The 111135-nt window shown below is 66.7% G+C and carries 110 protein-coding genes and 4 tRNA genes (2 of these 114 cut by a window edge); 61 read left to right on the forward strand and 53 right to left on the reverse strand.

Annotation, left to right across the window (positions count from 1 at the left end; genetic code table 11):
• The 6 genes in view from D8S75_RS06950 to D8S75_RS06975 are tightly spaced (at most 55 nt apart) and all read left to right on the forward strand, a layout consistent with a single transcriptional unit that may run on beyond the window.
• Nucleotides 1–99: the 3' end of a response regulator gene (locus D8S75_RS06950; protein ID WP_119965367.1), read on the forward strand. It extends 300 nt beyond the left edge of the window; 99 of the gene's 399 nt are visible here — the last part of the coding sequence; its start codon lies off the left edge, out of view; its stop codon occupies nt 97–99.
• Entirely contained in the window at nt 99–464 is a 366-nt protein-coding gene (locus tag D8S75_RS06955) for a response regulator (protein WP_119965369.1), read from the forward strand. Before D8S75_RS06950 ends, D8S75_RS06955 begins: the two co-directional genes overlap by 1 nt.
• Before the next feature lie 16 nt (nt 465–480).
• Nucleotides 481–1008: a chemotaxis protein CheW gene (locus D8S75_RS06960; RefSeq protein ID WP_119965371.1), complete on the forward strand. Its 528-nt coding sequence runs from the start codon at nt 481–483 to the stop codon at nt 1006–1008.
• Between the two features lie 21 nt (nt 1009–1029).
• On the forward strand, nt 1030–3294 hold the full coding sequence (locus D8S75_RS06965) for a methyl-accepting chemotaxis protein (protein WP_119965372.1): 2265 nt from the start codon (nt 1030–1032) through the stop codon (nt 3292–3294).
• Between the two features lie 44 nt (nt 3295–3338).
• Nucleotides 3339–9446 (forward strand): hybrid sensor histidine kinase/response regulator, encoded by a 6108-nt coding sequence (locus D8S75_RS06970; RefSeq protein ID WP_119965374.1) that lies wholly within the window; start codon nt 3339–3341, stop codon nt 9444–9446.
• 55 nt (nt 9447–9501) lie between these two features.
• Complete coding sequence (locus D8S75_RS06975) at nt 9502–10662, forward strand: PilT/PilU family type 4a pilus ATPase (protein ID WP_119965375.1); 1161 nt, start codon at nt 9502–9504, stop codon at nt 10660–10662.
• Here D8S75_RS06975 and D8S75_RS06980 read toward each other — a convergent pair.
• Nucleotides 10654–12138 (reverse strand): cryptochrome/photolyase family protein, encoded by a 1485-nt coding sequence (locus D8S75_RS06980; protein ID WP_119965377.1) that lies wholly within the window; start codon nt 12136–12138, stop codon nt 10654–10656. The two genes, D8S75_RS06975 and D8S75_RS06980, sit on opposite strands and share 9 nt — an antisense overlap.
• A 20-nt stretch (nt 12139–12158) precedes the next feature.
• On the opposite strand from D8S75_RS06980, the gene D8S75_RS06985 reads away from it, so the two are divergent.
• From D8S75_RS06985 to D8S75_RS07015, 7 genes are all read left to right on the forward strand, one after another.
• On the forward strand, nt 12159–12758 hold the full coding sequence (locus D8S75_RS06985) for a YqgE/AlgH family protein (protein ID WP_119965379.1): 600 nt from the start codon (nt 12159–12161) through the stop codon (nt 12756–12758).
• The gene (gene ruvX, locus D8S75_RS06990; RefSeq protein ID WP_119965381.1) at nt 12755–13183 is read left to right on the forward strand and encodes a Holliday junction resolvase RuvX; all 429 of its coding nucleotides are present in this window, start codon (nt 12755–12757) and stop codon (nt 13181–13183) included. The genes D8S75_RS06985 and ruvX overlap by 4 nt, the downstream gene beginning before the upstream one ends.
• Nucleotides 13180–13701 (forward strand): bifunctional pyr operon transcriptional regulator/uracil phosphoribosyltransferase PyrR, encoded by a 522-nt coding sequence (gene pyrR, locus D8S75_RS06995; RefSeq protein WP_119965383.1) that lies wholly within the window; start codon nt 13180–13182, stop codon nt 13699–13701. Before ruvX ends, pyrR begins: the two co-directional genes overlap by 4 nt.
• Nucleotides 13702–13704: 3 nt before the next feature.
• Complete coding sequence (locus tag D8S75_RS07000) at nt 13705–14667, forward strand: aspartate carbamoyltransferase catalytic subunit (protein ID WP_119965385.1); 963 nt, start codon at nt 13705–13707, stop codon at nt 14665–14667.
• Between the two features lie 79 nt (nt 14668–14746).
• Nucleotides 14747–16042, forward strand: a complete 1296-nt coding sequence (locus tag D8S75_RS07005; protein ID WP_119965387.1) for a dihydroorotase — start codon at nt 14747–14749, stop codon at nt 16040–16042.
• A gap of 22 nt (nt 16043–16064) precedes the next feature.
• Nucleotides 16065–16802 (forward strand): lysophospholipid acyltransferase family protein, encoded by a 738-nt coding sequence (locus D8S75_RS07010; protein WP_119965388.1) that lies wholly within the window; start codon nt 16065–16067, stop codon nt 16800–16802.
• Between the two features lie 171 nt (nt 16803–16973).
• The gene (locus D8S75_RS07015; RefSeq protein WP_119965390.1) at nt 16974–18194 is read left to right on the forward strand and encodes a Yip1 family protein; all 1221 of its coding nucleotides are present in this window, start codon (nt 16974–16976) and stop codon (nt 18192–18194) included.
• A gap of 171 nt (nt 18195–18365) precedes the next feature.
• Here D8S75_RS07015 and D8S75_RS07020 read toward each other — a convergent pair whose 3' ends face one another.
• The 4 genes from D8S75_RS07020 to D8S75_RS07035 all read right to left on the reverse strand — a co-directional run bounded on the left by D8S75_RS07020 (nt 18366) and on the right by D8S75_RS07035 (nt 21894).
• Nucleotides 18366–18752 (reverse strand): DUF1987 domain-containing protein, encoded by a 387-nt coding sequence (locus D8S75_RS07020; protein ID WP_119965392.1) that lies wholly within the window; start codon nt 18750–18752, stop codon nt 18366–18368.
• Between the two features lie 38 nt (nt 18753–18790).
• Nucleotides 18791–19366 (reverse strand): SiaB family protein kinase, encoded by a 576-nt coding sequence (locus D8S75_RS07025; RefSeq protein WP_119965393.1) that lies wholly within the window; start codon nt 19364–19366, stop codon nt 18791–18793.
• Entirely contained in the window at nt 19363–20652 is a 1290-nt protein-coding gene (locus D8S75_RS07030) for a SpoIIE family protein phosphatase (protein ID WP_119965395.1), read from the reverse strand. Before D8S75_RS07030 ends, D8S75_RS07025 begins: the two co-directional genes overlap by 4 nt.
• Nucleotides 20653–20826: 174 nt before the next feature.
• Nucleotides 20827–21894 (reverse strand): ABC transporter ATP-binding protein, encoded by a 1068-nt coding sequence (locus D8S75_RS07035; protein WP_119965397.1) that lies wholly within the window; start codon nt 21892–21894, stop codon nt 20827–20829.
• Nucleotides 21895–22016: 122 nt separating this feature from the next.
• Between D8S75_RS07035 and D8S75_RS07040 the strand changes: the two genes are divergently transcribed.
• Nucleotides 22017–23642, forward strand: coding sequence for an ABC transporter permease (locus D8S75_RS07040; RefSeq protein ID WP_232828952.1), 1626 nt, complete (start codon nt 22017–22019; stop codon nt 23640–23642).
• Nucleotides 23643–23696: 54 nt separating this feature from the next.
• Here D8S75_RS07040 and D8S75_RS07045 read toward each other — a convergent pair whose 3' ends face one another.
• A complete protein-coding gene (locus tag D8S75_RS07045; RefSeq protein ID WP_119965399.1) occupies nt 23697–23996 on the reverse strand; it encodes a DciA family protein in 300 nt (99 codons plus the stop codon).
• A 28-nt stretch (nt 23997–24024) separates the two neighbouring features.
• Between D8S75_RS07045 and D8S75_RS07050 the strand changes: the two genes are divergently transcribed.
• From D8S75_RS07050 to D8S75_RS07075, 5 genes are all read left to right on the forward strand, one after another.
• On the forward strand, nt 24025–24993 hold the full coding sequence (locus tag D8S75_RS07050; protein WP_119965401.1) for a M23 family metallopeptidase: 969 nt from the start codon (nt 24025–24027) through the stop codon (nt 24991–24993).
• A gap of 137 nt (nt 24994–25130) precedes the next feature.
• A complete protein-coding gene (secA, locus tag D8S75_RS07055; RefSeq protein WP_119965402.1) occupies nt 25131–27890 on the forward strand; it encodes a preprotein translocase subunit SecA in 2760 nt (919 codons plus the stop codon).
• A 96-nt stretch (nt 27891–27986) separates the two neighbouring features.
• Entirely contained in the window at nt 27987–29216 is a 1230-nt protein-coding gene (argJ, locus tag D8S75_RS07060) for a bifunctional glutamate N-acetyltransferase/amino-acid acetyltransferase ArgJ (protein ID WP_119965404.1), read from the forward strand.
• A gap of 222 nt (nt 29217–29438) precedes the next feature.
• Entirely contained in the window at nt 29439–30311 is an 873-nt protein-coding gene (locus D8S75_RS07070) for an ATP-binding protein (RefSeq protein WP_119965405.1), read from the forward strand.
• A gap of 10 nt (nt 30312–30321) precedes the next feature.
• The gene (locus tag D8S75_RS07075; RefSeq protein ID WP_370807442.1) at nt 30322–30750 is read left to right on the forward strand and encodes an NUDIX domain-containing protein; all 429 of its coding nucleotides are present in this window, start codon (nt 30322–30324) and stop codon (nt 30748–30750) included.
• Nucleotides 30751–30790: 40 nt separating this feature from the next.
• Here the strand turns inward: D8S75_RS07075 and D8S75_RS07080 are convergent, their stop codons facing one another.
• The 8 genes from D8S75_RS07080 to D8S75_RS07115 form a co-directional block, all read right to left on the reverse strand.
• Complete coding sequence (locus tag D8S75_RS07080) at nt 30791–31012, reverse strand: DNA gyrase inhibitor YacG (protein ID WP_119965409.1); 222 nt, start codon at nt 31010–31012, stop codon at nt 30791–30793.
• A 14-nt stretch (nt 31013–31026) separates the two neighbouring features.
• Entirely contained in the window at nt 31027–31782 is a 756-nt protein-coding gene (gene zapD / locus D8S75_RS07085; RefSeq protein ID WP_119965410.1) for a cell division protein ZapD, read from the reverse strand.
• Nucleotides 31783–31902: 120 nt separating this feature from the next.
• Nucleotides 31903–32523, reverse strand: coding sequence for a dephospho-CoA kinase (coaE, locus tag D8S75_RS07090; RefSeq protein WP_119965412.1), 621 nt, complete (start codon nt 32521–32523; stop codon nt 31903–31905).
• The gene (locus tag D8S75_RS07095; protein ID WP_119965414.1) at nt 32520–33392 is read right to left on the reverse strand and encodes a prepilin peptidase; all 873 of its coding nucleotides are present in this window, start codon (nt 33390–33392) and stop codon (nt 32520–32522) included. Before D8S75_RS07095 ends, coaE begins: the two co-directional genes overlap by 4 nt.
• Nucleotides 33392–34609 (reverse strand): type II secretion system F family protein, encoded by a 1218-nt coding sequence (locus D8S75_RS07100; protein WP_119965415.1) that lies wholly within the window; start codon nt 34607–34609, stop codon nt 33392–33394. Before D8S75_RS07100 ends, D8S75_RS07095 begins: the two co-directional genes overlap by 1 nt.
• Nucleotides 34610–34631: 22 nt before the next feature.
• On the reverse strand, nt 34632–36368 hold the full coding sequence (gene pilB / locus D8S75_RS07105) for a type IV-A pilus assembly ATPase PilB (RefSeq protein ID WP_119965417.1): 1737 nt from the start codon (nt 36366–36368) through the stop codon (nt 34632–34634).
• Between the two features lie 107 nt (nt 36369–36475).
• Nucleotides 36476–36552 (reverse strand) — tRNA-Pro (locus tag D8S75_RS07110).
• Nucleotides 36553–36579: 27 nt separating this feature from the next.
• Nucleotides 36580–37509: a polyprenyl synthetase family protein gene (locus tag D8S75_RS07115; protein WP_119965419.1), complete on the reverse strand. Its 930-nt coding sequence runs from the start codon at nt 37507–37509 to the stop codon at nt 36580–36582.
• Nucleotides 37510–37749: 240 nt separating this feature from the next.
• On the opposite strand from D8S75_RS07115, the gene rplU reads away from it, so the two are divergent.
• From rplU to proB, 4 genes are all read left to right on the forward strand, one after another.
• On the forward strand, nt 37750–38061 hold the full coding sequence (rplU, locus tag D8S75_RS07120) for a 50S ribosomal protein L21 (protein ID WP_119965421.1): 312 nt from the start codon (nt 37750–37752) through the stop codon (nt 38059–38061).
• Between the two features lie 15 nt (nt 38062–38076).
• Nucleotides 38077–38337, forward strand: coding sequence for a 50S ribosomal protein L27 (rpmA, locus tag D8S75_RS07125; protein WP_119965422.1), 261 nt, complete (start codon nt 38077–38079; stop codon nt 38335–38337).
• A gap of 193 nt (nt 38338–38530) precedes the next feature.
• Nucleotides 38531–39604, forward strand: a complete 1074-nt coding sequence (cgtA, locus tag D8S75_RS07130; RefSeq protein WP_119965424.1) for an Obg family GTPase CgtA — start codon at nt 38531–38533, stop codon at nt 39602–39604.
• A gap of 66 nt (nt 39605–39670) precedes the next feature.
• Complete coding sequence (gene proB / locus D8S75_RS07135; RefSeq protein ID WP_119965426.1) at nt 39671–40828, forward strand: glutamate 5-kinase; 1158 nt, start codon at nt 39671–39673, stop codon at nt 40826–40828.
• Nucleotides 40829–40898: 70 nt separating this feature from the next.
• Here proB and D8S75_RS07140 read toward each other — a convergent pair whose 3' ends face one another.
• Nucleotides 40899–41597 carry an RNA pyrophosphohydrolase gene (locus tag D8S75_RS07140; RefSeq protein WP_119965428.1) on the reverse strand — a complete coding sequence of 233 codons (699 nt, stop codon included), beginning with the start codon at nt 41595–41597 and terminating at the stop codon, nt 40899–40901.
• 89 nt (nt 41598–41686) lie between these two features.
• Between D8S75_RS07140 and D8S75_RS07145 the strand changes: the two genes are divergently transcribed.
• Together D8S75_RS07145 and D8S75_RS07150 are read left to right on the forward strand one after the other, a co-directional pair.
• Nucleotides 41687–43432, forward strand: coding sequence for a proline--tRNA ligase (locus D8S75_RS07145; protein WP_119965429.1), 1746 nt, complete (start codon nt 41687–41689; stop codon nt 43430–43432).
• Nucleotides 43429–44070, forward strand: a complete 642-nt coding sequence (locus D8S75_RS07150; RefSeq protein WP_119965431.1) for a lytic transglycosylase domain-containing protein — start codon at nt 43429–43431, stop codon at nt 44068–44070. The genes D8S75_RS07145 and D8S75_RS07150 overlap by 4 nt, the downstream gene beginning before the upstream one ends.
• A gap of 26 nt (nt 44071–44096) precedes the next feature.
• Here D8S75_RS07150 and paeA read toward each other — a convergent pair whose 3' ends face one another.
• The 6 genes from paeA to hemA all read right to left on the reverse strand — a co-directional run bounded on the left by paeA (nt 44097) and on the right by hemA (nt 50419).
• Nucleotides 44097–45410: a polyamine export protein PaeA gene (gene paeA, locus D8S75_RS07155; RefSeq protein ID WP_119965432.1), complete on the reverse strand. Its 1314-nt coding sequence runs from the start codon at nt 45408–45410 to the stop codon at nt 44097–44099.
• Nucleotides 45411–45508: 98 nt separating this feature from the next.
• Entirely contained in the window at nt 45509–46516 is a 1008-nt protein-coding gene (locus D8S75_RS07160) for an AAA family ATPase (protein ID WP_119965641.1), read from the reverse strand.
• A gap of 145 nt (nt 46517–46661) precedes the next feature.
• Nucleotides 46662–46985 (reverse strand): Grx4 family monothiol glutaredoxin, encoded by a 324-nt coding sequence (grxD, locus tag D8S75_RS07165; protein WP_119965433.1) that lies wholly within the window; start codon nt 46983–46985, stop codon nt 46662–46664.
• A 52-nt stretch (nt 46986–47037) separates the two neighbouring features.
• Nucleotides 47038–47865 carry a peptide chain release factor N(5)-glutamine methyltransferase gene (prmC, locus tag D8S75_RS07170; RefSeq protein ID WP_119965434.1) on the reverse strand — a complete coding sequence of 276 codons (828 nt, stop codon included), beginning with the start codon at nt 47863–47865 and terminating at the stop codon, nt 47038–47040.
• Between the two features lie 63 nt (nt 47866–47928).
• Complete coding sequence (prfA, locus tag D8S75_RS07175) at nt 47929–49017, reverse strand: peptide chain release factor 1 (RefSeq protein WP_119965435.1); 1089 nt, start codon at nt 49015–49017, stop codon at nt 47929–47931.
• A gap of 103 nt (nt 49018–49120) precedes the next feature.
• Nucleotides 49121–50419, reverse strand: coding sequence for a glutamyl-tRNA reductase (gene hemA / locus D8S75_RS07180; protein ID WP_119965436.1), 1299 nt, complete (start codon nt 50417–50419; stop codon nt 49121–49123).
• Between the two features lie 71 nt (nt 50420–50490).
• Between hemA and D8S75_RS07185 the strand changes: the two genes are divergently transcribed.
• On the forward strand, nt 50491–50769 hold the full coding sequence (locus D8S75_RS07185; RefSeq protein WP_119965438.1) for a hypothetical protein: 279 nt from the start codon (nt 50491–50493) through the stop codon (nt 50767–50769).
• Between the two features lie 161 nt (nt 50770–50930).
• Here the strand turns inward: D8S75_RS07185 and D8S75_RS07190 are convergent, their stop codons facing one another.
• The 6 genes from D8S75_RS07190 to ugpB form a co-directional block, all read right to left on the reverse strand.
• Nucleotides 50931–52052: a DUF1513 domain-containing protein gene (locus tag D8S75_RS07190; RefSeq protein ID WP_157982600.1), complete on the reverse strand. Its 1122-nt coding sequence runs from the start codon at nt 52050–52052 to the stop codon at nt 50931–50933.
• A 97-nt stretch (nt 52053–52149) separates the two neighbouring features.
• Nucleotides 52150–52911: a glycerophosphodiester phosphodiesterase gene (gene ugpQ, locus D8S75_RS07195; RefSeq protein ID WP_119965441.1), complete on the reverse strand. Its 762-nt coding sequence runs from the start codon at nt 52909–52911 to the stop codon at nt 52150–52152.
• On the reverse strand, nt 52908–53915 hold the full coding sequence (locus D8S75_RS07200) for a sn-glycerol-3-phosphate import ATP-binding protein UgpC (protein WP_119965443.1): 1008 nt from the start codon (nt 53913–53915) through the stop codon (nt 52908–52910). Before D8S75_RS07200 ends, ugpQ begins: the two co-directional genes overlap by 4 nt.
• 63 nt (nt 53916–53978) lie before the next feature.
• Entirely contained in the window at nt 53979–54830 is an 852-nt protein-coding gene (ugpE, locus tag D8S75_RS07205; protein ID WP_119965445.1) for a sn-glycerol-3-phosphate ABC transporter permease UgpE, read from the reverse strand.
• Between the two features lie 2 nt (nt 54831–54832).
• Nucleotides 54833–55720 (reverse strand): sn-glycerol-3-phosphate ABC transporter permease UgpA, encoded by an 888-nt coding sequence (ugpA, locus tag D8S75_RS07210; protein WP_119965446.1) that lies wholly within the window; start codon nt 55718–55720, stop codon nt 54833–54835.
• Nucleotides 55721–55784: 64 nt separating this feature from the next.
• Nucleotides 55785–57092 carry a sn-glycerol-3-phosphate ABC transporter substrate-binding protein UgpB gene (gene ugpB, locus D8S75_RS07215; protein ID WP_119965448.1) on the reverse strand — a complete coding sequence of 436 codons (1308 nt, stop codon included), beginning with the start codon at nt 57090–57092 and terminating at the stop codon, nt 55785–55787.
• Nucleotides 57093–57371: 279 nt separating this feature from the next.
• Between ugpB and serA the strand changes: the two genes are divergently transcribed.
• The 3 genes from serA to D8S75_RS07230 all read left to right on the forward strand — a co-directional run bounded on the left by serA (nt 57372) and on the right by D8S75_RS07230 (nt 63074).
• On the forward strand, nt 57372–58601 hold the full coding sequence (gene serA / locus D8S75_RS07220; protein ID WP_119965450.1) for a phosphoglycerate dehydrogenase: 1230 nt from the start codon (nt 57372–57374) through the stop codon (nt 58599–58601).
• 127 nt (nt 58602–58728) lie between these two features.
• Entirely contained in the window at nt 58729–62646 is a 3918-nt protein-coding gene (locus tag D8S75_RS07225) for a DUF3683 domain-containing protein (RefSeq protein WP_119965451.1), read from the forward strand.
• The gene (locus D8S75_RS07230; protein ID WP_119965452.1) at nt 62646–63074 is read left to right on the forward strand and encodes an HIT family protein; all 429 of its coding nucleotides are present in this window, start codon (nt 62646–62648) and stop codon (nt 63072–63074) included. Before D8S75_RS07225 ends, D8S75_RS07230 begins: the two co-directional genes overlap by 1 nt.
• 6 nt (nt 63075–63080) lie before the next feature.
• On the opposite strand, the gene D8S75_RS07235 is transcribed toward D8S75_RS07230, so the two are convergent.
• Nucleotides 63081–63497, reverse strand: a complete 417-nt coding sequence (locus D8S75_RS07235; RefSeq protein WP_232828954.1) for a hypothetical protein — start codon at nt 63495–63497, stop codon at nt 63081–63083.
• 127 nt (nt 63498–63624) lie between these two features.
• Between D8S75_RS07235 and D8S75_RS07240 the strand changes: the two genes are divergently transcribed.
• From D8S75_RS07240 to D8S75_RS07340, 21 genes are all read left to right on the forward strand, one after another.
• Nucleotides 63625–64050: a gamma-butyrobetaine hydroxylase family protein gene (locus D8S75_RS07240; RefSeq protein WP_119965453.1), complete on the forward strand. Its 426-nt coding sequence runs from the start codon at nt 63625–63627 to the stop codon at nt 64048–64050.
• A gap of 144 nt (nt 64051–64194) precedes the next feature.
• Nucleotides 64195–64926 carry a bifunctional demethylmenaquinone methyltransferase/2-methoxy-6-polyprenyl-1,4-benzoquinol methylase UbiE gene (gene ubiE / locus D8S75_RS07245; protein WP_119965454.1) on the forward strand — a complete coding sequence of 244 codons (732 nt, stop codon included), beginning with the start codon at nt 64195–64197 and terminating at the stop codon, nt 64924–64926.
• Nucleotides 64927–64945: 19 nt separating this feature from the next.
• Nucleotides 64946–65950: a Tim44 domain-containing protein gene (locus D8S75_RS07250; protein WP_119965456.1), complete on the forward strand. Its 1005-nt coding sequence runs from the start codon at nt 64946–64948 to the stop codon at nt 65948–65950.
• A 47-nt stretch (nt 65951–65997) separates the two neighbouring features.
• The gene (locus tag D8S75_RS07255; protein ID WP_119965458.1) at nt 65998–66561 is read left to right on the forward strand and encodes a ubiquinone biosynthesis accessory factor UbiJ; all 564 of its coding nucleotides are present in this window, start codon (nt 65998–66000) and stop codon (nt 66559–66561) included.
• Nucleotides 66558–68126: a ubiquinone biosynthesis regulatory protein kinase UbiB gene (gene ubiB, locus D8S75_RS07260; RefSeq protein ID WP_119965459.1), complete on the forward strand. Its 1569-nt coding sequence runs from the start codon at nt 66558–66560 to the stop codon at nt 68124–68126. The genes D8S75_RS07255 and ubiB overlap by 4 nt, the downstream gene beginning before the upstream one ends.
• Before the next feature lie 92 nt (nt 68127–68218).
• A complete protein-coding gene (locus D8S75_RS07265) occupies nt 68219–69676 on the forward strand; it encodes a high affinity choline transporter 1 (RefSeq protein ID WP_119965643.1) in 1458 nt (485 codons plus the stop codon).
• A gap of 96 nt (nt 69677–69772) precedes the next feature.
• Entirely contained in the window at nt 69773–70057 is a 285-nt protein-coding gene (locus D8S75_RS07270; RefSeq protein ID WP_119965461.1) for an FmdB family zinc ribbon protein, read from the forward strand.
• A 6-nt stretch (nt 70058–70063) separates the two neighbouring features.
• Entirely contained in the window at nt 70064–70684 is a 621-nt protein-coding gene (locus D8S75_RS07275; protein WP_119965463.1) for a DUF502 domain-containing protein, read from the forward strand.
• A gap of 39 nt (nt 70685–70723) precedes the next feature.
• Nucleotides 70724–72535 (forward strand): aspartate--tRNA ligase, encoded by a 1812-nt coding sequence (gene aspS / locus D8S75_RS07280; RefSeq protein ID WP_119965464.1) that lies wholly within the window; start codon nt 70724–70726, stop codon nt 72533–72535.
• 79 nt (nt 72536–72614) lie between these two features.
• A complete protein-coding gene (locus D8S75_RS07285; RefSeq protein WP_119965466.1) occupies nt 72615–73448 on the forward strand; it encodes a CsgG/HfaB family protein in 834 nt (277 codons plus the stop codon).
• Nucleotides 73438–73929, forward strand: a complete 492-nt coding sequence (gene nudB / locus D8S75_RS07290) for a dihydroneopterin triphosphate diphosphatase (RefSeq protein ID WP_119965467.1) — start codon at nt 73438–73440, stop codon at nt 73927–73929. Before D8S75_RS07285 ends, nudB begins: the two co-directional genes overlap by 11 nt.
• A 50-nt stretch (nt 73930–73979) precedes the next feature.
• The gene (locus tag D8S75_RS07295) at nt 73980–74717 is read left to right on the forward strand and encodes an endonuclease/exonuclease/phosphatase family protein (RefSeq protein ID WP_119965469.1); all 738 of its coding nucleotides are present in this window, start codon (nt 73980–73982) and stop codon (nt 74715–74717) included.
• Between the two features lies 1 nt (nt 74718).
• The gene (gene clsB / locus D8S75_RS07300; protein WP_119965471.1) at nt 74719–75936 is read left to right on the forward strand and encodes a cardiolipin synthase ClsB; all 1218 of its coding nucleotides are present in this window, start codon (nt 74719–74721) and stop codon (nt 75934–75936) included.
• A gap of 108 nt (nt 75937–76044) precedes the next feature.
• The gene (gene folE, locus D8S75_RS07305) at nt 76045–76770 is read left to right on the forward strand and encodes a GTP cyclohydrolase I (protein WP_119965472.1); all 726 of its coding nucleotides are present in this window, start codon (nt 76045–76047) and stop codon (nt 76768–76770) included.
• Between the two features lie 2 nt (nt 76771–76772).
• Nucleotides 76773–77195 carry a BLUF domain-containing protein gene (locus D8S75_RS07310; protein ID WP_119965474.1) on the forward strand — a complete coding sequence of 141 codons (423 nt, stop codon included), beginning with the start codon at nt 76773–76775 and terminating at the stop codon, nt 77193–77195.
• A gap of 54 nt (nt 77196–77249) precedes the next feature.
• A complete protein-coding gene (locus D8S75_RS07315; RefSeq protein WP_119965475.1) occupies nt 77250–78131 on the forward strand; it encodes a DMT family transporter in 882 nt (293 codons plus the stop codon).
• Nucleotides 78132–78135: 4 nt separating this feature from the next.
• Complete coding sequence (locus D8S75_RS07320) at nt 78136–78972, forward strand: DUF429 domain-containing protein (protein WP_119965478.1); 837 nt, start codon at nt 78136–78138, stop codon at nt 78970–78972.
• An 82-nt stretch (nt 78973–79054) separates the two neighbouring features.
• The gene (locus D8S75_RS07325) at nt 79055–80044 is read left to right on the forward strand and encodes an alpha/beta hydrolase (RefSeq protein ID WP_232828956.1); all 990 of its coding nucleotides are present in this window, start codon (nt 79055–79057) and stop codon (nt 80042–80044) included.
• Nucleotides 80041–80256 carry a hypothetical protein gene (locus tag D8S75_RS07330; RefSeq protein ID WP_232828958.1) on the forward strand — a complete coding sequence of 72 codons (216 nt, stop codon included), beginning with the start codon at nt 80041–80043 and terminating at the stop codon, nt 80254–80256. Before D8S75_RS07325 ends, D8S75_RS07330 begins: the two co-directional genes overlap by 4 nt.
• A gap of 58 nt (nt 80257–80314) precedes the next feature.
• Nucleotides 80315–80956 carry a LysE family translocator gene (locus D8S75_RS07335; RefSeq protein ID WP_119965482.1) on the forward strand — a complete coding sequence of 214 codons (642 nt, stop codon included), beginning with the start codon at nt 80315–80317 and terminating at the stop codon, nt 80954–80956.
• Between the two features lie 95 nt (nt 80957–81051).
• Nucleotides 81052–81732 carry a histidine phosphatase family protein gene (locus D8S75_RS07340; protein ID WP_119965484.1) on the forward strand — a complete coding sequence of 227 codons (681 nt, stop codon included), beginning with the start codon at nt 81052–81054 and terminating at the stop codon, nt 81730–81732.
• Here D8S75_RS07340 and D8S75_RS07345 read toward each other — a convergent pair whose 3' ends face one another.
• Nucleotides 81733–83145: an amidase gene (locus tag D8S75_RS07345; RefSeq protein ID WP_119965486.1), complete on the reverse strand. Its 1413-nt coding sequence runs from the start codon at nt 83143–83145 to the stop codon at nt 81733–81735.
• Between the two features lie 141 nt (nt 83146–83286).
• Between D8S75_RS07345 and D8S75_RS07350 the strand changes: the two genes are divergently transcribed.
• On the forward strand, nt 83287–83544 hold the full coding sequence (locus D8S75_RS07350; RefSeq protein WP_119965488.1) for a YfhL family 4Fe-4S dicluster ferredoxin: 258 nt from the start codon (nt 83287–83289) through the stop codon (nt 83542–83544).
• Between the two features lie 65 nt (nt 83545–83609).
• Here the strand turns inward: D8S75_RS07350 and pth are convergent, their stop codons facing one another.
• The 7 genes from pth to D8S75_RS07385 all read right to left on the reverse strand — a co-directional run bounded on the left by pth (nt 83610) and on the right by D8S75_RS07385 (nt 89362).
• A complete protein-coding gene (gene pth / locus D8S75_RS07355; RefSeq protein ID WP_119965490.1) occupies nt 83610–84221 on the reverse strand; it encodes an aminoacyl-tRNA hydrolase in 612 nt (203 codons plus the stop codon).
• 96 nt (nt 84222–84317) lie between these two features.
• Nucleotides 84318–84944 (reverse strand): 50S ribosomal protein L25/general stress protein Ctc, encoded by a 627-nt coding sequence (locus tag D8S75_RS07360; RefSeq protein WP_119965492.1) that lies wholly within the window; start codon nt 84942–84944, stop codon nt 84318–84320.
• 91 nt (nt 84945–85035) lie between these two features.
• On the reverse strand, nt 85036–86010 hold the full coding sequence (locus D8S75_RS07365) for a ribose-phosphate pyrophosphokinase (RefSeq protein WP_119965493.1): 975 nt from the start codon (nt 86008–86010) through the stop codon (nt 85036–85038).
• 45 nt (nt 86011–86055) lie between these two features.
• Nucleotides 86056–86132 (reverse strand) — tRNA-Gln (locus tag D8S75_RS07370).
• 16 nt (nt 86133–86148) lie between these two features.
• On the reverse strand, nt 86149–87021 hold the full coding sequence (ispE, locus tag D8S75_RS07375) for a 4-(cytidine 5'-diphospho)-2-C-methyl-D-erythritol kinase (RefSeq protein WP_119965494.1): 873 nt from the start codon (nt 87019–87021) through the stop codon (nt 86149–86151).
• 11 nt (nt 87022–87032) lie between these two features.
• Complete coding sequence (locus D8S75_RS07380) at nt 87033–87557, reverse strand: lipoprotein insertase outer membrane protein LolB (protein ID WP_232828960.1); 525 nt, start codon at nt 87555–87557, stop codon at nt 87033–87035.
• Between the two features lie 14 nt (nt 87558–87571).
• Complete coding sequence (locus tag D8S75_RS07385; RefSeq protein WP_119965497.1) at nt 87572–89362, reverse strand: tetratricopeptide repeat protein; 1791 nt, start codon at nt 89360–89362, stop codon at nt 87572–87574.
• Nucleotides 89363–89391: 29 nt separating this feature from the next.
• Here D8S75_RS07385 and mutM point away from each other — a divergent pair, with 29 nt between their 5' ends.
• The 3 genes from mutM (at nt 89392) to mutY (ending at nt 93327) form a co-directional block, all read left to right on the forward strand.
• Complete coding sequence (gene mutM / locus D8S75_RS07390; RefSeq protein WP_119965499.1) at nt 89392–90207, forward strand: bifunctional DNA-formamidopyrimidine glycosylase/DNA-(apurinic or apyrimidinic site) lyase; 816 nt, start codon at nt 89392–89394, stop codon at nt 90205–90207.
• 106 nt (nt 90208–90313) lie between these two features.
• Nucleotides 90314–92278, forward strand: a complete 1965-nt coding sequence (locus D8S75_RS07395) for a dynamin family protein (protein ID WP_119965501.1) — start codon at nt 90314–90316, stop codon at nt 92276–92278.
• The gene (mutY, locus tag D8S75_RS07400; RefSeq protein WP_119965502.1) at nt 92275–93327 is read left to right on the forward strand and encodes an A/G-specific adenine glycosylase; all 1053 of its coding nucleotides are present in this window, start codon (nt 92275–92277) and stop codon (nt 93325–93327) included. The genes D8S75_RS07395 and mutY overlap by 4 nt, the downstream gene beginning before the upstream one ends.
• A gap of 115 nt (nt 93328–93442) precedes the next feature.
• Here mutY and rapZ read toward each other — a convergent pair whose 3' ends face one another.
• The 3 genes from rapZ to D8S75_RS07415 are packed head-to-tail and all read right to left on the reverse strand — an operon-like array spanning nt 93443 to nt 96876.
• Entirely contained in the window at nt 93443–94306 is an 864-nt protein-coding gene (rapZ, locus tag D8S75_RS07405) for an RNase adapter RapZ (RefSeq protein ID WP_119965504.1), read from the reverse strand.
• 3 nt (nt 94307–94309) lie between these two features.
• On the reverse strand, nt 94310–95977 hold the full coding sequence (gene recN, locus D8S75_RS07410) for a DNA repair protein RecN (RefSeq protein ID WP_119965506.1): 1668 nt from the start codon (nt 95975–95977) through the stop codon (nt 94310–94312).
• A gap of 2 nt (nt 95978–95979) precedes the next feature.
• Nucleotides 95980–96876, reverse strand: coding sequence for an NAD kinase (locus D8S75_RS07415; RefSeq protein WP_119965507.1), 897 nt, complete (start codon nt 96874–96876; stop codon nt 95980–95982).
• Between the two features lie 211 nt (nt 96877–97087).
• Between D8S75_RS07415 and D8S75_RS17925 the strand changes: the two genes are divergently transcribed.
• The 4 genes from D8S75_RS17925 (at nt 97088) to D8S75_RS07435 (ending at nt 99544) form a co-directional block, all read left to right on the forward strand.
• On the forward strand, nt 97088–97432 hold the full coding sequence (locus tag D8S75_RS17925; RefSeq protein WP_119965509.1) for an HNH endonuclease: 345 nt from the start codon (nt 97088–97090) through the stop codon (nt 97430–97432).
• 45 nt (nt 97433–97477) lie between these two features.
• Nucleotides 97478–98482, forward strand: a complete 1005-nt coding sequence (gene hrcA / locus D8S75_RS07425) for a heat-inducible transcriptional repressor HrcA (RefSeq protein WP_119965511.1) — start codon at nt 97478–97480, stop codon at nt 98480–98482.
• 46 nt (nt 98483–98528) lie between these two features.
• A tRNA-Ile gene (locus tag D8S75_RS07430) sits at nt 98529–98605 on the forward strand.
• 198 nt (nt 98606–98803) lie between these two features.
• Complete coding sequence (locus tag D8S75_RS07435; RefSeq protein WP_119965512.1) at nt 98804–99544, forward strand: NYN domain-containing protein; 741 nt, start codon at nt 98804–98806, stop codon at nt 99542–99544.
• On the opposite strand, the gene D8S75_RS07440 is transcribed toward D8S75_RS07435, so the two are convergent.
• From D8S75_RS07440 to D8S75_RS07470, 10 genes are all read right to left on the reverse strand, one after another.
• Complete coding sequence (locus D8S75_RS07440) at nt 99504–100481, reverse strand: tyrosine-type recombinase/integrase (RefSeq protein WP_119965514.1); 978 nt, start codon at nt 100479–100481, stop codon at nt 99504–99506. The two genes, D8S75_RS07435 and D8S75_RS07440, sit on opposite strands and share 41 nt — an antisense overlap.
• A complete protein-coding gene (locus tag D8S75_RS17395) occupies nt 100481–100705 on the reverse strand; it encodes a DUF4224 domain-containing protein (RefSeq protein WP_157982601.1) in 225 nt (74 codons plus the stop codon). Before D8S75_RS17395 ends, D8S75_RS07440 begins: the two co-directional genes overlap by 1 nt.
• 10 nt (nt 100706–100715) lie before the next feature.
• Nucleotides 100716–101228 (reverse strand): hypothetical protein, encoded by a 513-nt coding sequence (locus tag D8S75_RS17400; protein WP_157982602.1) that lies wholly within the window; start codon nt 101226–101228, stop codon nt 100716–100718.
• Between the two features lie 120 nt (nt 101229–101348).
• Nucleotides 101349–101657, reverse strand: a complete 309-nt coding sequence (locus D8S75_RS07450) for a hypothetical protein (protein WP_119965518.1) — start codon at nt 101655–101657, stop codon at nt 101349–101351.
• Between the two features lie 22 nt (nt 101658–101679).
• Nucleotides 101680–102840, reverse strand: coding sequence for a phage/plasmid replication protein, II/X family (locus D8S75_RS07455; protein ID WP_157982603.1), 1161 nt, complete (start codon nt 102838–102840; stop codon nt 101680–101682).
• A 276-nt stretch (nt 102841–103116) separates the two neighbouring features.
• Complete coding sequence (locus D8S75_RS17405) at nt 103117–103278, reverse strand: hypothetical protein (RefSeq protein WP_157982604.1); 162 nt, start codon at nt 103276–103278, stop codon at nt 103117–103119.
• 259 nt (nt 103279–103537) lie between these two features.
• On the reverse strand, nt 103538–103729 hold the full coding sequence (locus tag D8S75_RS07460) for a hypothetical protein (RefSeq protein ID WP_119965522.1): 192 nt from the start codon (nt 103727–103729) through the stop codon (nt 103538–103540).
• A 350-nt stretch (nt 103730–104079) separates the two neighbouring features.
• Complete coding sequence (locus D8S75_RS17410; RefSeq protein WP_157982605.1) at nt 104080–104226, reverse strand: hypothetical protein; 147 nt, start codon at nt 104224–104226, stop codon at nt 104080–104082.
• Nucleotides 104223–104867 (reverse strand): helix-turn-helix domain-containing protein, encoded by a 645-nt coding sequence (locus D8S75_RS07465; protein WP_119965523.1) that lies wholly within the window; start codon nt 104865–104867, stop codon nt 104223–104225. Before D8S75_RS07465 ends, D8S75_RS17410 begins: the two co-directional genes overlap by 4 nt.
• Nucleotides 104868–104948: 81 nt before the next feature.
• Nucleotides 104949–105500 (reverse strand): helix-turn-helix domain-containing protein, encoded by a 552-nt coding sequence (locus D8S75_RS07470; RefSeq protein ID WP_157982606.1) that lies wholly within the window; start codon nt 105498–105500, stop codon nt 104949–104951.
• A 419-nt stretch (nt 105501–105919) separates the two neighbouring features.
• Here D8S75_RS07470 and D8S75_RS07475 point away from each other — a divergent pair.
• Together D8S75_RS07475 and greB are read left to right on the forward strand one after the other, a co-directional pair.
• A tRNA-Arg gene (locus tag D8S75_RS07475) sits at nt 105920–105996 on the forward strand.
• Between the two features lie 78 nt (nt 105997–106074).
• Complete coding sequence (gene greB, locus D8S75_RS07480) at nt 106075–106635, forward strand: transcription elongation factor GreB (RefSeq protein ID WP_119965527.1); 561 nt, start codon at nt 106075–106077, stop codon at nt 106633–106635.
• A gap of 15 nt (nt 106636–106650) precedes the next feature.
• Here greB and D8S75_RS07485 read toward each other — a convergent pair whose 3' ends face one another.
• From D8S75_RS07485 to D8S75_RS07500, 4 genes are all read right to left on the reverse strand, one after another.
• Nucleotides 106651–108924, reverse strand: coding sequence for a RelA/SpoT family protein (locus D8S75_RS07485; RefSeq protein WP_119965644.1), 2274 nt, complete (start codon nt 108922–108924; stop codon nt 106651–106653).
• A gap of 94 nt (nt 108925–109018) precedes the next feature.
• Nucleotides 109019–109222: a DNA-directed RNA polymerase subunit omega gene (rpoZ, locus tag D8S75_RS07490; RefSeq protein ID WP_042429485.1), complete on the reverse strand. Its 204-nt coding sequence runs from the start codon at nt 109220–109222 to the stop codon at nt 109019–109021.
• Between the two features lie 15 nt (nt 109223–109237).
• On the reverse strand, nt 109238–109858 hold the full coding sequence (gene gmk, locus D8S75_RS07495) for a guanylate kinase (RefSeq protein WP_119965528.1): 621 nt from the start codon (nt 109856–109858) through the stop codon (nt 109238–109240).
• A 36-nt stretch (nt 109859–109894) separates the two neighbouring features.
• The gene (locus D8S75_RS07500) at nt 109895–110812 is read right to left on the reverse strand and encodes a YicC/YloC family endoribonuclease (RefSeq protein ID WP_232828962.1); all 918 of its coding nucleotides are present in this window, start codon (nt 110810–110812) and stop codon (nt 109895–109897) included.
• Nucleotides 110813–110887: 75 nt separating this feature from the next.
• Here D8S75_RS07500 and D8S75_RS07505 point away from each other — a divergent pair, with 75 nt between their 5' ends.
• A protein-coding gene (locus D8S75_RS07505; protein ID WP_119965532.1) for a serine/threonine protein kinase crosses the window boundary here: on the forward strand, nt 110888–111135 show its 5' end (the start). The gene runs 769 nt beyond the window's last position; 248 of the gene's 1017 nt are visible here — the first part of the coding sequence; its start codon is at nt 110888–110890; the stop codon falls past the right edge of the window.

The following is a 111135-nucleotide window of genomic DNA, read 5'->3' on the forward strand; positions in this document are numbered from 1 at the left end:
ATGGTGGGCTGCCAGGAATATCTCACCAAACCATTTACCAAAGACCAGCTGCTGCAAGCGGTGCAGCAGTTTGGCAATCCCGATCAAGGAGCGATGTGATGCCGATTCAGAAAGTACTGGTCGTCGATGATTCGAAGACAGAGTTGATGTTCCTGACCGATCTGCTGCAGAAGAAGGGCATGCAGGTGCGCACGGCGGAAAATGCCGACGAGGCATTCCGCCGGCTGGCCGAGGAAAAGCCCGACCTGATTCTCATGGACGTCGTCATGCCCGGCCAGAACGGTTTCCAGCTTACGCGGGCCATTTCGCGCGATCCGCTCTATGCCGATGTGCCCATCATCATGTGCACCAGCAAGAACCAGGAAACCGATCGCGTGTGGGGCATGCGCCAGGGCGCCCGAGGCTATATCACCAAGCCCGTGGATGCTGCCGAACTGCAGGCCAAGATCGATGCGCTGAACTGAGAGTCCGGCATCTTCTATGGCCAATCGCGAAGCGCTACGAGAGCTCCAGATTCGACTCGCCAGCCGCCTGCAGGCGGCCAGGACCGAGGGCTTGTCCGTTTCCTCCTGGCTGGCTGTCGAGTCCGCCGGGAAATACTACCTGCTGCCGCTGGGCCATGCGGGCGAGATCTTCCCCTGGACGGTGGTGCAGCCCGTGCCCTATACCCAGAAGTGGTTCATGGGCGTGGCCAACCTGCGGGGCGGCTTGACGGGTGTGGTCGATCTGGCGGGTCTGCTCGGAGAGGCTCCGGTGCGCACGGAGCAGGCCCTCGCCGAGTCCAGCCTGCTGGCACTCAATGCCGCGCTGGAAGTCAACGCCGCTTTGCTGGTGGACCATCTTGCGGGCCTGCGTGGCACGGATGCCTTCATTGCGTCCGAGCCTCCCCCCGAGGATGCGCCGGCATTTTTTGGCTCGACCTATATCGATTCCGACGGTAAGCGCTGGCAGGAGCTCAATCTTCAGGCCCTGTCTCAACACACCGCATTCCTGAGCATCAGTGCTTGAGTTCTTCTGTAAGGCTGCCCCATGTCTGTTGTCAACAAAATTGGTAATCTGTTCAACCGCAAGCCCGCGAATCAGCCGGCCGAGGCAAGCCCGGCGCCAGACCAGGAATTTCTGTCCGCCGACATGCTCCAGAGCTACCAGGTCGATGGCCTGAACAGCGTGCAGGGCGAACCCGAGAGCTATGCGGCAAGTGCCGCCGTCGATGCCGATGCCAACCATGAACTCATCTCGCTGCCAGTCCTGGGCACGGGAACGGCAGCAAGCCAGCAGCGCCGGTTGCTGGGTCTGTTGGCCGTGGGCGTGCTGGTGCTGGGTGCCATCGCGTTCTGGGTGCTGCAGCAGGCCGATCGCTCCGCGCAGCAGCTCGCGGCCACTGGCCAATCGCTGATGCAGTCGCAGCGCCTCGCCAAGTCGGTGTCCCAGGCGCTGGTCGGCAGTCCCCAGGCCTTCCCCGACGTGGTGGAGAGCTCGGGTGTGCTGGCGCGCAATGTGCGCGCCCTCAATGGCGGCGACTCCGAGCTGGGCGTGCAGGCCCTGGGTGAGCCGTTCAAGCCCGAACTTGACGCCATCACTCCCTTGATGGAGCGCGCCGAACGCAATGCCGGCGTGGTGATGGGGCAGCAGAAGATCCTGACGCAGGTGGGTGACGCTCTGCGCACCATCAACCGCCAGTCTTCCGATCTGCTGGAAATCGCGGAAACCGTCTCTTCGCTCAAGCTTCAGCAGAACGCTCCTGCGGCCGAAATCTCCGCCGCCGGCCAGCTCGTGATGTTGACGCAGCGCATCGGCAAATCGGCCAACGAATTCCAGACGGCCGAAGGCGTGAGCCCCGAGGCTGTGTTCCTGCTGGGCAAGGACTTGAACTCGTTCAAGGAAATCGCGCAAGGCCTGCTCGACGGCAGCCCCGAATTGCGCCTGGCCGCCACCAAGGACGCGCAGACGCGCGAGCAGCTGTCTGCCCTGATCAAGCTCTACGAAGACACCCGCAACCAGGCCAGCGCCATTCTGGGCAACCTGCAAGGCCTGGTGTCGGCGCGCGAGGCGCAGACCGCCATTTTGGGTGACAGTGAACCGATGCGTCGCCAGCTCGAAGGCCTGCAGGGCAAGCTGTCCGCTCAGACGGGTATCGGGGCCGGCCAGTTGGCCGCGCTGGTGCTCGCGGGCTTCTTCGTGCTGTTGTGCGGCGTGGGCATTTCGCGTGTGCAACTGCTCGACAGCCGCAGCCGCCAGAAGGTGGCCGAGGCCCAGCAGAAGGACGCTCAGCGCCAGGAGCAGGAGGCCAAGCGGGTCAACGACGCCAACCAGGCCGCCATTTTGCGTTTGATGAACGAACTGCAGTCCGTCGCTGAAGGCGATCTGACGCAGGAAGCCACGGTGACCGAGGACATCACGGGCGCCATCGCCGACTCGGTGAACTACACGGTGGAAGAGCTGCGCCAGCTGGTGGGCAGCGTGCAGAACACGGCCACCCGGGTGGCGCAGACCACCGCCATGGTGGACAACACGTCCACCGAACTGCTGGCCGCATCGACCGAGCAGCTGCGCGAAATCCGTGAAACCGGCCGCTCGGTGCTCGACATGGCCACCCGAATCAACGAGGTGTCCACGCAGGCGCAAGAGTCCGCTACCGTGGCCCGCCAATCGCTGCAGGCCGCCGACTCGGGCCTGCAGGCCGTGCAGAACGCCATCGGCGGTATGAACTCGATCCGTGACCAGATCCAGGACACCTCCAAGCGGATCAAGCGCCTGGGCGAATCGTCGCAGGAGATCGGTGAAATCACCGAGCTGATTTCCGACATTACCGAGCAGACGAACGTGCTGGCCCTGAACGCCGCCATCCAGGCCGCGTCCGCCGGCGAAGCCGGCCGCGGCTTCTCGGTGGTGGCGGAAGAAGTGCAGCGCCTTGCTGAACGCTCCGCCGACGCCACGCGCCAGATCTCGGCGCTCGTGAAGGCCATTCAGACCGATACCCAGGACGCCGTGGCCGCCATGGAGCGCTCCACGCAGGGTGTGGTGGAAGGGGCGCGCCTGTCCGACTCCGCCGGTACCGCGCTGACCGAGATCGACCGCGTGTCGCGCCGCCTGGCCGAGCTGATTGAGCAGATCTCCTCTTCCACGTCCCGCGAAGCCACGCTGGCCAACGAAGTGGCCGACAACATCCAGCACATCTTCGCGGTGACGGAACAGACCGGTGAAGGCACGCGCACCACGGCGCAGCAGGTCCGCGAGCTGTCCACCATGGCCGAGGAACTGCGCCAGTCCGTGGCGCGGTTCAAGATCGCCTGACGTACCGAACAACGAACGGGCTCTGTGCAGCCGGGAACGAATTCATGTCATCTACTGATGCCGTAAACGCACCAAACGCAGAAGGGGGCCCGGGCGAGCAGGATCTGGGACCACTGGCGTGGGTGCTGGAGGAACTGCGCAAATCCCTGGACGGTGCCGTCAAGGCCTTGCGCCGCTTCGTGCACGACGCCGATCTGGCGCGTGAATCCGATCTGGCGACGCTGGACGTCGCCACGCTGCGTATCGCCCGCCAGCAGTTGCACCAGGCCAGCGGTGCCCTGGAAATGGTCGGAATGGCCTCTCCGGCGCTGGTGTTGCGCGCCATGGAGACGGCGGTGCAGAAATTCGTGCAGCGGCCCGAACTGTGCACCGACGATGCTGCGGGCGCCCTGGAGCGCGCCAGCTTCGCCATGAGCGAATACCTTGAAAGTGTGTTGGCGGGCAAGGCGGTGTCCCCGGTGGCGCTGTTCCCCCAATACCGTGACGTGCAGGCGCTGACCGGCACCGAGCGGGTGCATCCGGCCGATCTTTGGCCGGTGGAGCGGCGTTTCCGCGAGCCCGAGATCGATGTCTCGGCGGAACCGTTGGCCTATGGGCCTGCAGCGCGCGCGCGGCTTGATCAGGCGGTGCTGCGCATCGTCAAGGATGCCGATTTCGATGCCGCGCGCGAGTTGCGCGACATCTGCGCTGGTTTCGTGGCGGGGCAGACCGACCGGCAGTCGCGGGCCTTCTGGAAGATCTGCGCGGGTTTCTTCGAAGCGTTTGGGCGTGGACTGTTCACCCCGGATGTGTATGCCAAGCGCGTGGCCTCGCGCATCCTCATGCAGTACGCCACGCTGGCGCGGGGTGATGCGGGCATCGCCGACCGGCTGGTGCAGGATCTGTTGTTCTTCTGCTCGCAGGCGCAACCCGCCGAGGGCGAGGAGGTGCCCTACCTGCGTGCCGTGCGCAAGGCGTTCGGGCTTGATCGCGCCAGTCCCGTGGACTACGAGGCGCGGCGCTTTGGCCGTTTCGACCCCGCCGTGCTGGCACAAGCGCGCAAGCGCATCTCCGCCGCGGCGGAAACCTGGTCGGCCCTCGCTGGGGGCGACCGCAACAAACTCAAGCCGGCTGCAGACCAGTTCAGCCTGGTGTGCGACTCCCTGCGCAAGCTCCACCGCAGCAGTGAAAGCTTGGCACAGGCGCTGACCAAGGCGCTGGACACCACGACCCGCTCGGGCGAGCCACCGTCGCCAGCGCTGGCCATGGAAGTGGCGACCTCGGTGCTGTACCTGCAAGCGGCCCTGGAGGAAACGGACACCCCGGAAGAACAGATGGTCGCCCGCGCGAAGCGGCTGGCCGAGCGCCTCGACAGCGTGAGCGCGGGCGGTGAGCCCGATCCGCTGGAACCTTGGATGGAGGATCTGTACCGGCGCGTCAGCGACAACCAGACCATGGGCAGCGTGGTCGACGAACTGCGTGCCACGCTTGGCGAGGCCGAGCGGTCGATGGACCAGTTCTTCCGCAACCCCGCCGATGTGTCGCCGCTGGCCACGGTGCCCGGACGCTTGGCCCAGATGCGTGGCGTTCTGTCGGTGCTGGGCCTGGACCAGGCTTCGCTGGCGGTCTTGCGCATGCGCGACACGGTCGAACGCCTGCTTGTCGATGCCGTGGAGTCGGAGCCAGAACGCAAGCAGATTTTCGAGAAGCTGGGCAACAGTCTGGGGGCCTTGGGCTTCCTGATCGACATGCTCAGCTATCAGCGCGCGATGGCGCGCAAGCTCTTTGTCTACGATGAGGAATTGGGCGAGTTGCGCATCCTGATGGGTCGGACCCGCGCGCGCGCCTCCGACCACTCCGAGGACACGGATGCGCTGGCCTCCAAGATCGACGAACGGGCGCCAATGCCGCTGCCCGATGTCGTGCCGCGTGCCTCGCTGTATGCGCCCGTGGCGCCTGCTGCTCCTGGCGTGGCGCCGGAACCCGCGGTGCCGACGGAAGTGCTACCGGTGCCCGTGCTGCCTGAGACTGCGGACACCTCGGTACCCGAGGCCATGGAGTCCGAGGTTGAACCTGTCGTCGCTGACAGTCCGCCACTTGCGGAGACCGTGCCGGCGGTTCTGGAGGCGTCTCCCGCACCGGTTCCGCTGCCTGTGCCCGCCGTGGTGCACGAGGTGGAAGATGAGCTGTTGGACATCTTCCTGGAGGAAGCGCGCGAGGTGGTGGGCAATGGGCTGGCCGCGATCCAGGCGTTGCATGCGGAACCCGGAGACCTGAGCGAGCAGACCACCCTGCGCAGGGCGTTCCATACGCTCAAAGGCAGCTCGCGCATGGTGGGCCTCAATGATTTTGGCGAGGCAGCATGGTCGATGGAGCAGATGCTCAACGCCTGGCTGGCGGAGCAAAAGCCCATGCAGCCACCGCTGCTGGACCTGTCCGAAACGGCATTGCGTGCCTTTGGCCGCTGGGCCGACGATATCGCCGCAGGGCAGGCGGGCGGTTGGCAGGTGGCGCCGTTCAGCGCTTCTGCCGATGCCATGCGCCTGCAGGGCACCGTGGTTCCCTTGGCCTTGCCGGGCGAGCCCACCGAAGCGCCGATGGTTCAGGTGCAGGAGCCCATGGAGCCTGTGGCAGAACCCGCCGAGGAGTTGCCCGCACGGGCGCAGGACACCGAGTTGCAGGATTTCTCGGACACCCAATCCTTGGGCGTGGAGGCGTTGCCCGCCGCAGGCGAGGCTTCCGAGGTTCCTGTGGCCGAGGACATCGATTTCTCGGAGTTCTCCGCCGCGCTGGAGTCGCCGCAGGAACCGGCGCACGAGGTCGTCTCGCCGGTGGCGGAAGTCGATCTGTTGCTGGACATGGAAGCCGAGCCCCCGGTGCAGATCGAGGCTCCGGTGGACGAACTCCTTGGTTTCCCGGCGCTGGGCGAAATGCCCGTGGAGCCCGAGTCCGAGCCGCCCATGGTGCAGGCGACCGTGTCGGAGATCCCGGCAGAAGAGCCCATGCCGGTACCGGACGTGGCGACAGAAGAGCCTCCGGTGCTGGAGGTGCCCGTGCAGCCCCAGGAAGCCCCTGCCGAGGCGCTTGAAGAGGCGCAGGAGCCCGTGGCATCCCAGGAGCCCATGGTCGACGAAACGACCAAGGTGATTGGCGATTTGCGCATCAGCATTCCGCTCTACAACGTTTACCTGAACGAGGCCGATGAATGGTCGCGCCGCCTGGTGACATCGCTCCAGGAGTGGTCCATGGAGCTGCAGGAGCGTCTGCCGGACACGGCCGTGGCCTTGGCGCATTCCCTGGCGGGCAGCTCGGCCACGGTCGGCTTCGATGCACTGTCGGAAACGGCGCGTCTGTTGGAGCACGCGCTTGAGCATGTGCAACTGCAGTCGCAGGGCTCGTCGGACGATGCACGCGCCTTCCTGGACGCGGCCGAGGACATCCGCCGCCTCTTGCACCAGTTTGCCGCCGGTTTCCTCAAGGAGTCGAACCCGCAGGTGCTGGAGGCGCTGCGCCGGATTCTCGAAACCGAGGTGATCAGCACGCAATCGCCGCCCGCGGAGGATGCGGAGCAGGCGCTGCAGGCGTTGCGCGCCGAAGAGGAGGAAGCCTTCGCCGCACGCCTGGCCGAGCAATCACCGCCTGCGCCCGTCCCCGCACCGGTCGAGGCTGCGGTGGAAATGCCGCTGGTTCCCGAGCGTGGGCATGTGGCTCCGGCCCTGTCGGTTCCCGTGCGCGATCTGGAGCCTGCGGTTGAGGAGCCCGTGAAGGATGTCGTGGTGGATATCGATGACGATATCGACGCCATTGACGTCATCGATCCAGACCTCTTCCCTATCTTCGAGGAAGAGGCCGCCGAACTTCTGCCGCAGCTGGGTGGTTCCCTGCGCCAATGGGCCGCTCGGCCCGACAACCTGTCCGCGCGCACCGAGGTGCTGCGCGCTCTGCACACGCTCAAGGGCAGCGCGCGGCTGGCCGGGGCCATGCGCCTGGGCGAGCTTTCGCACCGCCTTGAATCGGCCATCGAGCAGATCGATGTGGAAACGGTCCAGGCTGGTGATGTAGAGCCCCTGCTCGGCAGCTTCGACGGCTTGCAGGCCAATTTCGCGGCGCTGCGCGCCATCAGTGCGCAGGAGCCGGCGGAACCCGTGGCCGTCACGCCTGCCAAGTCCCAGCCCGAGCCTGCGGCGGCCGATGCGGTTCCGGCAGAGGCGGCCAAGCGCCCGGTACTGGCGCGCCCCCAGGGGCCGCTGGAACTGGCGCCCGTGCGCGCGACGGCAGGCCACTCCGTGCGCGTGCGCGCCCAACTGCTCGACCGCCTGGTCAACCAGGCGGGCGAGGTGATGATCACCCGTTCGCGCATGGAAGCGCGGCTTGGGCAGCTCAAGGGTTCGATGGCCGACCTCACAGGCAACCTGGAGCGCTTGCGCCAGCAACTGCGTGATATCGAAGTCCAGTCGGAATCCCAGATGCAGTCGCGCCTGGCCTTGTCCAAGGACTCGGCGGCGGGCTTCGACCCCCTGGAGTTCGACCGTTTCACGCGCGTGCAGGAGTTGACCCGCATGATGGCCGAGTCGGTCAACGACGTGGCCACCATCCAGCGCAACCTCCAGCGAACCGTCGAAGGGACCGAGGACGATCTCATCGCCCAGGGCCGCCAGGCGCGCGAACTCCAGCGCGACCTGCTGCGCACCCGCATGGTGGAGTTCGAGGGCATCGCCGAGCGGCTCTATGCCGTGGTGCGCCAGTCGTCGAAGGAGACCGGAAAGCAGATCAAGCTGGACATTACCGGCGGCTCGATTGAGATGGACCGCGGCGTGCTGGACCGCATGACGCCCGCGTTCGAGCATTTGCTGCGCAATTGCGTGGCCCATGGCATCGAAACCCCCGAGCAGCGCATGGCGCAGGGCAAGCCCGCTACCGGAACGATCACTGTGAATCTGCGCCATGAAGGCAACGACGTATCGGTGGAGTTCCGTGATGACGGCGCTGGGCTGAACCTGTCCGCCATCCGTGGCAAGGCTGTCTCGCAGGGACTGATTCCCCCTGAAGCCGATCTCAGCGACTCCGAGGCGGCCAATCTGATCTTCATGCCGGGTTTCTCCACGGCCGCCGAGGTCACGGGCCTCGCCGGGCGCGGCATTGGCATGGATGTGGTGCGCTCCGAAGTCAATTCGCTGGGGGGACGCATCGAGACCACCACGGAGACGGGCAAGGGCGCGGCGTTCCGCATGGTGCTGCCGCTGACCACGGCCGTGACGCAAGTTGTGATGTTGCGCGCGGGCGATCTGGCCATCGGCGTACCCGCCAACCTGGTTGAGATCGTGCGCCGCGTGCCCACGGTGGAGCTGGAGGCGGCCTATCGCACGGGCACCTTCGAGGTCGCGGGAGAGAACCTGCCCTTCTTCTGGTCAGGAGCCCTGCTGCAGGCGTCGCAGCGCAGCAGCGAGCCCGCGGCGGGCAAGACCCGGCCCGTGGTGGTGCTGCGCAGCGCGTCCCAGCGCATCGCCATGCATGTGGACGAAGTGCTGGGCAACCGCGAAGTAGTGGTGAAGAACCTTGGACCGCAGCTCTCCCGTCTGCCGGGCTTGGCCGGTATGTCGGTGCTCGCATCCGGTGCCGTGGTGCTCATCTACAACCCGGTGGCCCTGGCCACGGTGTATGGCGAGCAGGTGCGCGCAGCGGGCAACAGCATGCCGGTGGCCCTGGGCACGGTGGCGGTCAACGTGGTGCCCGAGGCGGGCGGCGCGGTGCCGGTGGCGGCTGTGGCTCCGGCCTCCGGACAGGTGCCGCTGGTGCTGGTGGTGGACGATTCCATCACCGTGCGCCGTGTCACGCAGCGCCTGCTGCAGCGCGAAGGCTACCGTGTGGTGCTCGCGGCCGACGGCCTGCAGGCCCTGGAGCGCCTGCAGGAAGAGCGCCCCACCGTGGTGCTGTCCGACATCGAAATGCCACGCATGGATGGCTTCGACCTGGCCCGCAACATCCGCGCGGATGCGGCACTGCGCGATCTGCCGATCATCATGATCACGTCACGCATTGCCCAGAAGCACCGCGAGCACGCGATGGAACTGGGTGTGAACCATTACCTGGGCAAGCCGTACTCGGACGACGAGTTGCTGAGCCTGATCCAGCATTACGCCAAGCTGGCGGCGGGAGGCGAGGTGGCCGCCTGACGCGAAGGGTTGTCCGGGCCTGGGCATTCTGGAGCGCTCTGTTGAATAATGAAGCATGGACCTCCAGACCCCTGCCGGTGACCCCAGGCTGCTTTCCTGCCTCGCGCAGATGGTGCGCGAAGGTGCCTCCGATCTTTTCCTGACGGCGGGGGCACCGCCCACGCTCAAGCGGCAGGGCGCCTTCACGGCCATCGCGGGCGCGGCCCTGAGTGCCGAGGAAGTCCGCACCCTGGCCTACTCCATCATGCGTCCGGCGCAGGTCGAGGAGTTTGAGGCCCGGATGGAGTGCGACCTGGCCTTCCAGACGGGCGCCGTCGACCGATTCCGCGTGAACATCCACCTGCAACGCGGCCAGGTAGGCATGGTGGTGCGCTATGTCTCGCCCAGGATACCCTCCCTGGAGGAGCTGGGCCTGCCGCCCGTGCTCAGGCAACTGGCCTTTCTCAAGGGGGGGCTGGTGCTGACCGTGGGGGCGGCCGGTTCGGGCAAGACCACGACGCTCGCCGCCCTGCTCAACCACCGCAACGAAAACACCACGGGGCATATCCTGACCGTGGAGGACCCCATCGAGTACCTGCACGCGCACAAGAAGTCGCTGGTCACGCAGCGGGAGGTCGGGCTCGATACCCTGTCATATGACGAAGCCCTCCGCCATGCCATGCGCGAGGCGCCGAACGTGATCATGATCGGCGAGATCCGTGACCGCGTGAGCATGCAGCATGCGCTGCACTACGCGGAGGCGGGCCATCTGTGCGTGTCCACCCTGCATGCCAACAATGCCTACCAGGCGGTGCAGCGCATTCTCAATTTCTTCCCGGAGGATGCGCACCGGCAACTGTTGATGGATTTGTCCCTCAACCTCAAGGCCGTGGTGGCGCAGCGGCTTATCCAGGGCAACCGGGGGCATCTCGTGCCGGCCGTCGAAGTCATGCTGCAGACCGAATATGTGTCTGATCTGATCCAGAAAGGGCAGATTGACGGACTCAAGACGGCGATGGAGCGCAGCGGCGAGGTGGGCATGTGCACCTTCGATCAGGCACTGTTCGCGCTCTACCAGCGGGGCGAGATTTCCAAGGCCGAGACCGTGGCCAACGCCGACAACAAGACCGACATCACCTTGCGCATGCGGCTGGCATCGGGGGCCTCCCTGGGCGCTGAGAACATGCGCATGGCCCCCGACGAGCCGGAGGGGGCGCCGTCGAACGGACTACATTGAAGCCGGAGGCTCGCTCGTCTTGACCACGGCGTAGCGTTCGAGCGTGCGCTGGCGGGCTTGCTCGTGGTCCACGATGGGGAGCGGGTAGTTCTGGCCCAGCACCACGCCCGCCGCCTGCCGTTCCAATGGTGTCGCCAGCCAGGGCGCGTGCAGGGCCATGCCTGAGAGACCGGCCAGCTCCGGCAGGTAGCGCTGGATGAAGCGGCCTTGCGGGTCGAATTTGCGGCTCTGGCTCACGGGGTTGAAGATGCGGAAATACGGTTGCGCATCGCATCCGCTGGAACTGGCCCATTGCCAGCCGCCGTTGTTCGCCGCCAGGTCGTAGTCCAGCAGCTTTTGCGCGAAGTAGCGTTCACCACGGCGCCAATCGATCCCCAGATCCTTGACGAGAAAGCTTGCCACCACCATGCGCAGGCGGTTGTGCATATAGCCGGTCTGGTTGAGCTGCGCCATGGCGGCATCGACCAGCGGGTAGCCGGTGCGGCCAGCGCACCATGCGCCAAACCAGGCGTCGGCCTGCGGGCCGGATGTCCACGCGATGGCGTCATAGGCGCTCTTGAAGCTGTGTTGCACGACCCGTGGGTGGTGGTGGAGGATCTGAAAATAGAAATCGCGCCAGATCAGTTCGCTCAGCCAGGTGGCGGCGCCTGGGCTGCCCTGCGAGACCAGCGCATGGGCGGTGCGGGCGAGCTGGCGCACGGAGATGGTGCCAAAGCGCAGGTGCGGGCTGAGGTAGCTCGGACCCTTCACGGCCGGGAAGTCGCGCGCGCTGTCGTAGCGGTCGATGCGGGAGAGGAAGTCCGCGAGCAACTTCTGCGCGCCGCTGCTGCCGGTGGGCAGGCGCTGCTGCATCGGGGAGGGGCTGGCGAAGCCGATATCCTGCAGCGATAGGACGGGGCGGCGCGCCCAGTCCGGGCGGGGCGCGAGTGCCTGCGCATGGCGCCGCACGGAATAGGCGCCAAGGTAGAAGGCATCGACCTTGCGCAGCCAAGCGTTCTTGTAGGGCGTGAACACGCTGTACGGGGTGCCCGATTGGGTGAGCAGTTCGTCGCGTTCGAAGACCGTATGGTCCTTGTAGGTGTGGAAGGCTCGGCGAGAGACCGCCAGCGCGGTGCGCACGCGGGCATCGCGCTCCAGCGCCTCGGGCTCGTCGTCGTGGTTGGTGAACACGGCGCCCACGTCCAGGCTGTGCGCGAGTGCGGGCAATTCGTCGTGGGCGTGGCCGTGGCGCACGATCAGGCCGGCATCCGGGTGTCCCGCCAGGGTGCGCAGCGCGCCGTCGAGTTCGACCAGTGCCGCCTGGATGAACGCCACGCGCGCATCGTCGCGGGGCAGGGGGGCAAGGATGTCCTGGTCGAAAACGAAGGCACAGTGCACCTGCTGGCATTGCCGCAGGGCGTGGTGCAGGGCGGCATGGTCAGTGGCGCGCAGGTCGCGGCGGAACCAGACCAGTCCGGAGCGGTAAGTGGCAGGCATGTTCACCGTAAAATTGGGCTATGTCCGCCGATTTTGCGCCCATGAACCTGACGCACCACTTCCTCATCGCCATGCCCGGGATGGAGGATGCGTCTTTTGCGCGCAGCGTGGTCTACCTGTGCGAGCACAGCGCGCGCGGGGCGCTTGGCCTCATCATCAACAAGCCCACCGACATCAGCCTCAAGGGCCTGTTCGACAAGGTCGATCTGTCGCTGGGGCGCGCCGATCTCACCGATGCCCCTGTGTTCCTGGGGGGGCCGGTGCAGACCGAGCGGGGCTTCGTGTTGCACGAGGCACTGCACGCCCGCGAGACCGATGACGAAGAGACCGCCTACGCCTCCACCATGGTCATCCCCGGCGGGCTGGAGATGACCACCTCCAAGGACGTGCTCGAAGCCCTGGCCACGGGTGCCGGGCCGCGCCGGGTGCTGGTCACCCTGGGTTATTCCGCCTGGGGTGAGGGGCAGCTCGAATCCGAATTGGCCGAGAACAGCTGGCTCACCGTGGGCGCCGATCTGGCCGTGATCTTCGACACGCCCGTCGAGCAGCGCTACGACACGGCGCTGGGCCTGCTGGGCCTGGAGGCCTGGCGCCTGTCGCCGGGTGCGGGCCGCGCATGAGCGCCTCGGCACTGCCCCCGATGGCCCCGGCGGTCCCCGCGCATTTCCAGACCTTTCTTGCCTTCGACTTCGGCCTCAAGCGCACAGGCGTGGCCGTGGGCAACCGCATGCTGCGCAGTGCCACGCCGCAGGCCACCATCAAGGCCGAGGGCGACGCCCGCTTCGCCCAGGTGGCCGAGCGCATCAAGGAATGGCAGCCTGACGCGCTGGTGGTGGGCATCCCCTACCATCCGGACGGCGCCAGCCACGACAACACGCGCCGTGCCCAGCGCTTCGCGCGCCAGCTGCACGGCCGCCATGGGCTTCCGGTCTACGAGGTGGACGAACGCTACAGCACCACCGAGGCCCTGGCGGGCGGCGCGCGCGATGCTGACGCGGCCTCGGCCTGCATCATCCTGGAACAGTTTTTGAGGAATCTTCCATGAGTACCCCCCCTCCCAATGCCCCGGGCAGCCTCGTGCTCGATGCCGAAGCCCTGTATGCCGAGCTGCTGCGCGGCGTGCGCTCCCTGCGCGGCGCCGACACGCGCCTGGCCGGCATCGCCTCGGGCGGCGCCTGGCTTGCCGAGCGGCTGCAGAAAGACCTGCAGTTGGACGGCGCCCCCGGCGTGCTGTCGTCGGCCATGCACCGCGACGATTTCGCGCAGCGCGGCCTGGCCGCCAGCGCCCAGACATCGCTGCCGTTCGACGTGAACGGCGCCGACATCCTGGTGCTCGACGACGTGCTCTACACCGGCCGCACGCTGCGCGCCGTGCTCAACGAGCTGTACGACTACGGCCGCCCGGCGCGCGTGCGCCTGGCCGTGCTGGTCGACCGGGGCGGGCGCGAGCTGCCGGTGCAGGCCGACTACGCCGCGGCCCGCGTGGCGCTGCCCGCCAGCCAGTCGCTCGCGCTGGCGCGCACCGAGGGCGGCCATTTCCATTTCCAAGTCCAAGAGGCCTGAGCCGTGCTGCACCAGCGCAACCCCCAACTCAATCGCAACGGCGAACTGATCCACCTGTTGTCCGTCGAGGGCCTGCCGCGCGACATCGTCACGCACATCCTCGACACCGCCGCCAACTTCGTCTCGGTGAACGACCGCGAGGTCAAGAAGGTGCCGCTGCTGCGCGGCAAGAGCGTGTTCAACCTGTTCTTCGAGAACAGCACGCGCACGCGCACCACCTTCGAGATCGCGGCCAAGCGCCTGTCGGCCGACGTGTTCAACCTCGACATCGCGCGCAGCTCGGCCAGCAAGGGCGAGTCGCTGCTCGATACCATCGCCAACCTCAGCGCCATGGCGGCCGACCTGTTCGTGGTGCGGCACAGCGAGTCGGGCGCGCCCTACCTGATCGCCCAGCACGTGGCGCCCCATGTGCACGTGATCAATGCCGGCGACGGGCGCCACGCCCACCCCACGCAGGGGCTGCTGGACATGTACACCATCCGGCACTACAAGAAAGACTTTGCCAACCTCACCGTGGCCATCGTCGGCGACGTGCTGCACTCGCGCGTGGCACGCTCGGACATCCACGCGCTGACGACGCTGGGCTGCGCCGAGGTGCGGGTGGTGGGTCCGCGCACGCTGGTGCCGTCGGACATGGCGCAGATGGGCGTGCGCGTGTGCCACACGCTCGAAGAGGGCATCAAGGGCGCTGACGTCGTCATCACCCTGCGCCTGCAGAACGAGCGCATGAGCGGCGCGCTGCTGCCGTCGAGCCAGGAATACTTCAAGAGCTTCGGCCTCACGCCCGAGAAGCTGCAACTGGCCAAGCCCGACGCCATCGTCATGCACCCCGGCCCCATCAACCGTGGCGTGGAGATCGACTCCGCCGTGGTCGACGGCCCGCAGGCCGTGATCCTGCCGCAGGTCACCTTCGGCATCGCGGTGCGCATGGCGGTGATGTCCATCGTCGCCGGGAATGAAGCGTGACGCAGGCGGAATTCACTATTAATTTTGTAGCTACTGGCGCTTTTTCTGTAGGCGCTTGCGGCCCATTTGGCTTGAAATCATGAAGATACTGATCCAGAACGGCCGGGTGATCGATCCCGCCAGCGGGCTCGACAAGGTGTGCGACGTGGCCCTGGCGGCGGGCCGCATCGTGGGCGTTGGCCGCGTGCCGCCCGACTTCGCGCCCAATCGCCGCATCGACGCAGTGGGCTGCCTGGTCCTGCCCGGCCTGGTGGACCTGGCGGCGCGCCTGCGCGAGCCCGGCCATGAGCACGAAGGCATGCTCGAATCCGAGATGGCCGCCGCCATGGCCGGCGGCGTGACCAGCCTGGTCTGCCCGCCCGACACCGACCCGGTGCTCGACGAGCCCGGCCTGGTGGGCATGCTCAAGTTCCGCGCCGAGAAGCTGCACCAGGCGCGGCTGTTCCCGCTGGGCGCGCTCACGCGCGGCCTGGCCGGCGAGGTGCTGACCGAGATGGCCGAGCTCACCGAATCGGGCTGCGTGGGCTTCGGCCAGGCCGAGGTGGCGCTGGCCAGCACCCAGGTGCTGCAGCGCGCGCTGCAGTACGCGGCCACCTACGGCTACACCGTCTGGCTGCGCCCGCAAGACCTGCACCTCGGCAAGGGCGTGGCGGCCAGCGGGCCGCTGGCCACGCGCCTGGGCCTGTCGGGTATTCCGGTGGCGGCCGAAACCATCGCGCTGCACACCATCTTCGAGTTGCTCAAGAGCACCGGCGCGCGCGTGCACCTGTGCCGCCTCTCCAGCGCCGCCGGCGTGGAACTGGTGCGCCAGGCGCGCGCCCAGGGCCTGAAGGTGAGCTGCGACGTGAGCATCAACTCGCTGCACCTCACCGACACCGACATCGGCTTCTTCGACAGCCGCGCGCGTCTCTCGCCGCCGCTGCGCCAGCAGCGGGACCGCGAGGCGCTGCAGGCCGCGCTGCTGGACGGCACCATCGACGCGCTGGTATCCGACCACAACCCGGTGGATGAGGACGCCAAGACCCTGCCCTTCGCCGAGGCCGAATCCGGCGCCACCGGGCTGGAGCTGCTGCTGAGCCTGGCGCTCAAGTGGTCGCGGGATGGCGGCGTGCCGCTGGCGCGCGCCCTGGCCGTGGTCACGAGCGAGCCCGCGCGCGTGCTCGGCAATGCCCTGGGCACGCTGCAGGCCAGCGTGGGCCAGTTGGTGGAGGGCGGCGTGGGCGATGTCTGCATCGTCGATCCGCAGGCCGCCTGGACCGTGCGCGCCGATGCGCTGCGCAGCCAGGGCAAGCACACGCCGTTCGGAGGCTACGAACTGCCCGGGCGCGTGCGCTGCACCGTGGTGGGCGGCCACGTGGCTTTCGAGCAAGGCTGACCGGCCTGCCGCGTTTTCCCGCGTGAAGCACCTCAAGGCTTGCTGGCGCCTGCTGCGCCTGGCGCTCCACATGCTCAAGGGCCTGTGGATCGTGGCGCTGCGCTTCCCGACGCTGCCACCCGACCGGCAGCAGGCGCTGGTGCAGGTCTGGTCGCGCGAGCTGCTGGCCCATGCCGGCATTGGCCTGGCCATCCGGGGGCAGGAGCCCGTCGGTGGTCCGGTGATGCTGGTGTCCAACCATCTCTCGTGGCTCGACATTCCGGTGTTGCACGCGGCGCGCTACTGCCGTTTCGTCTCCAAATCCGATGTGCAGGGCTGGCCCCTGATCGGCGCGCTGGCCACGGCGGCGGGCACGCTGTACATCGAGCGCAGCTCGCGCCGCGACGCCATGCGCATGGTGCACGCCATGCGCGAGGCGCTGGACCAGGGCGAGGTGCTGGCAGTGTTCCCCGAGGGCACCACGGGCAATGGCCGCGAACTGCAGCCTTTCCACGCCAACCTGCTGCAGGCCGCCGTGGCGGCCGACGCGCCGGTGCAGCCCGTGGGCCTGCGTTTCGTCGACCAGGCCACGGGCGCCACCAGCCATGTGGCCAGCTACATCGGCGATGAAACCCTGGTGGGTTCGATCTGGCGCACGCTCTGCGCGCCGCCCATCGAGGCCATCGTGCATTTCGGCATGCCCGAGCAGGCGCAGGGGCGTGACCGCCGCGTCTGGGCACAGCATCTGCACCGCACCGTGGACACACTGCGCCGAGGCTGAGAACGTAAATACGTTCTGAAGCCCCGCATCTGGGTGCAAAAGCGTGCATATTGCACGAACCGCAGGCCATTGCGGCGTGCGGCATGCTCCATCCCGGATTTCCTCCCGTATCGTGCGCAGCTTTCCGGCCCGTGCCTTCGCGCGGGCCGTCCACATTGCCGGGAGGGCACCATGAACCTGATCGATCGCGCCAAGCGCATTCTTCTGCAACCCAGGGAGACCTGGCACACCATCGAGGCCGAGGCGGCCGACGTGGCGGGCCTGTACACCCGTTATCTGATGGTGCTGGCGGCCATTCCCGCCGTGTGCGGCTTCATCGGCATGTCGCTGGTGGGCACGGGGGCTTTCGGCATCTCGGTGCGCGTGCCCTTGGTCGCGGGCCTGGTGAACATGGTGGTGTCGTATGTGCTGAGCCTGGTGGGGGTGTTCGTGCTGGCGCTCATCGTCGATGCGCTGGCGCCCACATTTGGTGGCCAGAAGAATTCCATCCAGGCGCTCAAGCTCGCGGTGTACGCCAGCACGGCCGCCCTGCTGGGGGGCGTGTTCACCCTGCTTCCGGCGCTGGCCGTGCTGGGGCTGCTGGCCGCGCTGTACTCGGTGTACCTGCTCTACACCGGCCTGCCGGTGCTGATGCGCAACGCGCCGGAGAAAACACTGGCCTACACCGCCGTGGTGCTGGTGGCGGCCATCGTGATGGGCGTGGTCATCGGGGCGGTGGCCAGCCTGGTCCTACCGGGCAGCGCGCTGCTGGGCGGCGCGCCAGCGGTTTCGATCAGCACGCCCGGCGGCAAGCTGGCGATCGACACGGCCGGCCTGGAAGCAGCTGGCCAAAAGATGGAGGAGGCCGCGCGCCAGATGGAGCAGGCGCAGAAGAACCAGGACCCGGCCGCCCTGGCCGCAGCCACCGGCAACGCAGCCGCGGCGGCGGCTGGCATGCTGGGCGGCGGCCAGGCCATCGCCGCGCAGTCCCTCAAGGCGGCGCTGCCCGAGCAACTGGCCGACATGGCGCGCATGGGTTTCGACGTGCAGGACGGCGCGGCCCTGGGCCTGCCCACCAGCCAGGCGAGCGCTCACTACAGCAATGGCCAGCGGGAGGCGCGCCTGGAGATCACCGACATGGGCGGCTTGGGCCAAGTGGCCATGCTGGCCATGGGGGTGCAAGGGGAGCGGGAAGACCAGGACAGTGCCGAGAAGACCTGGCAGGAGGGCGGCCGGACCCTGCACCAGAGCTACCAGAAGGATGGCAGCCGTGCCGAGTTCAAGGCCGTGCTGAAGAACGGCATCCTGGTCAGCATCGACGCGGACCAGATGGACATCCGCGCGGTGCGCGGCCTGATGTCGCAGGTCAACCTCTCGGCCCTGGAAGGATTGCAGCGCAAAGGCAAATCCTGAGAAGCCGTGGGCCGGTTGCGAACGGTGCAATCTGGGCCATGGGCATGATCTAGGCCAGCGGCCACCGCGCAAGGGCCACCCCGCCGCACTGGTGGCACCCCCCTTCCCGCACCGCGCAGCGAGGCGAGAGGCGGGGGAAGGCGCGTAGCGCCACAGGGGTTGTCACTGATCTCAGGCGTTGAAGGGCTGGCGTTCGAGCAGCACGTTGTGGAAGTCTTCCACGAGGTCGGCGCCGAGTTCCTCGATGGCGTCGTCCTCGGCGTCGTAGGCCCACAGCACGCGGATGTCGGTGCCGCGCTCGCCCGCCTCGTTGAACAGCGAGAACAGGGAGCGCAGGCCCATGGTGGATGCGCTGTTGATGTACTGCAGCTGCATCTGGGCCTCGAAGCGGGGCGGTTTGTGGTGTTCGAAGTAGCTGCGCAGCGTCGCCAGGATGGGGCTGAAGAAGGGCAGGGGATTCTCGGGGTAGCACTCGCCCGCCACGACGAGGCGGTGCTCGGCGGGCAGGAAGCGGATTTCGGGAGTGACGGTGGTGCGTTCCGCGTGGATGGCTTGCATGGAAAAGTCTCCGGGTTTCGGGGGAGTCGGGAAAAGGGTCAGACGCGCGCCTTGACGTGGAATAGCGTGGTGCGGCCCGAAGGATCGGTGGCCGGCGAGAAGCTGTATTCGAGCGGTGCGCTTGCGTCGCGGGCGATGGTCAGCAGGCCCAGGCCGGCGCCCTTGCTGACGGCGTCGGTGCTGCGGTGCTCGCTGTTGCGCAGCTGTTCGCGGTAGCTCTGCTTGATCTGCTCCAGGCTCATGGCGCGCACGGCGTCGAGCTTGCTGCTCAGGCGCTCCACGTAGACCAGGTCCACGGGGTTGCTGCAGACGATCCAGTAGTGGCCTGCGCTGTCCTGGCCGTCTTCGCGGCCGATGGCGATCGTGCCGTGCGGGGTCGCGGCGCTGCCATCGTCCGCGGGGGCGGCGTAGTGCAGGATGTTGTGCGCCATCTCCACGAAGGTGGAGAACAGCTTGCGCGTGGCTGGCCCCGAGGCGCCTTCGGCGGCCAGGCGGGTCTTGAGCGAGTCGGCCGCCGCGGCGATCACCGGCGGGCTGAATTCGCCCGTGTAGTAGAACAGCACGCCGCAGTCCTGGGCGTTCTCCTGGAAGCGCGCGAATTCGGGCGGGGTCATGCCAGAACCTCGTTGTTGGCGCGGAAGGCCAGCAGCGAGACATCGTCCCGCCGGCGCTGACCGTGCTCCCATTGGGCGAAGTGCTCGGCGAAGTCGGAGCACAGCGCGCGGGCGCTGGCGCCGCGCCGCTCGGTCAGGAATTGCGCGAGGCGGCGCTTGCCGTGGGCGATCTGCCTGGGCCCGCCGATCTGGTCGATCACGCCGTCGGTGGGTATCAGCAGCAGGCTGTCGCGTGCCAGGGGCACTTCCTGGGTGCTCCAAGCCTGGTCGTCGGGCGTGTCGGCATAGCCGATGCCGGCCTTGTCTCCCTCCACCAGCAGCGCCTCGTCCTGCGCCAGGCCCGCGACCAGCAGGGAGAGCCGCGCCGAGGCGAATTTCAGGCTGCGGCCGCCAGGCGCGAGCAGGAACAGCGCGGCGTCCAGGCCGTCGCTCGATGCCTTCTCGGCCGGCGCGTCGTCCGCGCTGGCGCGCTGCTGCAGCACGCGCTTGATGTAGCGGTTCATCGCCGAGAGCGTGGCGCCGGGGTCCACGGCCGGGTCGGCAGGGTCGATGGCCTGCTCCAGGAACGACAGGGCGATCAGCGTCATGAAGGCGCCCGGCACGCCGTGGCCGGTGCAGTCGAACACGCAGCCGAGCAGGCCGCCCGGGGTGTGGCGGAAGAAGTAGGCGTCGCCGCCCACCACGTCGCGCGGCTGCCACAGCAGGCCGTGGTCGGGCAGGTGGGTGCGCAGCACGCGGTCGGACTCGGCCAGGTGCGAGCGCTGGATCAGGCTGGCGTAGCTGATGCTCGACAGCAGCTGGCGTGTCTTCTCGGCCTCGATGTCGGACATGGCCTTCATCAGCCCGTAGCCCGTGCCCAGGCCCAGGTAGCGGCCCTCGGCCGTGGTGATGAAGCCGTCCTGCAGCACGCGCGTGCCCGCTTCGACGGCGGTCTTGACCAGGCTTTCGATGGGAGTGTCGCGGTCCACCACCACCGGGGTCTTGTCCATGAAGGCGATGCAGCTCTTGCGTCCGAACACGTCACGGGCGAAGGGCCGGGCGTAGTGCTCCATGAAGGTGTTGCGGTTGATCAGGCCGATGGGCCGGCCGTTCTCGACCACGGCCACGGTTTCCAGGGTTTCGCTGCGCGCGAACAGGGCGCGCACGTCCTCGTTGGTGTGCTCGGGGGAGACGGGGTCGGTGGGCGTGCCGAGCTGTTCGGCGCGGGTGGCCAGCAGGGGCTGCTGGGCGTGCAGGTCGGCTGCGCCTGCGGCCAGGGTGTCGTAGAGCCGATCGAGATGGGTCATGCGGGTGCGTCGGAAGTAACCAGGTGCAACCGATTCTTGCGGCCGCCCGTGACGGTTCCATGACGCGTGGCCCTGCCAGCGGAAGGGATTCCGCGCGTGGGTTGCTTCAGATGTGTGCTATTGAAAAAATAGCTGTCAGCGCTTGCGGTACGGGCGCTGGAGTGCCTATTGGCTTCAGGCTTCGCGCTCGAAGGTCACCACATGGTCCACCTGGGCGCGGATGCCGATCCATTCGCCAATGGCGTGGTCGTGGTGGCTGGGCACATGGGCCAGCAGGGACTGTCCGTTGTCCAGGCGCAGGGTGTAGAGGAATTCCGAGCCGCGAAATGCCTTGCGCACGATCTGCGCCTGCACGGGCGCGGCATCGTCGTGCACGATGTCGTCGGCGCGCAGCAGCACATCGCATGCACCCGCAGGGTAGCTCGACGGCAGCGGGCATTCGGTCAGGTTGGCCAGGTCGCCCAGCGGCGTGCGCACCACCACGGCGCTGCCCTGCTGCACCAGCGTGGCCGGCGCGAACACGCCGTGCCCGATGAAGTCGGCCACGAAGCGCGTGGCTGGGCGGTGGTAGAGGGAATAGGCATCGTCCCACTGGTGCAGCCGGCCTTGGTCCATCACACCGATCACGTCGCCAATGGCGAAGGCTTCAAGCTGGTCGTGCGTGACGAACAGCGCCGTGGCACCGGCGGCCTTGAGGATGCCGCGCACCTCGTGCGCCAGACGCTCGCGCAGGTCGACGTCGAGGTTGGAGAAGGGTTCGTCGAGCAGCATCAGCTGGGGGCGCGGCGCCAGGGCGCGCGCCAGCGCCACGCGCTGCTGCTGGCCGCCCGAGAGTTCGTGCGGGTAGCGCTGCTCGCTGCCCTCCAGGCCCACCAGGCGCAGCACCTCGGCCACGCGCGCGGCCTGTTCGGCGCGAGGCAGGTCGTGGATGCCGAAGGCCACGTTGCGCCCCACGCTCAGGTGCGGAAACAGCGCGTAGTCCTGGAACACCATGCCGATGCGCCGTTCTTCGGGCGGCACGCTGTGCTGCGGGCTGCCCACGGTCTCCTTGCTCAGCCGGATGGCGCCAGCGGCCACGGGTTCCAGCCCCGCCACGGTGCGCAGCAGCGTGGTCTTGCCGCAGCCCGAGGGGCCGATCAGCACGCCGATCTGGCCTGCGCTCAGGCCCAGCGAAACGCCTTGCACGGCCGGCTGCGTCTGGCCGGCGTAGCGCACTTCAAGTTGGGAGACCTCTAGGAACATCGGCCGATTGTAGGTCTGTGGCCTCGAATGCTTAAAATTCGTATTTGTATTTGTGGGTACCCCTCGCGGGGGCCGGCGGCAAGACCTGCTGCATTCCTTTCTTGCCGACCGAACCGTTCACCGTGCCACGCCCCTTTGCCGCCCTGCGCACCGTTCCCTTGCTGCTGCTTGCCGGCCTGCTGTCGCTCCCCGTGCTGGCGCTCGTGGGCGCCTGGCTGCCCTGGGGCGCGGCCGAGACCTCTGCCGGCGCCATCCTGCGCGAAATGGCGGCCACCGTGCTGCCGGGCTATGTCTGGACCACGCTCTGGCTGGCGCTCTGGGTGGGCGTGGGCGCGGCCGTGGTGGGCACGGCCTGCGCCGCCGCCGTGACGCTGTTTGAGTTCCCGGGCCGGCGCGTGTTCGAGTGGCTGCTGCTGTTGCCACTGGCCATGCCGGCCTATGTCACGGCCTATGCCTATACCGATTTCCTGCAGTTCAGCGGGCCGCTGCAGGTGGGGCTGCGCGAGACCTTCGGCCTCGAAGGCCGCCTGCTGCCCGAGGTGCGCAGTCTCTGGGGGGCCATCTGGGTCTTCCTGTTCTCGCTCTACCCCTACGTCTACCTGTTGGCGCGCACGGCGCTGGGCGAGCGCGCGGCACACCTCATGGAGGCCGCGCGCCTGCTCGGTGCGCCGCTGCACCGGCGCATCGCCGCCATCGCACTGCCGTTGGCCCGCCCGGCCGTGGCCGCCGGGGTGGCGTTGGTGCTCATGGAAACACTGGCCGATTTCGGCGTGACCAGCTACTTCGGCATCCAGACCTTCACCACCGGCATCCTCAAGGCCTGGCTGTCCATGGACAACCGCACGGCGGCGGCTCAGCTCTCGACCATGCTGCTGGCGCTGGTGCTGCTGCTGCTCTGGCTGGAACACCGCGCGCAGCAGCGCATGCGTTTTGCCGCGCCACGCGGCCATGCGGGCGGCGCCGAAGCACAGCCCGTGCGGTTGCGCGGCGCGCGCTGCCTGCTGGCCTGGGCGGTGTGCGCCGTGCCGGTGTTCATGGGTTTCGTGGCGCCCGTGGTCTTCATGCTGCGCCCGCTGGCGTCCGACTGGTCGGTGCTGCCTTGGGAGCGTTTCCTGGAGTGGGCCTGGAACAGCGTGCGCCTGGGGGGGATCACGGCCGGGCTGGCCGTGGCCGTGGCGTTGGCGCTGGCCTTCGCCGTGCGCCGGCGCCCCGACCTGCTCACGCGCGGCGTGGTGCGTCTGGCGGGCGTGGGCTATGCCGTGCCGGGCGCGGTGATCGTGGTCGGCCTGTTGCTGCCCGTCGGCTGGCTGCAGGGCCTGGTGCCGCACTGGGGCGTGGGTGCGCTGGTCACCACCACGGCGGTGGGCATCGTCTGGGCCTATCTCGTGCGGTTCTGCGCCGTGGCGCTGCAGTCGGTGCAGAGCGGCTATGCGCGCATTCCGGGCAGCCTGGACGATTCGGCGCGCATGCTGGGCGCCGGGAACAGCCGGCTGCTGGCGCAGGTGCACTGGCCGCTGCTGCGCCGCTCCACGGCCGCAGCGGCGCTGCTGGTGTTCGTCGACGTGATGAAGGAGCTGCCGGCCACCATGGTGCTGCGCCCGTTCAACAGCGACACCCTGGCCGTGGTGGCCTACCAACTGGCGCGCGATGAGCGCCTGGGCGAAGCCGCGCTGCCGTCGCTGGCGCTGGTGCTGGTGGGGCTGGTGCCCGTGGTGCTGCTCAGTCGCACCTTGCGCGGCCGCTCTTGAACCGGGGCGGCCCAGGCATGCTCTGGGGACGAGTGGTTGAGCGTGTTGGCCGGTTCAGGTTTGAATTTTCAGGCGAATCACGTTAACCTCCCAGCCTTTGCTGCGCAGATGGGCCTGCATGGCGGGCAGCAGCTGCCGCAGCTTGGCCGCCGCCGCATTGCTTTTCACCATCAGGCACCAGGTCTGCCCCTCGATCGGGCCGGCCTGCAGTGCCGGGCGCAATGCGGGTGGAATCAAGGGTTCCACAGCCTTGAGCCGTTCGCTGGATTCACGTGTCAGCGCCACCAGCTTCGCCAGCATGGGCGATTCGTCGGCGGCCTGCTGCAGTGTGACGGCGTGGTGGCGGCGGTGCATGGGTGTTTGGAGAGACGGGATACCAAGAATGCAGCTGATTATCATGGACTCGCGCCTGGCGCGCAGCAAGGCCATCCACCTGTCGGGGCCGCGTCTTCTGGCCGCCATCATGGCCGCTTCCCTGGTGCTGATGTGCGTGGCCGCCTTGCTCTACCACCTGGTGTTCCTCAAGGGCGCGCGCGAGGGCTGGCCCGTCGTCGGCTCGCTGGTGCGCCTCGTGGTGCAGGATGAATTCGATCAGCGCGACCGATTCGTGCGCCAGAACCTCGATGCCATGGCGCGCAAGGTGGGCGAAATGCAGGCGCGCATGGTGGAACTTGAATCGCTGGGCGAGCGGGTCTCGGGCCTGGCGGGCATGCCGCCGCCGGCCGACAAGGCGCGCACGCCAGGCCTGGGCGGAGCCTTGATCGCCGCGCGCCCGCTGACGATGCAGGAACTCGACGCCACGCTCGATGCGCTCCAGCAGGTGGCGGGGCAGCGCCTGGATCTCATGACGGTGCTCGAATCGCGCCTGTTTGACCAGCACATCCGCAAGCACATGGTGCCGACCGAGACGCCCGTGCCAGGCGGGGTGGCGACTTCGACCTTTGGCTTTCGCATCGATCCGATCACCGGCCGGTCCGCATTGCATGCCGGCCTGGATTTCCCCGCCGACACGGGCGCCGACATCGTCGCGGCCGCGGGCGGCGTGGTGGTCACCCAGGAATACCATCCGGAGTTCGGCAACGTGGTCGAGGTGGACCATGGCAACCAGCTCGTCACGCGGTATGCCCATGCCTCCAAGGTCCTGGTCAAGCAGGGCGATCTGGTGCGCCGGGGGCAGAAGATCGCCAAGGTCGGCTCCACCGGGCGCTCCACCGGGCCGCACCTGCATTTCGAGGTGTTGGTGCAGGGCGTGCCCCAGGATCCGCAGAAATTCCTGGCCGCCGGCAGCCAGTCAGGGCGCCAGGTGGCCCAGCGGCCCGGGGCGCCGTCTAGGCCCTCCGCCGACAGGTAAAATCGCGCGTTTGGGGCTGGGGCCTGCCTTGGGCGGGCCGCTTGCAAAGCCGCGGGGCGGCCCCATCTGAACTCACTACTTCATAGGGATTCTGGACGTTCGGCGTACCCTTCGGCACGCAGGGCGGACCTGTTCGCATGGCCACCAACTTCCTCACCAAACTTTTCGGCAGCCGCAACGACCGGCTTCTCAAGCAATACCGTAAGACGGTGGCGCGCATCAATGCGATGGAGCCCGAATACGAGGCGCTGAGCGACGATGCCCTGCGGGCCAAGACCCAGGAGTTCAAGGAGCGTATCGCCAAGGGCGAAACGCTCGATGCCCTGTTGCCAGAGGCGTTCGCGGTGGTGCGCGAGGGCTCCAAGCGCATCATGAAGATGCGCCATTTCGACGTCCAGCTCATCGGCGGCATGGCGCTGCACTACGGCAAGATCGCCGAAATGCGCACCGGCGAGGGCAAGACGCTGACGGCCACGCTGCCGGTGTACCTGAACGCCTTGTCGGGCGAGGGCGTGCACGTGGTCACGGTGAACGACTACCTGGCCAGCCGCGACGCCAAGTGGATGGGGCGCCTGTACAACTTCCTCGGCCTGACGGTGGGCATCAACCTGCCCAACATGCCGCGCGAGGAGAAGCAGGCCGCCTACAACGCCGACATCACCTACGGCACGAACAACGAATACGGTTTCGACTACCTGCGCGACAACATGGTCTACGAGGCCCATGACCGCGTGCAGCGCCGCCTCAACTACGCCATCGTCGACGAGGTGGACTCCATCCTGATCGACGAGGCGCGCACCCCGCTGATCATCAGCGGCCAGGCCGAGGACCATACCGCCACCTATGTCGCCATGAACAAGGTCGTGCCGCTACTGGTGCGCCAGGAGGGCGAGGCCGACCCGCGCACCGGCGAGGGCGTGACCAAGCCCGGCGACTTCACGATCGACGAGAAGTCGCACCAGGTGTTCCTGACCGAGCAGGGCCATGAAACCGCCGAGCGCGTGCTGGCGGCCCAGGGCCTGATCGCAGAGGGCGCCTCCCTCTACGACCCGGCCAACATCACGCTCATGCACCACCTGTATGCGGCGCTGCGGGCCAACCACATCTACAACCGCGACCAGCACTATGTGGTGCAGAACGGTGAAATTGTCATCGTTGACGAATTCACGGGCCGCCTGATGTCGGGTCGGCGCTGGAGTGAAGGCCTGCACCAGGCTGTGGAAGCCAAGGAAGGCGTGCAGATCCAGGCCGAGAACCAGACGATGGCCTCGATCACCTTCCAGAACTACTTCCGCCTGTACAACAAGCTGTCGGGTATGACCGGCACGGCGGACACCGAGGCCTACGAGTTCCAGGAAATCTACGGCCTGGAAACCGTGGTGATCCCGCCCAACCGCCCGAGCAAGCGCGATGACCAGCTCGACCGCGTGTACAAGACCACGCGCGAGAAGTACGAAGCCGCCATCCAGGACATCCGCGAGTGCCACGAGCGCGGCCAGCCGGTGTTGGTGGGCACGACCTCGATCGAAAACTCCGAGATCATCGACCAGCTGCTGAACAAGGTGGGCCTGCCGCACCAGGTGCTCAACGCCAAGCAGCATGCCCGCGAGGCCGACATCGTGGCCCAGGCCGGCCGCGAGGGCATGATCACCATCGCCACCAACATGGCGGGCCGCGGCACCGACATCGTGCTCGGCGGCAACATCGAGAAGGATGTGGCGGCCATCGAGGCCGATGAGTCCCTGTCCGAATCCGAGCGCGCCGCCAAGGTGGCCGCGCTGCGCGAGCAGTGGAAGGTGGACCACGAGAAGGTCAAGGCGCTGGGCGGCCTGCGCATCATCGCCACCGAGCGCCACGAGTCGCGCCGCATCGACAACCAGCTGCGCGGCCGTTCGGGCCGCCAGGGCGACCCCGGTTCCTCGCGCTTCTACCTGAGCCTAGACGATTCGCTGATGCGCATCTTCGCGGGCGATCGCGTCAAGGCCATCATGGACCGGCTCAAGATGCCCGACGGCGAGGCCATCGAGGCGGGCATCGTCACGCGCAGCATCGAATCGGCGCAGCGCAAGGTCGAGGCGCGCAACTTCGATATCCGCAAGCAGCTGCTCGAATACGACGACGTGGCCAACGACCAGCGCCGCGTGATCTACCAGCAGCGCAACGACATCCTCGACGCTGCCGACCTGTCCGACGTGATCGCCGCCATGCGCGAGGACTGCTTCACCGATATCGTGCGCCAGTACGTGCCGGCCGAGTCGGTCGAGGAACAATGGGACCTGCCCGCGCTGGAGAAGCTGCTGGCCGAGGAATGGCAGATCCAGCTCCCGCTGCAGCAGGTGGTCGAGGGTTCGCAGTCGGTCACCGACGACGAGATCCTGGACAAGGTGGTCCAGGCCGCGCACGACGCCTTCGCCGCCAAGGTCGCGCTGGTGGGCCAGGAGAATTTCACCCAGTTCGAGCGCGTGGTGCTGCTGCAGACCTTCGACTCCAACTGGCGCGACCACCTGAGCGCGCTGGACTACCTGCGCCAGGGTATCCACCTGCGCGGCTATGCGCAGAAGCAGCCCAAGCAGGAGTACAAGCGCGAGGCTTTCGAGCTGTTCCGCCAGTTGCTCGACATCGTGAAGAACGAGGTCACCAAGATCCTGATGACCGTGCAGGTGCAGTCGCCTTCGGAGCTGGACCGCGCTGCCGAGGACATGGAGCAGCGCGCCGAGCACATCGCCAACGTGACCTACACCGCGCCCACCGAAACCGGCGAGGTCGAGACCACGGTGGACGAGCGCACCCTCAGTGTGCAGCAGAAGGTGGCGGCGGGTGGCCGCGTGGGCCGCAACGATCCCTGCCCCTGCGGCAGCGGGAAAAAATACAAGCAGTGCCACGGCAAGCTCGCCTGAACCTGCTTTCGCATCGGACACGGGCTTCGGCCCGTGTTTTCATTTTGGCGGCGCGGTGACTGCGTATCATCGGCCCAGTCTTTGGAAGGAAACACCATGCCCGTTCATCTCTCCGCTCCCAACCCCTCGGATCTGCACCCGGTCGCCGGGCTGCGCATCGGCGTTGCCGAGGCTGGCGTGCGCAAGGCCAACCGCAAGGATCTCACGGTATTCCTGCTGGACGAAGGCAGCGCGGTGGCGGGCGTGTTCACGCAGAACCGCTTTTGCGCCGCTCCGGTACAGGTCTGCCGTGAGCACCTGGCGGGCGGCCAGGCCGTTCGCGCCCTGGTGGTGAACACCGGCAACGCCAACGCCGGCACGGGTGCCGATGGTCTGGCGCGCGCGCGCGCCACCTGCGCGGCGCTGGCGCGCCATCTGCAAGTGGATGCGGCGCAGGTGCTGCCGTTCTCCACTGGCGTCATCATGGAACAGCTGCCCGTGGACCGCATCGAGGCGGGTCTGCCCGCGGCCATCGCCGACGCGCAGCCGGCCCACTGGGCGCGCGCGGCCGAGGGCATCATGACCACCGACACCGTGGCCAAGGCCTTCAGCCGGCAGGTGCAGATCGGCGGTGCCACCGTCACGGTGACCGGCATTGCCAAGGGCGCGGGCATGATCCGCCCGAACATGGCCACCATGCTGGGCTTCGTGGCCACCGACGCGCGCATCGCGCCGGCGCTGCTGCAAGGCCTGGTGCGCGACCTGGCGGACCAGTCGTTCAACCGCATCACCATCGACGGCGACACCTCCACCAACGACTGCTTCATGCTGATCGCCACGCAGAAGGCCGCACATGCCCCCATTGAATCGCTGTCCGGCGCCGAGGGCCAGGCCCTGAAGGCGGCGCTGCTGGAGGTGGCGCAGAAGCTGGCCCAGGCCATCGTGCGCGACGGCGAGGGCGCGACCAAGTTCATCACCGTGCGCGTGGAAGGCGGCAAGACCGGCGAGGAATGCCGCAAGGTGGCCTACGCCATCGCCCATTCGCCCCTGGTCAAGACGGCGTTCTTCGCCAGCGACCCGAACCTGGGCCGCATCCTGGCGGCCGTGGGTTATGCCGGCATCGAGGATCTGGACCAGACCGGCATCGACCTGTACCTCGACGACGTGCACGTGGCCGTGCAGGGCGGCCGCAACCCGCAGTACCGCGAGGAAGACGGCCAGCGCGTGATGAAGCAGAGCGAGATCACCGTGCGCGTGCTGCTGGGCCGCGGTACGGCGCAGGACACGGTGTGGACCTGCGACCTGAGCCACGATTACGTGACCATCAACGCCGATTACCGCTCTTGAGGTGGAACACCCCCCTGAGCCGCTGCGCGGCTTCCCCCCGCTCTCGCAGCGCGGCGCGCTGCGGGCAGGGGGACGCCACCAGTGCGGCGGGGCGGCCCTTGCACGGTGGCTATGGCTTGGGCCGTGCCAGGCTTGTCCATGGTGGGCGTCGTGTGTGTAGGGATTTTGTTGCTACTAAATTAATAGCTTCTGACGCTTTATTGATGAGCGCTGAAGGCCAAAATGAACGAAAAATTTGAACATCTGATCGAACGCGCCGAGCAGCTCATCGCGCGCATCGAATCCGTGCTGCCGCAGCCGCTGGCGGCGCCCGACTGGTCGGCGGCGATTGCCTGGCGCTACCGCAAGCGCAGCAGCGGCCACGGCACGCTCGAACCCGTGCGCCATGTGGCGGCGATGCGCCTGGAAGACCTGAAGGAAATCGACGGCCAAAAGGAAAAGATCCAGCGCAACACCGAGCAGTTCGTGCATGGCCGGCCGGCCAACAACGTGCTGCTCACGGGGGCGCGCGGCACGGGCAAGTCCTCGCTCATCAAGGCCTGCCTGAACGCTTACGCTCCTCAGGGCCTGCGCCTGATCGAGGTGGACAAGGCCGATCTGACCGACCTGCCCGACATCGTCGAGGTGGTGGCCGGCCGGCCGGAATACTTCATCGTGTTCTGCGATGACCTGAGCTTCGAGGACGGCGAGCCGGGCTACAAGGCGCTCAAGTCCATCCTCGACGGCTCGGTGGCCGCCGCCACGCCCAACGTGCTGATCTACGCCACCAGCAACCGGCGTCACCTGCTGCCCGAATACATGCGCGAGAACCTCACCTACACCCACACCGGCGATGGCGAGGTGCACCCGGGCGAGGGCGTGGAGGAAAAGATTTCGCTGTCCGAGCGCTTCGGCCTGTGGGTGAGCTTCTACCCGTTCAGCCAGGATGAGTACCTAGCCATTGCGGGGCAGTGGCTGGCATCTTTCGGGCTCGATAGCGAAGCCATTGCTGGAGCTCGCGCCGAGGCGCTGGTCTGGGCGCTGGAGCGTGGCTCGCGCAGCGGCCGCGTGGCCTACCAGTTCGCGCGCGATTACGCGGGGCGGCGCGGTGGCTGAAGCAGTACCCGTGCAGCGCAAGCACACCGAGGTCGCGGTCGGCATCCTGATCCGCACCGATGGCGCGCTGCTGCTGACCACGCGGCCGCCGGACAAGGTGTATGCGGGCTACTGGGAGTTCCCCGGCGGCAAGATCGAGACGGGCGAGACCGTGGAGCAGGCGCTGCGCCGCGAGCTGCAGGAGGAACTGGGCATCACCATCGGCCCGGCCGCGGTCTGGAAGGTGACCGAGCACGACTATCCGCACGCGCTGGTGCGGCTGCACTGGTGCAAGGTGCACGATTGGACCGGGGACTTCGAGATGCGCGAGGGCCAGTCCATGGCCTGGCAACATTGGCCGCTGGACGTGCGTCCGGTGCTGCCCGGTGCATTGCCCGTGCTGGGTTGGCTTGCCGAGGAGCACGGCGTGCCGTTTGATCCTGAAATACTATCAAACTGATAGCGGTTGGCGCTTTCCCCGAGGGCGTTAGGGCCGAATTTTATTCGGCGCTTGTGCGTGGATCACCAAAGGCGGCGTCCTCGGGTGGCGCGTCGGCTGGGACGCGAAAGTCCTCGCTGGCCCAGGCGCCCAGATCCATCTGCTTGCAGCGCTCGCTGCAAAAAGGCCGCCAGGGGTTCTGCGGGCCGTAAAGGCTGGGGCCGCCACAGGCAGGGCAGGCCACCTTGCGAGGGGTGGCGGGGGATGGGGTCGTGCTGCTCATGCGGGCGGTGCGTGTCAGGCGCAGAGTGTCAGCTCGAACATGGCATCCTCGGCATTGGCTTGCAGAGGCCCGTCGGGTAACTGGCGCATGAGGCGCACAGAGACCATGAGCCGGTTGCCGCTGATTTCAGGTACCAGTCCGAGAGCGGGGTCGATGCGCAGGCGCAGCAATTGGAAGGTGCGGCCTTGTGGCAGGTTTTGCTGTATCTGGCCCCGTTCTGTGGCCACTTTCTGGGGTACGCCGGAGTCCCGCAGCAGCTTGAGCAGCAGGTAGATGGATTCAGCCAGGGGGGCCAGCGTGGAAGCCCAGCCTTCAAGCGCCTGCTGGCGCTCCATGGGGGGGCGGTGTTGCCAGGCGTAATAACTGGGCAGATCGAAACCGCAGGTGCCGCCTGGAATGCCGGCCCGACTGCGGATGCTCATGAGCCAGTCGTTCTCGCTGAGCATCTGGCCGGTCTTGCCGGCCTGGGTGTTGAGGCTGGTGAAGCAGCGGTCGAGCTGGGCCACGATGGCATCGAGGGCCGCTTCGGAGATGGCCGGGTTGCCGCGGTAGCCATCGAGGACATGTTTCTGCTTCTCGATGTCCTTGAGCACGTCGGCCTTGAGGTCGGCGCGTGCGGCCACATCCATGATCTCGAAGATGGTGGTCAGCGCGAAATGGTGGTCCAGTGGATGGCTGCGGGCAATGAGTTCGCCCAGCCGGCGGAACAATTGTTCCAACCGCAGGTAGGTGCGGATACGCTCGTTGAAGGGGTATTCGTAAAGGATCACGCTGCCGGATTCCTGGTGAGGGCGCGAGGGGCTCCGGCCGGCGGTTGGGCACGGCGGAGAGGGCCAGTGTGCAGGTTCATGCGGTCGGGAAAAGGGGCCGGTGAAAGGCGGTTGGGCCGATCATAGCCCGAACCGCGCAGCCAGCGCGCGTACCTGGTTTCGCAAGGATTCAAGGGAAAGGCCATCGTTGTAGAGGATGGCATCGGCGGCCGCGCGGCGTGCCTGCCGACTGGCCTGGGAGGCGATGATGCCCTCGATGGCACCGCGTTCCAGGGCGTTGCGGGCCATGACCCGGACAATCTGGGTTTCCTCGGGGCAATCCACCACCACCACGGCATCAAGCTTGCGGGGCCAGTGGCGCGACTCCACCAGCAGGGGGATGTCGAAAACCAGCAGTGGTTTACCAGCGGCACGTGCCGCCTGGGCCTGCTCTTCGGTCGCCTGGGCCACCAGCGGGTGGATGATGGCTTCGAGCCGCTGGCGTGCCTCGGGCTGGGAAAAGGCCAACTGACGCATGCGCTGGCGGTCCATGGCGCCGCTGGCGTCGATGAATTCCGGGCCAAAGGATTGTGCGATGGCGGGCAAGGCTCGGCCGCCCGGGCTGGTCAGGTCGCGCGCCGCTTGGTCGGCGTCGATGATGGAGGCTCCCAGGTCTGCGAGCATGCGGGCCACGGTGCTCTTGCCGCTACCGATGCCTCCGGTCAGGCCGACACTCCACGGCGCGCCAGGTGGTGCGGTCACAGGCCGAGCGCGCCCAGCAGGGTTTGCAGGATACGCTGCGGGCCGAAGGCCATCGCCAGCAGACCAGCCCCGACCAGGAAGGGGCCGAACGGGACGTAGCCGCCTTCGCGCAGGTTGCTGGAGAACTTCATGGCGATGCCGATGATGGCACCCACCACCGAGGCCATCAGGATCAGCGGCACCAGGGCCTGCCAGCCAAACCAGGCACCCAGGGCAGCGAACAGCTTGAAGTCGCCGTAGCCCATGCCCTCCTTGCCCGTGGCCAGCTTGAATCCCCAGTACACCAGCCATAGCGAAACGTAGCCTGCCGCAGCTCCCACCACGGCGCTGAACAGAGGCACGTCGATCCAGTGCAGCGCGCTCGCCAGCAAGCCGGCCCAGAGCAGGGGCAGGGTCAGGTCGTCGGGGAGCAGGGTGGTGTCCCAGTCGATGAGCGCCAGAACCAGCAGGGTGGCGGAGAACAGGCACCAAGCCAGCCCCGTGGGCGTGGTTCCCCAGCGCTGGACGCAGAAATAGAACAGGGCGGCCGTGGCCAGTTCGACCAGCGGATAGCGCATGCTGATATGGACGCTGCAGGACGAGCAGCGGCCCCGCAGGAACAGGTAGCTCAGCACAGGAATGTTTTCGTACCACCGCAGCTGATGCCCGCAGGCCTGGCAGCGCGACCGGGGCTGTGCCAGGTTGAAGACGCTGGTGTCCGCCGCTTCGGGCACTGGAAGACCCGCTGCCCTGGTGTATTCCATGCATTCGGCGGCCCACTGCCGTTCCATCATTTTGGGCAGGCGGTAGATCACCACATTCAGAAAGCTGCCCACCAGCAAGCCCATGACGCCGGCCAGCGCGGCGTCCCACCACGGTGCGAATTCCATCAGACGACCTGTCCCAGCTTGAAGATCGGCAGGTACATCGAAACCACGATGCCCCCGATCAGGGTGCCCAGGAAAACAATGATGATGGGCTCCATGAGGCTGGAGAGGCCCGCCACCATTTCATCGACCTCTTCCTCGTAGAAATCGGCGGCTTTGCCCAGCATGTGGTCGATCGAGCCGGACTCCTCGCCGATGGCGCACATCTGCAGGACCATGGAGGGGAATACGTTGGCATTGGTCATGGCGGCCGTGAGGCTGGTGCCGGTGGAGACCTCTTGCTGGATCTTATCGGTGGCCATGGCGTAGACGGAGTTGCCTGCAGCTCCGCCGACCGAATCCAGGGCCTCCACCAGCGGCACGCCTGCAGCGAACATGGTGGAGAGCGTGCGTGTCCAGCGCGCCACGGCCGACTTGTTAATCAGGTCGCCAAATACAGGGATGCGCAGCAGCAGCCGGTCCATAAACATCTGCATTTTTTCGTTGCGGCGCCAAGCCTGCATGAAAAAATAGAATCCACCACCAATGATGCCGAAAATCAGCCACCACCATTTGACGAAAATGTCGCTGATTCCCATCACGAACAGCGTGGGAGCGGGCAGGTCGGCCCCGAAGGAGGTGAACACCTCCTTGAAGGCCGGGATCACGAAAAGCATGATCACAGTCACGACGACGAAAGCAACGATAACAACCGCAATTGGATACATGAGCGCGGACTTGATCTTGCCCTTGATGGCCTCGGTCTTCTCCATGTAGGTGGCCAGGCGGTCGAGCAGGGCTTCCAGGATACCGGCGGCTTCGCCAGCCTCGACCAGATTGCAGTACAGACTGTCGAAATACAGCGGGTATTTGCGGAACGCTGCGTTCAGCGAGGTCCCGGTTTCCACGTCGCTGCGGATATCGTTGAGCAGTTTGCCAACGCTCGGGTTGGTATTGCCCCGCCCCACGATGTCGAAGGCCTGCAGCAGCGGCACGCCAGCCTTCATCATGGTGGCCATTTGGCGGGTGAACAGCGCGATGTCCTTGGGTTTGATTTTCTTGCCCGAGCGCATGCGGCGCTTCTTGATCTTGGTCGGGAAGACGCCCTGGCGCCGCAAGGTGGCCTGCACCTGGTTCTCGCCAGAGGCACGAATCTCTCCGCGGACGATCTTGCCGTTGCGGTCCTTGCCTTCCCACTCAAAGACGAAGTCCTTGATATTCCGTGCTGCAGTGGTCGCCATGCTGCTCCCCTTATGGTCTGTCTTATACGTTGGTGACGGCCAGCACTTCTTCGATGGACGTCAGACCCAGCTTGGCCTTGTGCAGTCCTGCTTCGCGCAGTGAGCGAACGCCCTCTCTCCTGGCCTGTTCCGCGATTTCCAGGGCGCTGCCGTCGCGCAGGATGATGCGCTGGAGTTCCTCTGTGATCGGCATGACCTGGTAGATGCCCAGGCGCCCCTTATACCCATTGTTGCAGGCGGAGCACCCCACGGGCTTGTAGGGCACCCAGGAGCCATCGAGCTCTGCGTCCGCGTAGCCTGCATCCACCAGGGCCTCGTGGGGGATGTCGGCGGGGGCCTTGCATTGCGGGCACAGACGCCGGGCCAGGCGCTGCGCGGTGATCAAGATGACGCTTGAAGCGATGTTGAAGGGCGCGATGCCCATGTTGCGCATGCGGGTGAGTGTGGTCGGCGCGTCGTTGGTGTGCAGGGTTGATAGCACCAGGTGACCGGTTTGTGCCGCCTTGATGGAGATATCGGCTGTTTCCAGATCGCGGATTTCCCCCACCATGATGATGTCTGGATCCTGGCGCAGGAATGATTTCAGGGCCACGGCAAAGGTCAGCCCGGCCTTGTCGTTCACATTGACCTGGTTGACGCCGGGGAGGTTGATTTCGGAGGGGTCTTCCGCGGTGGCGATGTTCACTCCGGGTTTGTTCAGGAGGTTCAGGCAGGTGTAGAGGGAAACGGTCTTGCCCGAGCCGGTGGGACCCGTGACAAGAATCATGCCGTAGGGGCGCCCGATGGCGTTGAGCAGCCGCTCTTTCTCCTCGGGCTCGTAGCCGAGGGCATCGATCCCCATTTTGGCACTGCTGGGGTCGAGGATACGGATCACGATCTTCTCGCCGAACAGCGTGGGCAAGGTACTGACACGGAAATCAATGACGCGCTCGGGTCCGACCTTCAGCTTCATCCGTCCGTCCTGTGGTACCCGTTTTTCAGAGATGTCGAGACGCGAGATCACCTTGATGCGTGACGCCAGCTTGTCCTTGATGGCGATGGGAGGGGAGGCGATTTCACGCAGCTCGCCATCGATGCGAAAGCGGACCCGGTAATGGTGTTCGTAGGGCTCGAAATGCAGATCGGAGGCCCGCATGTTGAAGGCATCGAGCAGCATCTTGTGCAGGAATTTGACGATGGGGGCGTCTTCGACTTCGGAGGTGCCTGTGTCGGCAGGCTCGTTTGATTCTTCGATGGCAACGTCGTCAAATTCGAAATCACCACCGCTGGTGTATGAATCCAATGTCTCGCCGGCGGATTTGGAACTGCTCTCGACCAGTTTCGATAGTTTGTCGTACTCGGCGATGATCCAGTCCACCCCCATCTGCGTGGTGAACTTGATTTTTTCGGCGGCTTCCTGGTCGGTAGGGTCTGCCGTTGCCACGATCAGACGGTTATTGCGCTTGCTCAGGACAACGACACGGTAGGCTTGGCAGATCTTGGCATCGAGCAGGTCGCGCGGTAATCGCAGGGGGTCGATGGCATGGAGATCCAGCAAGGGAGCACCGAAGACCGAGGAAACCGTGTGCGCAAGGTCAGCTGCGGAAACCGCGCCCGTGCCGGTCAGTTCCGCGATGAAGCTCGTGCGGCTGATTTGGGACTTGCGGTAGATGTCCTCGGCGGTTTTCTGAGTCAGCTTGCCCGCAGAAATAAGAGCCCTACCCAAGCCAGGGAGGGCGACCGAAGTGGGATCTTTCTGTGTGGAATCGACAGCAGCCATGTAACCGGATTTAGATAAGGAAGCGCAAGGATCATCCTATCATCGCCGATCACTCTGGGGCTGTAAATCACGGCGGTGGCGCCGGGCCCAGGATGGATGCAGGGTTTTGGTCGGGGTGAGAGGATTCGAACCTCCGGCCTCTACGTCCCGAACGTAGCGCTCTACCAGGCTAAGCTACACCCCGATGGCTTGGGCTGCCGGCGGCCTGGTTTCAGGTGCGGCGCTCAAGTAGCTGAGCCGCTAATTGTAGCAAACCTGCACGGTACCCGTTGGCAGGAATTTCTTCCAGTGCGGAAATTGCGCGGCGAGCCTCTGCGGCGGCGGCCTCGCGCGCCACGTTCAGAGCACCGGTGCGACGCACGATGCCCACGATATCCTGGAGTTGTTCCGTGCTGCCGTTCTCGATAGCATGGCGCACCGTGGCCGCTTCCGTGTCTGTGCCGCGCTGCATGGCCGCAATAAGGGGGAGCGTTGCCTTGCCTTCGCGCAGATCATCGCCAAGGTTCTTCCCCATTTCGGCGGCATCGCCGTCGTAGTCGAGCACGTCGTCGATGATCTGGAAGGCTGTGCCGAGTGCCTGGCCGTAGGTGGCGCAGGCCTCTTCCATCGTGGGGCCGCTGCTTGCCAGAATGGCGGCCAGCCGTGCACTGGCCTCGAACAATTTGGCGGTCTTGGAGCGGATCACCCGCAGATAGCCCGCTTCGTCGAGCGATGCGTCGTGCATGTTCATCAGCTGCATCACCTCGCCTTCGGCGATGACATTGGTGGCGTCGGCGAGGATTTGCATGATGCGCATCTGTCCGGCATCCACCATCATCTGGAAGGCGCGTGAGTACAGGAAATCACCGACCAGCACGCTGGCGGGGTTACCAAAAGTTTCATTCGCTGTGGCGCGGCCGCGACGCAGCGTGGAGGCGTCGACCACGTCGTCGTGCAACAGCGTGGCGGTATGAATGAACTCCACCACGGCAGCCAGATTGAAGCGCTGGCTGCCCTGATAGCCGAGTGCGCCGCAGACCATGAGCAGCAGCGCCGGTCTCAAACGCTTGCCGCCAGCGGCAATGATGTATTGGGAGATCTGGCCTACGAGGGGTACGCCAGACGCTAGGCGATGGGCTATGACCAGGTCCACTTCGCGCATGTCATCGGCGATGAGCGAGAGGGGAGATGGGTTTGTTGGGGAGGTGGATGCAGTCAAGGTGGTGGTCGCGAGCAGTGCCGCTGATTATAGAAAACCCGGTGCTTGTGTCCTGCGCGCGGGCACGTCTTGTGGTGTGGTGTACCATGAAGATGCAGAGGTGCTACAATTGCAGGTTCTGTGGAAATCCGTCCACGGAAAACTATTCAAAGTACGAACGGTACTAGAGTAAAAGAGGTCAACATGTACGCGGTCATAAAAACCGGCGGCAAGCAGTATCGCGTTGCTTCCGGCGAAAAAATCAAAGTAGAACAGATTGCTGCGGACGTAGGCCAGGAAATCGTCATCGACCAGGTTCTGGCTGTCGGCAACGGCGCTGAACTGAAGGTGGGTACGCCCCTGGTGTCCGGCGCCACTGTGAAAGCCACCGTCGTGGCCCACGGCAAGCACGACAAAGTGCGCATCTTCAAGCTGCGCCGTCGCAAGCACTATCAGAAGCGCCAAGGCCATCGCCAGCAGTTCACCGAGCTGCAAATCGGCGCGATTGCAGCTTAAGAAGGAGTTGATGTCATGGCACAGAAAAAAGGCGGCGGCTCTACGCGAAACGGGCGCGATTCCAAGCCCAAGATGCTCGGTGTGAAGGCTTTCGGCGGTGAACTGATCAGCGCCGGCTCCATCATCGTGCGCCAGCGCGGTACCCAATTCCACCCCGGCACGAACGTCGGCGTGGGCAAGGACCACACCCTGTACGCACTGGTGGATGGCCATGTGTCGTTCGCCGTGAAGGGCGCACTGTCCAAGCACACGGTCAACGTGACTGCGGCAGCCTGAAGCAAGCCTCCTTGCGTTCGCACCCCTAAGCCCCGCGTCGCCGGGGCTTAGTTTTTTCCGCGTTTCGCGGCATGCTGGCGGTACGGTGCCAGCGAGCCGCCTGCAGGCTGACCGTTGCCCCGTACCATCGGGGCATTGTCCTTTGCGGCCGGTCCATCGTCTGCAGGCCGCTGTTTTGTAAACTGGATACCCCATGAAGTTCGTCGACGAAGCCTACATAGACATTGCAGCCGGTGATGGCGGCAACGGGTGTGTCTCGTTCCGGCATGAAAAATACAAGGAGTTCGGCGGGCCCAATGGCGGTGACGGCGGGCGTGGCGGACATGTGTTCGCTGTGGCCGATCCCAACCTCAATACGCTCGTGGACTTCCGCTATTCGCGTCGCTACGAGGCCAAGCGCGGTGAGCACGGCATGGGGTCGGATATGTTCGGGGCCGCAGGCAGCGACATCACCCTGAAGATGCCGGTGGGCACCATCATCAGCGACGCAGAGACCGGCGAGGTGCTGTACGAGCTGCTCAACCCCGGAGAGGTCCTGACGATCGCCAAGGGCGGCGACGGCGGCTTCGGCAACATGCGCTTCAAGAGCGCCATCAACCGAGCGCCGCGCCAGAAGACGCCTGGCTGGCCCGGCGAGCGTAAAAACCTCAAACTTGAACTCAAGGTGCTGGCCGATGTCGGCTTGCTGGGCATGCCCAATGCGGGCAAATCGACCTTCATCGCCGCGGTGTCCAATGCCCGGCCGAAAATCGCCGACTATCCCTTCACCACGCTGCACCCCAACCTGGGCGTGGTGCGCGTCGGGCCGGAGCAGAGTTTCGTCATCGCTGACATTCCGGGTTTGATCGAGGGTGCTTCCGAGGGGGCTGGCCTGGGTCACCAGTTCTTGCGCCATCTCCAGCGCACGCGCCTGCTGCTGCACATTGTGGACTTGGCGCCCTTTGACGAGGCGGTCGATCCCGTGGCGCAGGCCAAGGCCATTGTTGCCGAGCTCAAGAAGTACGATGCGGCGCTCTATCAGAAACCGCGCTGGCTGGTGCTCAACAAACTGGACATGGTCGCTGCGGATGAGCGTGCTGCGCGCGTGGCGGACTTCGTCAAGCGGTTCAAGTGGAAGGGGCCGGTTTTCGAGATTTCCGCCCTGACCCGCGAAGGCTGCGAGGGCCTGATCCAGGCCATTTACCAGCATGTCCATGCGCAGCAGGTGGCCGAGCAGGCGCCGGTCGCCGAGGTGGATCCGCGTTTCTCGGGGGATGCAGCGGGTTGATCCAGCCTCTGCTGTGCTATCGATAATATAGCTATTCGCGCTTGATTTGCGGGCGCCAAGGCCGAAATGAACGAAAACAAATCCTCCAGCGTGCTGCGCGATGCGCGCCGCATCGTGGTCAAGGTGGGCTCCAGCCTGGTCACCAACGAAGGGCGGGGGCTGGATGAGCAAGCCATCGGCGAATGGAGCCGGCAACTGGCCGCGCTGGTGCGCGGAGACGGCGATGCCCAGGGGCGTCGCGAGGTCATCATGGTCTCCAGCGGTGCCATCGCCGAAGGCATGAAGCGGCTGGGTTGGACCACGCGGCCGCGCGAAGTTCACGAGCTGCAGGCTGCCGCGGCCGTGGGCCAGATGGGCCTGGCGCAGATGTACGAGACCAAGCTGCGCGAGAACGGCATGGGCAGCGCGCAGGTGCTGCTCACCCATGCCGATCTGGCCGATCGCGAGCGCTACCTCAATGCGCGCTCCACTTTGCTGACGCTGCTCGGGCTGGGCGTGGTGCCGGTGATCAACGAAAACGACACCGTGGTCAACGACGAAATCAAGTTCGGCGACAACGACACCTTGGGAGCGCTGGTCGCCAACCTGGTGGATGCCGATGCACTCATCATCCTGACCGACCAGAAAGGCCTGTATACCGCCGACCCTCGCCGCGATCCTGGTGCGCAGTTCGTGCACGAGGCGCGTGCCGGCGATCCCGCCCTGGAAGCCATGGCTGGCGGCGCTGGCTCCAGCATCGGCAGGGGTGGCATGATCACCAAGATCCTTGCCGCCAAGCGTGCCGCGGGTTCGGGGGCCTCCACGGTGATCGCCTGGGGGCGCGAACCCGATGCGCTGCTGCGGCTGGCGCAGGGCGAGGCCATCGGCACGCTGCTGGTGGCCCAGACCGCCAAGACGCAGGCGCGCAAGCAATGGATGGCCGATCATCTGCAGCTGCGGGGCTCCGTCATGGTGGACGAGGGCGCGGCCCTCAAGCTGCGGACCGAGGGCAAGAGCCTGTTGCCCATCGGCATGACGGCCGTGGAGGGGGAGTTCTCGCGCGGTGACGTGATCGCCGTGCGCGATCCGTCGGGCACGGAGATCGCCCGTGGCCTGGCGAACTACGCCAGCGCGGAGGCGCGCCTGCTATGCCGCAAACCATCGTCGGAGTTTGAGCGCCTGCTGGGCTACACCGCCGAGGCGGAAATGGTCCACCGCGACAACCTGGTCCTGAGTGGAAGCTGAGCAGACCCCTGCTTCCGCAGCGTGAGCTGCGGAGGAGGGCTGGGCCTGGGTGTTGCGGCTGGCTCAGGGATCAGCGGGGGGCTGCTGAAAGAGGTTCCGCAGGCGCCCCGGTTGCATCAGGCAGAGGCTGCTGCTGTGCCATGCCCGACTGTGGATCGGGATCGAAGCTGGCACCTGGAGGCAGTTCGACACCGGGGTGGACCAGCAACTGGCCCGTGCGATGCGCTCCACCCGAGGAGAGCTGTTCCGGGTCGCGTCCACGCATGCTGCTGCGCAGGTAGCGGTTGCGTTGTTCGTTGCGCGGCAGAAAACGGGCAAGCTCCGTCAGCGCCATTTCGTAGACGCCGCGCTTGAATTCCACCACCACGTCAAGCGGCACCCAGTAATCGTTCCAACGCCAGGCGTCGAACTCTGGGTGGTTGGTGGCGCGCAGGTTCAAATCCCAGTCGTGCCCCAGCAATTGCAGCAGGTACCAGATCTGTTTCTGGCCCTTGTAGTGTCCGCGCGCATCGCGGCGGATGTACCGGTCAGGCACCTCGTAGCGCAACCAATCCCGGGTGCGGGCCACCACGCGCACATGGTTGGGCAGTAGCCCCACCTCCTCGTGCAGTTCACGGAACATGGCCTGTTCCGGGGACTCGCCCCGGTCAATGCCACCCTGCGGAAACTGCCAGCTGTGGGTGCGGATGCGCTTGCCCCAGAACACCTGGTTTTTCTGGTTGAGCAGGATGATGCCGACGTTCGGCCGAAAGCCGTCCCGGTCAAGCATAATCGAACCCCAAATTTTTAAACTGTGTCCATTATGCACCGCACCCAGCGTGCGGCAAGAGGACCGGCCCCAACTGCCTGAATCGCGCGATGAAAGCCTCCCAGTTCTTTATCTCCACCCTCAAGGAAGCTCCGGCCGACGCCGAAGTGGTCAGCCACCAGCTCATGATGCGCGCGGGGTTCATCAAGAAGCTCGGTGCCGGGGTCTACAGCTACATGCCCATGGGCCTGCGCGTGATCCAGAAGGTGGAAGCCATCGTGCGCGAGGAAATGAACCGCGCCGGTGCCGTGGAAATGACCATGCCCGTGGTGCAGCCGGCCGAGCTGTGGCAGGAGACCCGGCGCTTTGACACCATGGGTCCTGAGCTGCTGCGCATCAAGGACCGCCATGGCCGCGACTACGTCGTGCAGCCCACCAGCGAAGAAGTGGTTACTGACATCGCGCGCCAGGAACTGCGCAGCTACAAGCAGCTGCCGAAGAACTTCTACCAGATCCAGACCAAGTTCCGCGACGAGCGCCGCCCGCGCTTCGGCCTGATGCGCGGGCGCGAGTTCACCATGAAGGACGCCTACAGCTTCGATCGTGACCAGGCGGCGGCCAAGGCCAGCTACCAGGTCATGGCGCAGGCCTACCGGCGCATCTTCGACCGCTTCGGCTTGACCTACCGCGCCGTGGCCGCCGACAGCGGCGCCATTGGCGGTGATCTGAGCGAGGAATTCCAGGTGATCGCCGCCACCGGCGAAGACGCCATCGTCTACTGCCCGGGCAGCGACTACGCCGCCAACATGGAAAAGGCCGAGGCCCTGGCGCCCGCAGGCCCGCGCCCCGCGCCCGCCAAGGCGATGGAAAAGACGCCCACACCGGGCAAGGCCACCTGCGCTGACGTCGCCGAACTGCTGGGCGTTCCGCTCAACACCACGGTGAAGTCGCTGGTGCTGGCCACCGACGAGACCAACGAGGCGGGCGAGATCGTCAAGAGCCAGGTCTGGCTGCTGCTGCTGCGCGGCGACCACGACATGAACGAGATCAAGGTGGCCAAGGTGCCGGGGCTGGACGCGGGCTTCCGTTTTGCCACCGTGGCCGAGATCGAGGCGCACTTCGGCTGCACGCCGGGCTACCTGGGCCCCATCGGCCTGCTCAAGCCCGTGCGCATCGTGGCCGACCGCGAGGTCGCCGTCATGGCCGACTGGATCTGCGGCGCCAACGCGGTGGACTTCCACATGACCGGCGTGAACTGGGGCCGCGACCTGCCTGAGCCCGAGCTGGTGGCCGACCTGCGCAACGTGGTCGCGGGCGACCGCTCGCCCGACGGCCAGGGGGAACTCGCCATCGAGCGCGGCATCGAAGTGGGCCATGTGTTCTACCTCGGCACCAAGTACAGCAAGGCCATGAACGCCACCTTCCTGGGCGAGGACGGCAAGCCCGCCTACTTCGAGATGGGCTGCTACGGCATCGGCATCACGCGCCTGCCGGCGGCCGCCATCGAGCAGAACCATGACGAGCGCGGCATCATTTGGCCCGACGCTATCGCGCCATTCACCGTGGTGCTGTGCCCCATCACGCCCGAGCGCTTCCCCGACGTCAAGGCCCAGGCCGAGCAGCTCTATGCGCAGCTGCAGGCCGCCGGCGTGGACGTGATCCTGGATGACCGGGGCGAGCGCCCCGGTGCCATGTTCGCCGACTGGGAGCTGATCGGCGTGCCGCACCGCGTCACCATTGGCGACCGCGCCCTCAAGGAAGGCCGGGTCGAATACCAGCACCGCCGCGACAGTGCCGCCACCAAGGTGGCCACGGCCGACATCCTGGCCCATGTCCTGGGCCGTTTGGCCCGATGATCCCAGGCATCTCGCGGCGCCGCTGTCTCATCTCGCTGGCCGCCGGGCCCACGGCCTGGCTGGCGATGCCCGAGGCAGCGCATGCGGGGGGACAGATCGAGGAGCCGCTGATGGACTCGGTGCGCACGGCGCTGAGCTCCGCCATCGCCAACCACGCCCCGCCGGAGCCGGATTTCCCGTCCACCGAGGCGCGCCTGCATTACCTGCGCTGGCTCGGCACCATGAGCGACCGGCTGCGTCGCCGCAAGCCCGATTGGGAAGTGCGGCGCGATTTCCTGCAGACCGTCTGGTACGAGAGCAAGCGCGCCGGGCTCGATGTGTCGCTGGTGCTCGGCCTGATCCAGGTGGAGAGCGCCTTCCGCAAGTTCGCCGTCTCCAGCGTGGGCGCGCGCGGCTACATGCAGGTCATGCCGTTCTGGACGCGTCTGATCGGTGACGGTGACCCGGGCAAGCTGTTCCACATGCAGACCAACCTGCGCTTTGGCTGCGTGATCCTGCGCCACTATATGGACCGCGAGCGTGGCGACCTGTACATGGCCCTGGGCCGCTACAACGGCAGCCGGGGCCGGGCCCCGTACCCCAACGCCGTGTTCGCGGCGCAGCGCAACTGGCTGTTCGACGGGCGGCCGGCAGCCTGAGATCGTAAACACGTTCTGAAAGCACGCTACACCGTGTCCGGCGCGGGCGAGCCGGCGGGCAGGCGCGTCACCATGACCTGGTCGATGCGGTAGCTGTCCACGTCCAGCACCTCGAACTTGTAGCCGCCCCAGGCCACGCTGTCGGTGCGCCGGGGCACGCGGCGCAGCATCACCATCAGGAAACCGGCCAGCGTCTCGTATTCCCCGGCGTGTGGCAGTTCGTCGAGCGAGAGTGCGCGCAGCACGTCCTCGATCGGCGTGACACCGTCGATGAGCCAGGAGTCCTGGTCGCGCTGGACGATCTGCTCCTCGTCGAATGGCGAGACCAGTCCGCCCATCACCGTGCTCATCACATCGTTGAGCGTGACCACGCCGACGACCAGGCTGTACTCGTTCACGATCACCGCGAAGTCCTCGTGCGCCTGCCGGAACTGCTCCAGCACCTCCGACAGCGTGAGCCGGTCGGGCACGATGAGCACCTTGCGCACCAGGCTGTCGTCCTTCAGCGAGATCGGCTGGTTGTTCAGCACGCGCTGGAACAGGTCCTTGGCGTCCACATAGCCCACTACATGGTCGATGTCGCGCTCGCAGACCGGATAGGTGGAGAACGGCTCGGCGGCGATGCGCAGCCGGATCACCGCGTCCGGCTCGTCGCGCAGGAAGAAGGCGATGCGGTCGCGCGGCGACATCGCGCTGGAGACGGTGCGCGTGTCCAGCTCGAACACATTCGTGATGACCTGCTGCTCACGCTCGGCCAGCACGCCAGCGCGTGCGCCCGCCTCCATCATGGCCAGGATGTCGTCGGAGGTGATGCGCTCGTCGCGCAGCGAGGACAGGCCCAGCAGCCGGAACAGCGCGTCGGCCCCCCGGCTGTAGAACCACACCAGGGGCCGCAGCAGGGTCATGCACCACGCCATGGGCGGGGCCAGCCGGATGGCCAGTTGCTCGGGCTGCGCCATGCCCAGGCGCTTGGGGAACAGGTCCGAGAACAGGATGAACAGCGAGGTGATGACCATGAACGAGAGCAGGAAGCCCACCGTCTGCGCCGTCGGCTCGGCCAGCCACAGCGCCAGCAGGCCGGTGAAATGCGGGCTCAGCGCGCCTTCGCCGACGATGCCGCCAAGGATGGCCACCGCGTTCTGCCCGATCTGCACCACCGTGAAGTAATCGCCCGGCTGCTCCTGCACGCGCAGCACGCGCTCGGCTCCGGCATCCCCTTCATCGGCCATCTGCCGCAGGCGCAGGCGGCGCGCGGCCGCGAGCGCGATCTCGGCCATGGAGAAAAAGGCGCTGGCAGCGATCAGCAACCCGATGACGAGGAGGCTTTGGGTCAGGCTCATGCAGGAGGAGTGGGCGCGGCGCGGGGGCACGCGATGGCCTGAGTGTAGCTGCCCGCCCCGTCCCGCAGGGGCCGTGCGGAGCGGGTGCGGCGTGGCGGCTACTGCATGAAGCCGATGCGCCCGCGCCCGCTGGCGGCCCGGGGCAGATCCGCCACCTCCACGGTGCTGCGGCGCTCCAGCCGGGCGTTGCCGAAGCCCGTCATGAGCGCGCGGCGCATCTCGCGCGGAGGCATCTGGGCCAGGCAGTCGAGCACGTCGCCCTGCGGCTCGGGATCGAGCAGGCGCCCCCAATCGTGGCCGGCACGGATGCCCGCGTAGAGGCAGGCCGCGATGCGGCGCGCCTGCTCCGGCGTGGGCGCCTCCACCTCGAAGACATTCATGCGGTTGAGGATGGGGTCGGGGATGCCGCGGCTGTCGTTGGCGGTCGTGATCCAGATGACCTGGCTGGCGTCGATGGCCACCTCGGCGAACTCGTCGGTGAAGCTCTGCGCCGTGTCGTGCTCCAGCAGGCCGTAGAGCGCGCCCAGCGGGTCGTACTGGGCCTCGCTGGCGGCCTTGTCGATCTCGTCCACCACCAGTACCGGGTTGGCGTACTCGCCGTCCACCAGGGCCTCGAACACCTTGCCGGGGCGCGCGCCCTTCCATTGCGCGGAGGAGCCCGAGAGCAGCCAGCCCGCCGTCATCGAGCTCATGGGCAGCAGGTTCATGCCCGTGCCCAGCAGCTCGGCCAGGTGGCGCGCGAAATGGGTCTTGCCGATGCCGGGCGGCCCGAGCAGCAGCATGGGCGTCATCTCCAGGCCGTCGCTGCTGTCCTGCGCCAGCGCGACATGGCGGCGCACATCGTCGAGCACCTCGGTGAAGTTGGGCAACTGGTCGTAGAGCGCGGCCATGTCGGGAATGCCGCGCGGCTTGACCTGGAAGCGCTCGGGGCCGCGTTCCAGCATGCGCTCGTAGACCGTGCGCAGGTTGTCGTACTCGCGCTGCTGGCCGCCTTCCTGCAGGCGGGCCAGCTTGCGCTCGACATCGGCCGGGCAGAACACGCTGCGCATCTGGGCCACCGGCAGGCTCAAGGCGTGCGACTGGGGAACAAGGCTATGGCTGGTCATGGCATGCTCCTTGATGAAGGTCACGCACCCATTCAAGCACACAAGCCGTCCCGGCTCAATGCCGGAAAAGCCCGGTATCGCCCTCTTGTTGCGGGCATGCAAAAGGCCGCCCGGGGGCGGCCTTGGCGCGGGGCACGGGCGGGGATCAGCCTTCGGTGCCGAGCATCTGCTTGAGTTCGCCCGATTCGTACATCTCCATCATGATGTCCGAGCCGCCGATGAACTCGCCCTTGATGTAGAGCTGGGGGATGGTGGGCCACTGGCTGTAGTCCTTGATGCCTTGGCGGATCTCGTCGTCGTCGAGCACGTTCACGGTGGCGATGGCCTTGGGGTCCACGCCGCAGGCCTTGAGGATCTGCACCGCGCGGCCGGAGAAGCCGCACATGGGGAAGCTGGCCGTGCCTTTCATGAACAGCAGGATGTCGTTGGATTTGACGAGGTCGTCGATGCGTTTCTGGGTGTCGCTCATGGGGGGCTCCGAGGGGGTGGACGGCTGAGGCCTTCAAAAAAGAAAGAAGCAATTATTTCACTGTCGGCATCCGGCCGCCGGAACAGCGCACGATGCCGGCGAGGTCTTTGCGGCCTTGCACCTGGGTGAACCCGGCGCCGGTCAGCAGCACGGCGACGGCGTCGGCCTGGTCCCAGCCATGCTCCAGCAGCAGCCAGCCGCCCGGCGACAGGCGTTGCGGGGCCTGGGCGACGATGGCGCGGATGTCCTCTAGGCCGTCGGCGCCGCTGGCCAGCGCCTGCGCCGGCTCGTGCCGCAACGCGGCCAGGTGGGGGTCGGCGGCGGGGATGTAGGGCGGGTTGGAGACGATGGCGTCGAACTGGTCTTCCAGCCCCTCCATCCAGCGCCCGTGGCGGAATTGCACGGGCAGCGCCAGGCGTTCGGCGTTGGCGCGGGCCACGGCCAGGGCCTCCGGGCTGGCGTCCACGGCCAGCACGCTGGCATCGGGCCGCTGCTGTTGCAGCGCCAGGGCGATGGCGCCGCTGCCCGTGCCCAGGTCCAGCAGGCGCGGGGCGGGGTGGCCGAGCAGCACCTCCAGCGCCCAGTCCACCAGGGTCTCGGTGTCGGGTCGCGGGTCGAGCACGCGCGCGTCCACCCGCAGCTCCAGCCCGTAGAAGGCCTTGCTGCCTGTGAGGTAGGCCACGGGCTCGCCGTCCCGGCGGCGAGCGCACAGCGCCTCGAAGCGGGCTTGCGTGCTTGGAGGCAGGACGTCGGTGTCGTGCGCGATGAGCCAGGCGCGGTCGCTGGTGGCGCGGCCCAGGGTGTGCAGCAGCAGCATCTGCGCGTCGATGCGCGCCAGGCCCTGGGCCAGGGCGGCGGTCAGTGCCTGCTGCAGGGTCATGGGTGCTCCTGATTCAATAGCTGCTGGCGCTTTATGGATAAGCGCTGGATGCCATTTCGATGCTCAACTGATGGCATCCCGCTCCAGCTCGGCCAGCTGCTCGGCCTCGCGCGCGTGGCGCAGGGCCTGCAGCACGTCGCCCAGGTCGCCTTCCATGATGGCGAGCAGCTTGTAGAGCGTGAGGTTGATGCGGTGGTCGGTCAGCCGCCCCTGCGGGAAGTTGTAGGTGCGGATGCGGTCGCTGCGGTCGCCGCTGCCGATCAGGCCCTTGCGCTCGGCGGCCTCCTTGGCGGCGCGCTCGCTGCGCTCCTTCTCCTGGATGCGCGCCTGCAGCACCTGCAGCGCCTTGGCCTTGTTGCTGTGCTGGCTGCGGCCGTCCTGGCATTCGGCGACGATGCCGGTGGGCAGGTGCACCACGCGCACGGCGGAGTCGGTCTTGTTGATGTGCTGGCCGCCGGCGCCGCTGGCGCGGAAGGTGTCGATGCGCAGATCGGCCGGGTTGAGCGTGATGGCCTCCTGCTCGTCGGGCTCGGGCATCACGGCCACGGTGCAGGCGCTGGTGTGGATGCGGCCCTGCGTCTCGGTGGCGGGCACGCGCTGCACGCGGTGGCCGCCGGACTCGAAGCGCAAGGCGCCATAGACGCCGTCGCCGACGACGCGCAGCACGATTTCCTTGTAGCCACCGAGTTCGGACGGGCTCTCGCTCACCACCTCGACCTTCCAGCCCACGTTGGCGGCATGGCGCATGTACATGCGCGCCAGGTCGCCCGCGAACAGGGCCGACTCGTCGCCGCCCGTGCCCGCGCGGATTTCGAGGAAGGCGTTGCGTGCTTCGTCGGGGTCCTTGGGCAGCAGCAGGCGCTGGAGTTCGTCCTCCAGCTCCAGCAGCTCCAGCGTGGCGCTGGTGATCTCCTCCTGCGCCATCTCGGCCATGTCGGGGTCTTCGAGCATCGCGCGCGCGCCGGCCTGGTCGGCTTCGCGCTGCAGGTAGCGGGCGTAGCGGCCGGCGATCTGCGTGACCTCGGCGTGCTCGCGCGAGATGGTGCGGTACTGCGCCATGTCGGCCATGATGTCCTCGCGCGAAAGCAGGAAGTCGAGCTCTTCCAGGCGCCGGGCGTAGCGCTCCAACTGGGTGCGGAGAAAAGGTTTCATGGCGTTCCGGGAAAGAGTTTGCTACATTGTTTGTAGCTAGTGGCGCTTGTCGGATAAGCGCCAAAGGCCAATTTGGCTGGATGAAAAGCGGCGGTGGGCGCCGCTACAGCGTGTTCTTGCTCTGCGAGCGCAGGAACAGGCGCGAGGCGGTGCGCGCCGTCTGCTCGCGCGTGCTGGCGTCGCCCGCGCGCAACTCGGCCAGGGTGCCGTGCAGCATCTTCTGCGCCAGGCCGCGCGAGAGGGCGTCGAGCACGGTGTCGATGTCCTCGCCCTTGGCCAGGCGCTTGCGCGCGCGGTCGATCTCGATGGCGCGCCAGGCATCGGCCTGGTCCTGGATCTGGCGGATCAGCGGCACCACGCCGTGCTCGGGGTGGCGCTGGTCCATCCAGTGCATGAAGCTCTGCACGCCCGCGTCGATGATGGCCTCGGCCTGCGCCACGGCGGCCTGGCGGTTGGCCTGGGCGGTCTGCACCACGCTGGCCAGGTCGTCCACGGTGTAGAGGTAGACGTCTTCGAGCTGCTTGACCTCGGGCTCGATGTCGCGCGGCACGGCCAGGTCCACCATGAACATGGGGCGGTGGCGGCGCTTCTTGAGCGCGCGCTCCACGGCGCCCAGGCCCACGATGGGCAGGCTGCTGGCGGTGCAGCTCACCACGATGTCGAATTCGTGCAGGCGGTCGGGCAGGTCGGCCAGGCGCATCACCTCGCCGCCAAAGCGCACGGCGAGCTTCTCGCCGCGCTCCAGCGTGCGGTTGGCGATGGCGATCTGCTTGGGGTTGCGCGCGGCGAAGTGCGTGGCGCACAGTTCGATCATCTCGCCCGCGCCGACGAACAGCACGCGCGTCTTGCCCAGGTCCTCGAACAGCTGGCCGGCCAGGCGCACGGCGGCGGCGGCCATGCTGATGCTGTGCGCGCCGATCTCGGTGCTGGTGCGCACCTCCTTGGCCACGGCGAAGCTGCGCTGGAACAACTGGTTGAGAGTGGAGCCCAGCGCGCCCGCGCTTTCGGCGGCGCGCACGGCGTCCTTCATCTGGCCCAGGATCTGGGCTTCGCCCAGCACCATGGAATCAAGCCCGCTGGCCACGCGGAAGGCATGGCGTGCCACGGGGCCGTTTTCCAGGACGTAGGAATGCGAGCGCAGCAGCTCGGTGCTGACGCCGCCGCTGTGGGCGAGCCAGCCCAGCGTGTGGTCCAGCGCGGGCTGGTCGCCGGCGCAGTAGATCTCGGTGCGGTTGCAGGTGGAGATGATGGCGGTTTCCACCTCGCGCTGCGGGCCGGCCTGGTGCAGGGCCTGGCGCAGACCGTGCAGGGTGGGCGCGATCTGGTCGATCGCGAACGCGAAACGGCCGCGCAGATCGAGCGGCGCGGTCGTGTGGTTGATGCCCAAGGCCCAGACAGACATGCGCCGGATTATAAAATCGTTGCGTGTACGGGGTATCGCCGACTGCACAAGTCTTGATTTACGTCATTTTTATGGACCCGCTGGCCGCCCTCAACCACCTGCTCAACTTCGCCGCCCCCGCGGCCGCACTGGCCTTGCTGCTGGTGCCGGGCAGCCGATTGTTGATGCGAAATTCGGGCCCAGCGCTTAGCTGGTGGGCGCAAGCAGCTATCGTTTTCATAGTTGGCTGCGCCGTGCTGCTGGCCGGCCTGTGGCTGCTGGGCCGCGACGGCAAGGCCCTGACCTACGCCGCCCTGGTGCTGGCCACCGCCACCTGTCAGTGGCTGCTGCGGCGCGGCTGGAAGAGCTGAACTCGGGGCGCTGGCGGCGCTTTTTCTTCGATACGGCGTATCCAAGGGGCCGCCAGGGCACCCGTGGAACGGGCTTTGCCCGGCCATTGGGTGCGTCCCCCTCCCGCGAAGCGTAGCGTAGCGAGAGAGGGGGTGAAGCCGCGCAGCGGCTCAGGGGGGAGCTACCCCAGTACAGCCCAGTGGTTGCCGGCCGCCATGCCCTCGGGCCAGCGCAGCATGCCCGCGGGCTCGGTGGGGTGCCAGCGCGCCAGGCCACGCCCGCCGCCCACGGCCACGCCGGGGGCGTCGTCCAGGGGCCACAGGCCGCAGGGGTTCTGCACGTTGCCGATGGTGGTGAGCTTGGCGGGCTCCTGCGGCTGCCACAGCACGATACGGTTGGCGCGCTGCGCCGTGAGCACGAAGCCGCCGTTGGGGCCGGCCGCCACGTCGCCGGCGTAGCCCTCGGCCACCATGTAGCTCGGCACTTTCAATTCCTTGCCGTCCCACACGGCCAGCAGCGGTGCGTCGCGGCGCTTGGCCGGGTCGTCGTGCTCGGCCTGCAGGCCGATGCCCAGCAGCACCGGGCCGCCTGCGAGCGGGCGGTTCCAGGCGATGTGGTGCGGCGCCAGGCGCTTGTCGCGCAGGCTCCAGGCGCCGAGCTTTTCGCCGTTCTCGGGGTTCAGTAGCACCAGCTCGGGGTTCATGCGCTCCAGGTCGCGTTTGTCGCCGGCCGCGTCGCGCGGGATGCCGCCGTTGGCGATGACCAGGCGGCCCTGTGCGTCCACCAGGATCTGGTGCGGGTCGATGCCGTGCGTGCGGTGCTCGGCCACCTTGCGCAGGTCGCGCGCGTCGCGCACGCTGACCCAGCCTTCGCCGGTCTGGCAGTCGGTTTCGCCGGTATAGAGCCAGTGCCCATCCAGGCTGGCGATGACGTGGCCGTCGAGCGTGCGCCGGTCGCCCTCGTCGGCCATGGACAGGCGGTGGCTGATGCGCCCCTCGGCATCGGCGCGCACCAGCCAGCTGCCGGGGCGCGTGGCCACGGCCAGGAAGCCGCCGCCCGGCTCGGGCACGATGGCGTGCGGCAGCGTGGGCACCGTCACCGCGAACTGCGTGGCCACCCGGCCCTGGGCCCAGTCCACGCGCAGCGCGCCGATTTGGTATTCACGCTCGTTCATGCGCCAGCCGCCGGCCACGCGCATGGCGCTGCCCTCGGCATGGGCCCGGGCCAGGGCGGGAAGGGAAGCGGTTCCGAGGGCGGCGCTGAGCTGCAGCAGGAAATGGCGGCGGTCCAAGATGGTTCTCACAAGGTCGATCAAAACACCGAACAATACAGCAAATGAGATTGATTTGCATTGACGTGTCGCAAGATGCGCGCGCGGCCGTCCCCGCAGCGCGTGCCGGTCAGCCGGCGGGAGCGAACAGGTCCACGCGGTCGGTGATGATGCCGTCGGTGCCCAGGGCGATGAGGCGCTGGGCGGCCTCCTCGTCGTTCACCGTGTAGCTCAGGGCGCGCCAGCCCTCGGCATGGGTGCGCCGCACCAGGGCGGCGTCCCAGAGCTTGTGGTTGCAGACGATGGCCACACAGCCCAGCTGGCGCGCGGTGTCCAGCCAGCCGTCCCAGAGGGTGTCGAGCAGCAGCGCGCGCGGCAGCTGCGGCGCCGTGGCCTGTGCGCCGGCCAGGGCCGAGGGTTGGAACGACGAGAGCAGCGGCGGCACCTGCCCCTGCCAGAGCCGCGCCGCGTGTTCGCCGACCATGCGGCCCGTGGCTTCCTCCAGCCCCGGCGTGGGTTTGATCTCGATGTTCAGGCAGTGGCCGTTGGCCCGGCAGAAGCGCGCGATGTTCTCCAGGGTGGGCAGCGGCTCGCCGGCGTATTGGCGCGAATGCCAGCCGCCGGCGTCCAGCCGCGCCAGCGCCTCCCAGCCATGGTCGCCGCCGGTGGGGCTGGCGCCGGGGCCCAGGGCCTGCGTGGCGTTGGTGGTGCGCTCCAGCGTGGCGTCGTGCATCAGGAAGGGCACGCCGTCGCGCGAAAGCTTCACGTCGCACTCGAACATGCGGTAGCCGTGCCCGGCGCCCACGCGGAAGGCGGCGAGGGTGTTCTCGGGCGCGAGCTTGCCGGCGCCGCGGTGGGCGATCCAGCGGGGGTAGGGCCAGGGGGGCGTCACAGGCGCTTTCCGCTGGCGGCGTCGAAGGCGTGCAGGCGGTCGGGGCGGGGCAGCACGCGGATCAGGTCGTCGGCGCGGGGGGCGGGGGCGCCTTCCTCCACGCGCACCACGAGTTGCTCGGCGCCCAGGCGGCCGTAGATGAGGCGCTCGGCGCCCAGCAGCTCCACGGTTTCCACACGCACCTCCCAGCCGCCCTCGGCGCGCACGTCCAGGTGCTCGGGGCGGATGCCCAGGATCTGGCCGGGCTGGCCGCCGGGCGCGTTTTTGAGCAGGTTCATGGGCGGCGAGCCGATGAAGCTGGCGACGAAGGTGGAGGCGGGCGTGTGGTAGACCTCCTCGGGCGTGCCGAACTGCTCCATGTTGCCGGCGTTCATCACGATCATGCGCTGCGCCAGCGTCATGGCCTCGACCTGGTCGTGGGTGACGAACAGGCTGGTGATGCCGAGTTCGCGGTGCAGCTTCTGGATCTCCAGGCGCGTCTGGGCACGCAGCTTGGCGTCGAGGTTGGACAGCGGCTCGTCGAACAGGAACACCTGCGGCTGGCGCACGATGGCGCGGCCCATGGCCACGCGCTGGCGCTGGCCGCCCGAGAGTTCGCGCGGCTTGCGTTCGAGCAGGTGCGACAGCTCCAGGATGCGGGCGGCCTTGTCCACGCGGGCCTTGATTTCGTCCTTGGGCACCTTGGCGATCTTCAGGCCGTAGGCCATGTTGTCGAACACGCTCATGTGCGGGTAGAGCGCGTAGTTCTGGAACACCATGGCGATGTCGCGCTCGGCCGGCTCCAGGGTGTTGACCACGCGGCTGCCGATGGCGATCTCGCCGCCCGAGATGTCCTCCAGCCCCGCCACCATGCGCAAGAGCGTGGACTTGCCGCAGCCCGAGGGGCCGACGATGACGATGAACTCGCCGTCCTGGATCTCGGCGTTCACGCCGTGGATGACCTGGTTGGCCTTGGGCCCGTGGCCGTAGCGCTTGACGAGGTTGCGCAGGGAAATGGAAGCCATGTTTTTACTATTTCTTTGATAGCTGAAGGCGCTTTATGGATAAGGCTTTGAGTCGATTTTTTCTTATTTTTCAGAGTCCACCAGGCCCTTCACGAACCATTTCTGCATGAGCAGCACCACCAGCGCGGGCGGGATCATGGCCAGGATGGCCGTGGCCATGACGATGTTCCAGTCGTTGGCGGCGTCGCCGCCCGAGATCATGCGCTTGATGCCCATGACCACGGGGTACATGGATTCGTCGGTGGTCACCAGCAGCGGCCAGAGGTACTGGTTCCAGCCGTAGATGAACTGGATCACGAACAGCGCCGCGATGCTGGTGCGCGACAGCGGCAGCAGCACGTCCCAGAAAAAGCGCATGGGCCCGGCGCCATCCACGCGCGCAGCCTCCACCAGCTCGTCGGGCACGGTCAGGAAGAACTGGCGGAACAGGAAGGTGGCCGTGGCCGAGGCGATCAGCGGCACCGTCAGGCCCGCATAGCTGTTGAGCATGCCGAGATCCGACACCACCTGGTAGGTGGGGCCGATGCGCACCTCCACCGGCAGCATCAGCGTAACGAAGATGGCCCAGAAGAAGAACATGCGCCCCGGAAAGCGGAAATAGACGATGGCAAAGGCCGACAGCAGCGAGATGGCGATCTTGCCGATGGCAATGACCAGTGCGGTGACCAGGCTCACGGCCATCATGCGGCCCACGGGCGCGGTGGAGGCCGCGCTGCCGCTGGTGCCGTTGATGGCGTGGGTGTAGTTCTCGATCAGATGCGGGCCGGGCAGCAGCGGCATGGGCACCTGCACGATCTCATGCGCGGTGTGCGTGCTGGCCACAAAGGTGATGTAGAGCGGAAAGGCCACCACGATCACGCCCAGGATGAGCACCAGGTGCGAAATGGCGGTGGCGAGGGGGCGGCGTTCAACCATGATCAGTAGTTCACTTTGCGTTCCACGTAGCGGAACTGGATGACGGTGAGCACCACCACAATGGCCATCAGCACCACCGACTGCGCGGCCGAGCCGCCCAGGTCCAGCGCCTTGAAGCCGTCGTAATACACCTTGTAGACCAGGATGGCCGTGTCCTTGCCGGGGCCGCCCTCGGTCGTGGCGTCCACGATGGCGAAGGTGTCGAAGAAGGCATAGACGATGTTGATCACCAGCAGGAAGAAGGTGGTGGGCGAGAGCAGCGGGAAGACGATGCTCCAGAAGCGCCGCCACGGCCCCGCGCCGTCGATGGCGGCGGCCTCGATGAGCGACTTGGGCACCGACTGCAGCCCCGCCAGGAAGAACAGGAAGTTGTAGGAGATGTGCTTCCAGACGGCGGCGAACACGATCAGCGCCATGGCTTGGTTGCTGTTCAGCAGATGGTTCCACTCCACCCCCACCTGGCGCAGCGCGTAGCTCACGATGCCGATGGAGGGCGCGAACATGAACAGCCACAGCACCCCGGCCACGGCGGGCGCCACGGCGTAGGGCCAGATCAGCAGCGTCTTGTAGAGCGCGGCGCCACGCACCACGCGGTCGGCGAACACCGCCAGCGCGAGCGAGAGCACCAGCCCGAGCACGGCCACCAGCACCGAGAACACCGCCGTGGTCTGGAACGAGGCGATGTAGCTCTCGTCCTGCAGCAGGCGCTGGAAGTTCTCCAGGCCCACCCATTCGACCGACGCGCCGAACGCGTCCTGCTGCTGCAGCGACTGCACCAGCGCCTGCGCGGCGGGCCAGAAGAAGAACACGGTGATCACCGCCACCTGTGGTGCCAGCAGCGCCGCCGGAAGCCACCAGCTCTTGAATCGCACCCGTTTTTCCGTGGTCAAGTCAGCTCTCTTTCATCAAAAACGGCCGGGCGAAGGCCCGGCCGCGCAGGTCCCGGCGAAATGCCTACTTGTTGGCCTTCTGGAAGCGTTCGAGCTGTTCGTTGCCGCGCTTGACGGCTGCGTCCAGTGCTTCTTGTGCGGACTTCTTGCCGGCCCAGACCTGCTCCAGTTCCTCGTCCATGATGGCGCGGATCTGGTTGAAGTTGCCCAGGCGCACGCCGCGCGACTTGTCGGTGGTCTTGCGGACCATCTGGTTCACGGCGGTGTCGGTGCCGGGGTTCTGCTTGTAGAAGCCGGATTTCTCGGTCAGCTCGAACGAGGCCATGGTGACCGGCAGGTAGCCGGTGCGCTGGTGGCTGGCGGCTTGCACCTCGGGGTTGGTGAGGTACTGGAAGAACTGCGCCACGCCTTTGTATTCGGCCGGCTTCTTGCCTGCCATGACCCACAGCGAGGCACCGCCGATGACGGTGTTCTGCGGGGCGCCGGGCACGTCCGGGTAATAGGGCAGGGGCGCGATGCCGAAGTCGAACTTGGCGTTCTTCTTGATGCTGGCGTAGGTGGACGAGCTGGCGGTGGCCATGGCGCACTCGCCCGAATAGAAGGGGGCGTCGGCCTTGTTGCCGCGTCCGCGGTAGTGGAACAGGCCCTGCTTGGCCATGTTGGACAGGTTTTCGATGTGGCGCACATGCAGCGGGCTGTTGAAGGCCAGGCGCGCGCTGGTGCCGCCGAAGCCGTTGTTCTGCGTGGCGAACAGCGTGTTGTGCCAGGTGGAGAAGCTCTCCAGCTGCGTCCAGCCCTGCCAGCTGGTGGTGAACGGGCAGGCCACGCCCGAGGCCTTGAGCTTGGCGGCGGCCGACACCAGCTCGGGCCAGGTGCTCGGCGGCTTGTTCGGGTCCAGGCCTGCCTTCTTGAACAGGTCCTTGTTGTAGTTGAGCACGGTGGTCGAGCTGTTGAACGGGTAGCTCAGCATCTCGCCGCTGGGCGAGGTGTAGTAACCCACCACGGCCGGAATGTAGGCCTTGGGGTCGAACTTGTAGCCGGCGTTCTGCATGACCTTGCCCACCGGCACGATGGCGCCCTTGGCGGACATCATGGTGGCTGTGCCCACTTCGTAGACCTGCAGGACATGCGGTGCGTTGCCGGCGCGGAAGGCGGCGATCGAGGCCGTCATCGATTCGTCATAAGTGCCCTTGTAGGTGGGCACGATCTTGAAGTCCTTCTGGCTGGCGTTGAAGCCGTTGGCGATGTCGACCACCCAGTCGTTCAGGCCGCCGGTCATGGAGTGCCACCACTGGATTTCTGTCTGGGCCCGCGCGGCGGTGCTGCCCAGCAGGGCCAGGGTGGCACAAAGGGCCAGGGATTGGAATTTCATGGGGAACCTCCTCGCACGGATATGGATAAGCGCCGGATCGTAGGCCGACCGCGTGACAGAAACATGTCTGTCATGAAGATGGACTTTTTAACCATGCCGGGCTGCTTTCTCCAGCGGGTAAACCCCTTGGTGCAGGGGTGGATGTTTGCCCCTGATGCGGGTAGTGGCGCCTCTCCAGAAGGCGGTTTTGTGCGCTGCACCATGCTAGGATGCCCCGCCAAGCTTTTGAAGCCGGGCGCCCGCAGTCGGTGGCCCGCGCTTCGCTGACACAGGATCGCCATGAGCCCCACATCGCTGGACAAAAGCAAGATCAAGTTCCTTCTGCTCGAAGGCCTGCACCCCTCGGCCCTGCAGGTGCTCCAGGCCGCCGGCTACAGCCAGATCGAATCCGTTTCCGGCGCGCTGCCGCAGGAGGAGCTGATCGCGCGCATCGCCGATGTGCATTTCATCGGCATCCGCTCGCGCACCCAGCTCACGGCCGAGGTGCTGGCCCATGCCCACAAGCTCGTGGCCATCGGCTGCTTCTGCATCGGCACCAACCAGGTGGACCTGAACGCCGCGCGGGAACGTGGCATCGCCGTGTTCAACGCGCCGTACTCCAATACCCGCTCCGTGGCCGAGCTGGTGCTGGCCGAGGCCATCCTGCTGCTGCGCGGCGTGCCCGAGAAGAACGCCGTGGCGCACCGGGGCGGCTGGCTCAAGACGGCCGACAACGCCTTCGAGGTGCGTGGCAAGACGCTGGGCATCATCGGCTACGGCGCCATCGGCTCGCAGCTCTCGGTGCTGGCCGAGGCGCTGGGCATGCAGGTGCTGTTCCATGACGTGGTGGCCAAGCTGCCGCTGGGCAACGCGCGCCAGGCGGCCGGCCTGCAAGAGCTGCTGGCGCAGAGCGACATCGTGACCCTGCATGTGCCCGAGCTGCCCTCCACGCAGTGGATGATCGGCGCGGCCGAGATCGCCGCCATGAAACCTGGCGCCATCTTCATCAACGCCTCGCGCGGCACCGTGGTCGAGATCGAGCCGCTGGCCCGGGCGCTCAAGGAGCGCAAGCTGCTGGGCGCGGCCGTGGACGTGTTCCCGGTCGAGCCGCGCACCAACAAGGACGAATTCGTCTCGCCCCTGCGCGGGCTGGACAACGTCATCCTCACGCCGCACATCGGCGGCTCCACGCTGGAGGCCCAGGCCAACATCGGGCTGGAAGTGGCGGAAAAGCTCGTCAAGTACAGCGACAACGGCACCACCATCTCCTCGGTCAACTTCCCCGAGGTGGCGTTGCCCGCGCAGCGCGGCAAGCACCGCATCCTGCATGTGCACCGCAATGTGCCGGGGGTCATGTCCGAGATCAACCGCGTGTTCTCCGACAACCAGATCAACGTCTCGGCCCAGTACCTGCAGACCAACGAGGCCATCGGCTACGTGGTGATGGACATCGACGCCGAATCGTCCGAGCTGGCACTGCAGAAGCTCCAGCAGGTGCCGGGCACGCTGCGCTGCCGCGTGCTGTTCTAGTACCCCAGGGCCGCCCGGCGGCGGCCTTGTCGCGCCGGCTCCAGCGGCCCGCGCGCCGATTTCCTAAAATCAGCGATTCCGAGTTCCCCAGGCCACTGGGCGCACCGCCCTTTCCCAGGTTCACCGAATGAATGCTCCCACCGCGTTGGCCGCCCTCATGGCGCAGGCCCCCGAGCCCGTGCGTTTGCGCGAGATCCCCTACAACTACACGAGCTTCTCGGACCGCGAAATCGTCATCCGCCTGCTCGGAGAGCAGGCCTGGGGCACCCTGCAGCAACTACGCCAGGAGCGCCGGACGGGGCGCTCGGCGCGCATGCTTTACGAGGTGCTGGGCGACATCTGGGTGGTGCAGCGCAACCCCTACCTGCAGGACGACCTGCTGGACAACCCGCAGCGCCGCCGCCAGCTCGTGCAGGCGCTGGAGCACCGCCTGGGCGAGGTGCAGAAGCGCCGCACTCCCGGCAGCGACGCCGGCCGCGACGCGCTCGTGGGCGAGCTGCTCAAGGCGGCTGGCGCCGCCGTGCAGCGCTTCGACGCCTCCTTCCAGCAGGTGGCCGAGCTGCGCCGCAAGGCGCGCCGCACCTTCGGGCGGCTGACGGCCAGCGACAACATCAAGTTCGACGGCCTCTCGCGCGTGAGCCACGTGACCGACGCCACCGACTGGCGCGTCGAGTACCCCTTCGTCGTGCTCACCCCCGACACCGAGGCCGAGATGGCGCGCCTGGTGCAGGGCTGCTTCGAACTGGGGCTGACCGTGATCCCGCGCGGGGGCGGCACGGGCTACACCGGCGGCGCCATTCCTTTGACCGACCGCAGCGCCGTCATCAACACCGAAAAGCTCGAAGCCATGACCGAGGTGGAGATGGTGCGCCTGCCCGGCATCGACCGGGAGGTGGCCACCATCTGGACCGAGGCCGGCGTGGTGACCCAGCGCGTGGCCGATGCGGCCGAGCGCGGCGGCTATGTGTTCGCCGTGGACCCGACCAGCGCCGAGGCCTCGTGCATCGGCGGCAACATCGCCATGAACGCAGGCGGCAAGAAGGCCGTGCTGTGGGGCACGGCGCTGGACAACCTGGCCAGCTGGCGCATGGTGACGCCGCAGGCGCAGTGGCTCGAAGTGACGCGCCTCGACCACAACCTGGGCAAGATCCATGACGCCGAGGTCGCCAGCTTCGAGCTGAAGACCTTCGAGGCCGACGGCAAGACCCTGGTGCGCACCGAGCGCCTGGACATTCCGGGCAAGACCTTCCGCAAGGAAGGCCTGGGCAAGGACGTGACCGACAAGTTCCTCTCGGGCCTGCCCGGCATCCAGAAGGAAGGCTGTGACGGCCTCATCACCAGCGCGCGCTGGGTGGTGCACCGCATGCCCGGGCACACGCGCACCGTGTGCCTGGAGTTCTTCGGCAACGCCAAGGACGCGGTGCCCAGCATCGTCGAGATCAAGGACTTCATGTTCGCCGAGCAAAAGCGCTCGGGCGTGGTGCTGGCCGGCCTGGAACACCTGGACGACCGCTACCTGAAGGCCGTGGGCTACACCACCAAGAGCAAGAAGCACGGGGGCCTGCCCAAGATGGTGCTGTTCGGCGACATCGCGGGTGACGATGCCGACGCCGTGGCGCGCGCCACCAGCGAGGTGGTGCGCATCGCCAACTCGCGCAGCGGCGAGGGCTTTGTCGCCATCAGCCCCGAGGCGCGCAAGAAGTTCTGGCTCGACCGCAAGCGCACGGCCGCCATCTCGCGCCACACCAACGCCTTCAAGATCAACGAGGACGTGGTGATTCCGCTGCCGCGCATGGCCGAGTACACCGACGGCATCGAGCGCATCAACATCGAGCTGAGCCTGCGCAACAAGCTCAAGCTGTGCGACGAGCTGGAGGCCTTCTTCGGCCGGGGCAACCTGCCGCTGGGCAAGCACGACGACGCCAGCGAAATCCCCTCGGCCGAGCTGCTGGAGGACCGCGTGGCGCAGGCCCTGGCCCTGGTGCAGGAGGTGCGCGCGCTGTGGTCCGGCTGGCTGCGCGATGTGCCCGAGCTGTTCCCGCAACTGCAGGACCACACCCTGCGCGCGAGCTGGAAGACACAGATCCGCGCGCCGCTGGCCACCATTTTCTCGGGCGCGGCCTTCGCGCCCATCCTGGCCGAGGCCTCGGCCATCCATAAGCGCGTGCTCAAGGGCCGCGTCTGGGTGGCGCTGCACATGCATGCGGGCGACGGCAACGTGCACACCAACATCCCCGTCAACAGCGACGACTACGAGATGCTGCAGACCGCGCACGAGGCGGTGGACCGCATCATGGTGCTGGCGCGCAGCCTCGATGGCGTGATCTCGGGCGAGCACGGCATCGGCATCACCAAGCTCGAATTCCTCACCGACGAGGAACTGCGGCCGTTTGCCGAATACAAGCAGAAGGTGGACCCGGAAGGCCGCTTCAACAAGGGCAAGTTGCTCCGAAAACAGGAGCTGTCAGCGCTTTCTGGTAAAGCGCTGGAGGCCGATTCGGCACATGGCGAAACCTCGATGTTCGCCGACCTGACCAACGCCTACACGCCCAGCTTCGGCCTCATGGGGCACGAGTCGCTGATCATGCAGCAGAGCGACATCGGCGCCATCGCCGACAGCGTGAAGGACTGCCTGCGCTGCGGCAAGTGCAAGCCCGTGTGCTCCACCCATGTGCCGCGCGCCAACCTGCTCTACAGCCCGCGCAACAAGATCCTCGCGACCTCGCTGCTGGTCGAGGCCTTCCTGTACGAAGAGCAGACGCGCCGGGGCGTGAGCATCAAGCACTGGCAGGAGTTCGAGGACGTGGCCGACCACTGCACCGTCTGCCACCGCTGCGAGAGCCCCTGCCCGGTGAAGATCGACTTCGGCGACGTCACCATGAACATGCGCAACCTGCTGCGCAAGATGGGCAAGAAGAGCTTCCGGCCCGGCAACAAGCTGGCCATGGCCATGCTCAACGCCACCAGTCCCGACACCATCAAGCTGCTGCGCGCCGCCATGGTGGGCGTGGGCTTCAAGGCCCAGCGCCTGGCCGTGGACGTGCTGCGCAGCGTGGCGCGCAAGCAGACGGCTCGCCCCCCGGCCACCGTGGGCACGGCGCCGGTCAAGGAGCAGGTGATTCACTTCGTGAACAAGAAGCTGCCCGGCGGCCTGCCCACCAAGACGGCGCGCGCGCTGCTGGACATCGAGGACAAGGACTACGTGCCGATCATCCGCGACCCGCAGGCCACCACGGCCGAGACCGAGGCGGTGTTCTACTTCCCCGGCTGCGGCTCCGAGCGCCTGTTCAGCCAGGTGGGCCTGGCCACGCAGGCCATGCTCTGGCATGCCGGCGTGCAGACCGTGCTGCCGCCGGGCTACCTGTGCTGCGGCTACCCGCAGCGCGGCTCGGGCCAGTTCGACAAGGCCGAGAAGATGATCACCGACAACCGGGTGCTCTTCCACCGCGTCGCCAACACGCTCAACTACCTCGACATCAAGACCGTGGTGGTGAGCTGCGGCACCTGCTACGACCAGCTCCAGGGCTACGAGTTCGACAAGATCTTCCCGGGTTGCCGCATCATCGACATCCACGAATACCTGCTGGAAAAGGGCATCACGCTGCCGGCGGGGCAGGGGGGCTACCTGTACCACGAGCCCTGCCACAACCCGATGAAGCAGGGCGACTCGATGAAGACCGTGCGCGCCCTGGTGGGCGACAAGGTGCTCAAGAGCGACCGCTGCTGCGGCGAATCGGGCACGCTGGGCGTCACGCGGCCCGACATCTCCACCCAGGTGCGCTTCCGCAAGGAAGAGGAAATCCGCAAGGGCGAGGCCCAGCTGCGCGCCAGCGGCGCCGTGGGCGCGCAGGACAACATCAAGATCCTGACCAGCTGCCCGAGCTGCCTGCAGGGCATCACACGCTACGGCAACGACCTGCAGACCGGCCTGCTCGAAGCCGACTACATCGTCATCGAGATGGCCAAGCAGCTCCTGGGCGAGAACTGGTTGCCCGAGTACGTGCAGCGCGCCAACCAGGGCGGCATCGAGCGGGTGCTGGTCTGATGGCCTGTGTGCTGTGCGACACCGACGGCGGCCAGCTCGTCTGGCGCGGCGAGCACCTGCGCGTGATCCGCGCCGACGAGGCGGGTTTCCCGGCGTTCTACCGCGTGGTCTGGAATGCGCACGTGGCCGAGTTCTCCGATCTCGACGCGGGCGCGCGCCAGCACTGCATGGACGCCGTCACCGTGGTGGAGCGCGTGCTGCGTGAGCATTTGGCGCCCGCCAAGATCAACCTCGCCGCGCTTGGCAACATGGTGCCGCACCTGCACTGGCACGTGATCGCGCGCTTCGGCTGGGACAGCCATTTCCCGGCTCCGGTCTGGGCGGCCGCGCAGCGCGAGCGCGACGGGGCGCAGGAAGACGCGCTGCGCGCGCGCCTGCCGGCGCTGGATGCGAGCCTGCGCGACGCGCTGGCGCAGTGGGCGGCCTGAGGCGATTCACGCCCCAGCCCGGCCCCGGATGCGCAGCGCGATCAGCGGCGCCAGCAGCGTGACCAGCAGCACCAGCGGCCAGAGGTTGCCGTCCTGGAAGGTGTAGGCCTCCAGCAGCACCGGCCAGGGCTTGCCCTGCACCAGGCGGCCGAAACCGAACTCGAAACACAGCGTCAGCAGCAGCCAGAAGGCCCCGGTGCGCAGCGCTTGCGCCGGGCTGCGCACCCCGATCCAGCGCACGCAGCCCAGCGTGACGGCCAGGATCAGGAGCGCCAGCAGCGCGCCGCTCGCCAGGTAGGCCGTCGTGGTGCCCAGGCGCGGCAGCAGCACCGCTTCGCGCAACCCGCCGTTGGCGATGGCGCCCAGCAGGATGAGGAACCAGACCGCTAGGGAGGGAAGAATGCGCATGGCGAAGGGCTGCATGGGTGGGGCGCCGGGGGGGCGGCCCGCCCATCCCCCCAAGGCTTCCATGTGCATGCTACAGCCGGCGCCGCTGCGGTGGGACAATGGCGCCTGGTTTCCCGGCAATTGTTTTGACAGGTATTCCCCCATGGCAGGTTTGAAAGCGGGTGCGCCCACCCCCCAATCGATCACGGTGCACGGCCAGTCGCGCGTGCTGGAGGTGGTGTTTTCCGATGGCGCGGCGTTCCGCATCCCCTTCGAGTTGATGCGCGTCTACTCGCCCTCCGCCGAGGTGGCGGGCCACGGCCCGGGCCAGGAGGTGCTGCAGACCGGCAAGCGCCAGGTGTCGCTCGATGACCTGGAGCCCGTGGGCAACTACGCCGTCAAGCCCACCTTTTCCGATGGGCACGACACCGGCATCTTCTCCTGGGACTATCTCTACGAACTGGGCCAGCGCCAGGACGAACTCTGGCGCGATTACCTCGCCCGCCTGGAGGCTGCCGGCGCCGACCGCGACACCCCCATGCCCGCCAAGGGCGCGCGCCCGTCCGGCACGGGCTGCGGCGGCCATTGAGGAATGGCCGGAGAACAACGTTCTGTCGCTATATATTTGATAGCTTTTGGCGCTTGATCCATAAGCGTTTCGGGCTGTTTTTGTTTAAAAATCGATAACCAACGCGCCCGCAGGGTTGTCGCGATACCAGATAGCATTCAAACCATGAGCACCACGCATTTCGGATTCCAGTCGGTCGATGAGAAGGACAAGGCACGCCGCGTGCGCGGTGTGTTCGATTCAGTCGCGTCCAAATACGACGTGATGAACGACCTCATGTCCGGCGGCCTGCACCGTGCCTGGAAGGCCTACACCGTGATGGTGGCCAACCTGCGCGAGGGCAGCCAGGTGCTGGACATCGCGGGCGGCACGGGCGACCTGTCCAAGGCCTTCGCGCGCAAGGTCGGCGCCACGGGCCGCGTGGTCCACACCGATATCAACGAGGCCATGCTGCGCGTGGGCCGCGACCGCCTGATCGACGCCGGCCTGGTGCTGCCCACCCTGGTGTGCGACGCCGAGGCGCTGCCGTTCCCCGACGCGCATTTCGACGTGGTGAGCGTGGCTTTCGGTCTGCGCAACATGACGCACAAGGACGCGGCCCTGAAGGAGATGTGCCGCGTGCTCAAGCCCGGCGGCAAGCTGCTGGTGCTGGAGTTCTCCAAGGTGGCGCAGCCGCTCACCAAGGCCTACGACTGGTATTCGTTCAACATCCTGCCCAGGCTGGGCCAGATGATCGCGGGCGACGCCGAAAGCTATCGCTACCTGGCCGAGTCGATCCGCATGCACCCGGGGCAGGAGGAACTCAAGCAGCTCATGCACCAGGCAGGCTTCGGCCATGTGGACTATCACAACATGACGGGCGGCATCGTGGCCCTGCATGTGGGAATCAAGTGCTGAATTCGAGGAGATCACTGACATGAAAAAACTTTTGCCTGCCTTGTTCGTGGCCCTCCTGATGGTGTCGACCCCCGAAGTGGAAGCCAAGCGCATGGGGGGCGGCAAGTCGGTTGGCCAGCAATCGAGCAACGTGACGCAGCGCAGCGCCACGCCGCCCAACGCGCCGGCCGCACCGGCGCAGAGCGCCACCAATGCCCCCGCAAAGCCCGCCACGCCGGCGGCCGCGCCCGCTGCGGCGCCCAAGAAACCCTGGGGCGCCATGCTGGGCGGCCTGGCGGCAGGCCTGGGCCTGGCCTGGCTGGCCCACTCGCTGGGCATGGGCGAAGGGTTTGCGCAGTTCCTGCTGATCGCGTTGCTGGCCGTGGCCGCTTTCGCCGTTTTCAAGATGGTCATGCGCGCCCGCAAGGGGGGCGGTGCGGCCCAGGGCGGCGCGCCGTTCGCTTTCCAGGGGGCTGGCGCGGGCGCGTCCGCTCCCGTCGAGGCTTCGATGCCCCGCTCCTACAGCCCCGACAAGGTCGGGAACGACGCCTCGGCGCGGCCTTGGGAGCGCAGCAGCATGGCTTTTGACGCGGCGCGCCCCGCAACGGGTGGCGGCAGCATGATCGGCTCGGCCCTGGGCGGCTCGCAGAACTGGGGCGTGCCCGAGGGTTTCGACGTGGCGGGCTTCACCGAGGCGGCCAAGCGCAACTTCATCACGCTGCAGGCGGCCTGGGACCGTTCCGACGTGGCCACGCTGCGCTCCATGATGACCGACTCCATGCTGAGCGAGATCCGTGCCCAGCTGGCCGAACGCGAAACCCATGGCGGCGAGCAGCCCAACCAGACCGACGTGGTCATGATCGAGGCCCAGCTCCTGGGCATCGAGGACCTGGGCGAGGCCTACATGGCCAGCGTCGAGTTCTCCGGCATGATCCGCGAAGAGCCTTCCGCCGGTCCGAGCCCGTTCCGCGAAGTCTGGAACATGACCAAGCCCAAGGACGGCCGCACCGGCTGGCTCGTGGCCGGGGTTCAGGCGCTGCAATAGCAGGGTCATGCGCCCAAGGGGCGCGGTTCAGGGAATAATCGGGGGCTATGGCAACACAGTCCCCTTTTTCTTTTCTGGGCAGCGTGATCGAGCGCATCGTCACCGGCCCGCAGCCGCCCCAGTGGCTGGTGCATGAAGTCCAGCACCGCGTGGTGCTGCTGCTCAACCATGTGCTGATGCAGGAGAGCGCCGCCATGCAGCGCCTCGTGGCGCAGCGGGGGCGGGTGGCGCGGGTGCAGTGGCGCCATTTCTACATGGCGCTGCGGATCACACCCGCTGGGCTGTTCGACATCGCCGCCGAGGGCGTCACGCCCGATCTGCGGCTGGAGGTCACCCAGGCTTCGCCCCTCGATCTGGCACAGGCCGCGCTGCGCGGCGACCGGCCGGCCGTGCGCATCGACGGTGACGTGCAGTTCGCTGGCGACATCCAGTGGCTGGCCGACAACCTGCGCTGGGATCTGGAGGAGGACCTGGCGCGGCTGCTGGGCGATGTGCCCGCCCACACCCTGGCCAGCGTGGCGCGCGGCGCGGTGCAGGCGCTGCGCGGTTTCGTGCAGGGGCGCACGGCGGGCGGCTCCCCGGCGTGGTCCGTGGACCGTACCATTCCATGAAGCGCTTCTTTCGCGGCGCCACCATCGTCTGGGTGGTGCTGCGCTACGGCCTCGATGAACTGGTCCTGACCAGCTTCCAGAAGCCCTGGCTGCGCCTGTTGGCGCGCATCGTTTCCGTGGGGCGCGACCTGCGCGCGCCGCGCGGCCAGCGCCTGCGGGAAGCCCTGGAGCGGCTCGGGCCGATCTTCGTCAAGTTCGGCCAGGTGCTGTCCACCCGGCGCGACCTCATGCCGCCCGACATCGCCGACGAGCTGGCGTTGTTGCAGGACCGCGTGCCGCCGTTCGACCCGGCCGTGGCCGTGGCCACCATCGAGCGCGCGTTCCGGCGACCCATCGGCGAAGTCTTCGAGAGCTTCGAGCGCGAGCCCGTGGCCAGCGCCTCCATCGCCCAGGTGCATTTCGCCACGCTGCGCGACCGCCAGGGGGTGATGCACGAGGTGGCGGTGAAGGTGCTGCGCCCCGGCATGCTGCCCGTGATCGAGAAGGACCTCAGCCTCATGCGCATGATGGCCGGCTGGCTGGAGAGCCTCTCGGCCGACGGTAAGCGTCTCAAGCCGCGCGAGGTGGTGGCCGAGTTCGACAACTACCTGCACGACGAGCTGGACCTGGTGCGCGAGGCCGCCAACGCCGCCCAGTTGCGGCGCAACATGGAGGGCCTGGGCCTGGTCGAGGTGCCCGTGGTCCACTGGGACTTCTGCCATCCCGACGTGATGGTGATGGAGCGCATGAACGGCGTGCCCATCAGCCAGGTCGGGCGCCTGCGCGAGGCGGGCGTGGACATCCCGAAGCTGGCGCGCGACGGCGTCACGATCTTCTTCACCCAGGTGTTCCGCGACGGCTTCTTCCACGCCGACATGCACCCCGGCAACATCATGGTGAGTCTGGCGCCCGCCACGTTCGGACGCTACATCTCGCTCGACTTCGGCATCGTCGGCACGCTCACCGAGTCCGACAAGGAATACCTCGCGCAGAACTTCACGGCCTTCTTCCGCCGCGACTACAAGCGCGTGGCCGAGCTGCACATCGAAAGCGGCTGGGTGCCGCCCGAGACCCGGGTGAACGAGCTGGAGGCGGCCGTGCGCACGGTCTGCGAGCCGTATTTCGACCGTCCGCTCAAGGAAATCTCGCTCGGCATGGTGCTCATGCGCCTGTTCCAGACCTCGCGCCGCTTCAATGTCGAGATCCAGCCCCAGCTCGTGCTGTTGCAGAAAACCCTGCTCAACATCGAGGGCCTGGGGCGCCAGCTCGACCCCGAACTGGACCTCTGGAGCACTGCCAAGCCCTTCCTGGAGAAGTGGATGCTCGAACAGCTGGGCCCGCAGCGGCTCAAGCGCGAAATGCTGGACCAGGCGCCGCACTACGCCAAGATCCTGCCGTCGCTGCCCCGCCTGCTGCACGACCACGTGCGCCGCCAGCCCTCGCACGAGCAGCAGCGCGAGCTGCTGGAACTGCTGCGCGAGCAGAAGCGCACCAACCGCTTGTTGCAGGGGCTGGTGTATGGCGGCGTCGGTTTCGTGCTGGGCCTGATCGCCATGCAGGTGATCGTGCGGGTGCGGGTTTTCTAGGAAGCCCGCCGTGTGCGACGCCCCTGCATTCTGGTTGCGCGGATAATGCGCGTCGTTTTGTTTCAACCCTTACCTTGATCGCGGAGCGGCGCATGCTGGTCACCTTCATCGTTCTGTACTTGCTGGCATCGATTGCCATCGGCCTGTATGCCGCCACGCGCGTGCACAACACTGCGGACTATGCGGTGGCGGGCCGCAGCCTGCCGCTGGCCGTGGTGATTGCCACCACCTTCGCGACATGGTTCGGTTCCGAGACGGTGCTGGGCGTCTCGGCGCGGTTTGTCGATGGCGGCCTGGGTGCCGTGGTGGAAGACCCGTTCGGCGCATCCATGTGCCTGGTGCTGGTGGGCCTGTTCTTTGCCTACCGGCTGTACCAGAAGAACCTGATCACGCTGGGGGATTACTACCGCCAGCGCTTCGGGCGCGCTGTCGAGGTGCTGTGCTCGGCCATCATCATCTTCAGCTATCTGGGCTGGGTGGCGGCTCAGATCACGGCGCTGGGCCTGGTTTTCAACCTGCTCACCCAGGGCGGCATGTCCATCACGGCGGGCATGGTGCTGGGGACGGTCGTGGTGCTGGTCTACACCCTGTATGGCGGTATGTGGTCGGTCGCGTTGACCGATTTCGTGCAGATGATCGTGATCGCCCTGGGCCTGATCGCTATCGCATGGTTCGCCGCCGATCTGGCCGGTGGCGCCGGCAAGGTGATCGACTACGCGGCGCGCGAAGGCAAGTTCCAGTTCTTTCCGCAGGATGGCGGCATGAAGGAGTGGTCCTTCTTCATCGCATCGGCCATCACCATGATGCTCGGCTCCATCCCGCAGCAGGATGTGTTCCAGCGGGTCATGTCCTCCAACAGCGCCAGCACGGCGCGCACGGGCCCGGTAATCGGAGGCGTGCTGTACCTGCTGTTCGCCTTCATTCCCATGTTCGTCGTCACCTCGGCCGTGCTGATCATGCCCGAGACGGCCCAGGCCCTGCTCAAGGACGATCCGCAGAAAGTCCTGCCCACGCTGGTGATGGAACGCATGCCGCTGGCCCTGCAGATCGCTTTCTTTGGCGCGCTGCTGTCGGCCATCATGTCCACGGCTTCGGCCACGCTGCTGGCGCCCTCGACCACCTTCGTCGAGAACATCCTGCGCAACCTGCGCCCGGACATGAGCGATGCCATGACGCTCAAGGCCATGCGCGTGGCCGTGCTGGTGTTCACCGGCTGTGTGCTGACCTATGCCATCACCATGCAGGGCACGTCCATCTACGAGATGGTCTCCGGCGCCTACCAGGTGCCGCTGGTGGGGGCGTTCGTGCCGCTGGTGTTCGGCCTGTACTGGAAGCGCGCCACCACGCAGGGGGCCCTGATGGCGGTGGCGCTCGGCCTGGGCGTGTGGCTGCTGTTCGTTGCCAGCGCTTCCCTGTCCGAGGCCTTCCCGCAGCAACTCGCCGGCCTGCTGGCGGCCCTGGTGGGCATGGTGGCGGGTTCGCTGTTGCCGCAGTTCGTGCCGGACCACAAGGGCCATGTGCACCATTACGAAGGCAGCGCCGAGGCCTGATCCGGCGTCTGCGCGGCCTTCGCCTTGGCCTCGGGCTTGAATGTAGGGAGGCCGCCTATAATTGAAGGCTTTGCACTTTCAATCCAGGCTCGCGATATGCCAATTTATGCCTACAAATGCGGCTCCTGTGGCCATGCCAAGGATGTGCTGCAAAAAATCTCCGATCCCCTGCTGACCGTCTGCCCGGCCTGCGGTGCCGAGGCTTTTTCCAAGCAGATCACCGCCGCGGGCTTCCAGCTCAAGGGCTCGGGCTGGTACGCCACCGACTTCCGGGGCGGCAGCACCAGCGCTCCGGCACCCGCCACCGAATCCGCGCCCAAGGAGGCGTCCTGTGCTGGCTGCCCGGCCGCCGCAAGCGCCAGTCCGGCGGCCGCGAGCTGAGCCCTGATGGCGCCCTTGCGTAAATGGCTTTTCACCGGCTTGCTGGTGATCGTTCCCGGAGCGATCACCCTCTCGGTGCTCCATTGGATCGTCGGCATGCTGGACCAGACGCTCCAGATCCTGCCGCAGGCATGGCATCCCGACAAGCTGCTGGGCTTCCACATCCCCGGCTTCGGCGTGCTGCTCACGCTGCTGATCCTGTTGGTGGTGGGCGCCACGACCAGCAATTTCGCCGGGCGCAAGCTGGTCGCCTGGGGCGACCATCTGGTCAGCCGCATCCCGGTGGTGCGCTCGATCTACTCCAGCGTCAAGCAGGTGTCCGATACCCTCTTTTCCGAGAGCGGCAACGCCTTCCGCACCGCGGTGCTGGTGCAGTGGCCGCGCGAGGGCGTGTGGACGGTGGCGTTCATCACCGGCGCCCCCAATGGCGAGGTGGCGGCCTACCTGCGCGACGAGTTCGTCAGCGTCTATGTCCCCACCACCCCCAACCCGACGGGCGGGTATTTCGTGATGGTGCGCAAGAGCGACTGCGTTGAACTCGACATGAGCGTGGATGCCGCCTTGCGCTACATCGTTTCCATGGGCGTGGTCGCTCCCAGCGATTCCGTGCCCGTGACTATCAAGTAAACCTTTTTAATGCGCCCCGACGGCGCCGGAAGTTCTGCCATGGCCATGCGTTCCCACTATTGCGGTCTCGTGACCGAAGCCCTGCTGGGCCAAACCGTCACCCTGTCTGGCTGGGTGAACCGCCGCCGCGACCATGGCGGCGTGATCTTCATCGACCTGCGCGACCGCGAAGGCTATGTGCAGGTGGTTTGCGACCCCGACCGCGCCGAGATGTTCAAGACCGCCGAGGGCGTGCGCAATGAGTTCTGCGTGCAGGTGGTGGGCCTGGTGCGCGCGCGCCCCGAGGGCACGACCAACGACAGCCTCAAGAGCGGCAAGATCGAGGTGCTGTGCCATGAGCTGAACGTGCTCAACCCCTCCGTCACGCCTCCGTTCCAGATGGACGACGAGAACCTGTCGGAGACCACGCGCCTGACCCACCGCGTGATGGACCTGCGCCGTCCCCACATGCAGCGCAACATGATGCTGCGCTACAAGACCGCCATCCAGGTGCGCAACTTCCTCGACAAGGAAGGCTTCATCGACATCGAGACGCCCATGCTGGGCAAGAGCACGCCCGAAGGCGCGCGCGACTACCTCGTGCCCAGCCGCGTGCACGACGGCCAGTTCTTCGCGCTGCCCCAGTCGCCCCAGCTCTACAAGCAGATGCTGATGGTGGCCGGCTACGACCGCTACTACCAGATCACCAAGTGCTTCCGCGATGAAGACCTGCGCGCCGACCGCCAGCCCGAGTTCACGCAGATCGACTGCGAAACCTCGTTCCTGAACGAAGAGGAAATCCGCGCCATCTTCCAGCGCATGATCAAGGAAGTGTTCCAGCAGCAACTGGGCGTGGACCTGGGCGAATTCCCCACCATGACCTACCAGGAAGCCGCATTCCGCTTCGGCTCCGACAAGCCCGACCTGCGCGTCAAGCTCGAATTCACCGAGCTGACCGACCTGATGAAGGACGTGGATTTCAAGGTCTTCTCCGGCGCCGCCAACATGAAGGGCGGCCGTGTGGTGGCCCTGCGCGTGCCCGGTGGCGCCCGTGAAGACGGCGGCCTGTCGCGTGGCGAGATCGACGGTTACACCGAGTTCGTGAAGATCTACGGCGCCAAGGGCCTGGCCTACATCAAGGTCAACGAGCAGGCCAAGGGCCGCGACGGTCTGCAGTCGCCCATCGTCAAGAACATCCACGATGCCGCGCTGGCCGAGGTGCTCAAGCGCACGGGCGCGCAGGACGGCGACCTGCTGTTCTTCGGCGCCGACAAGGAGAAGGTCGTCAACGACGCCATCGGCGCGCTGCGCATCAAGATCGGCCACAGCGAGTTCGGCAAGAAGAACGGCCTGTTCGAGAACCGCTGGGCGCCGCTGTGGGTGGTGGACTTCCCCATGTTCGAGCACGACGAGGAAGAAGACCGCTGGACCGCCGTGCACCACCCCTTCACCAGCCCGAAGGACGGCCACGAGGACCTGATGGACACCGACCCCGGCAAGTGCCTGGCTAAGGCCTACGACATGGTGCTCAACGGCTGGGAGCTGGGCGGCGGTTCGGTGCGTATCCACCGCGCCGACGTGCAGAGCAAGGTGTTCACCGCGCTCAAGATCACGCCCGAGGATGCCCAGGCCAAGTTCGGCTACCTGCTCGACGCCCTGCAGTACGGCGCGCCCCCGCACGGCGGCCTGGCGTTCGGCCTCGATCGCCTCATCACGCTGATGACGGGCGCCGAGTCGATCCGCGACGTGATCGCCTTCCCCAAGACCCAGCGCGCCCAGGACCTGCTCACCCAGGCCCCGTCGCCCGTGGACGAGAAGCAACTGCGCGAACTGCACATCCGCTTGCGCAACCCCGACGCGGCCAAGGCCTGAGGCCAGGCCTTGGGGCAGAATCAGGGGCGCCTTCGGGCGCCCTTTTTTTGTGGCGCATGCGCCGCTTGACCGACCGAGGATGAACGTGGCCCGACATTGCCTGAAAACCTCTTGCGTGGCACTGCTGGCAGTGCTGGCGCTGGCCGCCTGCGGCGAGAAGAAAACCGAGCTGGGCCAGGGCGGTTCGGTGGTCACCGGCTCGGCCGGGCCGCAGGGCGCGCAGAACGCGGCCCGCGAGCTGGTGCGCTGCGATGCGCCCGTGGCCACGCTGGCCCTGGCCGAGAACCCCAACGGCTATGTGATGGGCGGCGGCTACCAGCTGCCGGCCTCGCCCGTGCCCCTGGTCAAGCTGCTGGCGCAACAGAGCGGGTGCTTCCGCGTGGTGGACCGCGCCGCCGGCCTGCGCGGCACGCTGCAGGAGCAGGAACTGCGCGAATCGGGCGTGCTGCGCAAGAACACCACCGTGGCCAAGGGCAAGGGCTACGAGGCGCAGTACACGCTGACGCCCAGCCTCACCTTCAGCGAGCAGGATGCCGGGCGCGGGCTGGCGGGCATCATGGCCATGACCCCGGTGCTGCGCGACATGGCGGGCCTGATCGGGCTGGCCGAACAGGTCAAGCTCAAGGAGGCGCAGACCGCGCTGCTGCTGTCCGACAACGAAACCACCGAGCAGGTGGCGGCGGCCACGGGTGCCGCGCGCACCACCGACCTGGGCGTGGCGGGCATTGCGTTCGGCAAGCTCGGCGGTGGCGCCGGAGCGGGCTGGAGCAATACCAACGAAGGCAAGGTGATCGCGGCGGCCTTCCTCGACGCGCACAACCAGCTCGTGGTGCAGGTGCGGGCGCTGCAGGCCAAGGAGCTGCCGCCCGAAGTGCCCGTGCGCGCCAGCGCGCCGAAGGCCCGTGGCGGCTGATCCGGGCGGGGCGCCGCCGCCGCCGCGTGCGTACAAGATCCCCGAGTCGGTGCTGGTGGTGATCCACACCGCCGCGCTCGACGTGCTGCTGATCCGGCGTGCCGACGCGCCGGAGTTCTGGCAGTCCGTCACCGGCAGCAAGGATGCGCCAGAGGAGGACTTCCGCGCCACCGCCGTGCGCGAGGTGCGCGAGGAGACCGGCATCGACGCCCTGGCGCCCGGCTGCGTCCTGCGCGACTGGCATCTGGAGAACGTCTACGGCATCTACCCGCAGTGGCTGCACCGCTATGCGCCCGGCGTGTGCGAGAACACCGAGCACCTGTTCAGCCTGGAGGTGCCGGCCGGCACGCCGGTGGTGCTCAACCCGCGCGAGCATGTGGACTGGCGCTGGCTGCCCTGGCGCGCGGCGGCCGACGCCTGCTACTCGCCCTCCAACGCCGAGGCCTGCCTGCTGCTGCCGCGCTTCATGGGGATGGGGTAGGCGCACGGCGGGTTCTTCCGCGCCATCGCCGGGTGCGCGAAAATGTTTCCATGGACAAAGACGACATCCTGCGCGTGGCGACCTACAACATCCACAAGGGCGTGCAGGGCATCGGCCCGGCGCGGCGGCTGGAGATCCACAACCTGGGCTTGGCCGTGGAGCAGTTCGATGCCGACATCGTCTGCCTGCAGGAGGTGCGCAAGCTGCACCGCCGCGAGGCCGCCTATTTCCCGCGCTGGCCCGAACTGCCCCAGGCCGATTACCTGGCGCCCGAGGGCTACGCGGCCGTCTACCGCACCAACGCCATCACCCGCCATGGCGAGCACGGCAACGCGCTGCTCACGCGTTGGCCCGTGATCGGCCACCAGCACGAGGACATGTCGGACCACCGCTTCGAGCAGCGCGGCCTGCTGCACGTCGAGGTGGACGTGCATGGCCGCCGCATCCATGCCATCGTGGTGCATCTCGGGCTGATTCCCGGCAGCCGCGTGCGCCAGGTCGAGCAGCTCCAGCGCTTCATCGAGCGCGAGGTGCCTGAGGGCGCGCCACTGGTCGTGGCGGGCGATTTCAACGACTGGGGCCCCCAGATCAAGCGCACGCTGATGGGCTACGGCCTGCATGAATTCGAGGAGGCGCGCGCCTTCACCTACCCGGCGCGCCTGCCGCTGGCGCAGCTCGACCACATCTACGCGCGCGGCCTCACGCCGCTGGGGTTGCATGTGCCGCGCGGCCGCGCCTGGTGGCGCATGTCCGACCACCTGCCGCTGATCGCAGAGTTCAAGTTCTGAGATGGCGCAGGAGATCGACTACGCCCACGACCACCAGGTGCGCCTGCTGCAGGGCGCGCGGGAGCTTTTTCCGGCATTGATCGCCGCCATGGACGCGGCGCGGTCCGACATCCAGTTCGAAACCTATATTTTTGACTTCACGGGCGAAGGCGCCAGCGTGGCCGAGGCGCTGATGCGCGCGGCGCGGCGCGGCGTGCACACGCACCTGGTGGTCGATGGCGTGGGCACCGGGCGCCTGCCGCAGGACTGGGCGGATCGCCTGCGCGCCGCGGGCGTGCAGTTCCGCGTGTACTCGCCGCTTGGGCCGCTGGGCCTGCTGCTGCCGCACCGCTGGCGCCGCCTGCACCGCAAGCTGTGCGTGGTCGATGGACGGCTGCTGTTCTGCGGCGGCATCAATGTGCTGGACGATTACCACGACCCCAACCACGGCCGGCTGACCGCGCCGCGCTTTGATTTCGCCGTCGAGGCCACGGGCAGCCTGGTGGATGTGGCCAGCGACGCCATGGAGCAGCTCTGGTGGCGCATGCAGGCCGTGCGCGACGCCAGCCAGCGCCGCCTGCCCGAGGCGATCGAGGCGCTGCGCGCGGCCAGCGCCGCCAGCCATGCCGCCAAGCAGGACGCGGCCCGCCCCGGCATGCGCGCCGCGCTGCTGCTGCGCGACAACGTGCGCCACCGCAGCCGCATCGAGAAGGCCTACCGCCGTGCTATCGGCGCCGCGCGCGAGGAGGTCATCATCGCCAACGCCTACTTCCTGCCCGGCGGCAAGCTGCGCCGCGCGCTGGTGCTGGCCGCGCGCCGGGGCGTGCGCGTGCGCCTGCTGCTGCAGGGGCGCTACGAATACTTCATGCAGTACCACGCGGCGCGGCCGGTGTATGGCGCGCTGCTGGCCGCCGGGGTCGAGATCCACGAGTACGAGCCCAGCTTCCTGCACGCCAAGGTGGCGGTGATCGACGCGCGGGGCGCCCGGCCCTGGGCCACGGTGGGTTCGTCCAACCTCGACCCGCTGAGCCTTCTGCTGGCGCGCGAGGCCAACGTGGTGGTGGAGGATGCGGATTTCGCCATCGATCTGCGCAACCGCCTGGACCACGCCATGCGGCACGAGGGCCGCAGCCTGGACCCGGCGCGCTATGCGGGCCGTTCCTGGCGCGCGCGGGCGCTCGACCGCATGGCCTTCATGCTGATGCGGCTGGCGCTCTGGCTCACGGGCAATCGTTACTGAGGCGACATTTTGCTATATGTTTGATAGCTGCTTGCGCTTGCCATGCATGCCCTGGAGGCCAAAAAACCTTGCGATACAGGGGCGGGCAATCGCTGGTACCATCCGGCCATGACCCAACAAACCGGCTCCGACATGACCCCTGCGCCCGTGGACGAAGGCGTTCCCGTCTCCGTGAAGATCCGTGAGCGCATCGTCGCCGCGCGCAAGCGCTTCAACGCCAACGACAACATCGCCGAGTTCATTAAGCCCGGCGAGCTCGAAGGCCTGCTGGACGAGGTCGAGGCCAAGATGCAGGGCGTGCTCGACAGCCTGGTGATCGACACCGAGGGCGACCATAACACCCACAGCACCGCGCGCCGCGTGGCCAAGATGTACCTCAACGAGGTGTTCAAGGGCCGCTATGCCGAGCAGCCGCCGATCACCGAATTCCCCAACGCCGAGCACCTCAACGAACTCATGATCGTCGGGCCGCTGACGGTGCGCAGCGCCTGCAGCCACCACTTCTGCCCCGTCATCGGCAAGATCTGGATCGGCATCATGCCCAACGAGCACACCAACGTGATCGGCCTGTCCAAGTACGCGCGCCTGGTCGACTGGATCATGGGCCGTCCGCAGATCCAGGAAGAGGCCGTGGTGCAGCTTGCCGACCTCATCATGGAGAACACCCAGCCCGACGGCCTGGCCGTGGTCATGGAGGCCAGCCACTTCTGCATGTCCTGGCGCGGCGTGCGCGAGATGGACAGCAAGATGATCAACTCCGTGATGCGCGGCGTGTTCCTCAAGGACAGCGCCCTGCGCCGCGAATTCCTCTCCCTCATCCCCGGAAAGAACTGACCATGTTGGTACGCCTGCTCTATGCCAGCCGCGCGGTGGACACCACGCCCGCCGCCATCGAAGCCATCCTGTCGCAGTCGCGCCAGCACAACCCCGTGTGCGGCATCACGGGCGTGCTGTGCTACGGCGGCGGGGTCTTTCTGCAGGCCATCGAGGGCGGGCGCTCGGCCGTGAGCGAGCTCTACGGCCACATCCAGCGCGACCCGCGCCACAAGGATGTGGAGCTGCTGCACTTCGAGGAAATCTCCGAGCGGCGCTTCGGCGGCTGGACCATGGGCCAGGTCAACCTCAACAAGATCAACCACTCCATCCTGCTCAAGTACTCCGAGAAGCCCGAGCTCGACCCGTATGCCGTGTCGGGCAAGGTGTCGTTCGCGCTGCTCGAAGAGCTCATGGCCACCGCCTCCATCATCGGCCGCGTGTAACGCGCGCCAGCCAGCCACAAGGGCGCCGCCACGGCGCCCTTTTCCTTTCCGCTCATGTCCCTCAACGCCTTCGCGCTCATCATCCTGGCCGGGCTGATCCATGCCGTGTGGAACATCGCCGCCAAGAAGGCCGGGGGCGACTCGCGCTTCGCCTTCTTCACCTCGGTGCTGATGATGCTGTTCTGGGCGCCGCTGGGCTGGTGGCTGGGGCGCGAGGCCGTGCCGCTGTGGGGCGCGATGGAGTGGGGCTTCGTCGTGGCCAGCGGCCTGCTGCACGTGGTGTACTACGTCACGCTGCTGCGCGGCTACCGCAAGGCCGACCTCACCGTGGTCTACCCGCTGGCGCGCGGCACGGGGCCGCTGCTGTCCTCGCTGGTGGCCATCACGCTGCTGGGCGAGCGCATCTCGGCGCTGGGCGCGCTAGGCATCGCGGGCGTGGTGGGGGGCGTGTTCCTCATCGCGGGCGGGCCGGCCCTGCTGCGCGCCGCGCACGACCCGGCGGCGCGGGCGCGGGTGCACAAAGGCATCGCCTACGGCGTGCTCACCGGCGCCTTCATCGCCAGCTACACGGTGGTCGATGGCTATGCCGTCAAGGTGCTGCTGATGTCGCCCATCCTCATCGACTACATGGGCAACTTCGTGCGCGTGGCGCTGCTGGCGCCGGTGGTGCTGCGCGACCTGCCCACCGCCGCCATGCTCTGGAGCGCGCAGTGGCGCTTCGCGCTGCTGGTGGCCGTGGTCAGCCCCATCGCCTACGTGCTGGTGCTGTTCGCCATGCGCGAGGCGCCGCTGTCGCACGTGGCGCCCGCGCGCGAGGTCTCCATGCTGTTCGCCGCCCTGATCGGCGGCCATCTGCTGGGCGAGGGCGACCGCGTGGCGCGCCTGTGCGGTGCGGCGTGTATCGCGCTGGGCGTCACGGCGCTGGCGCTGGGGTAGCGCCATGGCCCTGCGCACCGCGCCCCTGCTGTTGGGCGTCGATTTCTCCAGCAGCCCCAGCCGCCGCAAGCCCATCGTGATGGCGCTGGGCGACCGCTCGGGCGCGCGCGTGCGCCTGCGCTCGCTGGAAGCGTTCGAGACGCTCGATGCCCTGGGCCGCTGGCTCGCCGCGCCGGGCCATTGGGTGGGCGGCTTCGACCTGCCATTCGGCCTGCCGCGCGAACTGGTGCTGCAGCTCGGCTGGCCGCTGGCGTGGGCTGATTGCATGCGGCACTACCGCCAGCTCACGCGCGCGCAGATCCGCGACACCTTCGCCGCCTTCTGCGCCGCGCGCCCGGTGGGTGGCAAGTTCGCGCACCGTGCCACCGACGGGCCGGCCGGCTCCAGCCCGAGCATGAAGTGGGTCAACCCGCCCGTGGCCTACATGCTGCACGCCGGCCTGCCTCTGCTGCTGGATGCCGGCGTGCACCTGCCGGGCCTGCATGCGGGCGATGCGGCCCGCGTGGCGCTGGAGGCCTACCCCGGCCTGCTGGCGCGCGAGGTGCTGGGCCGGCGCAGCTACAAGAGCGATGAGCGCGCGCAGCAGACGGCCGAGCGCCTGATTGCGCGCAAGGACCTCGTCACCGCGCTGGAACTCGGCCAGACGCGCCTGGGCCTGCGCCTGCAGCTCAGCCATGCGCAGCGCGACACGCTGGTGGACGATGCGCGGGGTGACCGGCTCGACGCCGTGCTGTGCCTGTTGCAGGCGGCCTGGGCCGCTGCGCGCCATGCGGAGGGCGATGCGCTCTACGGCTTGCCGCGCGCGCTCGATCCGCTGGAGGGCTGGATTGTCACGGCTTGACACATCTGTGCGGCACGCCGTTCATGCGGGCTTCGCACAATGGCCCAGCCCACTGTCGGGCTGCCTGCCCCGGAGCCGTGCCATGACCCGTCCCCCGATGACCCAGCCCTGGTGGATCGCGCTTGCCGTGGGCCTGCTGGCGCTGGCCGGGCTGCCGCCCACGGCTGAGGCCGGGCCGCTGCGCGAGCGCCTGCAACAGCGCGCCGCCGAGCGGGCCGCCGCGCCCGACGACGGGGCCGTGGAGGGGCTGGAGGATGTGCGCCCCGGCCCCGGCCCCGCCCGCGGCGTGGCGCTGCCGCCTGGCGTGCGCCTGCTGCGCGACGTGGCCTATGGCAGCGACCCGCGCCAGCGCATGGATGTCTACCTGCCTGCACAGGCCCAGCGGGCGCCGGTGCTGCTGCTGGTGCACGGCGGCGGCTGGCGGCGGGGCGACAAGGCCCATGGCCGGCTGGTGCAAAACAAGGCGGCGCACTGGCTGGAGCAAGGCGTGGTGCTGGTGTCGGTCAACTACCGCCTGCTGCCCGATGCGCCGCCCGACGTTCAGGCCCGCGACGTGGCCCATGCCCTGGCCCAGGCGCAGCAGCAGGCGCCGTCGTGGGGGGCGGACTCGCGGCGTTTCGTGCTCATGGGCCATTCGGCGGGCGCGCATCTCGTGGCGCTGGTGGCGGGCGACGCCGAGCGCCTGCGCGCTGCGGGCGCCCGGCCGGTTCTGGGCACGGTGGTGCTCGACAGCGGCGCCATGGACGTGGTGCAAACCATGCAGGCGCGCCATGCGCCGTTGTTCGACCAGGCCTTCGGCAGCGACCCGGCCTTCTGGCGCAGTGTCTCGCCGCAGCACCAGCTGCGCGCCGGCGCGGCGCCGCTGCAGGTGGTGTGCTCCAGCCAGCGGCGCACGCCGTGCGAGCAGGCGCGCGCTTTCGCCCAGCATGCAAAGGCGCTGGGCGTGCGCGTTGAGGTGCTGCCGCAGCATCTGTCGCATGGCGAGGTGAACGAGCAGCTCGGCCTGCCCGGCGCCTACACCGGCGCGGTCGACGCCTTCCTGCGCTCGCTGCCGGGCTGGAGCACGCCGTGAGCGCCGCCCGCGTCCTGCTGGCCGGCCTGGCGCTGTGCGCAGGCGTGGCCTGGGCCGCGCCTGCGCCCTGGTACCACTGGCGCAGCAAGATCGACGGCCACCGTGTCTGCGCCCAGGTCTCGCCCGGCCCGGGCTGGGAGCGTGACGGCGGGCCCTACGAAGGCCCTCTGTGCCAGCCCAAGCGGCGCGTGCTCATCGTGCCCATGCGCTAGGGCCTTCGGGCCGCAAGGCACAATAGCTGCGCACTTTCTTCTTCCCCACGGACCCGCCATGCCCACTTTGGAAACCCTGGTCGCCTTCTTCGGCGTCGCCGTCATCCTGGCCCTTACCCCCGGGCCCGACAACATTTTCGTGCTGCTGCAGTCGGCCCAGCGCGGCTGGCGCGCCGGCCTGGCGGTGGTGGTAGGCCTGTGTTCGGGCATCTTGGTGCACACCGCCGCCGTGGCGCTGGGGCTGGCGGCCGTGTTTGCTGCATCGGCCGTGGCCTTTACGGTGCTCAAGTTCTGCGGCGCGGCCTACCTGGCCTATCTGGCCTGGCAGGCCCTGCGTGCGCGCCCTGAGGTGGTGTCCGAGCAAGCACCCGCCACGCCCGCCGGCAGCGCGCCCAGCCCCTGGCGCATGGTGGGGCGCGGCATGGTGATGAACCTCACCAACCCCAAGGTGCTGGTGTTCTTCCTGGCCTTCCTGCCGCAGTTCGCCGATCCGGCGCTGGGTAGCGTGGCGCCGCAGCTCATGGTGCTGGGCATTGTTTTCATGGTTGCCACGCTGTTGATGTTCGGCGCCATCGCCTGCTTCTCGGGCGTGTTCGGCACGCTCTTGCAGCGCTCGGCCCGCGCGCAGACCGTGCTCAACCGGATCGCCGGCCTGGTGTTCCTGGGCCTGGCGGTGCGCTTGGCGACGGTGGATCGCTGATATTGCTATTAAAACAGTAGCTTCTGGCGCTTGATGGACGGGCGCTTGAGGCGAATTTCATTCAAATGCCGTGCGGTGCGGCCTACCCTTTCGCCATGACCGAATTCATCCTCATCCGCCATGGCGAGACCGACTGGAACCGTGAGCTGCGCTTCCAGGGCCAGGTGGATGTGCCGCTCAACGCCACCGGACATGAGCAGGCACGCCGGCTCGCGCAGCGCCTGCGGAGCGAGGGCGTGGCGCCCGACCACCTGGCGAGCAGCGATCTGGAACGCACCCGGCAGACGGCGCAGCCGCTGCTCGACGCCCTGCTGCCGGGGCTGCGCATGGACGAACTCACCGACCCCGGCCTGCGCGAGCAGCATTTCGGCGTGGTCGATGGCATGCGCGTGCAGGACATCAAGGCCCGGCACCCGGACGCCTGGGCTGGCTGGCTGCGCTTTCAGGCCGATTCTGGCATGCCTGGCGGCGAGACCACGCGCCAGTTCCACGCGCGTGCCATGGCGGCGCTGCACCGCCTGGCGCAGCAGCATGTGGGGCGCACCGTGGTGGTGGTGACGCATGGCGGCGTGCTCGACATGGTGTGGCGCACGGCCCGGGGCCTGGGCCTCGACGGGCCGCGCCAAAGCGACATTCCCAACGCCGCGCTCAACCGCGTGCGCCTGCGCGGCGATGCCATCGACATCCTGCACTGGGCCGACACCCTGCACCTCGACGGCTTGCCGGCGCAGCCGGTGTACGACCAGAAGCGCTTGGCCGTCGCCAGCGCTGCCTGATCAGGCTCCGGGCGGTTCGGGCCAGGGGCGTTGCGGCCCGCGCAGGTGCTCGAAGGCACGCGCCACGCGCAGCACGCCCAGGTCGTCGAAGCGTGGCCCGGCGATCTGCAGCCCGATGGGCAGGCCCCCCGCCGTGTACCCGCAGTTCACCGAGGCGGCCGGCTGCTCCGACATGTTGAACGGCACGGTGAAGGCGATGTGCTCCAGCGGGCGCAGCGGGTCGTTGGTGGGCGACGGCAGCTCGGCGGCGAAGGCCGGGATGGGCGCCACCGGAGAGATGACGTAGTCGAACGCGGCGCAGGCACGCACCGTGGCCACGCGGGTCGCATGGAACTGCTGGCTGGCGTGGAACAGCGCGGCGCCGCCCATGTGGGCCACGCTGTCGGCCCATTCGCGGATGAAGGGCAGCACGCGGGCCTTGCGTTCGGGCGGCAGGCTGGCCATGTCGAGGTGCGAGCGCATGCGCCAGAAATGGTCCATGCCGTCGAGCATCTCCCGCGTCAGGAAGGGGCGCAGGGGAGCGACGTGGGCGCCAGCGCTTGCGAGCAGCGCGGCGGCCTGTTCGATGGCGCTGCGCACCTCGGGGTCCACGGGCAGGCCGCAGCCGGCGTCCAGCAGCAGGCCGATGCGCAGGCCGCGCACATGGTCCGGGCCACGCTCGACATCCTGCCAGTCGATGGCCTGCGGCGGCAGCGACATGCTGTCGCGCGCGTCGGGCTGGCTCAGCACCGCCATCATCAGCGCGGCGTCGTGCACGGAGCGCGTCATCGGGCCGGCGGCGCGGCCGGTGTAGGGCGGGTCGATGGGAATGCGGCCCAGGCTGGGCTTGAGCGTGAAGATGCCGCACCAGCTTGCCGGCAGGCGCAGCGAGCCGCCAATGTCGGTGCCCACGTGCAGCGGGCCGTAGCCGGCCGCCGCCGCAGCGCCGGCGCCCGCGCTGGAGCCGCCGGGCCCCTTGGTCAGGTCCCAGGGGTTGCGCGCCAGCGCGTGGAAGCTCGACAGCCCCGAGGACAGCATGCCGTAGTCGGGCATGGTGGTCTTGGCCACCAGCACGGCGCCGGCTTCGCGCAGGCGCGCCGCCGGGGGCGCGTCGTCGGGCGCGGGGAACAGCTCCACGGCGGCCGTGCCCAGGGGGGTCGGGTCGCCACGCGTGGCGATGTTGTCCTTGAGCGTGCAGGGCACGCCGTCGAGCAGGCCCTGCGGCGCGCCGCGCAGCCAGCGGGCCTCGGCGGCGCGGGCCTGGGCCAGCGCGGCTTCGGGGCGCAGCAGCCAGGTGGCGTGCAGGTGGGGTTCCCAGCGGTCCACGTGCGCCAGCACCGCCTGCGTCACCTCCACGGGCGAGAGCGTGCGCTGGCGGTAGGCCTGGAGCAGGGCGTGGGCGGGCAGGTCGTGCAGGGCGGTGGGTGCGTGCATCGGCAGGGCGTCTCGTCAGTCGGGTCCGCCGCAGCATAGCGGCAAAACCACCCTACTGGCCGAGGTGGGTTCTGGCGGCGCGGGATAATCGGGGTTGCGGAGCCCGGCCGGAGCGGGTCCCTGGACCCTGTGGAGCTTGCGATGGCATTGATGATCACCGACGAATGCATCAACTGTGATGTTTGCGAACCCGAATGCCCGAACCAGGCCATCTATCTGGGCGAGAAGATCTATGAGATCGACCCCGCCAAGTGCACCGAGTGCGTGGGGCATTTCGACGAGCCCCAGTGCATGCAGGTTTGCCCGGTGTCGTGCATCCCGGTCGACCCCAACCATGTGGAGAGCCGCGAGACACTGTGGCAAAAGTTCGAGCGCCTGCAGGCTGCCGTGCGTGTCTGATTTTGGCTACAAATGCGCTTGAAGCATTGCGGAATAAGCGCTAGTAGCTATTGAAAATATAGCGCTTAGGGGGTGGTTTCGGGCCGTGGCGGCTTGGGCCGGGGCGGCTTGGTGGTGTGCACCAGCAGCGTGGCCTTGTCCATGTCGCCAGCGAGCAGGGCGGGCCAGGCCTTGAGGCTGTGGGCGATGCTGTCCTCGATCAGCACGCGCTGGTCGGGCGCGGGTTTCTTGAGCACCCAGTTGGCGACTTCCGCACGGTCGCCCGGATGGCCGATGCCGATGCGCAGGCGCCAATAGTCCGGCGAGCCCAGTTGGGCATGGATGTCGCGCAGGCCGTTGTGCCCGGCATGGCCACCACCGCGCTTGAGCTTGGCCTGGCCCGGCGCGATGTCGAGTTCGTCGTGCGCCACCAGGATTTCGTTGGGCGCGATCTTGAAGAAACGCGCCAGCGCGGCCACCGATTTACCCGAGAGGTTCATGAAGGTCTGTGGCTCCAGCAACCAGACGTGCTGGCCGTGCACCGTGGCGCGCGCGGCCAGACCCCAGTAGCCGCGCTCGGGCTGCAGATGCACCTTGAGTTCGCGCGCCAGCGCGTCGATCCACCAGAAACCGGCGTTGTGACGGGTGGCTTCGTACTCGGACCCGGGGTTGCCCAGGCCAACAAACAGTTTGATCATGCGGGCGATTATCCGTAGCGGAAAAGCAAACGGCCCACGCGCTGGTGGGCCGTTGAAAGCTAGGCGGCCGCAAGCGGGCTGCCAGGCCGGGAAGAATTACTTCTTGCCCTTGCCCTTGCCCTTGGCGGGTGCGGCGTCGGCGGCAGGGGCCTCGACTTCGACAACCGGGGCCACCACGGACACCAGGGCGGGGTTGTTTTGCGCACCACGGGTCACGGCGCTCACGCCCTTGGGCAGCTTGACGTCCTTCAGGTGCAGCGAAACACCCTTCTTCAGGCCGCTCAGGTCCACGGCGATGAACTCGGGCAGGTCGGAAGGCATGCAGGTCACGTCCAGTTCGGTCACGATGGGGGTGACCATGCACTTGTCGACCTTGACGGCGGAGGATTCTTCAGCGCCGCTGTAGTGCACCGGCACCTTCATGTGCAGCTTGGTCTTGGCGTCCACGCGCTGGAAGTCGATGTGCTGGACCATCTGCTTGTAGGGGTGGTACTGCACGTCGCGCAGCACGACCTTGCTGGTCTGGCCGTTGATTTCCATGTCCAGCACGCTGGAGTGGAAGGCTTCCTTCTTCAGGGCGTGCCACAGAGCGTTGTGGTCCAGTTCGATGGCCTGGGGTTCGGTGGTGCCACCGTAGACGATGCCGGGCGTGCGGCCCGAATTGCGCAGACGGCGGCTCGCACCCGTACCTTGCTTGGCGCGCTCAAAAGCGACGAAATTCATAGGATTCTCCGTGAAAAGTGCACCGCGACCAGTGTCACTTTCGTTTCAGTAAAAGGGCGCCCACAAGGAGCGTCCGGCTTTTTGTCCCAACTCAGAACAGGTTGTCCTGATCGGCGAACAAACTCATCACCGAGTCGCCGCGGGCGATGCGCTGGATCGTCTCGGCGATCAGCGGCGCCACGGAGAGCTGGCGGATCTTGGCGCAGCCGCGTGCGGCGTCGCTCAAGGGGATGGTGTTGGTCACGACCACTTCGTCGAGGGCCGTGCCCTTGGCGATGCGCTCGATGGCCGGGCCCGAGAAGATCGGGTGCGTGCAGTAGGCGTAGACCTTCTTGGCGCCGCGCTCCTTGAGCACCTCGGCCGCCTTCACCAGCGTGCCGGCGGTGTCGATCATGTCGTCCATGATGACGCAGTTGCGGCCTTCGATCTCGCCGATGACGTGCATCACTTCGGACACATTGGCCTTGGGGCGGCGCTTGTCGATGATGGCCAGGTCGCAGCCGAGCTGCTTGGCCAGCGCACGGGCGCGCACCACGCCGCCGACGTCGGGCGAGACGACGATCAGGTCGTCGTACTTCTTCTGCGTCAGGTCGCCCAGCAGCACGGGGGAGGCGTAGATGTTGTCGACGGGGATATCGAAGAAACCCTGGATCTGGTCGGCATGCAGGTCCATGGTCAGGACGCGGGCCACGCCCACGGCCTGCAGCATGTTGGCGACCACCTTGGCCGTGATCGGCACGCGCGTGGAACGCGGGCGACGGTCCTGGCGGGCATAGCCGAAATAGGGGATGACGGCGCTGATGCGTTCGGCCGAGGCGCGCTTGAGCGCGTCGACCATGATCAGCAGTTCCATCAGGTTGTCGTTGGTCGGCGCGCAGGTGGACTGCACCACGAACACATCGCGGGCACGCACGTTTTGGTTGATTTCGACAGTCACTTCCCCGTCGGAGAAGCGGCCCACGTGGGCGGCGCCGAGCGTGATGCCCAGGTACTGCGCAATTTCAGCCGCCATGCCAGGATTGGCATTACCGGTGAAAACCATGAAGTCGGGGTGGTTGGCTTGCATGAGCGTCCCAGCGGTCTGAAATTAATGCCTGTACGCGAGAAGATTTGGCAGGGGAGAAAGGATTCGAACCTTTGCATGCCGGAATCAAAATCCGGTGCCTTAACCAGCTTGGCGACTCCCCTACACGGGCCGGATGCCTTATGGCACCTGGCCGAAACTCTCATCTTTTGCCCATCCTGCCAGAGGATGTTGCGCCAGATTTTCGCATGCCTTGACCTGCCAGGTGCCTGGAGCACCGCCGAGATCCACCGCATGCGGCATTTGCGCAAACACTGCACTTCCAGAGCCCGTCATTCTGCCATGTAATCCGAGCGTTTTGAGCCAATCGATAGCTTTTTTTACTTCGGGGCACAGGGTTTGTGCGACGCTCTGCAAATCATTCTGACCGAAGTCATAGTGTGTTGCAGCAAAGCCTAAGATTGTAGCACTATCTGAATCGCGCTTCAAAGCGGGCGACGAAAAAATTTCGCGGGTGTCCAATCCGGCCTCGGGTTTGACCACCGCGAAGCGTGCCTTGGGCAACTGCTGCGTGCCGGTGAGGGGGTGGATGATTTCGCCGATGCCCTCCACCCAGGCGTTGTGGCCGCACAGGAAGAAGGGCACGTCGGCGCCCAGGCGCACCGCGATGTGCTGCAGCTGCTGCACGCTCAGCCCCAGTCCCCATAGGCGGTTGAGCGCCAGCAGCACCGTGGCGGCATCCGAAGAGCCTCCGCCCATGCCGGCCTGCGCGGGAATGCGCTTGAGCACGCCGATGTGCGCGCCCAGCGTGCAGCCCGTGGCCTCTTGCAGCGCGCGGGCCGCGCGCAGGCACAGGTCGTCGTCGGGCAGCGGGGCGCCCAGGTCCTCGCGGCTGACTTGGCCGTCGGTGCGCAGCGCGAAGTGCAGCGTGTCGCACCAGTCGATGAGCATGAAGACCGACTGCAGCAGGTGGTAGCCGTCGGGCCGACGGCCGGTGATGTGCAGGAACAGGTTCAGCTTGGCCGGAGCCGGAACGTCATAGAGGGCTTGCATGGCGCAGGGAGTTAGCGGTCAAGGGCGATGCGCAGCGTGGCACGCGGTTCGGGAGTGTGGCGATGCGCCACGAGCCGCCCCTGGTCGAGCGAGCCCAGGTCGGCCTGCCAGCCTTCGGCGCTGGTGTGTTGGCCGGAAAGCCAGTCGAAAAGCGCCGCCACCGGGATCGGCGTGCCCGTGGCCTGCAGCAGCAGGCCATCGAGCGACGGAGCGGTCTGCATGGTGTTGCCAAACTGCAGTGACGCGTGGCCAGGCTGCCATTGCAGGCGGGCCAGCACGCTGCCCAGCGGTGTGTAGAGGGTCAGCTCGCCCCGGGTTGTGTCACCCTGGAGTTCGAAACCCGCCGAGAACGACCGGGCGGCTTCGCCTTCGACCTGCAGGGCCAGCCTGCCGCTCCAGTGGTGGGCCTGGGGGGGCGTGGTGCGCTGGGGCTGCGCGCAACCCCACAACGCCCATGGCGCCAGCATGAGAAACAGCCATGGCAGCATGGCGCGCGCCATGGCGGCGGGGTTCCATGCGCCCGGCAGGCGTGGCATGGGGCTTGGGGGCATCAGGGCTTGACGCCGAAGCGCTGGAGGGTTTCGCGCAGCGTATCGTCTTCCGCGTTGATTTGCGCGCCTTGCTTCCAGATGCTGCGGGCCCGGTCCTTGTCGCCCATGGCCCAGAGCACCTCGCCCAGGTGGGCCGCGATCTCCGCGTGCGGGCGGATCTTGAAGGCGTCCTCCAGCAGGCCGCGCGCCACTTCCAGGTTGCCCATGCGGAATTCCACCCAGGCCAGGCTGTCGGTGATGAAGGGGTCGTTCGGTGCGTGGCTCAGGGCCTTCTTCACGAGTTCCTTGGCCTCGGCCAGGCGCACGCCGCGTTCGGCGAAGGAATAGCCGAGCGCGTTGTAGGCATGGTGGTAGCCGGGCTTGCGCTCGATGATCTGGCGCAGCAGGCGTTCCATGGCCTTGTGGTCTTTGAGCTTGTCGGCCAGCATGGCCAGCTCGTACACCAGGTCATCGTCCTGCGGCGCCAGTGCGACCACTTGCTCCTGCAGGGTGTAGGCCTCGCGGTACTCCCGCGCCTCGCGCAGCAGTTGCACTTCCGCCATCATGTTCATCCGGCGGGCTTCTTCCGTGGCGGCTGGCATGCTGCGCAGCAGGGCGCGCGCATGGCTGAGCTTGCCCTGGCGCGCCAGCAGGGATGCGCGGCGAGTCTGGGTACTGAAGAGATCCTTTTCGTTCTCGATGCGGCCCAGCCAAGCCTCGGCGGCTGCATAGTCGCCGCGTCTTTCGGCGATTTGGGCCGAGATCAGGTAGGCCTGCGTCATGGCCGAGCGGGCGGCTTCGTTGCCGGCGGGCGCGCTCGACAGGTCGAGGAAGCGCTGCACCGAGGCCTCTGCCTGTGCCAGGTGGTTGTCCTGGAGCAGCAGCGCGGCTTGCACCAGCCAGGCCTGCGCCATGTCGGGTTTTTCGGTGGTCACTGCCTGCAGTTGCTGGTGCGCCTCGGCATAGCGCTGCAATTCCAGCAGCAGGCGCGCGTAGGCCATGCGCAGTTCAGGCGTGGGTTTGCCTTGCAGATAGCGTTGCAGCAGCGGTTCGGCCTGCGCCAGTCCGCCTTCCATGAGCTCCAGGGCCAGCACGGCCGGGCCTTCGTTCGCCGGGTCCAGGGCATGGCCGCGCTGGGCGGCTTCCAGCGCACCGGGTTTGTTGTCCGCCATCAGCCGCATGCGGCCCACGGCAGTCCAGGCGGAGGGGCCGAAAGCCGGGGTCGCCAGTTCGTTGGCCAGGGCCTTTTCCAGAACGGTGGCGGCCAAGGCCTTGTCCGAGGCGCGGCGGTACAGCTGCGGCAGCGCCAGCAAGGACGATGCCTTGCCAGGTGCTGGGGTGTTGTCCACCTCATGCCTCAGTGGCGTCGCCGTTTCCTCGATGCGGTTGAGCGCCACCAGGATCTGGAGAACATACCGGTTGGCCTCGCGCGAGCGGGGCCAGGCCTCCTTCCAGGCCTGCGCGGCGGCAAGTGCCGCGTCGCCGGAGCGCGATTGCAGGGCAATGTCGGCGGCGCGCTGGTAAAGGCGTTCGTCGTTGCTGCGACGGGCTGCCTCCAGCATGAGCGTGTGACCCGTGCCGGGGTCGCCATTGCGGGTCAGGATTTCGCCGATCAGGATCTCGTAGAAGAGCGTGGCGTCCAGCAGGGCGGCCGATGCGGATGCGGAGACGGATGCAGGACTGGCCTTGGCGGGGCTGTTGCGCCCTGGGGTGGCTTGGGCCCACGCGGTCGTGGTGCCAGCCGCCAGCGCGGTGGCGAGCGTGGCCGCCAGGAAACGAAGAATGTGGACCATCGGACCATAATAATCCATGCACGATAGCTGGATACGGGGTCTCGCCCATGCCTGAGTTGCCCGAGGTCGAGGTGACTCGCCGCAGCTTTGCGCCAGCCATCACCGGCGCGCGCGTGCTCGCGGCCGCCCTGGGCAAGCCGTTGCGCTGGCCGCTGGGCTGCGAGCCTGCGGCGCTGGTGGGCAGGGTGGTGGCGGGCGTTCGCCGGCGCGGCAAATACCTGCTGCTCGATCTGGACCGGGGCATCCTGCTGGTGCACCTGGGGATGTCCGGCAGCCTGGCCTTTCAGCGCGAGCCTGGGCCATTGGGTCCCCACGACCATTTCGACCTGGTGACGACCCAGGGCGTGCTGCGCCTGCACGATCCGCGGCGCTTCGGCGCGGTGGTGCATGTATCCGGCCTGGACGATCCAGTGGCGCGACGGTTGCTGGACGGGTTGGGTGTGGAGCCCTTGTCCGGCGACTTCCGGGTGGATGATTTCCAGGCCGGGCTGCGGGCCAGCCGGGCGCCGGTCAAGCAGGTGCTGCTGGCGGGCCGGCTGGTGGTGGGGGTTGGAAACATCTATGCATCCGAGGCGCTGTTCCTGGCGGGCATCCGGCCGACCACGGCGGCCGCGCGCATTGGCCCGGTCCGGGCGCGCCGGCTGCACGCGGCGATCCAGCAGGTGCTGGCGCGGGCCGTGGAGCGCGGGGGCAGTACCTTGCGCGATTTCTCCAGCGCCGATGGCAGCGTGGGCCATTTCCAGCAGGAGGCGCGTGTCTATGGCCGGGAGGGCGAGCCCTGTCATACTTGCGGCACAGCGGTGCGCATGGTGCGGCAGGGGCAGCGCAGCAGCTATTTTTGTCCGCGCTGCCAGCGGGCTTGAGGCATCCAAACCACGCCGGAGGGCGCTGGGCGCCGTGTTTCGGGTCCGCGATGCTATATTTTGTGCTTGGCTGCGGGCAGGCCGTCCATAGAACTCCGGGAGCAAAGTGGGACCATCATTCAACGAGCAGTTTGAGCAGCACGGGGCGTGGCGGCGTGAATTTGCCCGGCAACTGAAGCAGTTGGGCGAATGGATGACGACCCATGAGCTCATGGATGCTGCGGTCCAGGAGCGCCTGCAGCGCCTGGAGGACCAGGTGCGCACCGACAAGGTGATGGTGGCCTTCGTGGCCGAGTTCTCCCGGGGCAAATCCGAACTGATCAACGCGATCTTCTTTGCCGATTATGGCCGCCGCATCATGCCCGCCAGCGCCGGGCGCACGACGATGTGCCCGACCGAACTGGGCTACGACGCAGCGGTCCCGCCGAGCCTGCGGCTGTTGCCCATCGAAACCCGCCTGCAGGTGCTGAGCCTGGCGGAATGGCGGCTCAAGCCCGAGCGCTGGACGGATGTGCCCCTGGACATCCACGACGCTGGCCAGATCGCCAAGGCGATCGAGATGGTCTCGCAGGTGCGCCGCGTCAGCGTGGAGGATGCCCGGGCCATGGGCTTCTGGCACGATGAGCTGCCCGAGGAAAACCCTTCCCAGGACGCGCAGGGCCTGGTGGAGGTGCCGATGTGGCGCCACGCCCTCATCAACATGCCGCACCCGCTGCTCAAGCAGGGGTTGGTGATCCTCGATACCCCAGGTCTCAACGCCGTGGGCGCCGAACCCGAGTTGACGGTGAACCTGATCCCGCAGGCGCATGCGGTGGTTTTCATCCTGGGGGCGGACACGGGCGTCACGCGCTCGGACCTCGCCATCTGGCGCGAGCACCTGGCCACCACGCAGGACAGCACCGAGGCGCGGCTGGTGGTTCTCAACAAGATCGACACCCTGTGGGACACGCTCAATTCCCCCCAGCAGATCCAGGACCAGCTCGATCGCCAGTGCCAAACCTCGGCCGAGATGCTGGGCGTGCGCCTGGACCAGGTGGTCCCTGTCTCCGCGCAGAAGGGCCTGGTGGCCAAGATCGCGTGCGATGACGTCCTGCTCGAATCCAGTGGCCTGCCCGCGCTGGAGCAAGCCCTGGCCAAGGGCATCATGGGCCGGCGTCAGGCCATTCTGCGCGCGGCCATCGGCACGGGCATCGCCGGCCTGCGTACCGAGACCTCGCGGGTGCTGAACATCCGCCGCCGCGATCTCGATGAACAGATGCTGGAGTTGCGCAGCCTGCGCGGCAAGAATGCCTCGGTCATCGCCTCGATGCGCCATCGGATCGAGCAGGAGCAGCAGGAGTTCGACCGCAGCGCCACCAAGATCCACGCGGTGCGCGCGGTCCACCTGAAGCTGCTGCGCGACGTGTTCCAGCAGCTCGGGACCAAGGCCCTGAAAGAGCAGCTCGCCGACCTGATTGGCGCCCTGCAGCAAAAGGGCCTCAAGCTGGGTGTGCGCAAGCAGTACGCCGACACGTTCAAGGTGCTGCGCTCCACGCTGGACATGGCCCAGGCCTCGGCCACGGAAATCCACGCCATGCTCGAAGGCACCTTCCGCCAGTTGAACGCGGAGTTCGGCTTTTCCTTGCAGGTGCCGGCCGTGCCGCAGATCGAACCTTTCGTGCTGGAGCTCGAAGGCATCGAGCAGGGCCACATGCAGTACCTCAGCGTGGGTAACGCGCTCAAGCTGGTCCAGCCCGAGTTTGCCGAGCGTCTGGGCCGTGCGCTGTCCATGCGGCTGCGGGCGGTGTTCGAGTCGGCCGCGAACGACCTGGAGCTGTGGAGCAAGTCGGCCACGGCCCAGCTCGACGCCCAGTTGCGTGAACGCAAGCGCAGTTTCTCGCGGCGCATCGAGGCGGTCGACCGCATCCAGCAGGCCGCCAGCGGCCTGGAGGAACGCATCGCCGAGATCGCGGAAGGCGAGGACGCGCTCCAGCGCCTGGACAACCGCCTGCAGCAGCTCACCGGGCAGCTGGCGAGCCTGTCGGAAGAAACGGTCGACAGCGAGCACCTCGACATCTTTTCCCCGGCATGACTGCCATGGACCCGGAGATCGCCGCGCTGGTGACGCGCTGGCAGCAGGCGCACGGGCGCAGCCACCTGCCCTGGCAGCAGACACGCGACCCCTACCGCGTCTGGCTGTCGGAAATCATGCTCCAGCAAACCCAGGTCGGCACCGTGCTGGACTACTACCCACGCTTCCTGGCGCGTTTCCCCGATGTCCAGGCGCTGGCCGTGGCCTCGCCGGACGATGTGCTGGCGCTGTGGAGCGGCCTGGGCTATTACAGCCGGGCGCGCAACCTGCACCGCTGCGCCCAGCAGGTGGTGGCGCAGCACGGCGGCGCGTTTCCGGCATCGGCCGAGGTCCTGGCCACGCTGCCGGGCATTGGCCGGTCCACCGCGGGCGCCATCGCGGCCTTCTGCTTTGGCGAGCGTTCGCCCATTCTGGACGCCAACGTCCGCCGGGTCCTGACCCGGCTGCTCGGCTTTGGCGAGGACCTGGCGGTGGCGCGCAACGAGCGCCAGCTCTGGGACCATGCCCAGGCCCTGCTGCCGCAGGACGACCTGGCGCACACCATGCCGCGCTACACCCAGGGCCTGATGGATCTGGGCGCGATGGTCTGCCTGCCGCGCCGGCCACTGTGCGGGCAATGCCCGCTGCAGGCGCGGTGCGTGGCGCTGGCGCAGGGCACGCCGGAGGCCTATCCGGTCAAGACGCGCAAGCTGGTGCGCCGCGCGGAGTCGTGGTGGCTGCTGGTGCTGTGCGACCCGGCGGGGCGCGTGTGGCTGCAGCGGCGGCCGGCGCGCGGCATCTGGGCGGGGCTGCACTGCCCGCCCGTGTTCACCGGGCGCGAGGCCCTGCTGGCCGACCCGGTCTTCCAGGAGGGCGCCATCGTGACCGATGAGATGCCATCTTTTCTGCATGTCCTGACGCACCGGGACCTGCATCTGCATCCGGTGCGGGTGCGGGCGGGCGACGGCGGCGGGCCGGACGACGGCAGCGCGGGCTGGTACGGGCGGGGGCAATGGGACGCGCTGGGCCTCCCGGCGCCGGTGCGCAAGCTGCTGTCCGAAATCGCCTGATGGCGCGGCGCGGGCCGCGCCAGGAGCCTTGGCCTTTCGGATTTCAAACCAAATTGGCCTCCAGGCCTTTCCAGTAAAGCGCTGCCAGCTATCGAATCAGGAGTTTTTGCGGGTCTCAGCGGCTGTCGAGTTCGCGGTGGCGGCGTTGCGTGGGCCATTGGCCGCTGAAGGTTTCCGTCAGCCGTTCCACGAGGTACACGGAGCGGTGCTGGCCGCCCGTGCAGCCAATGGCCACGGTGACATAGCTGCGGTGGTTCTGTGCCATGGCCTGGAGCCAGTGGGCCAGAAAACTTTCAATGTGGCTGCGCATGAGCGCCACATCGGGCTGCTGGGCCAGGAAATCCACCACCGGCTGGTCCAGCCCGGTGAGGTCGCGCAGATCGGCCTCGTAGTGCGGGTTGGGGAGCATGCGCACGTCGAAGACGAAGTCGGCGTCCACCGGGATGCCGCGCTTGAAGGCGAACGACTGGAACACGAGCGAGAGCTGGTCGGTCGTTGACGAGATCAGGCTCTTGACGTAGCCCTGCAATTGCGACGCGCGGATGTTGCTGGTGTCGATCACATGCGCCTGCTCGCGCAGTTCGGCCAGCAGCTCGCGCTCCAGTTCGATGACCTGTACCAGAGCGCGCTGTCCCTGGCTGTGTTCGCCATGGAACAGGGGGTGGCGTCGGCGCGTTTCCGAGAAGCGGCGCACCAGGGTGTCCGTTGTGGCGTCGAGAAACAGCGAATGCACGGTGCAGCCCTGGCGGCGCAGTTCCGCCAGGCGTTGCGGCACCTGGGGCAGGGACGTGGCGCTGCGCACGTCCATGGCGATGGCCAGGCGGTTGCCATGGTGGCGGTGCTCCAGCTCCACGAAGGAGACCAGCAGTTCCGGCGGCAGGTTGTCCACGCAGTAGTAGCTGGCATCCTCCAGCGCGCGCAGGGCCACCGACTTGCCGGAGCCCGACATGCCGGTGATGAGGACGATTTCCAGTTCCATGGATCAGGCTCCCTGCGCCGCGCCGGTCTGCGCGCCGAGCATCTCGCGCGCATGGGCCCGCGTGTTGGCCGAGATGCGCTCGCCGCCGAGCATGCGCGCGACTTCCTCCACGCGGGCCTCGCCGCCCACCACCGCCACGGTGCTGGAGGTGGTGGCATCGCCGCGGGTCTTGGAGACGACCAGGTGGTGGTCCGCGCAGGCGGCCACCTGGGGCAGGTGCGTGACGGCCAGCACCTGGCGGTCGCGGCCGAGCTGGTGCATCAGCCGGCCCACGCTGGCGGCCACGGTGCCGCCCACGCCGGCATCCACCTCGTCGAAGATCAGGGTGCCGGCCGTGCCCAGCGCGCTCGTGGCCACAGCGATGGCCAGCGAAATGCGCGAGAGTTCGCCACCCGAGGCCACCTTGCCGATGGGCCGTGGCGTCATGCCGGGGTGGCCCGCCACGAGGAAGTGGACGTCGTCGATGCCATCGGCGCCGGCCTCGGCGGCCTGCTCGACCGCCGCCACGAACTGCCCGCCCGCCATGCCCAGTTCCTGCATGGCGGTGGTGATGGCCTGCGAAAGCCGGGGCGCGGCGCGCGTGCGCGCCTGGGAGAGCGCGCGGGCCGCATTCTGGTAGGCCTTGGCATGCTGGCGCTCGGCGTCCTGCAGCGCGGTGAGATCGGTGGCGGCGTCTAGCCGCTGCAGCTCGTCCTTCCAGGAGCACAGCAGGGCCGGCAGTTCGGCGGGTGCGCGCTTGTAGCGACGGGCCAGGGCGATCCAGAGCGATACGCGTGCATCGAGTTCCGCCAGGCGCTCCGGGTCGAGGTCTGCATGGCGCAGGTAGGCGTGCAATCCGCGCACGGCCTCGTCGGCCTGGGCCAGGCTGGAGGCCAGGGTGTCGGCCAGGCTTCGGAAAGCCGGTTCCAGGTGCTCCTGCGCCTCCAGCAGATCCTGCGCGCGGGCCAGCCCCGTGCGCGCGCTGGCGTCTTCATCGTCCAGGATGGCGATGGCGGCCTGCGCCGCCTCCAGCAGCGACTGGGCATGGCTCAGGCGGGTGTGCTGGGCGTTGAGGGTCTCCCATTCATCCTCCGCAGGGGCCAGCTTGTCCAGCTCTGCGATCTGCCACTGCAGGCGCTCGCGTTCGCGCTGCAGCGTTTCCTGCGCGGCCTGCGCGTGCGCCACCTTGTCCCGGGCGGCGCGCCACTGGGTCCAGCAGGCGTGGACTGGCGCGGCGGACGTGCCGGCATAGGCGTCCAGCAGGGCGCGCACCGCGTCCTGGCGCATCAGGCTCTGCCAGGCATGCTGGCCATGGATGTCGAGCAGGTGCTCGCCCAGGCTGCGCAACTGCGTGGCGGTGGCCGGGGTGCCGTTGATCCATGCACGGCTCTTGCCCTGCGCGTCCACCGTGCGGCGCAGGAGCAGGTTGTCGTCCTGCTCGAAACCCGCCTCGTCCAGCCAGGCCAGCAGGTAGCCCGGGCAGTCGAATTCGGCGCTGATGTCCGCCCGCTGCGCGCCCTCGCGCACGACGCCCGCGTCGGCCCGCGCGCCCAGCACCAGCTGCACCGCCTCGATGAGGATGGACTTGCCCGCGCCGGTTTCGCCCGTCAGCGCGGTGAAGCCGGAGCCCAGGTCGAGCTCTAGCGCCTGCACGATGACGAAGTCACGCAGTGCAATGCGTTTGAGCGCCATGGTCAGGACCCTCCCTCGTTCCAGCGCAGCTTCTTGCGCAGCGTGTCGAAATAGTTCCATCCGCGCGGGTGGAGGAAGCGCACGCAGTATTCCGCGCGGCGCACCAGGATGCGGTCGCCATGCAGCAGGGAGGCGAGCGACTGCATGTCGAAATTGGCGCTGGCGTCGCGGCCGTTCACGAGTTCGATGGCGATCTCGGCGATGTCGGCCAGCACGATGGGCCGGTTAGATAGCGTGTGCGGCGCGATCGGCACCAGCACCCAGCCCGGAATCGACGGGTGCATCATGGGCCCGCCGGCCGACAGCGCATAGGCCGTCGATCCGGTGGGCGAGGCGATGATGAGGCCGTCGGCGCGCTGGTTGGCGACGAAATGGCCGTCCACCTCGACGCGCAGCTCCACCATGCCCGAGGTGGCGCCGCGGTTCACCACGACATCGTTCATGGCGAAGGCATCGAAGACGACCTGCCCTTCGCGCACCACGCGGGCGTGCATCAGGGGCCGGTGGTCTTCCTCGAATTCGCCATGGAGCATGGGCGTGAGGGTGGCCTGGTAGTTTTCGAGCGGGATGTCGGTGACGAAGCCCAGGCGCCCCTGGTTGATGCCGATGAGCGGCGTGCCGTGCGGCGCCAGGCGCCGGCCGATGCTCAGCATCGTGCCGTCTCCCCCGACCACCAGGCCGAGGTCGCAGCGCTCGCCAATGGCGTCCGCGTCCAATGCCTCGTACTGCGTCAGCCCCGTCGTGGAAGCGGTCTGGGCTTCCAGGGAAACCTTGCAGCCCTGGGCCTGCAGGAACCGTGCGATGTCTTCAAGTACGTGCTGGGAGCCCGTGGCCGCCGACCCAGAAACCGGGTGCTGGTACTTGCCGATCAGTGCCACATGGCGGAAGTGCGGTGTCATGGCGAAATTACATCATTAAATGTGGCTGATGGTGGGCTAAACTGGTGCGGGCGCTCCTAGCTGAGCGTGACCAGGAGAACGGCAAAGCCGCTGGTCGCTGACCTGATTAGATCCGGTCTGCTGCCGTGAGTCTCAACTAAGAGTTGGGGCACGGGAACCACACTGCTGGGTTCCGCGTGTCTCTTGAAATGGCACAGGAACCATATCGCATATGGAGTTACCTGTGTTCAAACTTTCTCACCTTCGTCAATCTGCATACCTGTCGCAGCAAGGTCGTTGCTGGTATTGCGGCTGCAAGCTGTTGTCGCCAAAATTTCACCTAGGGGGTGGTGTGACTATTCCTCATCCCAGATCTTGTACTGCAGAGCATCTTCAGGCCCGTAAGGACGGTGGTGCTGACATACCTGCCAATGTTGTTGCTGCGTGTCGACACTGCAACGAAGCCAGGCACTCTAGCTTCGACGGGATTGCGCCGAGTAGGTATCGCCAGAAGGTGCGGCAGGCAGTCGCGGTCGGCAAGTGGCCGACACAGCGACGGGCTGCGGCTGGCCGCTGAACAAGAGTTTGCGCATGACCAACCTTACAACCGTAAAATCATTGCATGCTCGATGATCGTGCCAAGTTGTTGCTCAAAGCGCTGGTCGAGCGCTATATCGAAGACGGGCAGCCGGTCGGGTCGCGCACGCTGTCGCGCGCCTCCGGGCTGGATCTCTCGCCGGCCACCATCCGCAATGTCATGGCGGACCTGGAGGAGCTGGGGCTCATCGCCAGCCCGCACACGTCTGCTGGCCGCATTCCCACCGCCAAGGGCTATCGGCTGTTCGTGGACACCATGCTCACCGTGCAGCGCGGGCAGATCACCTCGCAGGCGCTGGCGCCCGAGCAGCCCCAGAAGGTGATCGCCAATGCGGCGCAACTGCTGTCGAACCTGTCGCAGTTCGTGGGCGTGGTCATGGCGCCGCGGCGGACCTCGGTGTTCCGCCACATCGAGTTCCTGCGTCTGTCGGAACGCCGCTTCCTGGTCATCATCGTTTCGCCCGACGGCGACGTGCAGAACCGGGTGATCTTTGCCGAGAACGATTTCACCCAGTCGCAACTGATCGAAACCGCGAACTTCCTCAACACCCACTATGCCGGCATGGCGATGGAGCAGGTGCGCGCGCGGATCAAGACGGAAGTCGAAACCCTGCAGGGCGAAATTGCCGCATTGATGCGGGCCGCCGTGAACGTGAGTTCGGAGGTCCTCAGCCAGGCCCAGGAGGAAGTGGTGATCTCGGGCGAGCGCAATCTGCTGTCCGTGAGCGATTTTTCCAAGGACATGGGCAACCTTCGGCGCGCGTTCGACCTGTTCGAACAGAAGACACAGATCCTGCGCCTGCTCGATGTCTCCAGCCAGGCCGAAGGCGTGCGCATCTTCATCGGTGGGGAAAGCCAGGTGGTCCCCTTCGAAGAACTTTCAGTGGTGAGCGCGCCATACGAAGTGGATGGCCAGGTGGTAGGCACGCTGGGCGTGATTGGCCCCATGCGCATGCCCTACGAGCGGATGATCCAGATCGTCGACATCACCTCCCGCCTGGTCTCGAACGCGCTGAGCCACCACAAGTAAGCCCCTACAATAAGCGGGTTGCCCCGCCTGTTGCTGCGTCGGCATTGGGGCGTTAGCTCAGTTGGTTAGAGCAGAGGACTCATAATCCTTTGGTCGTCGGTTCAAGTCCGCCACGCCCTACCAGTGTTTATGCGCCTCAGCACCCGAACGGGTCCTGAGGCGTTTCTACAAATGCGATGAGATTTCTACAAAGTTACTAAACCTTCTGACAAAAAGGTTTAGCAAATGCTAAAATTCGCCCATCCCGCCCTTGGCAGTAAGCCGTCCAATCATCTCGGACGAGCCGAACCCTAGGGCGTTTTTGTATCTGGGAGGGAATGCATGCCTACTGCGATCCTGATCGATGGTGCCTATTTCGTGAAGAGATTTCGGACCATCGAGCCGCACAATGCCTACAACGCAACACGTGCCGCAGAGTTCGCTTTTCGATGTGCAATTGCCCATCTCAGCGAGCCAGGGCAAAAGCCGATTCCCAAGCGTAGAGATCTGTACAGGATCTTCTTCTACGACTGTCCACCGTTGGACAAGAAGCTTCACAACCCGATCACACAACGGGCCGTTGATTTTGCAAAGTCTCCTGAGGCGCAGTTCCGACTGGCTTTGCATGATCTGTTGCGCGACAAGCGGAAGGTGGCCTTGCGCTTGGGACACCTTGCTAGCGATACGCCGTGGACGATCAAGCCTCAAGTGATTCAAGACCTACTCAAGAAGCGGCGTTGTTGGGAGGATTTGCGAGATGACGATGTCGTTCCAAATGCGAGGCAAAAAGGCGTAGATATGCGAATAGGCATCGACATCTCCTCACTGGCTTTGAAAAAGCAGGTAGATCAGATTGTCCTTATTGCGGGAGATGCTGACTTCGTTCCTGCAGCGAAACTTGCTCGACGTGAAGGTGTTGACTTCGTCTTGGATCCAATGTGGCAATCGATACCAGCAGGCTTGAATGAGCACATTGATGGCCTTCGCTCGACATGCGCAAAACCTAAGAAGCGTGTGGAGTCTTCCGATACCAATGGAGCTCTTAACGGAGGGGGCGAACGCGATCTCCCTGCCTCTGTTTGACGTAGTGCTCCGTCATCCCCCGATTCTTGTGCGCCAGCAGCTTTTGGGAGTGCGCCAAGTCGCCGGTATCGGTGGCCGCCTTCGCCCGAATGTCCCGAAACTGAAAGTCCACCTTCGCCAGCGCGCGGGCCTTGTCGAAGCGTGAGCGCAAGGCGAATTGGCTCAAAGGCTGGCCGTTCTCATCTTGGATCAGGTACGCGCTGATGGCTTTGCGAGGCCGCTGGTTGATCCTGTCGATGACGGCCGCCAGCTCGCCGGTGACCTCGATCCCCAGGCGTGCCCCGGTCTTGTTCTGCACGATCCACAGCGCGCCATCCCGAATGTCTGAGCGCTGAATCTTGAGCACGTCGGCGGGCCGTTGGCCGGTGAGCAAGGCCACGTCCATGGCGTCGGCTACGGTGTAGTGGGCATGGGCCTTTACGCGCTCGAATTCCTCATCGGTCACGTAGCGTGAGCGGCCTGTTTCCTTGAAGCCCTTCACGCCCTGGCATGGGTTCTGGGCGGCGGTGTAGCCCCACTCGCGGGCCTTGTTGAAGACGTGCGAGAACAGGGCCTTCTCGCGGTTGGCTCGCACCTTGGCCACCTGGCCGCGAATGTCGAGGTACTCGCGGATGTGCATGGGCGCGATGGCGTCGATGGGCATGTGCCCGAACACGCGCAGCAGGTTGGCGAGTTCCTTTTCGTTGTCGCGCCTGGTCTGCACGCCCTTGGTCGGGAAAATCTCGCGCACGTAGCGCCGGGCGATCACCGAAAACAGGCGGGTCGAGTCGTCTTCCTTCACTCCCTCACGTTGAGCCCAGAGGCGCAGCGCTTCGGCGCGGTCGTTGGACAGCTTGGTCCAGATGCGGGGCAGGGTGCCGCTGACGTGATACCAGACATTGCCCTTCCGGTGGAAGCGCGGAGGGTCGTCAAAGTTGGACTGCCGACGTCGCCCCATTACGCCCCCTGCAAAGCGCCGAAATTGGGCCGGTAGCCCCGTTCCTCGGGCACACCACAGCCAAGCATCTTCTCGGCGTATTTGCGCGCGACGATGGGCCGGCGGTTGCCGTTGATCTCGAAGCGCCAGCCCTTGGTACGCAGCCATCCCACCTGGCGTGCGGGCGTCTTGAAGCCTGTGAGGGTCTCAAGTTCGTCGGTGCTGAGAAACAGGGGCGATTCCATGGTGAAGCTCTTATGCCCTCGGGGCCTGGCGGTTGCGCTCGAAAGCCTGCATGGCTTCGCGTGCGCGCGGGGATGCATGCATCGTGCCGGTAGCCATTTCCTCGGGTGCCTGGGCGGTCGGCAGGGGCAGCGGAATACCCGTGCCGAAGCTCGGTTCCAGCAGTGGGCCGAAGTCGGGCAGTTCCTCGAAAAGCGGTTCGTTGGCCGATCCTGCATTCAGGGCGCGCAGGCCCGTGACGACTTCTTTCGCGCGCTGGAACTGCTCGCGCAGTAGGCACACCTGGCGGTACAGCAGGCGGATTTCGTTCACCTGGTCGGTGTAGATGTGCGAGCGTCCATATTTCGACTCCCAGAAGAGCGCGAGGACAGCGGCACGCGGGGCGCGGCCCGTTGCGAGCCAGTGGTACACGGTGCGCTCGGTCACTCCAAGGTATCGGTGTACTGCCTTGGGGCCTCCAAGCTCGGCCATGAACAGGCGGAAGCACTCGGAACCATAGATGTCGCGGGGAGCGTGAAAGTACATGATGGGCCTCGTTTCAGAGGCCGCAGGCGGCCTACATGCGGTAAGCTGCCTGGGCCGGTTCGCGGATTGGGTTTTGCGGTTCGGTGGGCGCTCAGGTGTTGCAGCACGTGAGCGCTTTTTTTATGCCTCTTGCGCCAGGACGAATGCCCGCTTGAACGTGGCCTGTGTCATGACCACGGTGGCCTGTCCTTCCTTCCCTGGTTTCGTCCGGGTGTTGATCTCGTAGATACCGGGAGCCTTGAACTTCTTGACCTCGTGGAACACGTCGTCGGTGGCTTGGACCTTCATCGGGGCATCGCCCACGGCAGAGGCTGTTTCGACCTGGTAATCGTTGATGTAGTGCACCGTGCATCCCTTGCGGACTTCGCCGGTCTTTTCGTCGGTCATTTCCCACTTGGATGCGCGCAGGATCAGGACTGTTTCGCTCATGATTTTTCTTTCGAATGCGGCCTTAGGCGGCCAGTTGGAGTAGTCCGCGCTGGTAGTCGAACGCGGGTCTTTCGCGCACCAGGCTGGTACATCGCCTGGGGTCTGCACGAACGGGGGAGAAGTCAGCGGGCAGCGTTTGCCCCTGGCGTTCAATGAGTTGCCTATCGGTGGCGAGCCAGGACACGCCGACGTCCACCAACTGCTTCCGGCGCCGGTAGAAGGTGGGCCGCGTGCTGCGGGTCTTCATGTCGTCTTCGCCATGGGTAGCGAGGCCCAGCCAGAAGCCATGCAACCGACCAGCCAGCTCAAGGGCGTAGTGCGCTTCCAGACGGTCACGAACCGCCAGGCTGGTGCGAACGATCTGCACGCCATCCCGCCCCTCTCGCAGTAGCCGGGCGATTTCCTTGTCGAACACGCCTTCGAGGTATGCAGTGGTGATTTCGTGCACCTTGGGCTTGTGGCCAAAGTCGTAGTCCAGCTTCTCGGCGTGAACCTCCACCTCTGCACGAAGGCGGCCGTTCGCCAGTCGCTGCAGAGCCGCCACCTTCCGCGATGCCTGCCGGTGTGCCCAGTCTGGCGGCGCATCCTTAGCTCGGTTCTGCTGGTACATGCCGCGCAGCACCACGTAGAGGCGCTTGCGATCATTCCGCTCGAACTCGGGGCCCTTGTGGTACAGCTTGATCGTGGTGGTTGTGCCGGGCACGAAGATGGCCTCGTTGCTGTATTTCTGCATCTTCCGGCGCGGAAAGGCGACGTGGTAGATGCCCTCAAAGAACTCCTGCACCGCCTGATATGGCAATCGGAAGTTCTCCGACCAGTCCACTCGCTGCACGGTCCATTTGCCGGTGTGCGGCAACTCCACCCCCAAGAGCTGCTGCAGCAGCGTGCGCAGGTTCTCGCAGGCTTGCGGCAGGTCCGCGATCACGCCGTACATGTTCTGGCCGTGCATGGCCTTGGGCAGCGAGCATTCCACGATCAGGTAGGGTTGGCTCGGGTGCCACTCGGGCTTGCCGCTCTTGGACTTGCTGCAGTCCTCGTACATCGGCTTGACCATGATCCGGGAGTCGTAGGAGCCCTGCAGGTTGGTGCGGGTGACTTCCCAAAGCAGCTCGCCTGTTTCGTTGAGCACCTGGCAGTAGCTCTGGCCCTGGGCCTTCACCTTGTCCACGATGTTGCGGGCCATGTAAGGGCTTTTGATCCGTACCGTATCGAGTCCCATGAGCTGCTGCGCTTCGCTGGCTGCTGTCTCACTCATGAGACTCATACGGGGTGTTACTGCCCGTGAAGCGGAAAATTTGCGCTGTTGCACGGGTAGCCTCCAGGGGGTGTTTTTGCGCCCCAATGGCGCGGGAGAAAGGGCGGCGCTGCAGGCCCAGAGCGGGCGTAGGCGCGGCCGAACGGAGCGCGCGCTGGGCGGGAGTGCTCCACCATGCGAAGGGGCGTTGTGCGGGCGCTTGGCTCATACCTTCACCCAGGGCCAAAGCAGCGCGAGTTGCACCGGCTTGATGAACAGGAAGATGCCCTCGTGGTCGATGAGAAAGGAGAACGGGCCGATGCTGGCGGAAGGGGAGGGGAGCACGTACCAATCGAGCTTGGCAATGCCCAAATCGAGCTTGACCATGGAGGGCCTCTGTGTGAGGTATTGAAGGGGTGGAGGGTGGGGCCGAAGCCTCGGCGGTGCGCTGGGGCTCGGAATCGAGCTCGCCGCGCGTGATGACCACTGCGCGGGGGCTCTGCCAGGTCAGGATGAAGCCTGCAGCGCGCCACACGGCCACGTAGCCATCGAAGCACGGCAGCTCGCGGAAGCGCTTGCAGTCGCCGTTGGGCAGCGTGGCCGTGGCGATGAAGCGGGCGGGGGGTGTTGTGGAGGTGGGCATGTCTCAGGCCTTTCCACCGATCAGCAGCAGGCCGCCGCGCTGGCAGATTCTTTCGACGGTTTCACGCCACTGGTACTCGATGGAGACCAGTGCCGTCATCAGTGGCTCCAAGCTGGCCGAGCCGAACGCGGCGCGGGCCAGGGCTCGCATGTGGGCTACCGATTCGGATTCGGCGCGCTCGACGTCCAGCAGCATCCGGAATGCATCGGAAAGTGCCAGGGTGGTATTGCGGCCCTGGGCTGATGAGCCGAGGGCGCGGGGCGCAACCGCCCTGGCGAACGTGGTTCCCTCCCCCCCCACTCGCACTTGCGTGCGAGCGGGTGCCCCGGTCGGCGCCTTGTGGCGCCACGTTTGGAGAGGGCAGGGGAGGGGATAGGCCGCCTGTTTGGCAGCAAGAATGGGGGCGGCTTGGCCTCGGTGCGCCGCGCCGTCGCCGCGGCTGCACATCGGCCGCCCGGTGCCTACCGTCTGCGCCATGGCCGCAGACGTGGCAGGCCCGGAACCCGCATCAAAACTGGGTTTTGACGGTTCTGACCGCATCGGAATCACCGTCCGATGGTCTGATTGCGTGCCGTCGGATCGCTCTTGGACGCCAGCGCCAGCATCAGAAGCAGTCCAATCACGCCGGCGGCAAGGGCAGCGCCCTTGCCAGAGCCGGCCACCATCGAGATGGGCGTGGTGAACGTGCTCATGCTGCCTCCGCTGCGGCATCGGCCTGGTCCGCTTCGGGCAGCAGATCAGCCAGTGGGGAGGTGGAGAGGTAGCCCGAGAGCCAGTCGCCCAAGGTCTTCGGCTGGAGGCCGTCGGGCACCTTGCGCGCGATGTTCCGGCCCTGCAGCATCAGGATGGCGACGTAGTTCAGGGCCAGCAGGGCGAAGATTTCGCGGATGGCGTTCTCGGTGCCTTCCGAGAACTCGCCACCGAAGAAGCCACCCGTGGCGAACTCGGTGTTGAGAATGTCGCCCACCTTGAGGCGGTTGGCCTCGATCAGGTCGGTGAGCTTTTCGGCCTGTGCTGCGGGCACGTCCTCAGACAGCAGGATGGCCGGGCGCGTGATGCGCTTGACCATGCCGCCTAGGCCCTGCAGCAGGTCTTTGTCACTGGTGTCTTGGTCCTCGGGGAAGTCCTGGCCCTGTTCCTCGTATTGGGCTTCCAGGTAGGTGCGGAGCTGGGCTTGCTGGGAGGTGGAGAGGTTGCGCGTTTCGTTGCGGAACTCGCTGATGTAGGCCTTGGACAGGCCTGTGCCCTCTGCAATTGCCGCAACCGTCAGGTTGAGGTCTTTGGCTGCCTGGCGCAGCTGTTCGGGCGTGACGCCCTTCTTCGGATTGCTCATAACGGAACCTTTCAAAAACGAGAAAATTCTCGAATTTGATTGTGGCTCCGCGTTCTGAGATTGTCAAACCTTTTTCGAGATTTATCTCGTTTTTGGTTTTGTCTTGGTTGGCTGTGACAATTTTTTGGTCAGCTCTTCTAGCTCTGACTGCGCTTTTTCATCGAGTCGAGTGCGTTCTGCCTTGTCCTCTTCATCCAGAGATTCCAGGACGATGGGTCGTCTGCGCCCCTGGATCGCACGCAGAGCGAGCATCTGCTTTTGTTCCCGGTCGGCGCGCGATTCGCCTTTGATGAGACCCTCTTCGATCAGAACGCTCTTGATCACGCTTCTCAGGTAGTCATCCAGTGACATCTCCCAGCCTGCATAGGGGTCTGGTATGTCCCCATAGAACAGTGAACTTACTGGAACGGCGAATGCCTGGGCAAGCAGCTTTATTTCTCGATACCCAGGATAGGAGTCCCCGTTCTCATAGCGTGAGATTGAGACCTTGGAAATGCCATCGCCCGTTGGGTCCAGATGCTTAGTTGCCTCGCTTAGCTCGCCGAGTGTCCAAGAGAAGCTCTCGCGCAGCTTTCTGAGACGAGCGCCGAGTGCCTTTTTGTCAGGGTTGATGAGATCGTCTGCTTCATTCACCGGCGTACCTCGCTTTGATTCTTCGCGTGCTCTACAAATTGCATGGGCATCGAGGATACACGGGGCTTGCCGGTCAGCATATGGAGTCACTTTTGTAGAGGTCAGCTATCTGTAGGTGCGCGTCGGCGTTCAGAGGGGAGGCAGACTCATAATCCTTTGGTCGTCGGTTCAAGTCCGCCACGCCCTACCAATCTTGCACGGCCCCCGCTGTCCCACGGATCGCGGGGGTTTTCTTTTTCAGGCGGGCCGCTGCCGATGGCCTGGCTGGTCAAAAAACTTTGCGGGTTTTGGAAAAAACGCTCCGCAAACTGGATTACAATCTTGGCTTGCTTCAGACTTCGGTTGATCTCAGTGGTTGAACGAAGTTGGTGCGAAATTTTGGAGATGATCTGAAAATTCGTGCTATAATGCGAGGCTTAGCGGCTGTAGCTCAGCTGGATAGAGTACTTGGCTACGAACCAAGGGGTCGTGGGTTCGATTCCTGCCAGCCGCACCAACAGGTAAGCCCTGATATCGCAAGGTATCAGGGCTTTTTCCTTTTCTGCGCTGACGCTCGCTGTTCAAATATGCTGTCATGAACAAGGCCTTCACCAAGGAAACCGATTCCGACGAGGACGATGAGCCGGGCTTGCCGCCGCTGCCGGCTGGCGGCAAGAACTACATCACGCCCCAGGGCTATGCACGGCTGCGTGCCGAGCTGCTCGACTTGATGGACAACGAACGCCCCAAGGTGGTTGAAATCGTCCATTGGGCTGCCAGCAATGGCGATCGTTCGGAAAACGGCGACTATCTCTACGGCAAGAAGCGCTTGCGCGAAATCGACCGGCGCATCCGCTTCCTGACCAAGCGCCTGGAAATCGCGGAAGTCGTGGAGCCTTCCGTCCATGCGGGCAGCGACCAGGTGTATTTCGGTGCCACAGTCACCTACATGGACGATCAGGGGCAGTCACGCACCGTCACCATCATGGGCATCGACGAGGCCGACAGCAACCAGGGCCAGGTGAGCTGGATTGCTCCCGTGGCGCGGGCATTGCTCAAGGCGCGGGTAGGTGATGAAGTCCAGCTGCCCACGCCTTCGGGGCTGCGCACGCTGGAAGTGCTGGACGTCGAATATCCCTCTGCCGGCCGCGATTGAGGCCGCGCTGCGGGGTCAGCTCAGTGGCAGGGAGCGGCTGGTGCGCAGCACGGCGGGCGTGCGGCGCAGGTTGCGCAGGGCGGCCTCCAGATGCGCCTGGTCGCGCACGGCGATGATGAAGCGCAGGTCAATGGTGTCGAGCGCGGTTTCGTCATCCATGTCGACGTGCGTGATGTCGGCTTCCGAACGCGCCAGGTCGGCAGCGATACGCGCCAGCACGCCCTTGCCGTTGTTCACCGTCACGACGATGCGTGTCTCGAACATGCGTGTGGGCTCCTCTGCCCAGTCCACGGCGATGAAGCGCTCGCTGTCCTTGTGCTGCAGACGCTTGGCCACCGCGCACTGCATGGCGTGCACCACCAGGCCTTCGCCGCGTCCCAGGTAGCCAACGATGCCGTCGCCGGGAATGGGGCGGCAGCAGCTGGCGTATTTGACGGAAGCGCCCTCGCTGCCGTCGAGGGTGACGCCTCCCTGCGAAACGGTTTCATGCGAGGTGTAGCGTTCGCGCGTCATCAGCAGCGCATCGGGCTTGTAGCCGTGCTCGGACATCAGAACCACCAGCCGCTTGGCCACGATGGTGGCGATGCGCCTGCCCAGGCCGATGTCGGTCATGAGCTCGCTGCGCGAACGGTTGCCGGTGAAGCGCAGGAGCTTGTCCCACAGCGGCTGGGTGGCGTCGCCGCTGTCGGGCAACTGCTCCAGCCCCTCGGCGCGCAGCGCCTGCGCCAGCAGTTTTTCTCCCAGTCCTTCGGATTCGGTTTGCGCCAGCGTCTTGAGGTGGTGGCGGATCTTGGAGCGCGCGCGTCCTGTGCGCACGAAGCCCAGCCAGGCAGGATTGGGCGTGGCCGTCGGCGTGGTGATGATCTCCACCACGTCACCGTTCTTCAGTTCGGTGCGCAGCGGCACCTGCTCGTTGTTGATCTTGGCGGCCGAGGTGCTGTTGCCCACGTTGCTGTGGATGGCGTAGGCGAAATCGACCACCGTGGCGCCGCGCGGCAGCGCCATGATCTGGCTCTTGGGTGTGAAGACATACACCGCGTCGGGGAACAGGTCCACCTTGACGTGGTCCCAGAACTCGGCGGCATCGCGGGTTTCGTTCTGGATGTCGAGCAGGGACTGCAGCCATTTCGTTCCCAGGCGCTCGGCGGCGGCGCTGTCATCATCCTGGGCCTTGTAGAGCCAGTGGGCGGCCACGCCGGCCTCGGCCACCAGGTGCATTTCCTCGGTGCGCATCTGGAACTCGATGTTCACGCCCGAGGGCCCCACCAGCGTGGTGTGCAGCGACTGGTAGCCATTGAGCTTGGCGATGGCGATGTGGTCCTTGAACTTGCCCGGCACTGGCTTGTACATCTGGTGCAGGATGCCCAGCGCGGTGTAGCAGTCCGTGATGGTGGGCACGATGACCCGGAAGCCATAGATGTCGGTCACCTGGGCAAAGCTCAGGTGCTTGAGCACCATCTTCTGGTAGATGGCGTAGAGGGTTTTTTCCCGCCCCGCCAGGCGCACCTTCATGCCGATGCGGGCGAAGGCCGCATCCACATCGGCCTGGACCTTCTGCACCAGGTCACGGCGCCGGTTGCGCGCCTTGCCGACCGCCTTGGAAAGCGTGGCGTAGCGCCAGGGGTGCAGGTGCCGGAAGGCCAGGTCCTGCAGCTCGCGGTAGGTCTGGTTCAGCCCCAGCCGGTGAGCGATGGGCGCGTAGATGTCGAGTGTTTCGGAGGAGATGCGCCCCCATTTGCTGCGTGGCATGTCCGACAGCGTGCGCATGTTGTGCGTGCGGTCGGCCAGCTTGATCAGGATGACACGCACATCGCGCGCCATGGCCAGCAGCATCTTGCGGAACGATTCGGCCTGGTTTTCCTCGCGTGTGTCGAACTGCAGCTTGTCGAGCTTGGTCAGGCCGTCCACCAGATCGGCCACGGCGACGCCGAAACGGTCGATCAGATCGGATTTGGTGACGCCACAGTCTTCCATCGCGTCATGCAGCAGGGCTGCCATCAGCGCCTGGGCGTCGAGCTTCCAGGTGGCGCACTGGGCCGCCACCGCGATGGGGTGGGTGATGTAGGGCTCGCCGCTGTTGCGCAATTGGCCCAGATGGGCCTCGTCGGCAAAGCGGTAGGCCTGCCGCACCTGCTCGATGCTGGCGGCGTCGAGGTAGTCCAGGCTGTCGGTGAGCGCGGCAAAGCTGGCCGCCGCGGCATTGGCGGCCGCCGGGCTGGCGCTCGCGGCTGGGGCGCGTTCGCCGGGTCTGGGCTCGTTGGCTGGGGGGGTGTTCAGCACCGCGGTCATGCCTTTAATGTAGCGCGCCTGTCGATGGCCGTTCTGGTCCATAAAAAAAGCACCGGCGTGCGGTGCTTTTTCAGGGGCGCCAATGGCGGGCGCGTTAGCCGGGGACCTTCTTGAGCATCTCCAGGCCGACCTTGCCGGCGGCGATTTCGCGCAGGGCGGTCACGGCGGGCTTGTTGCGGCTCTCGATGCGGGGGGCATGGCCATGGCTGAGCATGCGGGCGCGGTAGGTGGCCGCCAGGACGAGCTGGAAACGGTTGGGGATCTGCTCAAGGCAGTCTTCGACGGTGATGCGGGCCATGGTTACTCCGGAAAATCAGGCAATGTTGAGCGACTGGAAGGTCTCGGCCCGTGCGCGGCGCTGGGCCGCGTATTTGAGACGCTGGGCGTGGACGATGGCTTTCATGTCGAAAAGCGCGCGCTCGAACAACTCGTTGATTATAACGAAGTCGAATTTGTCCACCTGCGCCATTTCCTCGGAGGCGTTCTTCAGGCGCAGCTCGATGACCTCGGCCGAATCCTCTCCCCGGCGCTCCAGGCGTGAGCGCAGTTCTTCCCAGCTGGGCGGCAGGATGAAGATGAGCACGGCGTTGGCGAACGTCTCCTTGACCTGCAGGGCGCCCTGGTAGTCGATCTCCAGGATCACGTCGGAGCCCTGGGCGATGCGCTCCTCGATCGCCTTCTTGGACGTGCCATAGCGGCGGCCATGCACATTGGCCCATTCCACGAAGGCGTGCGAGGCCACCATGGTGTCGAACTCCGACTCGGAGGCGAAGAAGTACTCGCGCCCGTGCTTTTCCTGGCCCCGGGGCGCCCGGGTGGTGTGCGAAACGGAGGCATGGACCTGCGAGTCCAACTCCAGCAGGGCCTTCACGAGGCTGGACTTGCCCGCGCCGCTGGGCGCAGCGACCACGAATAAATTTCCAGGGTATTCCATAAGGGGTAAGCGCTTCTAGCTATTGAAATTGCAGCATCACTCGATGTTCTGCACCTGTTCGCGCATCTGCTCGATCAGGACCTTCATGTCCACGCTGATGCGCGTGAGTTCCAGCGCGGCCGATTTCGAGCCCAGCGTGTTGGCCTCGCGGTGCAGTTCCTGGATGAGGAAGTCCAGCCGCTTGCCGATTTCGCCGCCTTTTTCGAGCAAGCGCTCGATTTCCGCCAGGTGGGATTGGAGCCGGGTGACCTCCTCGGCCACGTCGATGCGGATGGCGAAAGCCGTGGCCTCGGACAGCGCGCGGTCCTGCGCCGCCTCGGGCGTGGCGGCACCTTCTGCGAGGCCCATGGCCTCCTTCCAGCGCTCCATGAAGCGCTGGCGCTGCTGCTCCACCAGTTGGGGAACGAGCGGGACCGCCTGTTCGGACAGCCCGCGCAGCTGCCGCAGATGGCCCTGCAGCATGGCGGCCAGCCGTGCGCCTTCCTGCTGGCGGGCTTCGAGGAGGGCGGCCAGGGCTTCCTGGGCCAGCGCGGGGACGGCTTCGCTCCAGTTTTCCTGGCCCGGGCCCTGGCTGGTGCCCAGGCGCAGGACATCGGCCACCGTCAGCGGTGCGGCGTCCGGCAGCCAGGTGCGCACGGAGTCCTGCAGCGCGCCCAGGCGCTGCAGCAGGCGTGGCGACGGGTCGGGCAGGCTGGCGGCGTCGCCGCTGTCCAGCGTGGCGCGTACTTCGACCTTGCCGCGCTTGACCTTGGCGGTCAGCAGCGTGCGCAGCACGGGTTCCATGGCGCGCAGTTCATCGGGCAGCCGGAACGACAGATCGAGAAAGCGGCTGTTGACGGAGCGGATTTCCAATCCCAGGCGACGCACGGGGCCGGGCCGGAACTCGGCCTCGGGACTCCCCGGGGGCACGCCGCGCTGGGCGCTGGCGTATCCGGTCATGCTGTAAACTGGCATTGGACTTTTTGATGGTTGCTTGCGATCCGGCGATTATCCGGGTTCTGCCACGCCCCCGAATCTTCTGCGCAAAATATGTCAAAAATCAAACCGGCACCGCTGCCGCCCGATACCGTCATAGGCGGTTACCGTGTGATACGCCGGTTGTCCTCCGGCGGTTTTGGCGTGGTCTACCTGGCCGTGGACGCCGAAGGCCAGCAGGTCGCCATCAAGGAATACCTGCCCTCGTCCCTGGCCACGCGCGCGCCGGGCGAACTGCTGCCCAAGGTGCCGCCCGAAAAGCTCTCGCTCTACCGCCTGGGCCTCAAGAGCTTCTTCGAGGA

The organism is Simplicispira lacusdiani, assembly GCF_003604195.1.
In the GTDB taxonomy this organism is placed as follows: domain Bacteria; phylum Pseudomonadota; class Gammaproteobacteria; order Burkholderiales; family Burkholderiaceae_C; genus Simplicispira; species Simplicispira lacusdiani.

Coding starts and splice junctions, on each gene's coding strand:
- D8S75_RS07095 (WP_119965414.1), bottom strand. CDS start 33,392: ATGGAATTCGCACCGTGGTGGGACGCCGCGCTGGCCGGCGTCATGGGC.
- D8S75_RS07340 (WP_119965484.1), top strand. CDS start 81,052: ATGACCGAATTCATCCTCATCCGCCATGGCGAGACCGACTGGAACCGT.
- D8S75_RS07310 (WP_119965474.1), top strand. CDS start 76,773: ATGTTGGTACGCCTGCTCTATGCCAGCCGCGCGGTGGACACCACGCCC.
- folE (WP_119965472.1), top strand. CDS start 76,045: ATGACCCAACAAACCGGCTCCGACATGACCCCTGCGCCCGTGGACGAA.
- D8S75_RS07020 (WP_119965392.1), bottom strand. CDS start 18,752: ATGCAAGCCATCCACGCGGAACGCACCACCGTCACTCCCGAAATCCGC.
- D8S75_RS07455 (WP_157982603.1), bottom strand. CDS start 102,840: ATGGCCCGCAACATCGTGGACAAGGTGAAGGCCCAGGGCCAGAGCTAC.
- greB (WP_119965527.1), top strand. CDS start 106,075: ATGAACAAGGCCTTCACCAAGGAAACCGATTCCGACGAGGACGATGAG.
- D8S75_RS07415 (WP_119965507.1), bottom strand. CDS start 96,876: ATGACACCGCACTTCCGCCATGTGGCACTGATCGGCAAGTACCAGCAC.
- rpoZ (WP_042429485.1), bottom strand. CDS start 109,222: ATGGCCCGCATCACCGTCGAAGACTGCCTTGAGCAGATCCCCAACCGT.
- D8S75_RS07315 (WP_119965475.1), top strand. CDS start 77,250: ATGTCCCTCAACGCCTTCGCGCTCATCATCCTGGCCGGGCTGATCCAT.
- rplU (WP_119965421.1), top strand. CDS start 37,750: ATGTACGCGGTCATAAAAACCGGCGGCAAGCAGTATCGCGTTGCTTCC.
- paeA (WP_119965432.1), bottom strand. CDS start 45,410: ATGAGCCTGACCCAAAGCCTCCTCGTCATCGGGTTGCTGATCGCTGCC.
- argJ (WP_119965404.1), top strand. CDS start 27,987: ATGCCCGTTCATCTCTCCGCTCCCAACCCCTCGGATCTGCACCCGGTC.
- D8S75_RS07070 (WP_119965405.1), top strand. CDS start 29,439: ATGAACGAAAAATTTGAACATCTGATCGAACGCGCCGAGCAGCTCATC.
- rpmA (WP_119965422.1), top strand. CDS start 38,077: ATGGCACAGAAAAAAGGCGGCGGCTCTACGCGAAACGGGCGCGATTCC.
- D8S75_RS07365 (WP_119965493.1), bottom strand. CDS start 86,010: ATGCAAGCCAACCACCCCGACTTCATGGTTTTCACCGGTAATGCCAAT.
- D8S75_RS17400 (WP_157982602.1), bottom strand. CDS start 101,228: ATGTACTTTCACGCTCCCCGCGACATCTATGGTTCCGAGTGCTTCCGC.
- gmk (WP_119965528.1), bottom strand. CDS start 109,858: ATGGAATACCCTGGAAATTTATTCGTGGTCGCTGCGCCCAGCGGCGCG.
- prfA (WP_119965435.1), bottom strand. CDS start 49,017: ATGAAACCTTTTCTCCGCACCCAGTTGGAGCGCTACGCCCGGCGCCTG.
- D8S75_RS07140 (WP_119965428.1), bottom strand. CDS start 41,597: ATGCTTGACCGGGACGGCTTTCGGCCGAACGTCGGCATCATCCTGCTC.
- D8S75_RS07225 (WP_119965451.1), top strand. CDS start 58,729: ATGAATGCTCCCACCGCGTTGGCCGCCCTCATGGCGCAGGCCCCCGAG.
- D8S75_RS07485 (WP_119965644.1), bottom strand. CDS start 108,924: ATGACCGCGGTGCTGAACACCCCCCCAGCCAACGAGCCCAGACCCGGC.
- D8S75_RS07465 (WP_119965523.1), bottom strand. CDS start 104,867: ATGAGCAATCCGAAGAAGGGCGTCACGCCCGAACAGCTGCGCCAGGCA.
- D8S75_RS07350 (WP_119965488.1), top strand. CDS start 83,287: ATGGCATTGATGATCACCGACGAATGCATCAACTGTGATGTTTGCGAA.
- D8S75_RS07185 (WP_119965438.1), top strand. CDS start 50,491: ATGGACCCGCTGGCCGCCCTCAACCACCTGCTCAACTTCGCCGCCCCC.
- ispE (WP_119965494.1), bottom strand. CDS start 87,021: ATGCAAGCCCTCTATGACGTTCCGGCTCCGGCCAAGCTGAACCTGTTC.
- D8S75_RS06955 (WP_119965369.1), top strand. CDS start 99: ATGCCGATTCAGAAAGTACTGGTCGTCGATGATTCGAAGACAGAGTTG.
- ugpB (WP_119965448.1), bottom strand. CDS start 57,092: ATGAAATTCCAATCCCTGGCCCTTTGTGCCACCCTGGCCCTGCTGGGC.
- recN (WP_119965506.1), bottom strand. CDS start 95,977: ATGGCGCTCAAACGCATTGCACTGCGTGACTTCGTCATCGTGCAGGCG.
- ubiB (WP_119965459.1), top strand. CDS start 66,558: ATGAAGCGCTTCTTTCGCGGCGCCACCATCGTCTGGGTGGTGCTGCGC.
- D8S75_RS17395 (WP_157982601.1), bottom strand. CDS start 100,705: ATGGAATCGCCCCTGTTTCTCAGCACCGACGAACTTGAGACCCTCACA.
- D8S75_RS07115 (WP_119965419.1), bottom strand. CDS start 37,509: ATGCGCGAAGTGGACCTGGTCATAGCCCATCGCCTAGCGTCTGGCGTA.
- D8S75_RS07005 (WP_119965387.1), top strand. CDS start 14,747: ATGAAGATACTGATCCAGAACGGCCGGGTGATCGATCCCGCCAGCGGG.
- pilB (WP_119965417.1), bottom strand. CDS start 36,368: ATGGCTGCTGTCGATTCCACACAGAAAGATCCCACTTCGGTCGCCCTC.
- D8S75_RS07145 (WP_119965429.1), top strand. CDS start 41,687: ATGAAAGCCTCCCAGTTCTTTATCTCCACCCTCAAGGAAGCTCCGGCC.
- D8S75_RS07275 (WP_119965463.1), top strand. CDS start 70,064: ATGGCGCCCTTGCGTAAATGGCTTTTCACCGGCTTGCTGGTGATCGTT.
- D8S75_RS17405 (WP_157982604.1), bottom strand. CDS start 103,278: ATGGTCAAGCTCGATTTGGGCATTGCCAAGCTCGATTGGTACGTGCTC.
- D8S75_RS07360 (WP_119965492.1), bottom strand. CDS start 84,944: ATGAATTTCGTCGCTTTTGAGCGCGCCAAGCAAGGTACGGGTGCGAGC.
- D8S75_RS07500 (WP_232828962.1), bottom strand. CDS start 110,812: ATGCCAGTTTACAGCATGACCGGATACGCCAGCGCCCAGCGCGGCGTG.
- D8S75_RS06985 (WP_119965379.1), top strand. CDS start 12,159: ATGTCCGCCGATTTTGCGCCCATGAACCTGACGCACCACTTCCTCATC.
- D8S75_RS17410 (WP_157982605.1), bottom strand. CDS start 104,226: ATGAGCACGTTCACCACGCCCATCTCGATGGTGGCCGGCTCTGGCAAG.
- D8S75_RS07235 (WP_232828954.1), bottom strand. CDS start 63,497: ATGCAGCCCTTCGCCATGCGCATTCTTCCCTCCCTAGCGGTCTGGTTC.
- D8S75_RS07025 (WP_119965393.1), bottom strand. CDS start 19,366: ATGACCCCGCCCGAATTCGCGCGCTTCCAGGAGAACGCCCAGGACTGC.
- D8S75_RS06960 (WP_119965371.1), top strand. CDS start 481: ATGGCCAATCGCGAAGCGCTACGAGAGCTCCAGATTCGACTCGCCAGC.
- D8S75_RS06975 (WP_119965375.1), top strand. CDS start 9,502: ATGGACCTCCAGACCCCTGCCGGTGACCCCAGGCTGCTTTCCTGCCTC.
- D8S75_RS07255 (WP_119965458.1), top strand. CDS start 65,998: ATGGCAACACAGTCCCCTTTTTCTTTTCTGGGCAGCGTGATCGAGCGC.
- D8S75_RS06965 (WP_119965372.1), top strand. CDS start 1,030: ATGTCTGTTGTCAACAAAATTGGTAATCTGTTCAACCGCAAGCCCGCG.
- D8S75_RS07435 (WP_119965512.1), top strand. CDS start 98,804: ATGCCTACTGCGATCCTGATCGATGGTGCCTATTTCGTGAAGAGATTT.
- D8S75_RS07035 (WP_119965397.1), bottom strand. CDS start 21,894: ATGTTCCTAGAGGTCTCCCAACTTGAAGTGCGCTACGCCGGCCAGACG.
- D8S75_RS07345 (WP_119965486.1), bottom strand. CDS start 83,145: ATGCACGCACCCACCGCCCTGCACGACCTGCCCGCCCACGCCCTGCTC.
- hrcA (WP_119965511.1), top strand. CDS start 97,478: ATGCTCGATGATCGTGCCAAGTTGTTGCTCAAAGCGCTGGTCGAGCGC.
- clsB (WP_119965471.1), top strand. CDS start 74,719: ATGGCGCAGGAGATCGACTACGCCCACGACCACCAGGTGCGCCTGCTG.
- D8S75_RS07270 (WP_119965461.1), top strand. CDS start 69,773: ATGCCAATTTATGCCTACAAATGCGGCTCCTGTGGCCATGCCAAGGAT.
- D8S75_RS07250 (WP_119965456.1), top strand. CDS start 64,946: ATGAAAAAACTTTTGCCTGCCTTGTTCGTGGCCCTCCTGATGGTGTCG.
- mutM (WP_119965499.1), top strand. CDS start 89,392: ATGCCTGAGTTGCCCGAGGTCGAGGTGACTCGCCGCAGCTTTGCGCCA.
- grxD (WP_119965433.1), bottom strand. CDS start 46,985: ATGAGCGACACCCAGAAACGCATCGACGACCTCGTCAAATCCAACGAC.
- D8S75_RS07050 (WP_119965401.1), top strand. CDS start 24,025: ATGCAGCTGATTATCATGGACTCGCGCCTGGCGCGCAGCAAGGCCATC.
- D8S75_RS07265 (WP_119965643.1), top strand. CDS start 68,219: ATGCTGGTCACCTTCATCGTTCTGTACTTGCTGGCATCGATTGCCATC.
- D8S75_RS07460 (WP_119965522.1), bottom strand. CDS start 103,729: ATGCTGCTGGACGTCGAGCGCGCCGAATCCGAATCGGTAGCCCACATG.
- serA (WP_119965450.1), top strand. CDS start 57,372: ATGAGCCCCACATCGCTGGACAAAAGCAAGATCAAGTTCCTTCTGCTC.
- cgtA (WP_119965424.1), top strand. CDS start 38,531: ATGAAGTTCGTCGACGAAGCCTACATAGACATTGCAGCCGGTGATGGC.
- D8S75_RS07160 (WP_119965641.1), bottom strand. CDS start 46,516: ATGACCAGCCATAGCCTTGTTCCCCAGTCGCACGCCTTGAGCCTGCCG.
- pyrR (WP_119965383.1), top strand. CDS start 13,180: ATGAGTACCCCCCCTCCCAATGCCCCGGGCAGCCTCGTGCTCGATGCC.
- D8S75_RS07200 (WP_119965443.1), bottom strand. CDS start 53,915: ATGGCTTCCATTTCCCTGCGCAACCTCGTCAAGCGCTACGGCCACGGG.
- ugpE (WP_119965445.1), bottom strand. CDS start 54,830: ATGGTTGAACGCCGCCCCCTCGCCACCGCCATTTCGCACCTGGTGCTC.
- D8S75_RS07335 (WP_119965482.1), top strand. CDS start 80,315: ATGCCCACTTTGGAAACCCTGGTCGCCTTCTTCGGCGTCGCCGTCATC.
- D8S75_RS07030 (WP_119965395.1), bottom strand. CDS start 20,652: ATGACCCATCTCGATCGGCTCTACGACACCCTGGCCGCAGGCGCAGCC.
- D8S75_RS07015 (WP_119965390.1), top strand. CDS start 16,974: ATGAACCTGATCGATCGCGCCAAGCGCATTCTTCTGCAACCCAGGGAG.
- proB (WP_119965426.1), top strand. CDS start 39,671: ATGAACGAAAACAAATCCTCCAGCGTGCTGCGCGATGCGCGCCGCATC.
- D8S75_RS06970 (WP_119965374.1), top strand. CDS start 3,339: ATGTCATCTACTGATGCCGTAAACGCACCAAACGCAGAAGGGGGCCCG.
- D8S75_RS06980 (WP_119965377.1), bottom strand. CDS start 12,138: ATGCCTGCCACTTACCGCTCCGGACTGGTCTGGTTCCGCCGCGACCTG.
- D8S75_RS07045 (WP_119965399.1), bottom strand. CDS start 23,996: ATGCACCGCCGCCACCACGCCGTCACACTGCAGCAGGCCGCCGACGAA.
- D8S75_RS07320 (WP_119965478.1), top strand. CDS start 78,136: ATGGCCCTGCGCACCGCGCCCCTGCTGTTGGGCGTCGATTTCTCCAGC.
- secA (WP_119965402.1), top strand. CDS start 25,131: ATGGCCACCAACTTCCTCACCAAACTTTTCGGCAGCCGCAACGACCGG.
- prmC (WP_119965434.1), bottom strand. CDS start 47,865: ATGACCCTGCAGCAGGCACTGACCGCCGCCCTGGCCCAGGGCCTGGCG.
- hemA (WP_119965436.1), bottom strand. CDS start 50,419: ATGTCTGTCTGGGCCTTGGGCATCAACCACACGACCGCGCCGCTCGAT.
- D8S75_RS07285 (WP_119965466.1), top strand. CDS start 72,615: ATGAACGTGGCCCGACATTGCCTGAAAACCTCTTGCGTGGCACTGCTG.
- D8S75_RS07100 (WP_119965415.1), bottom strand. CDS start 34,609: ATGGCGACCACTGCAGCACGGAATATCAAGGACTTCGTCTTTGAGTGG.
- D8S75_RS07080 (WP_119965409.1), bottom strand. CDS start 31,012: ATGAGCAGCACGACCCCATCCCCCGCCACCCCTCGCAAGGTGGCCTGC.
- ruvX (WP_119965381.1), top strand. CDS start 12,755: ATGAGCGCCTCGGCACTGCCCCCGATGGCCCCGGCGGTCCCCGCGCAT.
- D8S75_RS07240 (WP_119965453.1), top strand. CDS start 63,625: ATGGCAGGTTTGAAAGCGGGTGCGCCCACCCCCCAATCGATCACGGTG.
- rapZ (WP_119965504.1), bottom strand. CDS start 94,306: ATGGAACTGGAAATCGTCCTCATCACCGGCATGTCGGGCTCCGGCAAG.
- ubiE (WP_119965454.1), top strand. CDS start 64,195: ATGAGCACCACGCATTTCGGATTCCAGTCGGTCGATGAGAAGGACAAG.
- D8S75_RS07295 (WP_119965469.1), top strand. CDS start 73,980: ATGGACAAAGACGACATCCTGCGCGTGGCGACCTACAACATCCACAAG.
- mutY (WP_119965502.1), top strand. CDS start 92,275: ATGACTGCCATGGACCCGGAGATCGCCGCGCTGGTGACGCGCTGGCAG.
- D8S75_RS07385 (WP_119965497.1), bottom strand. CDS start 89,362: ATGGATTATTATGGTCCGATGGTCCACATTCTTCGTTTCCTGGCGGCC.
- D8S75_RS07230 (WP_119965452.1), top strand. CDS start 62,646: ATGGCCTGTGTGCTGTGCGACACCGACGGCGGCCAGCTCGTCTGGCGC.
- D8S75_RS17925 (WP_119965509.1), top strand. CDS start 97,088: ATGGAGTTACCTGTGTTCAAACTTTCTCACCTTCGTCAATCTGCATAC.
- D8S75_RS07150 (WP_119965431.1), top strand. CDS start 43,429: ATGATCCCAGGCATCTCGCGGCGCCGCTGTCTCATCTCGCTGGCCGCC.
- D8S75_RS07440 (WP_119965514.1), bottom strand. CDS start 100,481: ATGGGGCGACGTCGGCAGTCCAACTTTGACGACCCTCCGCGCTTCCAC.
- D8S75_RS07325 (WP_232828956.1), top strand. CDS start 79,055: ATGACCCGTCCCCCGATGACCCAGCCCTGGTGGATCGCGCTTGCCGTG.
- aspS (WP_119965464.1), top strand. CDS start 70,724: ATGGCCATGCGTTCCCACTATTGCGGTCTCGTGACCGAAGCCCTGCTG.
- pth (WP_119965490.1), bottom strand. CDS start 84,221: ATGATCAAACTGTTTGTTGGCCTGGGCAACCCCGGGTCCGAGTACGAA.
- D8S75_RS07450 (WP_119965518.1), bottom strand. CDS start 101,657: ATGAGCGAAACAGTCCTGATCCTGCGCGCATCCAAGTGGGAAATGACC.
- D8S75_RS07380 (WP_232828960.1), bottom strand. CDS start 87,557: ATGCCACGCCTGCCGGGCGCATGGAACCCCGCCGCCATGGCGCGCGCC.